Genomic DNA, 112754 nt, shown 5'->3' with positions numbered 1-112754 from the left:
GGTGTTATGAGCTCAGCCGAACGACGCGGAAACCATCTGGTGGTGTCATCGATCGAGCACAAATGCGTGCTGGAGGCCGCCCGTTCGCTCGTGAAAACCGGGATCGAGGTCACCGAAGTCAAACCGGGGGCAGATGGCCGCGTTCGCGCAGAAGCCATCGCGCAGGCCCTGAGGCCCGACACGGCGCTCGTATCGGTCATGCACGCCAACAACGAAACCGGCGTCATTCAACCCGTGCGCGAGATTGCCGAAATCTGTCATCGCCAAGGTGTCCTGTTTCACACAGATGCGGCGCAGACCGTCGGAAAGATCGATGTCGACTTCAACCATACCAGTGCCGATCTGCTGAGTTTCTCCGGTCACAAGTTCTACGGTCCAAAAGGCATCGGCGGCCTTGTCGTGTCGCGCGCCGCGCGGTTACGGCTCGTTCCGCAGCTTGATGGCGGTGGACAGCAGCCTCTCGGACGCAGCGGTACAGTGCCGGTTCCGCTTTGCGCCGGGCTTGCAGCGGCGGCGCGGCTTTACGAGCGCCACGGCCAGTCGGCACGCACACATATTCAATCATTACAAAGACTTTTCGAAGATCGGGTCACCAGGAAGGGATGTCCTTTCACTATCAATCCGCATGCCGAGCGCATCCCGGGTTGCACAAGCCTCAGGGCCGAGGGAGTGAATGCGGAAGACATCCTCTTGCATGCCCGCGGCGAACTATCGGCATCAACAGGCTCAGCCTGCAATTCAGGCAGCATCGAGCCGTCTTACGTCCTGTTGGCGCAAGGGCTTTCCTTTGACGAGGCTTCGTCGTCCATTCGCATCGGGATTGGCCGAACCACTTCCGAGGCCGATATCGACCGTGCCGTCAGTGCGCTCTTGGCTGCGCACGAGAAAGCCTACCGAGCAGCGGCCTGAAGCGTAAATTTCCAAGCAGGGCCCGCATCGAGGTTGCCAACTGGGGGAAATCCCCAGTAGGAACAAATCATGCTCAGAGGACCCCTTGGACAGCCCGGCGTCAAGACGCGCTTCGCGGGACATGAAACCTTTCCGCTGAGGCGGCTGTGGCTACGCAAGGCTTACGATGCGGTCTGCGAGGATGCGGAGGCTCCGGCCCCCAATACCTTTGACAAGGACGAAGGGATCATCCGGTTCGGGGTCGGCAAGAATATGGTTGCGGCGATCAAGCATTGGGCGCTCGCGTGCCGAATCATTGAAGAAGACCCGGAGAGGGGTGTCGGTGCCTTGAAGGCAACGCCCTTTGGCGATCTCATCTTTGACCGCGATTCAGGTCTCGATCCGTTCATGGAAAGCCTCGCGACCACATGGCTGCTCCATTGGCAGATCGCCAGCAATTTCGAGCGCGCTACGACGTGGTATTATGCGTTCAACCATCTGAATGCACATGGGTTCGACCGCGACGGCATTGCCGAGCCGATCCGGCTGCTGTGTGCCCAACTCGACCGGTCGCGGGCCTCCTCCACAACGATCAAGCGCGACGTGGAATGCTTTATCAGATCCTATGTCGCCAAGGTCGGCGCGGGCGCGGTTGACGATCAGGTGGAAACCGTACTTGGCGAACTTGGCCTTATGCGCGAAGTGTCATCGCGATCGTTCGCTTTCCGCCATGGGCCCAAGCCCGGCTTGCCCGACGGTATCTTCCTTTTTGCGCTTGCAGATTTCTGGGCGAGGCGTGCGCCCGAGCAAGCAACGCTCGCCATCGATACGCTGGTATACGAGCCCGGATCGCCGGGGCGGATCTTCAAGCTAGACGAGGATGCGCTGATCGACCGGCTTGTCGATATCGAAAGGGTCGCCAAGGGCGCCTTTCTGTGGACCGACAGCGCAGGTGTGCGCGCGATTGCCAGGCGGGGAGAAGGCCTGCCTGATCCGGCCTCCTTCATCGCCAGCGCCTATCCGCACACCAAGGCGCTCGCGGCATGACGCAGGCCTATCTCTCAGACCATGTTTCGGTCGCCCCGCGCTACCAAAGATCGATCAGGATCGATGCCGATTTTGGCCAGGCCGATCCCCTCTCCGGTTATGTACTTCAAGGATCAGCGCGCGATGCGTTGACCACCACGCTCCGCCTCGCGACAAACGGACAGGGCGCGTTCACCTGGACGGGCCCTTACGGCGGCGGCAAGTCGAGCCTCGCGCTTGCGCTTGCCTCCTATTCGCTCGGGCGCGGGCCCGCCTACAGGGAAGCGAAGCAACTGCTTGGCGATGTGCCCGAAGTGGCCGACGTTTTCGGGCGTGCGCCCAAGGACTGGCTCTGCGTGCCCGTGAGCGGTCGGCGGGGCAACCCGGTGGGGGACCTGCGCGAGGCGCTCGCATCAGCAATCGCTGGCGCCCCGGGCCACGCTCGGACCAAGCGGTCCAGGATGGAAGCCGCTGACGGGCGCGATATCGTCGAGCGGCTGCAACGCGAGGTTGAAGCGCGTCCCAAGGGCGGGGTTCTCGTCATTGTCGACGAACTGGGCAAATATCTGGAAGGTGCTGCCGATCACGCCATCGACATCCATTTCTTCCAGGATCTCGCAGAGGCGGCCAATCGCAGCGAGGGAAGACTTATCGTTGTGGGCGTGCTGCACCAGGCTTTCGAGCGCTATGCCGATCGCCTCGGACAGAGCGTCCAGGACGAATGGCGCAAGGTTCAGGGCCGCTTTGCGGATGTCCCGATCATTACGGCGGTCGACGAGGTGATCGAATTGATCGGGCGTGCCGTCACGACAGAGCGTTCGCACCCTCAGTCGCATCCAATTGCCGCTATTGTTGCCAGCGAGATTGCCGAACGGCGACCAGGTGTGCCCAAGGATCTTGCGGAGAGGCTCGACGATTGCTGGCCTCTCAACCCTGCGGCGGCAGCGCTGCTTGGACCGATCACCCGGCGGCGCTTCAGCCAGAACGAACGCAGCCTGTTCGGTTTTCTTGCCTCAGCGGAACCCAGCGGCTTCACCGAATTTCTTCAGCGCACGACGCTCGCCTCAGGAAAAACCTTCGGACCGGCAGAACTTTGGGATTATCTGCAGGTCAATCTGGAGCCCGCGATCATGGCTTCGCCCGACGGCCATCGCTGGGCACAGGCCGCAGAAGCGATAGCGAGGGCGGGCCGCGACGGCACCCACCTGCGCTTGCAGATCGCGAAGACCGTGGCGGTCATCGATCTGTTCAGCAATGGATCGGGTCTGGCAGCCTCATCCCGGACGATTGCGGCAAGCCTCGGTCATTCCGATGCGGACGTCGAAGAGCAGCTTGCCGATCTCGTGAAGATTTCGGCGCTGGTCTACCGTCGCCATCTCGGCGCCTATGCAATCTATGCCGGCAGCGATTTCGACATTGAGGGCGAAATCGAGGCCCGCATCGCCGAACGCGGGCGGCTCGAGATAGCGTCGCTGAACGATCTCGCCTCGCTGCAGCCGATTCTGGCCAAGCGGCATTACGCCGAATATGGCACGCCGCGCTGGTTCGACGCACAAATCGGCGAACTGGCGCCGCAAGGGCTTGGTCCGAAAGACGTTCGGGTTAGCGCCGGGGCTGCTGGCAAGTTCCTGCTGCTTCTGCCTGGGATCGACGTCGATCCCGGCCAAGCGGAGGCGAGTCTGATCGAAGTCTCGCGCACGGAGCATCGGCACGGTCTGCCCGTAATTGTTGGTCTTGCATCGAACAGTGCGGACATTCGCAAAACAGCGATCGAGCTCGAAGCCGCGCGAGACGTGCGCAACGAAAGCCCCGAACTGGCCGGAGATGCAGCCGCCAGGCGCGAGATCGATGCCCGCATTGCCCATTTGTCCGCGCAGCTGGAAGGTCTCCTGAGAGAAGGTTTCGAGCGCGCGCACTGGTTCGACACTGGTAAGCCGCTCGATTTGCGGTCGCTTTCCTATGGCCTGTCGCAAGCAGCAAGCGATATCGCCCGGCGGACTTTCCGGCAGGCTCCGATCGTGCATTCCGAACTCATCAATCGTCGGCGGCCTTCGAGCAATTCCAATGCGGCGTTGCGAGCCCTGTTGCATGCTATTGTAGTGGGCCGCGGCGAGCAGCACTTCGGGATCAAGGGCTATCCGGCCGAGAAGGGCCTAGCGGTTACCGTTCTGGAACGCGCGGGTCTCTATGTCCGGCAAGGCGAGCGGTGGGACTTCGTTCCGCCCGGCGAAACCAGCACGTTCGCCCCTCTCTGGTCGCTAACCGATGGCCTGCTCGAAGCCGGCGAGCAGGTTGGTGTTGCCGACATCTACCGGGCTTGGGGCGAGCCGCCTTACGGCGTGCAGCAAGGCGTGATGCCCCTATTGCTCGTGACCTATCTTTTCTCGCGTCGTCACAGCACTGCGATCTATGCGAAAGAGGCCTTCCAGCCGGCAATATCCGATCTGGTCATGGATCTTCTGCTGCAGGACCCCGACCATATTGCGCTGAGATCGGTTCCGACCGATGCCGCGAATGCGGTCGCGCTGAAGGAGTTTGCAGCCGTCGCGAGCGAATTCGTCGAAGAGGCGCCGTCGGAGGAGCCGCTCGAGATAGCACAGGCGCTCGTGCAGTTTGCGTACAGCCTTCCCAACTGGTCGCGCAAGGCGCAAGCCACGCTCTCCAAGCAAGCAATCGATGTGCGTCGCTTGTTGCTAGATGCGGACGATCCCTACCAGCTCCTCTTCGTCGACATCCCCGAAGCGCTCGAGACTTCAGGCGAAGGCACCGCACCTGCGCTGCGCACGGTCCTGAGCGAACTCGATCACGCTTACCCAGACATGATCGAGGATCTGAAAACCCGGATGCTGGAGGGCCTGAAACACCGCGATGCAGGAAATCTCTCCGAGTTGGTGGAACGAGCCAAGCGAATAGCGGGTCACGGGGGAGACGACCTCAAGCTTCGAGGCTTCATCACGAGGCTGGCCGAGTTCGATGGGTCGACGGAAAGCATGGCGGAAATTTGCGGTCTCGTGATGGGTAAGCCGGTGACGACGTGGCACGATCTCGAGCCGAGTCGGGCGGCGATGCAGCTGTCGGAATACGCCTACCGGTTCCGCCGCGTGGAACTGTTCGGCGACAGCGACCAGCAACCGACCCAGACCGCGGTGATGGTGATGGCGGGTGTCGGGTCGACCGAACGAAGCGTCGTCCGCAGAGCACAGATTGCAACCGAGGCGCAGAAGCGCCTCGGGCCACTCCTCGACGAGATTGGCAAGACGCTCGACACCGCCCGGCTCGAGCCCGATATGGTGCTCGCTGTGATTGCGGAGCTCGCACAGCGTCATATCGAGGATGACGGCGAGCGCGATGTCACTGTGCCCATTAGCGCGGAGAAGGAAGCGTGACCGGCGAGGCGATGCATGTCCTGGGTCTGTCCGGCGGACGAGACAGCGCTGCCCTCGCGGTCTGGATGGGCGATCACCGTCCGGACATCGATGTGCGGTATTTCTTCACTGACACCGGCAAGGAGCTGCCCGAGGTGTACGATTATCTCGGCCGCCTTGAGGGCTTCCTTGGCAAGACCATTGAAATGCTCAATCCTGGTCGGGATTTCGATTTTTGGCTAGCCGAATACGGCCACTTCCTGCCTTCCCCGCGTACCCGCTGGTGCACGCGGCAGCTCAAGATTCAGCCGTTCCAGAAGTGGCTCAAACCGCATCTCGACGCAGGCGTGGAGGTGCATTCCTATGTCGCGATCCGGGCCGACGAGCCGAGCCGCTCGGGAATGATCGCAACCCACCCCAACATGCACGTCCATTTCCCATTGAGGGAGGCCGGCCTCGACAAGGCTTCGGTCATCGGCCTGCTGGAAAACTCCGGGCTTGGCCTACCGGATTACTATCGCTGGCGTTCTCGCAGCGGTTGCACATTCTGCTTTTACCAGCAGAAGATCGAATGGGTGCGGCTGATGCGCGAGCACCCGGACGCCTTCGAGGAAGCCAAGCGTTACGAGAAATCAGCCATCGAGCACGGTTCACCGTTCACCTGGACCCAGAACGAAAGTCTCGAAGAACTGGCGCGGCCGGAGCGGGTTGCCGAGATCGAGCGCAATCATGAAGAGCGCAAGGCACAGGCGCTCGCTCGCAGAATGCCAAATCCGCTGAGAGCACGGATCACCGATAGGACGTTGGAACAGATGCTTGCGGACGAGGACAGCGGCTGTCTCGTCTGTCACAAATGACGAAGCCTACAAATGTCGAGGCTCAAGTTTGCAATCTATGATGTCGACAAATCAACTTTCCTTGGTTCCGGGGGCATGCTTGAAATGCCAAAATTAGAATACTGTCATTTTACCATTTCCGTTCTATGTGCCCGTTATGTTTAAGGTTTCGGCCCGCACCGTTCTTGAGCTCGGTTCAGAGCTCATCAGCTCCGACGCGATCGCATTCTATGAGCTTATCAAGAACGGTGTTGACGCAGGGACGAAGGACGGCGTCACGATCAAATTCAAGGTTGTCCTCGCCCGCAGGGACTATCTCGAGTTGCGCCATACCGTGAACCGCCTGCGAAATATGCCCGACAATGGCAATCATGCGGAAGATGAGTTCGATTTCGAGGAAGCGCTTGCCGAACTGCTCGATGAAACCCGTGCCCGCCTCTTCAGCGATGCAGGCAAGCTTTACGATAGGGCGATCGAATTTCTCGAGAATATCGACGATCTCGACGAATACGATGCTGCGCTAGAAGAGATTGATGCGCTCAACCAGGTAACGGTTTCTGACACCGGGTCGGGCATGTCCTTGGAACAGCTCGAAACCGTGTTTCTGGTTCTCGGAACCAAATCGCGCAAAGAAGAAGTCGACACTGCGTTTGAAGACGGTGTCAGCGAAGCTCCGTATTTGGGCGAGAAAGGCATAGGCCGGCTCTCCGCAATGCGTCTTGGCGACCGGCTGACAGTTCGAACCGCCCGTGAAGAAGACGAGACCTTCAACATCTTGGACATCGATTGGACCGACTTCGAAGATCCGCAAAAGATGATCGAGGATGTCACGATCGAACCGCGCGTGGGCGGAGAGAAGCCGCAACCGGACTACAGCGGGACTGACATTCGCGTCCGCAGGCTAAAGGCCAATTGGGATCGCAACCGTGTTGAACGGCTTGCCGTTGATGATTTTTCGTTGCTTGCCAACCCGATTGGAAAGTCCAAACGCCACCGCATTGCCATTTTCTGGAACGGCGAGCGCATCAATTTTGCCCGGCTTGACAAAAATTTCCTTTCTCATGCCCACGCGACCCTCAAGGGTGAGTATAAGATCCGGGACGGCTCTCCCGAACTCACGCTGCGAATGGAGCTCGTCAATCTTGGGTTCGAGCATCCCGTCGAGCACCAGATCGAGACATTGAAATTCGACGATTTGCTCGCCGCACTGGTCGGCCTGCGTCAAAAACGCAGCCGGGAAAACAAGCGTGATGTAAACGCAGCCGCACTGACTGACGTCGGACCTTTCAATTTCGAACTCTATTGGTTCAATCGCGCAACGCTGCGAAAGGGCCGGAGTACAGGCGATTACCAGGCTTTGCGCAAATTGCTCGACCAATGGATGGGAGTGCGGCTCTATCGCGACGGATTCAGGGTCTATCCCTATGGTACCGAAGATGATGACTGGCTCGAACTCGATCGCACAGCTCTGCGCGCAAAGGGCTATGCGCTCAACCGGATTCAGTTTGTCGGACAGGTAGATATTGGCCGCTTCAGCAATCCGCATCTAATCGACCAAACCAACCGAGAGGGTTTGCGGCACACCCCAGAAGAAGCGGTTCTCAAAGAGGCGATACAGCTCGCTGTCGACAGGCTACGCGACGAAATGAAGCGCGTCGAAAACGCTTTCAAGAAAAACAAGCCGAGAGTGCCGACGGACCCGACCCGTACGAAAGCCCTCGAACAGCGGATGAAGAAAGCAATTCGCGCGCTCGCCCGATCGGCCGATGAAGACCAGCGAGAGATCGTCGCCGAGTTTGAAGAGATGCGTGAAGAATTTTCCCGGTATGCCGCAGAAGCGCGGGAGCGGATTCTCGAGCTCGAGCAGGATACCGATCAGATGGTCGCGATGGCCGGCGTAGGTCTGATGGTCGAGGTCGTTGCCCACGAATTGGCTCGATCCGCCGAGGATGCGCTCGACACGCTAAACAAGCTTCAGCGTAAAAACGTACCGGAAGAGGTACGAAGCAGGTTGGAAAGTCTGCGCGCGTCGATGAAAGCGATAAGCAAGCGGCTTCGTATTCTCGACCCGCTCAGCGTGAGTGGCCGACAACGCAAGGAGGCGTTCGAACTTGACGAGCTTGTCCGCGACCTCCTCAGTGCCCACGAAGCGCAGTTCGACCGACACCATGTCAAACTTGAAACGCATTTCCCCGATCGTCCGGTTGCGCTGAAAGCCGTCAAAGGCATGGTCGCACAGGTTATTGAAAACCTCGTTTCCAATTCTGTCTACTGGATGGATATTGAGCGCGAACGCAAACTGGGCTTCAAGCCGCTGCTCACGATAGCGGTGGAGGACAATCCACCGCGGGTACGGGTAACCGATAATGGGCCCGGTATATCGCCCGAATACGCCGAGCGGGTTTTCGACCTGTTTTTCTCGCTGAAGGACAAGAGCCGACGGCGCGGACTCGGGCTGTTCATTGCCCGCGAGGCAGCGGAGCACAATGGCGGCGCGCTTGTCATCGACACCGAAATTGTAAACAGCGAGGGACGATACACCACGTTCGATTATCGCGTCATCGGGAGCGATGAATGACGGACAAGGAAATCATCGCCGCGGCGGGCATAAAGTCCGCGCTCATTGTCGATGATGGCTATGACCTAGTACCGCGCGCGAGCGAGCTTGCAGATGTAGACTGGGATATCTTTTTCGACGACGCCATTGGCGACGCGCTCGAGCGCTTGGAAGCCGTTTTCCCGGGCTTTGACCCCGATGAGAGAGCCGATCTTCGCGGTGATGACGCCTTCATTCAAGCGCTGTGGGAACACCGTGGAGTTCTTGACGATCTGGTTCGCGACCTGTTCGCCGACTATGTCGCGAAGAGCCTGCGAGACATCAAAGCTCTCGGTGAGATCGAAGAAATACTGACCGATCTCGGGATTGCGTTCACCAAAGCAGGACGCGACTTTGTCAAAGCTGCCGAGCAGGTGGACCTCATCATCATCGACCTTTTTCTTGGTGCCGCCCAGTCGGACGAAGACAGGCAAACGACTGTAGCCGGCCTGAAAAAAGTGATCGACGGCCGTGACGCCCCCCCCGCAGTTGTTCTGATGTCGCAGATCAGCCTCACAGAAGAGGCACCCGGGCTTCGCGACGAGGTCGAGCTCCACGCATCCGGTTTCCGCAGCATCCAGAAAAAGGTAATCAAGAAGGGCGCTCGAATGCGGCGCATCATCGCAACCTTGGCGACGCACCGTGAAGATAGTCTCTTGCTGGCGGAATTCACTAAGAAGTGGAAGACCGGCGCATCTGACGCGGTCGAACGTGCGGGACGAGAATTGCGAAGAATCGATATCGACGACCTGCATCATATCAAATCGCTGCTTTTATCAGCCGAAGGACTGCTGCCATCAAGCTATATGGTCAGCGTTCTCGACCGCGTCCTTCAATATGAAATCGAAGCCGACAAGGAAATCCTGTCCGGAGCCGAGGCGCTAGACAAAATAAGCGACAAGCCGGCTCCTTTGACGATCGCTAAGGGAAAGGACAGTTTCCGCCTCATCGAGCGGACGGTCTTCGCTAATCCCGAGCGGCGCAAGCGAGACAATGGCTCGGTCTGGCCACTCACATTTGGTGACATTCTCATGTCCCGGCTCCAGGGATCGGTCAGCAAGGCCAGCATTTTCAAAGGCGACCCAAACAGGGTGTTTTTCGTTGCCTCGCCGGAATGTGATCTGCTGCGTGGCAAAAACCTCCACGCAGCACTGCTTATCGGAGGTACCCTAGAACCGCTCGCTATGACGGAGCCACTTTTTGGCGAAGACAAGACGACGCCAATCATCACACGCGGGAAGAAGCGTTATCAGATCAGATGGGACTTCGGATTTCCAGCTACAATTACGCTCCAACGCGCGAAAAATCACTTGGCGTCGGACGGGTCTGCAAAGATTGCGGAAACTTTAAGGGACGTTAGCGCCCTCAATCTGCGGCAACAATATCTCGATCACATCGGACGCGTGGGAATGATGGCCCTGCCTCCTCGTACTTTCAACATAACCGTGCAATGCGCCTACCCGACAAAAAATGGCGACCTCGTCGTAATCAAGATCGGTAGCAAATCCGATCTGACAGGTGTGATGCATATCGATCAGCGCACCAAGACCGCACGCATCGCCTTCGACCAGACGCAGGAAGACGATTTTGCCGATGCGATCTTGGGTATCGACCTCGGTGATGTCGCCACCAATAGTCGATCCGAAATAGAGGCGCTCCAGCAGCAAACCCAGCTTCAGCAGTTGTTCCGCACAGGCTTCCAGAACCTAAAATATCCACTTAAACCCAGCCAAGCGGCCCAACTAATCGCTCCTTCCAGAAGTGTGGGCAACGATGCGAGCCAGAAAAATAAGCCGATTGGCAAGCTATTTGATGGCGAGAGCTCGCATCCTTCGGCCAGTGTGCTGCAGAATTCTGGTTTCGCTTTCACACTACTTTCCGAGCACGACTAGGCCTCTTTCAGAACTTCGCCCTGTGATGAGCGTCTCTCCTCGCGATCGAAAACAATATTCAGCTAGGTCCGAAGTAGGCGCGCAACGCAGACATCTGCTACAGTGCGATCGGACCCGACAGGCGAGCATCGATTAGGGGTTTATTTCATTACTGAGCTTTTTGAGACGGTCTGAGCATATCTCGTGCACGACCCGGCCAAGCTCCTCAACCTGCTCTCCGAGCCATTCGAGCTCTTCGCTGGTGATGCGGTAATGCTTTGAGTATCTAGCCTTGACGTACGCTTCCTTCAGCTTCTCAAAGCGCGCACGATCGCGGCGCGTGTCGCGCGGCCAGACATAGGTCAGGCGTGGGTCGATTCGCTCCGCCTGGGTGCGGAGAAAACCCAGATTATGCACATGCGGTGTATAGAACGTGCAGACCAACAGCACGCAATGGTATAGAAATTCGGCCGATTGATGCATGTCGAATGCTGCGGGTTTTAGGAATCCTCGCTCCCGGCCCACCTTTGATAGCTCATACCGTTGCATCGCTGTCGGGAACCACTCGTCGAAATACTCCTGCGCCATTGCCAGCGCCTCACCGGCAGTCTTGGGCTTCGGCGTGTGGAGCTCGGTGTCGTCGGATTGGTAAAGCGCGATCCCGTCCTTCGCGACATCCATGAAGAAATAGCGTCCGTGCGCGAGACCGTCGTTCACCTCCTGCAGCGTATGGACGATGAAATTGACCGGCGTCTTGAGCGATTTGGTCACGCCGTACTCGCGCATCAGCCGGTCATCGAGCTTCGACCAGTACTTGACCCGGTCGACCAGCCGCTTGTCGTTGACGATGATGAGCAGATCGTAGTCCGACTGGTAGCCCTTGGCCGTATGCGGCTCGTCGACCCAAGTTCCGCGGGCATAGCTGCCGTAGAGAATGACCTTGAGAATGCGACCGGCCTTCTTCCACTCGTGCTTCGCCAGCGCAAAGGCATCATCGAATTCTTCGAAGATCAGCTGCACCACGCGCTCAAGTTCCCGTTGCTTTTGCGGAGGCAGATGATCGAGTTCGGTGCGCATTACTGGACCTTTAGCAAGCACTTGGAATGGTTGCACCCTCGCATTCCTGCAGGTGCGCCGGCGCATGAAAGAAAGCGTTCCTCTGCTCTATTCATGTGTGTTTCCTGCCGGACTATCGAAGGTCTTTGTCAGGGCTACGCCGGAGGCTCAGGGCCGTCTCCGTCCGGATTTTCAATCTCACTCAGCCTTGGTTCCGAAGCCGCGCGAATGAGATCGTCAGCGAGATGCCTGCCCGTTTCCATGCGCCGCGCGAGCGCTTCGACGAAGAAGTCGAACCGCTTTTCTGCATCGGCACGCGCAGCGGCATTGGCTTCAAACGGCATGGCCGGGGTCACCGCCAGCCATCGCCTGAGGTAGAGCGCGAATGCCTCGTTCCCGACCTCGATATGATAGTCGAGCTTGCCGATCTGTCGGCTTATGCGATCAAGGCGTCGACTGAAGGCCGCTTCCATGCGTTCCGATCCATCGGGAGAGAGAAAAGAGCCGACGGCGGCCTCTACCACCGAAGCCTGGGAAACGCGCTTGCGACCCGCATAGTCTGCAAGCTGCCTGGAAAGGGCCGGCGGCAGGCGGAACGTATGCTTGATACGGTTGCCCTTGCTCATAGCTCGATCCCGTCGCCGGGATCGAGCGCAGCGCGCCGCGCATTGGCCTGCATCCGCTCGGCCATTCTGCGATTGCGGTTTGCCTGATCGTCGTCCGTTCGGTCGTCAAACTCAAATTCGTTGGGGATCTCGACTGGCGGCGGCGCCACATCTTCGTATTCCGGCAATTCAGGGGATTGGCGGATCCCGCCATCGGACTGGCGATCATCGACCTCGTACTCTTCAGACGCGGTCGGCGATTTCTCCAATTGCGAAGGCGCGGTCACATGTCTCCCGTGCCATTCGCTCTCGTCCGCTGCGAACTCCGGCTTTTCAACCGTCGGTGGACACTCCACCCGTTTGCTGAGCTGCGGATCGCGGTAGTAGCGCGCTTTCCTGGCACGGATCGGATGCACGCCTGCGAGCATCACGATTTCGTCGGTATCGGGAAGCTGCATGATCTCGCCCTGGGTCAGAAGAGCGCGCGCCGTCTCCGAGCGCGAGACCATCAAATGACCGAGCCACGGGGAGAGGCGGTGCCCGGCATAATTGCGCATTGCCCGGGTTTCGGTCGCAGTCCCGAGCGATTCCGAAACGCGCTTGGCAGTGCGCTCATCATTGGTCGCGAAGCACACCCGCACATGGCAATTGTCGAGAATGGCATTGTTCTGGCCGTATGCCTTCTCGATCTGGTTCAATGACTGGGCGATCAGAAAGGCTTTGATGCCGTAGCCCGCCATGAAGGCGAGCGCGCTTTCGAAGAAGTCGAGCCTGCCCAAGGCAGGGAACTCGTCGAGCATAAGGAGAAGCCGCTCGCGATCGGCACCTTCCTGCAGGTCCTCGGTCATTCGTCTTCCGAGCTGGTTGAGGATGAGCCGGATAAGCGGCTTGGTGCGGCTGATGTCTGATGGCGGGACGACGAGATAGAGTGTAACCGGTTGGCCCTGTGCCACTAGGTCCGCGATGCGCCATTCGCAATGCCGCGTGACCCTGGCGATGACCGGATCGCGGTACAGCCCGAGGAACGACATCGCGGTCGAGAGCACGCCCGAGCGTTCGTTCTCTGACTTGTTCAGCAGTTCTCTCGCCGCGCTCGCAACCACCGGATGGACGCCGTCTTCCCCCAGATGCGGCGTGCGCATCATTGCGGTCAGAGTCGCCTCGATCGATCGGCGCGGATCGGACAGGAAGTTCGCCACCCCGGCAAGCGTCTTGTCAGGCTCGGCATAAAGCACATGCAGAATGGCCCCGACGAGAAGCGCATGGCTGGTCTTCTCCCAGTGGTTGCGCCGTTCAAGCGAGCCTTCGGGATCGACCAGCACATCGGCGATGTTTTGCACGTCGCGCACCTCGTTGATGCCGCGGCGCACTTCCATCAGCGGGTTGTAGGCTGCCGACGCCTCATTGGTCGGATCGAACAGAAGCGTGCGACTGAACCGGGATCGGAAGCCTGCGGTCAGCTCCCAGTTCTCACCTTTGATATCGTGCACGATCGCAGAATGCGGCCAGGTCAGGAGCGTCGGGACGACAAGGCCGACCCCCTTGCCGCTGCGCGTTGGTGCGAAACAGAGCACATGTTCGGGTCCGTCGTGGCGAAGATAGAGATTGGCATGCTGGCCGATAATGACGCCCTTGCCTGCCAGAAGGCCCGCGCGTGAAATTTCGGAACGGGTCGCCCAGCGCGCCGAGCCATAGGTCGCGCTGTTCCTGATCTCTCGGGCGCGCCAGACCGACATGCCGATAGCGACCACGACCGACACGAGACCGCCCGATGCGGCGATCATTCCGCCGGTCTCGAAGATGCGCGGAGCATAGGCTTCGTAGCTGAACCACCACCAGAAGATGGCGTAAGGCGGATAGACAGGTGCTCCGAAAACACTGAACCACGGCGCGCCCAATTGTGCCTGATAGCCGAGCGCGTGCGCGGTCCATTGGGTACCCACCCAAACGCCTGCGAGCGTGAGGGCGAAGACGACGAGTATCTGACCCCACAATATCCGGGTTGCCGACAAAGCTGTCTCCTTTCGTGAAGGGCAGCACGGCGGCTTTGCATCGCATATTCAAGTCGGAAGCTGTGTGAGCGCAGGCTGGCGTAGCGAAAGCGGGAAGCGGCTAGATTGCTTCCCAACTATAGTCCGGATTGCCGGTCCAGGTCAGGCGGTACATCGCCCCTTGCGCGACCGATTGCACGACATTGGGCCACAAGGCCGCGATGCAGGTTCCGCCCGCATAGCGGACCGAAGAATAGATGATCCCGTTATGGCCGGCGGTGCGCGCCTGCGCCGCTAGAGCATTGCCGACAGGATAGCCTTTCGTTTTGTCCGGATCGAGTGCGGGGTGATCAGGCAGGCCGCGCAGATCGATAAAGACCCCCGCCATGCTGGCGATCATCTCGCCATATTCGACAACGGCATCGAAATCGCCGGCATCGGCGAGCGCCTGGGTCAGATGATGACCGACCTCGGCGATACAGGTCTCGACATCGAGCGCGGCATACCATGCGCCGCGGTTCGCGGGGTTGAAGCGATTGGGCTCGCGCGGCTTGGCATAGGCAAAGCTCGCATTGATAAATCTGGCATGCGGCACGCCGTGAACCAGTTCGTCGGCTGTCAGTTCGCCAAACCCGCGCTCTTCGGCGATCAGGCGCGAACTCGTCGCCCCCTCGATTTCAGCGAGCAGCGCAAGCTCGGCATCACTGTCGGCAAGTGGAGCCATGACCGCTTCGCGCAAGCGCGCGCTGGAAACGAGCCGGACAGTCCGCTCGAACGCTTCGCGGATCTGCGGCGGCTCGCCTGCCTCCTCAGAGCCCGCCACGAAGCGCGTCGATATATTGTCTGGTCTCCAGCATGCGCGGAATGCCGCCTTCGATCATCGCCCCGATGGGCGAGCGGCGATCAAACAACGGGGCCCTGTTTTCGAGCTTTGGCCAGCGATCGGCCATGTCGTTGGCGAACAGCAGATGCAGTCCCTTGAACAGACCGATCAGCGCCGACGCGCGGGTCAGCTGGTCCTGACCGAGCGAGCCTTCCCAGGTTCCGGCTTTCATCCGGTCCCAGGTGCTTTCGGACACGCCGAGCAGCGCAGCGCCCTCAGCGTTGCTCGCACCCCAGGCCCCAATGAGGCGCAGCACGGCCTTTACCGCAGCGCTGGTGAGGCGGCTGCGATCACCGTCGCTTGCAAAGGTCTGAAGCCCCGGGGGAGCTTCGGCATGCTGAATCGCTGCACTTACCATATCGCATCTCCTGATGCGTTTATAAGCATCATATGGTGCGTTTGTCAAGATTTCCGTTATGATGCCGGTGCTCCTCAAACCGCCGGACCGCGCGAGCGCGCAAAGTTCCAGTCGACACCGCCTCGCACATGGACCTTGCCAGCGACTTCTTTTCCAAGATGCCGCTCGAGGTCTTGCCTCCAGGGCACGAGCTGGAAACCCGCTCCGTCATCGATCATGGCGAAGCGACCCGACGCCAGCGAAATGCGCTCGCGGTAGATGCCGGAAATGTGATCCCCTTCCGTTACCGGATTTGCCAGACGACCATGACGCGCAGCCAGCGCTTTACCTGCCGCGTCCAGTTCCTGCTTGCGGAGCGTTCCGAGCAGGTTGCGCACCAAGGTCACGCTCCTACCATGTCGCTTCGCAAGACTTTGATCGACGAGCCATTCACGGCGCTCGTCAAGAGCCTTCCGGACTTCATTGCCGAAGCCGCCTCCCAGCGACGCGGCTCGTGCCGACAGCAGCTGCCGGTCGAGCCAGGTCGCCCCGCGCGCGTCAATCTGCCGCTCGAGCGGCAGGTCCGAACGCACCAGCAGGCTGCTGCGCCGTCGCCCGTTGCGGTCGGTCCATTCGCCTGTCTCGACGATGGCGCCGGGTGCTGCATCGCTTGTCTGGTCCAGATCGGGAAAACGCAGATAATGCGCACGCCCGTCCACTCCTTCGACGATCGCATAAGCCTCGCCTGTCAGCTCATCATGAAGACCGCGCTCGACCAACCTTCCGATGACCCGGCGGTTCTCGTCTTCTCCATGCAGCGCGAAGGATGCAAGGGCGCCTTGTGCGCCGCGTCCACGCATCGCCTTGTGCAAGGTCTTGATGATGTCGCCGCGCTCGCCCAGCGCGCGCAATGTCGGTTCGAGATCTGCGGCCAAGGTCCAGCGCGCCGCCCCGATCCGCTCGGCCAATCCCATGCGTTCGAGCGTTCGTGCGCGGCCGATAAGGAATGCGCGGTTGCTGCGGCGTGTCGCATCGACTTCGGGGGACAAATCGACCACGCCGAGATCGTCGCGTTGCTTTTGCAGCCGGCGGTCGAGTGAGGTCCAGCGCTCGGCATCGACCTCGCGGCGAAGCGCTAGCTGAATATCGCGCTCGCTGCGCGGCCCGAGTTCGATAGTGACGCGCTCCTGGGCACGGGCACGCATGCCTTCGCTGATATAAGAGCGATCGATCACCAGATCCCTGCCGTCCGAGGCAACTCCGCGGACCAGAACATGGACGTGCGGGTTATCGGTATTCCAGTGATCGACCGCTACCCAGTCGAGGCTGGTGTCGAGGTCGCTCGCCATATCTTCAAGCAGTTCGCGCGTGAAAGCGCGCAGGTCAGCCATCTCGCTCGCGTCTTCCGGCGACACGATGAAGCGGAAGTGATGCCGGTCGTCTTCGCAGCGCGCGGCGAAGGCATCGCCATCGACCTCATCCGACGAGGCATCGAACATCTGGGCATCCGATCCGTCACGGGTGACGCCGTCGCGTTCGAGATAGGCGATGTGGCGAGCGAGCGGTGCAGAGCGGAAGCGGCTGCCGCCATGACGAACGACGCGCGCCTTGATGATGACCCGCCGCTGGAAAGCATGGGGGCTGCCTCTGAACGCAGCATGTTTGCCGCGCCCCAAGTGACCGGTTCCGCCACCTGCCCGGCCTCGCCCGAGCGGTGTATAGCCTGACCGGCGTGAGGCCTGCAGCACGCGTCCCACCAGCGAACCGGCCTTGCGATAGGCGCGCGCATCGCTGTCTCTCGACCGGCCCGGCCTGATGTCGAATTCGTCGTCAGCCACAGACAAGAAAATCGGAAGACGGCGCTTTCAGCATTGAAAAGCCTAAGGATTGCGGTTCAAGCGCCTGCAGACTTACAGCAGAGACGGCGCGTAATTTCCCGCGAAACCAACCACCTGCAGCCCGACCGACGGCGCTGCTTTTATCTCGCCATCCCTCCCTTCCTTTGGTGCGCAAGCCTCCCGTCCTTCGCCCGCTTTCGCCAGGGAACGCATGGCTGCGCGAAGGTGCGAGGCTCGCTTTCATTGGGAGGAAGCCGTCGAGACGGGCGCGAATAGATCGTGCGCGGCTTGTTCCGGTCGCGCGAAGGGGTTCGCCGCGGGGCCGGGCATAGCCACCTCGTCCAACTCTTTTCGCGCTGCGCCGGGAGGCTGCAAGGCGCCAGCCGGAACATTCCTGGCTTGTAGAGGCGCCGCCGCAAACATGCGCTCGGACTGCAACAGCGGCGCAATCCGGGCGACATAGCGGCGCGTTTCGAGTGGCAGCGAACGCCGTCCGGCAAGCCAGTCTTCGTAGCGTCCCGGACCTGCATTGTATGCCGCGAGGAAACCTTGCGCGCCGTAGCGATCATACATTTCGCGCAGGTAAGACGTGCCGGCCAGAATGTTATCGCGCGGGTCGAACGGGTCTTGCCCGAGCGAGAACCGGGCGCGCTGCCGCGACCAGGTTCCGGGCATGAGCTGCATGAGACCCATCGCTCCTGCTCTGGAAACCGCCCGCACCCGGCCCGCACTTTCGGCGCGGATCACCGCGTAGATCCAGTGCTCGGGAATGCCGAATTGCTGAGATGCTTCGCTGACATGCGCTGCAATCTCGACGCGCTGGGAAGCTCGGACAAACTGCTCCGATTGCGCAAAAACCTGTGCCGGACTCGCCGCCCACATGGTGGCCAGGAGTCCCTGCAGAAGATACAGGCGGAGCACGGAATCAGCCCTTTGCCGGGCGGCGCGCGCCGCGCGACCATATAAGGACATGGTTCTGGTCGTCAGAACTGAACAGATTGGCGCGCAGGGGCCGAGGCAATACCGGATCGTCGATGACGAGCGTGACAAAACTGCCTGCCTTGTCGCCGACATGTTTCCAGCCTGCACCCACCTCGTAGGTTTCCTCGCCTTCACCTGCCATGATGCGATAGTCAGGGGCGTTCTCGGTGTCGCCGGGGTCGGCGGCCACCAGGGTCAGCGGTGCGTCGATGGTCAGGGTTTGCAGCCGCCCTTCAAAGCCGTCGGGTGTGGCTGCAAAAGTGCCGATACAGGTCATTGTGCGTCTCCATCATTTACGTTGGGAATGGGAAAGTCGGCGGGCGAGGCGAGCAGGACATAGTCCCCGTCGCCCGCTTCGTTGGTCCAGACGGGCCGCGCGCGCCCGATGACATCGGCGCGTGCGACCGGGCCGAAATAACGCCCGTCAAAGCTGCCGGGGGCGCGCCTGTTCATCACGAACAGTTCATCCGCAGCGATAGTCCGGCATCCTTTCCAGACGGGCAGTTCGCGTCCAAGGCTGTCGCGCCGACGCGCCGAGCCCGCAGGTGTCCCATTGATCTCGATGAGCAGGTCGCGCCGGCAGACCGTATCCCCGCCAAGCGCCGCAACCTCCTTGATGAGCGGAACGCCCGCAGGAAGATAGCCGCGCGAGGCGAGGTATTTCTGCAGCCTGAAAGCAGGATCGATCGCGACGCGGTCGCCCCTCTGGAGACCGGTCTTTCCGCCGATTGAGTACAGTCCAACCGGCACGCTGGCCGTCACGTTCCAGACCAAAAGTCGCGAGAGCGGGATTGCGATGCTGGCCAGTGTCGCTGCCGCGACCATGCCTGCCAGAAAGGCGGTGCGCCGCCTCATGATTGCAGCATTCGCCGCCGCAGCCAGTCGCGATGGCGCGCAGGGGAATAGGAACGTACTTGCATGCCCCCTGCCAGCCTGTTGTGGACATGATGCCAGTGGTCGGGAGCTACATCGCAGGGATCGATGCCAACGTCCTCGATCGCATCGATCAGCGCAAAGACCTGGCGAACCTTTGGCCAGCTTCGCACCGAGAGCAGGATTTGCGCACCGGGATCGACCTGCGGAATTGTGGTGAGTGGCTCGCTAATACCGACGGCGCGGGCGACCGTAAGTGCCGAGCGGACGGTCCCGTAATCGTTCGATACCCACCGAACCAGGGCAAAGACCTGTCCCGGAGCATAGCTTTCGATGCGCGTCCGGCGGTCGAGGATACGCCCGGCGACGGGCTTGCCGAACCGAAGCCAGTCTTCCTGGACGCCGCCGCGCCACACCAGCGTGACATGCGTGAGTGGCGGATCACCGGAACCTGCGTCGACCGGTTCCGGAGGCGGAAGCGAAGCGCGCGCTGCGCTTTTGCACAGGCGTGGCTGTGTTAGCAGGAATCTGGAAGATTCCTTGTTAGCATTGTTAAGGGCTTCGCGAGCGCTGCATTTCCGGCGAGTCGCGCAGGTTCCCGGTTCCCGATAGTCCGGGCATCGGGTTCCCGATCGTCCGAACGTCATGGTTCCCGATAGTCCGAACATCACACGTCCTTTTCCACAGGGGGCAGACCGATGCGGCGCCGCGCGGCCGCGAAGGGATCGACAGGCGTTGCAACGAACAGGAGCCGCTCGCGGCCGAACTGGTGCTCAAGAGCGAGGCTGTAGCCCGGGAGGGACTGGCGGCGAACGATGGCCCGCACTTCGAATGCGAAACGCTTCAATGGCGAGAGCGCACCCGACTTTGCATGCAGGTGCGAAATGTCGAAACTCCACCCGCCCTTCTGTTTGCCGCCGTGTTTGCGCACGATGCGATAGAGCCAGCGCTCGAGACCGCCGGTGAGCGCGAAATAGGCCGGGTCGATAGTCAGGACGAGCGCACGATCGAGCACGCCCTCGTAGAGCCAGTCTGGCACGATCATTTCGATGCCGAGCGCGCGCCCGTTGTCATCGAGCCGTTCGCGCCATTCGTTGATCCAGGAAAATCGTCGGCGCCGCCGCGCTCCGGCCTGCCGGATGGAGGTGGCAATGCTGGTCGACTGCAAGCGGTCGAGCGCTGCCTTCAGGCGCTCGTAGCCAGCTTTTCCCGTTCCTCGCCGGGTGAAGGTAAGGATTTCATGGGGCGTCGCCGCGATAAGGCGCGAGGTGGCTTTGCCGGCATCGCGCGCCTCGACGATCTGGCTCGCTACCCAGATCAGTACATCGGCGTCCCAGATGGTGGCCATGCCATGTTCGGCGGTCGCTTCGACCAGAATGGCGACCTCGCCCATGCGAAAGTCGATCGGCTTCACTCGCTTCGACTTGGCGAGGCTGAAGAAAGGCCAGGCCATCAGATCCTGCGCATCGCGCGCGGCGATGTCGCTGCCCGCGCCGACGAACAGGTCGAGCTGTCCGGCCTCGCCGTCCGATGTCTTCAAGGAGCGCATGGTACCGCCTCAGCGCCGGACCGGACCGGTGTAGCCGTCGATCCGCTTGGCAGGATGAACGACGCCCTTGCCCGGATCGCTGGTCGAATGGCGCAAGCCCTGCTCGGCCCAGGCATCGAGATCTTCGGGCCGGTAAACGATGCGGCCGCCGAGCTTGTGGTAGACCGGCCCTGTTCCATAGCATCTGTGCTTTTCGAGCGTGCGCGGCGAAAGCCCCAGATGCACCGCGGCATCTGGGGTGCGCAGGTAGCGGGGACGGACCGGATCGGGAACGGCGTGCATGGGGTTAGCTCCAAGAGGCTCGGGTGGCTGCGGCTAACTGCCGCTGATTGCGGAGGGTGATGGCGCATGCCCTGGCAATGGGGGGAGCGACACGATGCTGCGTTCGGATTTGTCGCCCCTACCGATCATGAGCTCGGCAGGATCGAGGAAGGGCGGCATCCGTGCAGGGCCCGACGCTCCTGCGCCGCCCGGCAGGCTTTCGGCTGCAATGCCGAAAGGTCCGAAAAAGATGCCGCACCTGCGATAGAGGCAGCGGCCAAGGGCCTGTGGGAAGCAAGGCAAGCGGGGCCTGTCGCGGCCGTAGCTTCCCGCTCGCCCGACCCGCTGCCGGTTCGCAAGTGCGTGCGGGGCCCCGGAACGCATAATGCCGCACCCTCAGGAGCGCATCGCCAGATGCGCGGGACAGAGTGCGTCCCCAGCCCCGCTCGACATATCCCGAAGGCCCGTGGGCCAGGCTGATATTCGGAGAAACGCCGGTTTCTTCTGGATCGACATCTTGACCCTAGCGCTCAGCTACGGAAACACGAGAAAAGGGCAGGAACCGCTGCTGGCCCCTGCCCTGCCGAATGTCTCAGAATTCGTCGAGCATTCCGCCATGGACGGTATGAACGACCCGGATCGCAAGATGCGGTGGCAACGCGTTGTAGTCGCCTTCGTCGACCGCGCGATATCCGAGTTCGTCATCCTCGATAACATGCTGGTCGAAGAAGCTGTGCAAGGCCCGTTGCTCAGCTGTTTCCAGAGCCTCGAAATAATTGCGCGAAGGCAGTGTGCATTTCGTGAAATAGGTCATGATAATCCTCCTGAAATCTGTCGCGAGACGACAGGAGGTTGGCCGATGGGCCCGGGCAGACCGGGTCACAGGATCGCCTGACAGGGCGACCGCGAAGCGGCGCAAGGGGGAAACGGTTTTGTCGGGTGCCGGATGCAATCCGGCGGCGGGCAAAATGGTGGGCCCCCTGCCGTCCTTGATGCGGGCGGCGCGGGACCATCATGCTGGAAATGCGGTAAGCCAGGCCAATCCAGTCCACCTCAAACGACCGTTTCAGATGATCGCTGCCATAAGGGGTCGGGCCCTCCGGGCAGCGCCTGGCTATTCCCCGGAGAAAAGACCGAGCGAAAGGACGTGTGTACAGCGAAAGAGGCCCTGCCGTTTCCGGCAGAGCCTCCTTTGGCTGGTTCGATGGCGCCGGATCAGTCGATCGGAGGAGCGTCCTGGTTGTCGCCGCCATTGGCCCGCGAGAGGAAATCGACCTTGTCGGCAAGGATCTCCGAACCATACCGCGTCACACCGTCCTGGTCTTCCCACTGGGTATAATGGATGCGGCCCTGGACCGAGACCAGCTGGCCTTTCGAGCAGTACTGACCGACGGTCTTGGCGAGGCCGTTGAAGCAGGTCACACGGTGGAATTCGCTGTCCTTGGCGGTGTAGCCGTTCTCGTCCTTGTAGGTCTTGCCGTCCTTGTCGCGTGCAGGACGATCGGTGACGACAGTGATCCCGGTAACGCTGGTTCCGCCCTTGGTTTCGCGGGTTTCCGGATCGCGGGCAATGCGGCCGGTGAAGATAACGAGATTGGTCATGATAAATTCTCCTTCAGCTTGCGAACCGGAAACCATTTCCGGCTTGCGAACGTCGATGAGAAGCAGGGCATGGGAGGACTGCACCGCGGGCCCGGCAGGGCCAAGGGAAACCGGTTCATGACGGGTGGTGCGGGCCGCCCGCAAGGCGGGCAACACGGCCGGAAAGGAACGGGTTGCGGTTCCTCAGCTGACCTGGTTCAGACAGGTTCGCTCAGGAAAGCCGGATTGGCTTACGGTCGGGCATGAAGGACGGTTGATGAGCCGGTCTATCCTTCGGCCCTTTCGTCTACGCGGGGCGATCTTCGAGACACAGGCATGTTTCCATCAACAGAGGTACTCGCAGAGCTCGAAGAGTCACGCCGCAAGATCCCCTTCGGCAACCTCCAGACGGTTCGCCCATGTCAACATGATCCAACCGAAGAGCAAATTCACAAGCACGCGAAAGGGGAAATACAGGAGAGCCGGAAGGGCAAAGATCCAATCGATGAGCGCATTCGGTGCAAGCGCGTAGCCAACCTCCTTGAGGAAATACAGAATTGGCAAATGCATGGAGATGTGGGTTTCAACGGTAACCCCGATGCCAATATTTGCATCCTTTGCGATCTCCCACGCTGCATATAGCGTAATCAATCCATCGATCATGCCGCCAATGGCGCCAGACCAAGCCAGCAAAATCAAAAACAATCTCAATTTCTTGCCCATTTCACTTCCGGTCACGCCGGCGCAATGAAAGCGGGCGCAGGCCCCATCTTGCCGTCACCGCGCATTGCTGCGCCCAAAATCCTGTTTGATTAACAAGGTTCTTCCGCTCGCTTCATCGCGCTGATTATCGATATCGAACCGGTGACTGTGTTGAATTTTCTGAGCTCCCGGACCTCGACGAAACCGGCTCTGGACATCAACGGGATGAGCACCCCATCCGCATTCGGCTGCGTATCTGCAATTCCATCCAGCTGCTGAATCGTTGCCCTGAAAAGCTTACGCATGATCCACGAGGTTTGCTCTCCATAGTCCGCAACGAACAGGCGACCGCCCGGTTCGAGCACGGAATGGATCTCGCTTAGAAGCCGCATCTTCTCGTCGAGGCGCACCTGATGGAGAACAAGGCAAAGCGTTGCGATACTCGGTGTAGGCCAGGCCGCGACCGCATCTGCGGACATCATCGCGCGCCTGAATTCGACGTCTATGCCCGCGCGCCGCGCTTTCGCGCGAGCGATCTCGATAGCATCGCCGTCCGGATCGATCCCCAAATAGGTGATCGCCGCATCGCCGGCGCTATGAGCAGCGAGAGACTGCCCGTTCCGGCTCCGACATCGAGTAGAACATCGTTGTCGTTCGGCGCGATGAGCCCGACAAGTGTCTTGCGCCATTTGGCCTCGCGGGTCGTGAGCCGGACACCAATGTCGTAAAGTGGCGTCAGGAAGCTGTAACCCGCAGGCGGCGTGTAGTTTGTCTGCTCGGCCATCACGCTTGCCCTTCGTTTCGTACCGGGCCAGTCTCGGGTGAGGGCTGCCGCGTTCTAAACGGTTCGGTTAGCTGAGCCAGATACGTCTCGGGATAAGATTCCACACCAGCGAGGCCGACGGTTCCGGATCTTATATGCGCGCTCGAGACAAACTTGCCCGTGCCAAGAAGCAGGTCCCAAATGGTGAAAAAGAGGCCGAAATTGACATTGTGACGTGACCCCCAGCTTTCCCCCAGCTGGGATTAGAGCCGGACCGCGTTGTTGCGCATGAGCGCGGTTGAAGCAATGGGCTGCGTAGCGGAGCCCGTAGGGCGTAGCGAAGCTGGCCATTGCTTATCCAGTTTGGCGGCGAACGCCGCCGGGGTGTCGTAGTCGAGGGAAGAATGCGGCCTCTCCCGGTTGTAGTCCTCCACCCAGGCAGCGATCTCGACGCGGGCGTGAGCCATGCTGAGGAACAAAGTCTCATTGAGCAGTTCGTCCCGCATGCGGCCATTAAAGCTCTCGACGTAAGCGTTTTGCATTGGCCTTCCCGGTGCGATGTAATGCCACTCCACACCGATCTCCCCACACCATGCCAGCACCGCATTGCTGGTGAGCTCGGTGCCATTGTCGCTGACGATCATGCCGGGCTTGCCACGCTGCGCGATCAGCTCAGTCAGTTCGCGCACGACACGGCGCCCGGAGATCGACGTATCCGGCACCGCTGCCAGGCACTCCCTCGTCACATCATCGACCACGTTGAGCACCCGGAATCGTCTTCCCGAAGCCATCTGGTCGTGAACAAAGTCCAGGCTCCAGCGCTGGTTCGGCAGCGCCAGCACCGGAGCAGGTGCTCTCGTGCCCACAGCACGCCTGCGACTGCGTCGTCGTCTGACCGCCAACCCTTCCTCACGGTAGAGCCTCTGGGTCTTCTTCCGGTTGATCATGATCCCCTCCCGGCGCAGCAGGATGTGCAGACGGCGATAGCCGAACCGCCGACGCTGGTTGGCCAGCTCGCGCAGCTTCTCACGCAGATCGGCGTCATCGTCCCGGGTGGAACGGTAACGCACGCTCTTGCGATCAGCATCGATGACACGGCACGCCCGCCGCTCGCTCATCCCGTGGCAGGCCTGGAGATGAGCGACAGCTTCCCGCTTGGCGGCGGGCGTCAGAACTTTTTTGCCAGAAGATCCTTCAACGCGGCCTGGTCCAACATGGCATCGGCGAGCAACCGCTTCAGCTTCGCGTTCTCGCTCTCGAGCTCCTTCAGTCGGCGGGCATCGGACACCTCCAGCCCGCCATACTTCGACTTCCAGTTGTAGATCGTCGCTTCCGACACTCCGTGTCGCCGGGCCAGGTCAGCGGTCTTCGCACCCGCCTCAGCCTCCTTCAGCACACCGATGATCTGCTCTTCGGAAAACCTCGTTCTCTTCATCTCGTCCGTCCTTCTGTAAGGGCCGGACTCTAATCCAAATTGGAGGAAAATCAGGGGGTCACGTCAATTGCCCTCGGTTTCGGAGGCGAGGTGATGGTGGCGGTGCACCGGTGCAACGGCCCAGAGATATCTAAGCAGCCCGATCCGCATATCGACATTGGAGTGCTGAAGTTGCAGCTGGATCACGACCGCAAACGTCCCGACAACGGCGACGTCGGTGGGGATACCCAAAAGCAACCATGGCAGAGCGCCGACTGAAATCTCGATCAACTGGTGGACGGGGTGTTTCAGAAGACCATTGAAACCGTACATCCGGCGGACGGAATGGTGGACCGCGTGGAACCGCCACAACAGCGCGTTTCGATGACTGGCATAATGCGTGAGCGTAATGCCAACATCGAGAATGATGATAGCGAGCACAACCTGCGTCCAGAACGGCCATGCATCCGGCCAAACCGAAGGCCACGGAACGAAGCTCGCGATAATGGGCAACAAGAGAACCAAGATGAGGATCGACCCTTCGTTCACGAACGCATGAGCTATATCTCGCCGCGAGTCGCCATGGCTCGAGTTCCAGCGATCATCGAACGGCGCGATACGCTCTGCGAGCAGGGACACTGCAACCGAACCGAAAAACAGAGGGATCAACCAGCCCCGTGACACACCATTCGATATGATCAATGTGGCGCTGCCTAGAAAAACCAGGAAATACAAAGGTGCGTACAGGGATCGAAAAATTGCCATGCAGAACTCCATCAGGTCTGATGGTGAGTTACGCTGGCTAAGCGTGCGCAGTATTGAATGTTTCGCTGAGATCATCAGCGAAATGTCGTTATCTTGAGCCTTGCGAGGCCGCGCGACGGTGTCACACCAAACCACTCAACAAGGCGGCGCGTAAAATGCGCCTGGTCGGAAAACCCTCCGGCCGCCGCTGCTTCGGCCAGATTGTGCGAGAGATCGAAGGCCTCGATCGCTTTTTGGACTTGGAGCCACTGCAAAAGCTTGGTCGTCGGCACTCCAAAATCACGAACAGAGATTTCGCGCAAACGGGTTGTCGAAATTCCCAAGATGCGCGCCAACTCGGCCGGGGAAGTACCAGGGTCCAGATTATCGAGAATTGGCCCAAGCCGGTGATCAATCCGCGTTACGGCTCCTTTGCGCAGAAAGGTTTCAATCCAAAGTTGAGCATCCTGACTAGATCGGATGGCTGCCAAAGAGTTCGATTCAACCGCCGTCAGCGTCATTAAGCCGGTAAGCCGGTCGAGGTCGCGTACCCCGCGGAAGGTTGGATCGACATACAGCGAGCGGAGGGCGGCCCCCGATGGCTGTAGGCTATGCTCGAATCCCGCCGGCACCAGTACTGCGGCACCTTCTGCGAGATCCATCGTAGCAGTGCCAATGACGCTGACTGTCCCTGCAAGCGCCAGACTCACTTGATGCGCCACGTGCCTGTGGGGCCGGTTGTCGCCAACCTGTGCATCCAGCAGAGCCCAGCCTACACCAAGCATTATCTCGCCGGTCCATTCGGTCTCGGTTTTCTTCAAAGCGGGAATACTCCTCTCGAACGGCTTGGCAATTTAGGCAGTATCCTCGGTCTGCGCAGGCTTCGGGTCGCCAAATTCGCTCGAACGCAGAACTCAGTGCCGTTCCAGCATTCGAATGCGCCAAGTGTATGGTCTGGCATACCAACACATCTAGCCATGACCTGCCGAGAAATTATTCGACGCAGAGAGTTCCAGTTTGGCTCAGGAACGAAAATGCCCAGCGCGCTCCACCAGCTGGTTCATCTGGGTTGCTGCGTGGATCGTCAGGGGATGCTGCGTGGCGTCCGGTCGCGGCGTGATAAGGTCGGCCATGGCAGCGACCTGCTCAAGCTGCGCATCGCTTGCCTTCGACAGCAGACTGAGCACAATGTTTTCAAGAGCGATCACCCGAATACGCAGCTGGGTCAGCTCGGTATCCGAAAGTGCGGGAATATCCTCTTCCTCGCAAGCAGCGGCGAGCGCTTCCTGGGGGCCGCATGGCAATGCTCCGCCTTCGTCTTCCCAGCGGGACAGCGCTGTGTCCTTCATTCTTCTAGTCACAACAAGTCCTCCTTCCAGAGACAGTGGTGTCCAAGCCCGCAAGGCACTGCAGCCTTTTCGCCAAAACGAGTCGAAACCAGCGCTCGAGACCCAGTGTACCAGAAAAGCGGAACCCCGCGCCTAGGGTTGGGTCAAGCGCGGGGTTCCTGAACGGCCCCGGGATACCTGCGACCCGCAGGGCTCGGGGGGAGACGGGGCCGCCATTCTATTGGTGAAGAGACGACAACCGGCCGGGAAACGGGCTCGGTTGTTCCCTTCACCTGAACGCTCGCCTTTCTTGAAAATCGATACATCGAGCGGGCATCGGCATGCCGGAACGTGTGATGAAAGCTTCGAGGCGGATTATGGGCATCACGAGACCCCTGTGACGGTCCATACTCTCTGAAACGGGACCATGCTCGCTCACATCCCGTCCATGTCGTGGTCCGACATCGATGGCATATCGTGACCCTCATGCGGATCGGGTGCCTGTGTTGGCTGGGCATCCGTCGGCGCGCGTGCGGTCGCAGGCGATGGCGCTCCCATCGGAGCGGTTGCCGGTCGGTCTGGTTGCCTCCCGGCAGGAGAAGCTTGAGCCGACCGGTTCGAATTGGCCTCTCTAGCGGCAGAAGCAGCGTTGTCTTTCTCGCCTTCGCCCGGGACCGTGCTCTTGGTCGGTGGAGCTGTATACAGCGGCAAGGCATCCGCTTCAGTTGTTGTATCCTGCGTCTGATCACAGGCGGCGAGCCCCATCGCCAGTGTCGCCGCAGCAAGAGGGGCGACAACCGCGCTCCAGTTCGATCTACGCATCATTCAATCCTTCAAAGCCAAGAGATACCAAGGTGGTCTGGGCCAGGCTCAAGTTCGCGGCCCAGAACTTCCTGAACAAGTCGAGAGCCGCCATGATCAAGATTGCGGTACGAAGCGGAGTCCGGCTATCGGAGGCCCGGCTCGCCAGATAGGCCATCGCCAGACCGAGCCCGGCGAACAGCATTCCATTCCAGCGATGAACCTGCGTGCGCTATCCCCGCCAAATCAGAGACCGATACGGTTTGAACCGAATATGATCGCAACGTTCGCCCGGACCACCACTTGCTAGTCGTCTTGCGCCAAGTCCTGACGGGCAGCCATCTGCTCCATCATATCGTGCATCATCATCATGCGCTGGTGACAGGCCGCCATCATATCGGCATTGCCGCCCTGCATCATGCCCGACATGTGCTCCTGCATTTTTGCACGATGTTCGGCCATCAGCCTCTGGCGTTCGGCAGGATCGCTTGTCGCGCGCGCCTGCTGCATAAGCGCGCGCATTTCATCCATCTTCGCGCGATGGGCCGTCATGGCCTCCGAATCCTGCATCATGTGGCCCGCCTGACCCTGCTGCTGTGCAGTAGCTTTCGCTCCGTGGTCGTGCTGTTGCTGGGCCAATGCCGGAGTGGCTGTCAGGCCGGTGGCGAGCGCGAAAGCAAGAACTGTGCGTCTCATTGTCGAATTCCCTTAGTCGGTTTTGCGGTGAATGCCATGTGCATTCATTGTCTATACGCAGCAGACGGCCCTTCCCCTCAAACAATTCGCAGAAGCGGTGGGGCGGGTAGGCCGTAGCACGGCCGGTTGCAGCGATGCTGTTTTTCGGCCACCCTTTTTGAGAGAGGTCGATAAAGTCGAATGGGGAATATCATGGTGCCAATAGAGCCGTCGGAGAAGCAGTCATGAGCACGGTCAATGAGGACGGCAGCTGGGATATTCCGGAGCCCGATCATGCCGAGCTGGTGCAAATGCGCATTCGCCTCATTACTCTCGAGAACATAGTTCTTGGCCTTTTGTCCGGGGCCAGCGATGAACAGATCGACCAGATCAGAAAGCGTGCGGACATGATCGAACCGCGCCCCGAGGCGAGCCGGCATCCGCTTACCGAACTGGCAGCAGGTGACATGCGGAAGTTTCTCGAACGCGCTGCTCGCATGGCCAAGGCGGAGGGCCGCGAAAACCATGACTGATCCAGGCTTTGGGGCAGCGAAGGCGCTATGCAGGAAATGGAAATCCGGCCGCTTGCTATTTGCTGGCGCAGACTATTCGGGCGTGCCTGCAGAATGACCAGAACCCATTGGCTGATCTTTTTTTGCGGGAGCCTGATCGCGTTCGTCTGGGAGATCTTCCAGATGCCGTTTTTCAAGCCGGGCAATCTCGAGACTTATGAGCAGACCATTCGCTGCGGCATCGCAAGCCTGGGCGATGGCGTGATCCTGCTCACAGCTTATAGCCTTGCTGCACTGCGCGGCGGGCATGCGTGGCCCTGGCAGTCAGACAAACTACCCTATGCGATCTATTTCGGCTTCGGGCTCGTCGTCGCAATCGCCGTCGAAATGATCGCCACATCGCTTCCGGCAAACAGTTTCCTGAGCTGGCGCTACAGCGAGTTGATGCCGCACGAGCCAGTGACGGGCCTGGCGCTGATACCAATCGCGATGTGGACGATCGTGCCCGCGCTAACCATCCTTCTCGTCCGCTTCGCGCACGTCGAGCCTGATTGACTTAGTAACGCGTTCAGGATGCGTGGGACAGGTCTAGTTTGTGCCTTCGGGCACATCCTCCACGGCGTCTGGATGCGCGCCCGACAGATATAGCTCGGGATCGCTGATGAACTGGTCGTGGCAGCGCGACGAACAGAAATAATGTTTCGCGCCCTCACGCGTCGCGATGTGCTCGGCTCCTTCGATCGCGACGCTCATGCCGCATACCGGGTTGATCGCAGTACCCTCGATCACGCTCTCGCCCTTGCTCATCGCCTGTCCTTCCTAGCTCTGCACGACTACGAACTGCCCCATCATGCCAGCATCCTCGTGTTCGAGAATGTGGCAGTGATACATGTAGGGCAGCCCTGGGTCAGTGTGTTCTTCAAAACGCAGGAGAAGGCGAACCTGCTCGCGCGGGTTGACGATAACGGTATCCTTCAAACCGGTTTCCAGTGGTGGGGGCGCTCGGCCATCGCGGTCGATCACACGAAACTGGACATTATGGATATGAAACGGATGGGTCATCATCGAAGGGTTGGCGATCTCCCAGATTTCCCATTGGCCGACCGGCACACGTTCGTTGATCACATTCATGTCCATCGCAGCACCGTTAATGGACATTCCGCCGCCCATCATGCCCATGTCGAGAACGAAACGCCGGGTTCGGACGGCTGACGACGGGTCGGTTGGCGCAAGCGATGCCAGTTGTGTCGGCACCCTGATGCGCTGGGCCGAACTTGCCGGCCTGATATCGAGGATTTGAAACACGTCTCCGGAAGCATCGTCGCTATTGCCGCGACCCATCATTCCGCGTCCGCCCATCATGCCCATGGCGATTTCGGGACTGCTGGCAAGAAGGCGAAGCGGGCGTCCTTCCGAGAGATCGATAATTACCTGCGCGCGCTCCCCCGGTGCGAGCCTGACCGAGCGGACGATGTGCGGACGATCGAGCAAGCCGCCATCGCTCGCGATCAGTTGCATCGAACGATCACCTTCGAGCGAGAAATCGTAGAAGCGGGCGTTCGATCCGTTGAGGATGCGCAGCCGTAATTGGCCTGTCTGTGCGTCGAACACGGCATTCTCAGTGCCGTTGACGAATATCCGGTTCCCGCGCATGCCCATCATCCGCGTGTGCATGCTCAGCGGGTACACCAACCGGCCGAACCCATCGATCACGCGGTCCTGCACGATCAGCGGAATGTCGTCGACGCCATAGTCGCTCGGCAAGTCGAGGCGCTCTTCCTCGTCATCGCGAACATAGATCGGCGCGGCGAGCCCGGCATAGACCTGCGGCCCGGCTTTGCGCTCCAAGTGCGAATGATACCAGTAGAGCGAGGCCCGCTGGCGAACTTCGAAAGAGGGGCTCCAGCGTTCACCGGGACGGATCAACTGATGCGGTCCGCCATCGGCTGCGGCAGGAAGTTCGAAACCATGCCAATGGACCGTAGCGCCTTCGGCCAGATTGTTGTCGATATGGAACTGCACCCGCTCGCCCCGGCGCATTTCCAGCGTCGGTCCCAGATAGGGTGCGTCGATGCCGATGGTGGACGAAGCAACACCGGGGACGAATTCCTTCTGGCCTGGTGTCAAAGACAGGCGGAAAACCCGCGTGCCCTGCTCTATCTCGCCACTCTGCAAGGGCGGTATAGCGAGCGGATTGGACCCTGGAGTGCTGTCCAGCATCGATGCGTCTTGCGCTTTGCATCCTGCAAGCGGGAACGCGGCAAAGCCTGCAGCAGCAAAGCCTGCGCTTTTGATCAGTCCTCGGCGGTCTACGGATAATGCATGGGTGATGCGGGGTGTCCGGATCATGCTCCTCCTGTTTCGCGATGGGCGGCGCCAGATTTGCCTGGCACCACCCGACCGATTTATTCCTTCGTGATCGACGTGATCACACTGCCTTCAGAACCAGTACGAAATTCAAAGGCAATGCCCTCACCGACGCTTACTTCGCTGCGCAGTTGCTCATCGGCTTCGAACGCCATGGTCATCGCCGGCCATTCGATTGCGGGGACCGGGCCGTGGTCGACGGTGATCGTACCCGCTTCGGCGTCGATGGCGGTGACGGTGCCTTGCGCACTCGCGGACTGCATTGCGTTGCCAGTGTCCGTCATTGGCATATCCTGGCCGTCCATCATCATTGCATCTTCAGCCATCGGCATGTCCTCCATCTCGGCAGTGTCCTGGCCAGAATCGCAGGCCGCCAGCGCCAGCGGCGCGGCCAATAGGGTTATGAGGGTTGTGGTTCGCATTCTTCTTCTCCTTGGGGTTGGGTTGGCCGTTCGGGCCGGGGGCGCCGCATCAACAAATATGCGGCGGGGATAACGAACATGGAAAGCAGCGGGGCGGTGATCATGCCGCCCACCATCGGTGCGGCGATGCGGCTCATGACTTCCGAACCTGCGCCGGTTCCAATCAGGATCGGGAAGAGACCGGCCAGAATAACGGCCACGGTCATCGCCTTGGGCCGGACGCGTAGGAGTGCGCCCTCCCTGATGGCTTCGCCCACACCGTCCGCATCGAGGGCACCACTGCGCCGGGCCAGCGCAGACTTGAGGTAGATCAGCATGATGACGCCGAACTCGGCAGACACACCGGCAAGCGCAATAAAACCCACCGATGTCGCAACAGACTGGTTGTAGCCCATCAGATAAAGCAGCCAGAAGCCGCCGGTCAGGGCGAAGGGCAGCGTGCCCATAACAAGTAGCGCTTCGTCGAAGCGGCGGAAGATCAGATAGAGCAAAACGAAAATGATGCCGAGCGTCGCGGGAACGACGACCTGCAACCGCTCATTGGCGCGGGTGAGATATTCAAACTGGCCCGCGTAAGAGATGCTCACACCGGCAGGCAGATCGACGCCGTCTGACACTGCCGCCTGAAGATCACTTACGACCGAAGTAAGATCGCGCCCGCGCGTATCGACATAGACCACGCTGATGAGACGGCCTTGCTCATTCTTGAGCATCGGCGGACCGTCGCTGATGCTCACCTGCGCTACGGTCCCAAGCGTGATTTGCTGGCCAGAGGGGGTTAGCAAAGGCAGCGCGCGCAGTTCTGCGAGGCTGTCGCGGCTCTCGCGCGGATAGCGCCCATTGATGGGATATCGCGCCAGTCCTTCGACCGTTCTGCCGATATTTGCCCCGCCGATCGCGCCTGACACAATCTGCTGAACATCGGCGATGTTCAATCCGAAACGCGCCGCAGCGACCCGGTCGATGTCCACGTCGACATAGCGGCCTCCCGAAAGACGCTCTGCCAAAGCGGAACTGACTCCGGGAACCTGCTTGGCAACGTTCTCGACCTGCAACGCCACGCGCTCGATCTCAGCAAGGTCCTCGCCGGATACTTTCACGCCGATCGGGCTCTTGATACCGGTCGCGAGCATGTCGATGCGGTTGCGGATCGGTGGCACCCAGACATTGGCGAGTCCCGGCACCTGCACTGCACGATCAAGCTCCTCGACGAGCTTCTCTGGCGTCATTCCCGGCCGCCACTCCTCGCGCGGCTTGAAGCGGATCGTTGTTTCGAACATCGTGAGCGGCGCAGGGTCGGTCGCTGTATCAGCCCGCCCCGCTTTCCCGAACACGGTATCGACTTCGGGCACGGATTTGATCAGGCGGTCGGTCCGCTGAAGCAATGCGGACGCTTCACCAGGAGACAGGCCAGGCAGAGCGCTCGGCATGTAGAGGAGATCGCCTTCGTCGAGCGGCGGCAGGAATTCCCCTCCCAGACGGGTGAACGGGACCAGCGTTGTCAGGAATACGAGGCCTGCCACGACGAGAGTGGTCTTGGGTCGGCTGAGCACCCAATCGAGACCGGGCCGGTAGGCCTTGGTCAGGACACGATTGAGGAGGTTGGTATCCTCCTTGGGTATCTTGCCGCGGATCAGCCAGCCCATGAGTACAGGAACCAGTGTCACCGACAGTATCGCTGCCGCCGCCATCGCATAGGTTTTGGTAAAGGCCAGCGGCGAAAAGAGCCGCCCTTCCTGGGCCTGCAAAGTAAAAACCGGGAGGAACGAGAGCGTGATGATGAGAAGGCTGAAGAAGAGCGCTGGCCCCACCTCTTTCGACGCCTCCGCAATCAGCTTCCAGCGCTCGCCGCTGGACATCTCCTCGTCGGGATGATCCGCTTCCCAATGCTCGATATGCTTGTGGGCGTTCTCGATCATAACGATGGCGGCGTCGACCATCGCGCCGATTGCGATGGCGATGCCGCCCAAGGACATGATGTTGGCATCGACTCCCTGAAAACGCATCACGATAAAGGCGGCCAGAACCCCTAGCGGGAGCGTGACGATGGCCACGAAAGCCGATCTCACGTGCCACAGGAATAACGCGCATACGATCGCAACGATGATGAATTCGGCGATGAGTTTGCCGGTCAGGTTTTCGATCGATGCGTCGATCAGCTTCGAACGATCATAGGTCGTGACAATCTCGACCCCTTCGGGAAGACTAGCTTGGAGCACGTCGAGCTTCTCTTCGACAGCCGCGATGGTTGCCCGCGCATCCTCGCCCTGTCTAAGCACGACAATACCTCCCGCGACCTCGCCTTCCCCATTGAGCTCGGCGATACCGCGCCTCATTTCGGGCCCAAGCTGGATCGTGGCGACATCGGACAAGGTGACGGGGATACCGTTACCGACCGATTTCAGCGGAATCTGCCTGAAGTCGTCGAGAGACGTGAGATAGCCTGATGCGCGGACCATAAACTCGGCCTCGCCCATTTCGACAACCGATCCTCCAGCTTCCTGATTGGAGGCCTGGATGGCACGCACGACATCGCTGTAAGTGACGCCAAGCGAAGCCATCCGGTAGGGTTCCAGCACGACCTGGTACTGCTTGACCATGCCGCCGACGCTGGCGACCTCGGCTATGCCCGGAATAGTCTGGAGCTCAAAACGCAGGAACCAGTCCTGAAGGCTCCGAAGGTCAGCGAGATCGCTGTTCCCCGTTCGGTCAACCAGCGCATATTCGTAAATCCAGCCAACGCCCGTCGCGTCCGGCCCGAGCGAGCTGGTCACTCCGTCGGGCAATTCGTTTTGCACCTGGTTGAGATATTCAAGCACGCGCGAGCGCGCCCAGTAGAGGTCGGTCCCATCCTCGAAGATCACATAGACGAAGCTGTCGCCGAACATCGAATAGCCGCGCACAGTTTCCGCGCCCGGCACCGAGAGCATCGTCGTTGCAAGCGGGTATGTGACCTGATCCTCAACGATGCGCGGAGCTTGCCCAGGATAGTTCGACCGCACCACGACCTGCACATCAGACAGATCGGGGATCGCATCGACAGGCGTTGCGCGCACCGCCCAGAAGCCAGCGAGCGTAACCGCGATGGCCGCCAGAATGATGAAAAACCGATTGGCGATCGATGCATCGATTATGCGCGCTATCATCGCTCGGTCTTCCTGATAGACTCGATGCGCGGACCGGTGTCGTGCTGCGAGAAGGTGAACTCGACAGTATCGCCCGGTTCAATACCGTCAACTAGAGCGGCGTCGGCGAGGGCGAAGGGCATGACCATGCTTGGCCATTCGAGGGCGGGAACCGGCGCGTGATTGAGAGTGATCGAAGCACCAGCGATTTTCGTCACTCTTCCCGTGGCGGTGTACGTCCTCATCTTTGCTGAGCCATCGGATGCCATGCTCATGGTTCCGTCGATCGACCTGATATCGATCCCGGCCAAACTCGCCTCGGAGTCGATCAGGAACTGCCCGGAAGTGACGACCTCTTCGCCTTCGGCAAGGCCTGCCAGGATCTCAGTCCTGCCATTCGCCTCGCGTCCGATTTCGACCTCGGCTGGAAGAAAGGCGCCTTCATCCTGCTTGAGCATCACAAGATTGCGGCGGCCGGTTCGAATGACCGCCTCCGACGGTACCAGCAAGGCTCGCCGTGTGTCGGGTGAAAGCGACACCTGCGCAAACATCCCTGGCTTCAACCTGCCGCGTGGGTTCGGCAGCTCAGCCCGGACGGTGATGGTTCGGCTCGCGGCATCGGCGCTAGGAAGGATGGCAACAATTCGTCCCGCAAATCGCTCATCAGGATACGCTGCCAGGGTCGCACTGATGGGTTGGCCCTGCCGGATATTTACGGCCTGGACTTCAGGAACCGAAGCTTCCAGCCATATCGGCGAGAAGCCTGTAATCTCCGCGAGTGTCTGGCCTTCCGTCACGGTCATGCCTGGACGCACCCCCAGCACTGTTACAGCGCCGCCCACCGGTGCGGTGACTGTAAACGTGTTCTGGACGCGGCGGGTGCGTTCGACCGACGCGATCATCGCATCGGTCATGCCGAGCAGGCGCATGCGCTGCCGCATCGCGTCTGCAAGTGCCTGATCGCCGGTATCGAGCACGGCAATGTACTCGCGCTGCGCGCCGCCCCAATCAGGGACCAAGATATCGACGATCGGAGCGCCGCGACGCACGACATCGTCCTGCGCAAGGCCATAGGTGCGTTGGACATAACCGCCCGCTCTTGGCTGGACGATGGCAACATCCCGGCTGTTGTATGCCAGGACACCCGTCACGGTGATTTCCGGCTCGAGAACTCCGAACTCGGCCGCTGCGGTGCGAATGCCGAAATTCTGGACAAGGCCCGGATCAATCCGGACGCCCGCTTCGGCGGCTTCTCCCGCGCATTTGGGTACCAGCATCATGTCCATGAAGGGCGACTTGCCAGGCTCGTCAAAGCGCTGTCCGGGAACCATCGGATCGTACCAGTAGAGCACCTCTTCGCACTCCGTCTCGGAGGAGCCCGACATCCCACCCTCGCCCTCATCTCCTACGAGCGAGAGCGCGTATCCAGCGCCGAGGCTGACAAGCGCGACGGCCGCGATGATTGCATAGGTTCGCTTTGAAGGGCCGGAGCTGTCGACTGTATCGCTCATGGCTGCTGCTCCCCGTAGGTCAAGCGAAGCATCTCGGCCCATTCCACGGTCGCGGCTTCGCGTTCAAAGATTTCAAGATCGAGCAAGGCCAGATCCGCCTTTGCTGCAATCACATCGATCAGGTCTGCGTTTCCGGCAGCAAAGCTCGCCGTTTCCAGTTCAACCCTTTGCCGGGCCAGCGGCAGCAATTCATCGCGGGCGCGTTCCCATTGGCGCTTCGCACTGCGCCATGAGGCGAGATCGGATTCGAATTGCACACGCAGCGCGCGCAAGCGATCATCGCGCTCTGCCTGCGCCGCAGCAGCTTCTGCCTCGGCGGCGCGAATGCGCGGCCTTTGACGTTGATCGGTGAAGATGGGCAGGGTAACCGATCCCATGACAGAGAATGCGTCTCCGAAGGCAGGGTCGCGTCGGCCATAGTTTACGCTCACTCCGAAGTCGGGGCGCAAGTCGGCGCGCGCGAGGTCGGCGTTCGCTTCTGCGCGTCCGGTGGCCGCATCGGCAAGACGGATGACGGGGTTAAGGTCCAGAGCTTGCTCGAGGCTGCCGCTGTCGACATTGGCTGCTGGCGCATCACCCGCGATGGTAGGACTGTCTGTTCGAACGTAGCTGGCCAGCATAGCGCGTGCAGCGTCGCGTTCGGCTTCTATTCGCGTGATCGCATCTTCGATGACCAGAAGCTCGCGGCGAATGGCGAGGCTTTCAGCAGGACGGGCCGATCCGGATGCAACAGCGCTGTTTGCCACCGGCTGTAGCCTGCGCAGATCGCTGAGAGCCGTATGGGCGAAGGCGAGCTTCTGTTCGGCATAGTACAAGTCGATCCAAGCCGCTGATGTGGCGATGTCGATCCGTTGCTGCGCAACCCCAAATCGCATTTGCGCGATGGCTACATCTGAGTTCGCCACACCTCGACGCGCTCGGCGCTTTGCAAGGTTTGGGATTGGTTGCTCAATGCCAACAGCAATCTGCGTTGGAAGCTGGCGATCAAACTCGATCGCCACAGGCCCGGTAATTGGCAGGTTTGCAATCCCGCCACGCAAGATAGGATCGGGCAGCTCATCTGCGGCATCCGAGACATCTCGCGTCCCATCGATACGCAATTGCGCGGCCTGGAGCAGCGGCTGATCCTCGCGCGCTGCCCGCAAGGCTTCTTCATAGCCAACCGGCTGCGCGAGTACGACCTGCGCCTGCATCAGCGCGGCGGCAAGGATACCGCCTATGGACCATTTCATGGGAATTTCTCACTCGATTTGCGTGCCGAGGTCCGGCGGCAATGGCGGTGCATTGCAGCGTCAAGACCACGCATTCAGAAGGCGCAATTCGCCTTCAGGTTATGCAATCAAGTCAGATTCGTGGAGGGGGGTAATCGGGCGCAGAAGCGCGACTGAGCAGAGGTGAAGTAATGTTCGACAAATACACAGGGCCGTCGGAAAACGGCTTAACAACATGCGAAGGCGCATCGCTCCCCACCCAAACGGGAGAAACCGCGTTGGTTGCAAGCAAACAATCAGCCGACATGCCTTCACACGGTGCGTCAGTATTGCCGTTATGGCTGTGCATTGGTTCATCGCCCTCAGAGTGGTGCATCATTTCAGCACAATCGGAAGCGAGCATCTTCTCCGATTGAGGCGTTGGCATGGCCTGCACGGGTGATTGGATCACGAAACCAATGCAAAGCATTGTCAGCAAAAAGGAACGCAATCGAGCCATCGTCGAGAGCCTAGAGACTTTGCGGCTTATCGACAAGGATGCATGTACCTGCGGACAGAGGCGCAACCATTGCCTTGGTGATATGCGATTTTCTAGCCTGAGCCGGTCTCGGCCGACAATCGACTGTATTACGACCAATGCACCCTGTGCGTGCCAAGCCTGAGACTTTGGAAGATCACGGCTCGCCGGCAGCGGAGCTTCGGGGAAATATGGGATTGAAAGAAACATGAACGCGGTGATCGTCTACGAGCTTTGCTGCTTCCAAGCGCCCATGGAGCCGAGATAGATGTCGAGGCGCTTGAAGCCCTGGCTCGCCAGCCAGCCTGCGGCAACGCTCGCCCGCATGCCGCTCGCGCACATCAGCGTGTAGTGTCGGTTGCGGTCGAGCTCTTTCCATCGCGTGTTGAGCTCGCCAACATAGATATGTTCTGAGCCGTCGATGCTTGCTTCCTGTCGTTCGTCCGCGTCGCGCACGTCGAGCAAAGTCCATTCACGGCTGTCCTGATTGAGCCTGCGCGCGATTTCCTCGGTGCCGATCATGGGAATGTTGCGCATCGCTTTGCCCTGAGCAGCGGCCGGAACCACGCCGACATAGCCGCCGACAACATTATCGAGACCGATGCGCACCAGATGGGCCGTGGCGTGGGCTAGCTGGTCTTCCTGGGAAGCGACGAGCGCGATCCTGTCGCCTTCACCGAGGAACCATCCGGCAAAGGCCGGTATCATTCCCACCGGAAGGCACATGGCACCCGGCAGATGGCCGGCAGCGTAGGCGAGCGGCTCGCGCACATCGACCAGGTGATCAGCGCCGCTCTTGCTAAGGTCTTCCAGCCCCAGACGCCTTGGCCGCATAATCCGCGGCGCGGCATCGGACCCTTCGAGGTTGAGCCGCTCCATCAGCCGGAAATAGGGCGGCTGGTAGTGGTGTTCTGCCACCTTCGCCTTGATGAACTCGTCGCGGTCGGAGATGCGCAGTCGCGGGTTGTTGCATCGCTCGTGGCCGATTGTCGAGAATTCCCGGTCCGCCATTCCCGACCCGCAGACCGAGCCCGCACCATGCGCCGGGTAGATAATCGCCTGATCGCCGAGGCCGCAAAGTTTCTGCAGGGAATCGAACAAAAGGCCCGCGACTTCTTCCTTGCGCTCGGGATAGAAGTCGGTGCGCCCGACATCGCCGACGAACAGCGCATCGCCGGTAAAGACGCCGACCGGTCCCTCGCAATATTCGCTGTCATGGATGACGAAAGCGAGATGATCGTCGGTGTGTCCAGGTGTTTCAAGCACCTCGATCCGCAATTGACCCAGCTCGAAACAATCGCCCTCGCGTGCGGTATTGGCAAAAACGATCTCGCCTGCCGCGTTGGGCCCGTGATAGACCGTGGCTCCTGTCAAATCGGCCAAAATCGGCGAGCCGCTGAGCAGATCCTCATTGCGATGGGTTTCGAAGATATGCGTGATCTCCAGCCCTTCGGCCCGGGCCTTTTCGACATAGACCTCGCAGTCCCGGCGCGGATCGATGACCGCCGCCTGCCCGCCCGAGCCGATGATATACGAGAGGTGCGAGAGACCGGGGGTTTTGATCTTCTCCAGAAACATACGACTTCCTTGTCTGTTGCTCAAAACTTGTAACGTGCGGGCCCGTCACAAGTCGAAAAATGATACGCCGTTTAATCGATACCGAGTTCGGCCTTGATGGCGGCAGGACTTTCGAACTGTTCGGCTTCGGGCCTGCCGATGGCAGGTTTTGCGTTGATCCAGATGTCTTCGCACACGAAGTCGAGGAGGCTTGCCGCGAGATCTGCATGACGGCATCGGAAACAGCCTTCTGCCAAGCGTTCGTCCGAAATGACGGCATCGCCGGTGTAAGGCTCATCCAGGAGCCAGCCCGGTCGTGCGGCCGTCCATTTGATGCCTTGGGCGTCGCTGAGCATCGCTTCCATGGCGCGCATCTGCTCGAGTATATTGAACAATGCAGGCTTGGCGGTGAGCTCAAACCACGCCGGAACGCTCGACTGATGTTCGACGAAGGCAGCGGAGATCACGGCAATGCGGTCGATCTTCGCTTGTGCCATCGCCCCGAGCAGGTTGCGCGTGCCATCGGAATAGAGCGGCGGTGGATCGATCGCATTGCCCGGACCGAAAGCGACACCGAGCGTCGAGATAACCGCGCGGCAGCCATCGAGATCGCCCGCGAAATCATCCGACAGCACATCGCATTCGATATATTCGAAGTCGCCCACCCGCTCGTCTGGCCCGGGCACGGTGTGTTCGAAGGCGCGGATCGGTATGTCCCGCGCAAGGGCACGCCGCAATAGCTCGGTGCCGGTCTTCCCGCCTGCACCGAAGACAGCGATGGGCCTCGTATCGGTCATCTGCTTGTTCCTGTTAAGACAGGTGTGGGCGACGAACGGAGGAGCTGCGGGCGCACGGGGTAGCCAACGGCCCGCCCATGCGCCCTGCCAGTATCAGGCTCCGCCTGCCGGACAGGTGGTATATCCCCAGAACCCGAACTCGTCCTTCATCCGGGGTCCGACGACGATCATCTCCTGCATTTGCAGACCCGCATCGCCTTCATCATCCAGCATGCGGGTCCTGATCCGAAGCTCGCCATTCGAATAGCTGCCGGGGCCATCGGCGGTGACGGGGATCAATTTGCCATTGATCTTGATCGCACCGCCCCCGTCGCCGTCATATACAAACGAGGGAAAGGCTACTTCGGTCAGACGAAACTGGCAGGCCTGTCCTGCGCCCAGAGCAGCAAGGTCCGCGTCATTCATAGTCCCGGGAAGCATGAGGCCCGGGTCAACATTTGCCAGTGCACTGGCCGCGTCCTCGATCGGCGCGGCAGTGGCAGGCGGGTCGAGCTGGGCTTCGCGGTCGTTGCCCGGAGCGGTGTTCGAATTGCAGGCGGCGAGCGGCAGCGCGATGAGCGCCGTTAAAGCTATCTTGTTCATGGCTGCATCTCCTCGGGCAGGCGTTCTTCGGTCCGAGGACCGTTCTGCTCGATATCGTCTATGAGATATTTCATCTCGGCGATCTCGCGGCGCTGGGCGACGATGATTGCCTTGGCGAGTTCGCGAACGCGCGGATCCTTGAGGCTGGCCCGTTCGCTGGTCATGATCGCGATCGAGTGGTGCGGGATCATCGCTGCCATATATTCGGTGTCGTCGACGGTGGTCTGGCTGCGTACCAGCCAAAGTGCGAGCGCGAACACAAAGGCGCCGACGCCCAGAATGATAAAATTCTTGGTCCGGTCCTTGTACATGCCCCACATGAAGAGGAGCATGACGACCATCATCATCGCGCCCATGACAAACATCATCCAGAAGCGCGTTTCACTCCAGAAGACATCGTCAATGGTGAAGGTGTTGGCATACATCAGGAAGAACATGATGACGGTCGAAGTCGATACCATGGCCATGAACCGCCAGTAGTTGCCGCCCCCTCCCTTGTCCGAGTGGGTCGTCTTTTCGGTCATGCTTCTTCTCCTTTGTGCATCATGGTCCAGAATAGCTGCGCCGAGCAGCTGATGAGAGCGAAGCCGGTGAGGGCCTCGACGCCGGCGAGAACCCGCAGGTGCTCGGTTGGGAAAATGTCCGCCAAACCAAGCGTCGTCACGTTGATCAGAGAAAAATAGAAATAGTCCATCGCGGTCATCGCGCCGGCCTGCCGGAAGCCGCCCAGACCCAGCTCCTCGCCGATCCAGAAGCCGGCGGCGAAGAACGCCGCTACGGTCAGATGCGAGAAAAGAACGAGCAGCGCGATGCCCAGCTTGTGCAGAAGGCTGCAGTTTTGCTCGAGCAGCGTATGGCCCGCATTCAGTATGACGAGGTGCGAGCCCACCGATATCAGGAACAGCGAGGTCGCCAGGATTAAACCGAGGATCATGTAAAGACCTTGAGACCCATCCAGAGCCCCATCCCCATCATGAACAGGTTCTCTGTCAGCGAGACGAAACCGAGCGGGACGTTGCTGCTACCTCCGACGCAAGCGCATTTGAGCTCACGCTTGTCGATGTAGACAGCCTTGAAGACGCTGACAGCGCCGACGGTGCCGATGAATAATGCCAGCGGGGCAGAAAGCCAGGTCAGTGCGCCCGCGGTCATGAGAATGCCGGCAGCGGCTTCGCCGAACGGATAGACGAAGCCATAGGGCACCCAGCGCCGTGCGAGTAGATCGTAGTTGAGGAACATGGTCGAGAAACTGCGCACGTCCTGAAGCTTCTGGACGGCGAGCAAGGTCATCGAGAGGCTGACGAACCACTCCGCGGCCCGAACGGTGAAGAGGTCGTCAAAAAACGCCCAGCTCAGCCCGAGCGCGAGCAGCAGCGCGACCGCGAAAATCGCAATGACAGGCTGATAGCTGGTTTCGCCTTCCTCGGGCTGCGAGCGGCTTTTGCCGAAGAACTCGCGGACATCGTCATAGCCGCCAATGCGCTTGCCTTCCATAAAGGTCTGCGGCGTGGTCTCGACGTCGTGCTTGTCCTTGAACGCGTCGGTTTCCTCCCTGCTGGTCAGGTGATGATCGTCGACCTCGAAGCCTTGCCGCTTGAGAAGATCGACCGTTTTGATGCCATAGGGACAGACATGATCCTCCATCACCATCCGGTAAACACTCGCAGTTTTCATGCCTTTACAGCCCCTTGTTCACACGCACAGCCTGGGGCTGCTTGTTCAATTCCAATGTTCGTTTCGCGTTTTCGTTTCATCGTTCTTCGAAAGAGAAACGATGTTTGTCGCAATCGCCGACATTCCTCCCGCGAATCTCTTTCTGCCGGTCGATCGCGCGGCCTGGTACGGACAAGATGGACAAACTTCCGGTATTCCGATTGCAGCCGAATGAATAAAGACGGGCGCGGCGGCGCGAAATTACGGCGCCGCCTCAAAAATATTTATCTGAGCTGCCAAACAGCCAATGTTGCGCTCAAGGACGGTCGTGATCGCCGCTCCCGCTCTCGACCTTGTTTTCAATAGAATCTGTGTTCGTCTCCCTGCGCTGGCCGGACAGAAATATCCATTCCGCCACGAACACGGCCGCGATTCCGATCACCGCATAGGCAACCACGGCCGGATCGCTCTTGAGTTTGGCGGCCGTAAATGCGGCGAGCACAACGGCGTCGGCCGCCAGCGCGGTGAGCAGGACGGAAGCGCGGGCGCCGATCTTTTTGCGAAGACTGCGAAACACGCCCCAATGGACGAGCATGTCCATGACAAGGTAGAAGAAGGCGCCGAGCGAGGCGATGCGGGAAAGGTCGAACAGGACCGCCAGTGTGCCGGCTATGACGACCGTATAGACCAGCATGTGGCTACGGATGCCGCCCTTCATTCCGAAATGGCTGTGGGGGATCATCTTCATCTCGGTCAGCATTGTCAGCATCCGCGAGACGGCGAACACGCTCGCAATGACCCCCGACGTAGTCGCCGAGATGGCAATCGCTACGGTGAAATAGAACCCGAGATCTCCCAATGCGGGGCGCGCTGCCGCGGCCAGGGAATAGTCACGCGCCTGAACGATCTCGCCGATGCTGAGACTGGAGCCAACGGCCAAGGCGACGAGCAGATAAACCACGATGCACACGGCAATCGAGATCATGATTGTGCGACCGACATTCTTGTGCGGATCGACGATTTCTCCGCCACTGTTGGTGATGGTTGTAAACCCCTTGAATGCAAGGATCGAGAAGGCCACCGAAGCGAGCAATGCTTCGCCGTTCGACAAGGAAGCAGGCTCGGTAAAGGCGCCTGCGAACAGTCCGCTGGCCCAGATCGCCGCAACTGCGAACACCGCTATCCCGCCAACCTTTATCGCCGACATAACGAGCGAAAACCCGCTTACCGATCTATTGCCCGCGGCGTTGACCAGATAGGCGAAAACGATGAGTCCCAGCGCCAAGCCCGATATCAGCAATGCGTTTTCTTCGAGCCCAAACGGACGCAGCGCATAGGTCGCGAAGGTTCGCGCCACCAGGCTCTCATTGATAACCATCGACATGGCCATCAGCACTGATGCGGAGGCCGCGACGACACCCGGACCATAGGCCTTTTGCAGGATCATCGCGATGCCACCCGACGATGGCCAGGCATTCGACATCTTGATGTAGCTGTATGATGCGAGCGCGGTGATGAGCGCGCCTGCGACGAAGGAGAGGGGGAAGAGAGGGCCGGCAAGCTCCGCGATCTGACCGGTGAGCGCAAAAATGCCGGCTCCGATCATGACTCCGGTCCCCATGGCAACGCCGCCAAGCAGGGTGATGCTGCCCTTGTTCAGGCTGTCTTCGTGCGCCGAATGGGTATCCATGCGGTTATCCTTTCTTTGGCTTGCATCGCAGATACATCTTCCGCCCGCGACCGCGCCTGCCGTAGCGTGCAGGCACTCGGGCAGAATTTAGGGATGGTGTCTGTCGATTGCTGGATGTTCACAGCTTCGCGCTACGAAGCCTGAGCGAGTTCAGGACCACCGATATGGAGGACGCACTCATCGCGAAGGCGGCGAACATCGGCCCAATCAGGATGCCGAAGAAAGGATACAGGACACCGGCCGCGACGGGCACGCCCGACGCGTTGTAGATCAGTGCGAAAAACAGATTTTGCCGAATATTGCGCATCGTAGCCCGGGCAAGCTTGCGGGCCCGGACGATCCCGTCGAGATTGCCTTTGACGAGCGTGATCCCCGCACTTTCGATCGCGACGTCCGCGCCGGTTCCCATCGCAATGCCGACATCGGCCTGGGCCAGCGCCGGAGCGTCATTGACCCCGTCGCCGGCCATCGCCACCTTTGCACCGCCTTCTTGCAATTCGCGGATGAGCCGCGCCTTGTCCTCGGGAAGCACGCCCGCGCGGATGTCGTCGATACCGAGCCGGGCGGCAACCGCCTGCGCAGTCCGTTCATTGTCGCCCGTCGCCATGATGATTGTAAGGCCGAGCTTGTGGAGGTCCGCGATGGCCGCTGGAGTGGTTTCCTTGACCGGGTCGGCAACGCTGATGAGGCCGGCAATTTTGCCCGCAACGATCACGAACATGACGGTTTCGCCTTCGTCGCGGCGCGCATTCGCCTTTTCGCTGAGCGCGGCACCTTCCAAACCAAGGTCTGTCAGGAGCGCGAGGTTGCCAAGCGCGACGCGTTTACCGGAGACCGTGCCCATGACGCCTTTGCCGGTTACGGCCTCGAACTCGCTGGCGGTTTCCATCGCGACGCCGCGTTCTTCGGCGCCGCGGACGATCGCTTCTGCGAGCGGGTGCTCAGAGCCGCGTTCGAGCGACGCCGCCAGGCTCAGCACCTCGATTTCATCGTGACCCTCCTCGGGCATGACCGCGACGAGCCGTGGGCGCCCCTCGGTCAGCGTACCCGTCTTGTCGACGATCAGCGTGTCGATTTTCTCGAACCGCTCGAGCGCTTCGGCATTCTTGATCAAAACGCCCGCTTGAGCCCCTCTTCCTGTCGCGGTCATGATCGACATCGGCGTCGCCAGACCGAGAGCGCAGGGGCAGGCGATGATCAGTACCGCAACTGCAGCAATGAGGGCATAGGCAAGCGCTGGTGCGGGGCCCCAGATCGCCCAGGCGATGAAGGCGAGCACGGCTATGCCGATAACCGCGGGGACGAACATGCCGGCCACCTTGTCGGCGTACTTCTGGATCGGCGCGCGCGAGCGCTGTGCGGCCGCAACCATTTCCACGATCTGCGCGAGCATGGTGTCTGATCCGACACGTTTCGCTTCGATCACCAGGCTGCCTGTTCCGTTGATCGTTGCCCCGGTCACGGCGTCGCCCTCGACCTTTTCGACCGGGACTGGTTCACCGGTGATCATGCTTTCGTCGATCGACGAGCGGCCTTTGAGCACTACACCGTCAACGGGCACCTTGTCGCCTGGGCGGACCCGCAATTGGTCGCCAACAGCCACGTGCTCAAGGGGGATTTCTTCTTCAGTGCCGTCTGCCCTGATGACGCGCGCGGTTTTGGCTGCAAGATCAAGGAGAGCGCGAATGGCCTTACCGGTGCCTTCACGCGCGCGCAGCTCCATGACTTGGCCGAGGAGCACAAGCGTGACGATTACGGCCGCAGCTTCGAAATAGACGCCGACATGCCCCTCCGGATCGCGAAAGCCGTCGGGGAAGATGTCCGGCGCCAGGACGGCGACGACACTGAATATCCATGCGGCGAGAACGCCCATGCCGATGAGCGAGAACATGTTGAGGTTCCAGGTGCGGAACGAATTCCAGCCTCGTTCGAGAAATGGCCATCCGCTCCACAACACGACCGGGGTGCCGAGCACCAGTTCAATCCACAAGGTGGTCCGCTCGCCGAATATTTCGCGCACGCCCGGCCAGCCCACATAGGGGCCCATCGTGAGAACAAGCAGCGGCAAGGTGAGGATGGCGCCGACCCAGAAACGCCTCGCGAAGTCGACGAGCTCCGGGTTCGGTCCGTCATCGACCATGGCCGCGGATTCGAGTTCGAGTCCCATGCCGCAGATCGGGCACGACCCCATCTTCGGCTGCCGGACCTGCGGGTGCATGGGGCACGTATAAACCGGTCCGTCATAACCAGCGGGAACGAGATCGTAGCGCCCATCATCGCCAGCAACGGCCTCGCCGTGGCCGCTATGGCTGCAATTAGAATGGTCCATCATAGTCTCCCTGGATCTGGCCAAAGGTGTGCCAACGTTCCGCCGACAAGGCCGAACCGAGCTGACAGGCGGCGTGCGCCACTGAAAGTGACAGCGTGAAACGGGGAACGAGGTCAACCCGACCTGCCGATTTATGGCAGAGGATCATTTCAAGCCTGCCGCGCATGCTGTTTCCCGCGCTGTGACAGGTGAGCGTGCGCTTCGCGCACATCCAACTCTCGTGTGCTGTTGCCGGCGCGGAGCATGAAGCGTGCCACACCATTGTCGAGAAAATAGATCGGCTCGAAGCTCTTTTCAGCGATGACCCGGCAAATGGTTCGGCCATCGAGATCATGAAAATAGCAATGAACCAAGGCGCAGGCATTACCGCCCAGGCCTGATCGTATCGCGTCCATCAGCACGCGCTCGAACCCGTCCCTATTGGGGTGTTTGAGAGTCTTCAGATCCGCTTCGATTCCCAAGATCTGTCCGTTATCGTCGATGCCGATGAGCAGCGTACCGCCATCATTGTTGAGAAATCCGGCAATCGTCCTGACCACGACCTGCTGAAGGCTGCGATTTGCGCGCTGCTGGCGCGTATCCCAGCGCAGCGATGATTTGAATTCCAGCTGCGCACCCTCGCCGCGAGCGATAAGCAGCGGCAACTCTTCGGCCAGTTGGTGCTCCAAAGTGCGGATTGTCTGGCGATCGGCCATCAGCCGCAGATGATAAAGACCAAAAGCCAGGCCGATTGCGCCGCCGATCACCGCGAAAACCAGGCTCATGGGCAGCATTTCGATTTCAAATGCCGCGCCCAGTCGATCGACCGCCAGGCCCAACTGCTCAGCAAATGGCACGCTCGCCGCTCCTGCCCCTCCGGACCCGTAAACGAGCGCCGTGAGCGGATGAAGGATTAAGACGCCCAGCACTGCCCCGATAACCGTATGCAGGGCCGGATCGCTTTTCTTGCTGAAAGACGAACCGGAAGAGGGAAAGCTGTACTTTGTCATGAGCTATACGGCCTGTGCGAAGTTCGCGGCAGGAGATAAAATCACACCGCCGGTTCTTCACCCGATCCTTTTCCTGAAATAGCGGACGAGCGGGACCCCGAGGATCGCAATATACCAGCCATAAAGGAAGCTGCCGATAGCCCCGGCGAAGAAGCCTGGCCAAGACAACCAATCGAAGCCCGGCAACAACGGTGCCCATGCTTCGTGCATATGGAAGGTCTCAGGGGCAATGAGGCCGAAGGCCACGCAGAGCAGATAGGAAATTAGGAGGAAGAAGCTGAGAGCCCAGCCCCAGGCAAGTATCGAGCCTTTCGTCGTCGAACCGGTCATCTTTGTCTCCGTCGTATACTATAGGGGGGTATAGTGTATTGCGAACTGCTTTGCAACTGTGTCAAAAGCAGTCAGGAATGAACTCGGCGTCTGGAGAGAACGGCATGAGCGATGATCAAAACCCCAAGTTCCGTGATGTCTTGACCCGAATGCGCAAGATCGAGGGGCAGGCGCGAGGAATATCGAGAATGATGGAAGAAGAGCGCTATTGCGTCGATATCCTGCAGCAGATCCTCGCGCTCGAAGCCGCCGCGCGCGCCGCCAGGACCAAAGTACTCGACATCCATACCAAGCACTGCATCGAACAGGCGCTCGCCTCGAACAACAAGACCGATCAATCAGAGAAAGTCGCAGAGCTTCTCGCTCTTATCGAACGCATGGCTCGTTAGGCGTCTGGCCCCGGATGGGGTTGTCGGCACCAGACGCCAAGATCAAGTCAGTCGTGCTTGTGTTCGGTCTGCGGCTTTTCAGCCTCGGCGGCCTTCTTCTCGCCATGGCCGGACTGGCCATGTTCCATTTTAGAATGGTCCATCTTGGAGTGGTCCATCATCTGGCATGACATTTTTCCGTCCTTATCCTTCATCATCATGCCCTGCATCTTCTTTCCGTCGTGCATCATCTCGCACATTTTGGGCTTTTCAGAAGGGGCCTCCTGAGCAAGGACCGGGCTTGCCGAGAAAGCAAGCGCGCCAGCGACGGTGAGGATCATTTTCATCATTATTCTCCAAAAGTTGGGGGCGTTTTCTTGCCCGTTCAGGGGTAACTTGCGAAAACCGTACGGCCGCCGGGCCCAAAGGCGATGACGTCATAGGGTTGCACACGGTTCTCGTATTCCATGCCAGGTGAGCCCAGCGGCATGCCGGGAACGGCAAGTCCGGAAACGCCTGCCGGGCGCTCGCGCAGCAATTTTGAGATTGCTTCTGCCGGGACGTGACCTTCGATGACATATCCCTCGATCACCATCGTATGGCACGACCACAGATCGGAAGGTACGCCCTTGTCGGCTTTCACCGAACCCATGTCAGTGGTGTCGACAGTCGCAACCTCGGCGTCCATGCCGTTCTCGAAATGGTTGGCCCATTTGAGGCAGCAGCCGCAGCCGGGATCGCGATACATCGTGTAGGTGGCCGCCTGGGCAACGTTCGAACAGGCGGCAATTACCAGGAGGGCTGTTGCGGCGAACGAGTTGCGAAAGCGCTTTCGCGCAAACGTGCGGGTCATGTATGGGGACCTTTCTTGTAGCCGTGCCAGAGCGATATCGCTCCGGTGGCGGTCGGGAAGACGTGAAGCCTTTCGGCGTCGGTGAAAATTTCGGCAAGCTGCCGCTCCAGGATACCGTCGGCATTGGGCTGCGTGTCTTCGACACCGTCGAGCTGCTGCACCGTGGCGCGGAAAAGCTTGCGCATAAGGGCGGAGTCCTGAGCCATATAGTCGGCAATCAGCACCATGCCTCCGGGCTGGAGCAGATCGTGCATCTGCTCCAGGATTGCCCGCTTTTCACCCAGCGGAACCTGATGAAAGACGAGGCTGCTGACGATCTTGTTCGGCTGCCATCGCGCGGTCAGGTCGAGGGTATCGAGAAAGCCATTGTGCCAACGGATCAGATCCGCCCCGGCGCCAAACTTGCGACGCGCGATGGCCAGTGCTGCCGGATCGGGCTCAACGCCGGCGAGACCCGCCTGCGGACAGCTGATCATGAGATCGCGAAGCAAGGTGCCGGTTCCGCACCCAACATCGATAAGATGATCGCCGGGCGCAAGATTGGCGGCGCGGACAACCGCGCGCCGCCATGTCCGCTCACGCGTAAACAAGGCGTTGGTGAGGTCATAGACCGGGGTCAGCCAGGCTTTGGCAAGGGCTGGCGTGAAGGCTCGGTCGCCTTGAGGAGCGGCTACCCGTCCCACCTACATGATGCCCATATGATTGGGCCCGTGCACCATCTCCCCGCCGAAATAGCCTTGTACGATGAGCGCCGCAGCGATCAGCGCCAGAAGCAGGCGCAGCGCGCCTCTCCCCTTTCCGCGCGCAGCAACCCACCAGGCGAGGAGGCTCAATATGGCAATCGTCGTGCCGTTCCAGCGGTGAATGGCGAGATTTTCCGACCGGTCCAGCAGTCGCCATCCACCCGCAAACCATCCGAGCAAAGCCGCAACGACCGCCCCGATCGCGCCGCCGGCTACGAGAAACCGGATCGTCGTCTCAAGCCCCAAGGTCGGGCGCACCATCAAGGCGAGTTCGGCGAGTGCGGCGACGAGGAGAAGCGCAATCGGGAAATGCGCCGCGACCGGATGAAGGCGCGACAGAAGGTCCTCTGCCGAGGTCAGGCGGTTTTCCGTGATTTTCTGCTGCATCATGTCTTCAGGCGACATGGACTGCTGCGCGTTCGGCCTGTCCATCTCTTCCCCGGGCGGCGCAAGCTCGCCGGCATGGGCGTCGTCCGGCATGGCCATACCCTCCTCCATCGCCAGCATTTCAGCGTCGGACATATTGTCCTGATGCCCTTCATGCGCGTGCAAGGGTGCCGAAAGCAGAAAGGCTGCGAAGAGGGCGGCGAGGCCAAGGCGGGTGAATATGCTCATATGCCTTGATACGCGCGAGAATATCATACCCCTCAAATATTTTTTTGAGGGCTTCGGCGGGCTGTGGCGTAAAGGAGTTACAATAGTTAGAGGTTGCCTATGTCAGATTATCCTTCCCTCGATGCTTCGCTCAAACAGCTGGCCGCGCATGATATTGTGCATGACCCGTCAGACTTCATGGATGGTGTCTGGCAGCGCGCCGGACAGCTTGGCGAGGTTGCCGATCGCCGCCGGCGTGCCGCGCTCTTTTGCAGCCTGTTCGTCATCGGCCTTGGAGCAGGCTTCGGCACGACCATCATGCCCTACAATCAGGGCTCAACTGCGAGTTCCGCCTATAATGATTTTGCGTCGAACGAGCACCTTTCTCCCGCCGCTCTCCTGCATGTCGGGAGCTAGACTTTGACGAACGGACGCCTCCTGCTTGCCGTTCTTCTTGCCGGGCTCGCGGGATGTTTGGGGGCGATCGCGGCTGATCGCTGGCTCAGCCACGAAGACAATGGCAGCCTGCACCAGTTCGTGCACGAGGAACTGGTTTTGACCGAAGACCAGAACGCGCGCCTCGAGACCCTGGAAGCCCGCTTCGCCGTCGAGCGTGCTGAACTTGAGTCATCGCTGCGCGCGGCAAATGCGAGGCTCGCTCGGGCGATGGCCGACGAGCACGAATATGGCCCCGAAGTGAGCGCGGCGATTGACGATGTGCATGGACGGATGGGCGAATTGCAGAAAGCCACGGTCCAACACGTCTTCGACATGCGCGAGACACTCGAGCCCGAGCAGCAGCGCCTGTTCGATCGGAAGGTCTCCGAGGCGCTCACCAGCAATTCGCGTAATTAGGCTTCCGTGACGCAGGCGCAAAGCCGGTCCGAGACCGCCCTGGTCGAAGATGCCCGCAGGGGCAGCAAGGCAGCATATGGGACGCTGGTCGAACCCCATATAGCGCGGCTTATTGCTTTGGCGACACGCATGCTTGCGTCTCCGCATCAGGCCGAAGACGCTGTTCAGGACGGGCTTGCTTCGGTCTGGGTCGCCCGGCACCGCCTCGACCCGGACCGTCCTGTTGGCCCTTTTTTGACAACAGTCGTGCTCAACAAATGCCGCGACAGGCTGCGCAAACGCAAAACGGCGCGCTTTTTCGGATTGGGCGCGGAATCTGAAACACTGGCGATTGTTGACGACAGCCCCGATCCGCAAGAGATCGCGATGCAGCGCCAGGAATTGCGAATGCTCCTGGAGCAAATCGAGCGTCTTCCGATCCGTCTTCGCGAAGCGCTCATATTGGTCAGTATCGACGGACGCAGCCAGGCGGAAGCCGCCGAACTTCTCGGCGTGTCGGAAAAGGCAATCGAGACCCGCATCTATCGTGCCCGGCAAAAATTGCGCGACCGCCTGGAAAATTTTTGAGGGGTAGAACCGGGCCCTTCGTAGTTGAGGGTGTATCGTTCATACAGGAGCTTTCGATGGTCGCGATCAATCGCCGTAAATTTCTGGGGTCTAGCGCAAGCGGGGTCGGAATGCTTGGCCTTGCCGGTGCAATGCCCGCGTGGGCACGCGGAGGTCTCGATGGCACGATCGCGCGCCGCGGGAGCGACGTTCTGTCCGGCGAACATCTTACAATGAGCGTCGCCGACACGACCTTCACCACTGGCTCGCGCCGCGGGCCGGGTGTTGCCGTGAATGGCACGATCCCAGGTCCCTTGGTGCGCCTCAAGGAAGGCCAGAACCTGACGGTCGACCTCCTCAATCGGAGTTCGCATGGCACTTCCATTCACTGGCACGGATTGCTCGTACCCTTCCTTATGGACGGTGTACCCGGGGTGAGCATGGCGGCTGTTGAGCCGGGCGATACCTATCGTTACCAGTTTCCCATCCGCCAGTCGGGCACCTATTGGTGGCACGCGCATACGCTGCAGGAGCCGCTTGGCCATTACGGCCCCCTGATCGTCGACCCGATCGAGCCCGAACCATATGAATACGACCGCGACTATGTTGTCATGCTGTCCGACTGGTCGACCATGAGTCCCTATTCGATCATGAAGAAACTCAAGGTCGCCGAGGGCTACTTCAACTATGGCAAAACCACCTGGACCGACGACTACGACATGAGCGGCGAAGAGCGCCGAATGTGGGCGCGCATGCGGATGATGCCGACCGACATCTCCGACGTGAGCGGCGCGACCTACACCTTCCTCATCAATGGTCACGGGCCGGAAGACGATCTCGAATACCTTTTCCAGCCGGGAGAGAGGGTCCGCCTGCGCTTTATCAACGGCGCCGCGATGACCTATTTCAATATCCGCATCCCTGGCCTGCCGATGACCGTGGTTCAGGCCGATGGCCAAAACGTACAGCCGGTCGAGACCGACGAGTTCCAGATCGGTGTTGCTGAAACCTACGACGTGATCGTCGAGCCGCGCGGCGAGGCCTATTCGCTCGTCGCCGAGGCGATTGATCGCTCGGGCATGGGCGTGGCGACACTTGCCAGTCGCCCCGGCGCCCGGACCAGCGTCCCGCCTCTGCGCAAACCGCCGCTTCTCACCATGACCGATATGGGCATGGCCGGGCACGGCGATAGCGCAGGCGCTGCTGGAGAGGGGCATGCGGGGCACGGTGCAGCTTCGGCCGGTGCCGCGGCGGGCATGGATCAAGGCGCGGGCAGCATGACCGGAATGGATCATGGTTCCAGCGGCGACGCAGAAATGGCTGGCATGGCGGGGATGGCCGGAATGTCGGGCATGAACATGCGCGACACATCACTGCTTCCACCCAATGTGAAAGTTGGTCCAGGGATCGACTCGGTTGCCATGAACCCTATCGACCGGATGGATTTTCCTGGCCTCGGGCTCGACGATGTGAGCCACCGCGTGCTCAACTACAACCAGCTCGTCGCCGCAAAGCCCAATACCGACAACCGGCGTCCGAGCCGGCTCAAGACGATCCATCTTACCGGCAACATGGAGCGGTATATGTGGTCGTTCGATGGGAAGAAGTTCGACGAGATCACCGAGCCGATTCAATTTGCTTATAACGAGCGCGTGCGCGTCAAGCTGATCAACAACACCATGATGGCGCATCCGATCCATTTGCACGGACACTTCTTCGAACTCGTGAACGGGGCTCCGGCCGACCGTCAGCCGCTCAAACATACGCTGACGGTCCAGCCAGGCGGCAGCGCGCAATTTGACCTCACCGCCAATGAACGGGGCGACTGGGCCTTTCACTGTCACCTCTTTTACCACATGCATAACGGAATGTTTCAGGTGGTGACTGTCCGACCGCTCGAGGGAGGAGAAGGCTAATGAAGCGCGCGACCATGATGATCGCCCTCCCCCTGCTGGCACTTCCGAGCGCAGTCTGGGCACAGCAGCATGATCACGGCACGCAGGCTGCCGAACCGCAGAGCCAGGCCGGGCAAGCTGCTCAAGACGACGAGGCTGCGAGCGAGGCGCACGATCACCATGCGCCGGATCAACCTCAGATGGATCACTCCCGGACGCAGCATCCTCAGGAGGAGGTTGAGAACCCGGAGGTTATGGATCATTCGAACATGGATCATGGGGCAGCCCAGCATGGCGCGATGCCCATGACCGGCAAGGAGGATGAGGGCGGCATGTCGCAAATGGATCATTCCGCGATGGGCCATGGAGCATCCGCCGACCATATGGCGATCCCGGAAGGCCCTCCCCCGCCTGAAGCGCTACAGGGCCCCGCCTTTGCCGCCGATGCCTTTGTCGGCGCAGAGGAAATGGCTGCGTCTCGGGCGGCCGTCACCAAGGAAGTGAGCGGAACGCCGGTATTCTGGTTTCAGGGTGACCGGCTCGAATACCGCCTGCGCGAGGGCGACGACGGCTATTTGTGGGACGTCCAGGGTTATTATGGCGGTGACTACAACAAGTTCTGGTTCAAATCCGAAGGCGAAGGCAGCTTCGGCGAGACCATTGAAAGCGCCGAAGTGCAGGCGCTTTGGAGCCGTGCCATTGCGCCTTTCTTCGATTTTCAGGCGGGCGTGCGGCAGGATTTTACTGGGCCTGAACGCACCCATGCGGTTGTGGGCATCCAAGGGCTCGTTCCCTATGAGTTCGAGGTCGATGCAGCAGCATTTCTGTCGAACAAGGGCGATCTTACCGCACGAATTGAAGGTGAAATCGATCAGTTCATCACACAGCGTCTGATCGTGCAGCCGCGCGCCGAAATCGCGCTGTCAGCACAGGACATTCCCGAACTCGGGATCGGCTCGGGGATCGATACGATCGAGGTCGGCATTCGCCTGCGCTACGAATTCGCGCGCGAATTCGCGCCCTATATCGGCATCGACCAGGAATGGAAGATCGGCAACAGCCGCGATTTCGCAAGGGCCGACGGCGAGGACCCCAGCGTAACGAACTACGTCGTCGGCGTGAGGTTCTGGTTTTAGGTCAAGGGAGAAGAAACTGACATGATGAACACTTTATTGCGAGTGCCGGTAGTTGCGCTAGCTATTGCTGCGGCGCCAGTGCCGGCTGCGGCGCAGGACATGGACCATTCCGGACATGGGACACATCATTCCGACAAGACAGGTTCGGCCAGCGAAGATGTGTCGGGCGCTGAAGATATTCTCGAGGCTTATCGCGCCGCATTGGTGTCGCGCGATGCCGAAGGCATGTCGGCCCTGTTCGCGGAAGCCTCCGCGATCTTCGAGAACGGCAAGTCCGAGGGGAGTTTCGCCAATTACATGGAGCACCATCTCGGACCCGAGCTCGATGCGATCACGAGCTTTACTTTCACCGACCCGACGCTGACGATGACCCGTAAGGGCCATATGGCCTATGGCTACGAAACCTACGGCTACCGGATCGAGCTCGAGGACGGGCGCGTGATCGAGCGTGACGGGGTCGCGACCTCGGTCCTTTCGCACGATGAATCGGGCTGGAAGATCGTGCAGTACCACTCCTCCTCGCGCGCGCCGCGGCGGCCCTGACCCGCTACGGAGCGGCGAGACAGTTGGCCTCGCGGTCCCTCAAACTGCGCTTGCATGTCTTTAGCAGCAAGCTCCACAAGTGGTTGGCGCTCCTGATCGGGGCGCAAGTTCTGCTGTGGATGGGCACCGGTGCCTTGATGTCCTTTCTCGATCTGGAGGAGGTACGCTCGGAGCATATCGTGTCCCGCGCTGCGCAAATATTGCCTGCCGGGGCCGAGTTACCCGAATGGCTGGAAAGGCAAGATGATGTGGTTTCGGTTGCCACACGTGCTCTCGACGGCAAGGTGGTGACCGAAGTGCGGCGAGCGGATGGCGGCGTCACGCTGCATGATCCGCATAGCGGACGCTTGTTGTCCCCCATTTCGGCCGCGACAGCGCGCGCGATCGCTCGCCGCGCCTGGATAGGCCCGGAGACTTCGGTCGCCGGCGCGCGGCTTGTCGGTCGCGACGTCGGGACCGAATTCAGGGGCCCCTTCCCGGCCTGGCAGATCACCTATGACGATCGCGACGCGACGCGCGTCTATATCGACGCCTCGAGCGGAACGGTCCTGTCAGCGCGAAGCGATACCTGGCGGCTCTTCGATTTCATCTGGGGCCTTCACATCATGGACTGGACACAGCGCGACCGCATCAACAGCTGGTGGCTTCTCCTGTTTGGTATCGCAGGTACGTTCATTGCCCTTTCGGGATTTGTTCTGCTGGCCAACAGGCTACCAAGGATCGGATGGCTTAGGGGGAAACGAAAGTCCGGTTCCTGACTCGCCGACACGGGTCGGATCATCCTGTTCAAGACGCCTCTCTCCTACGCGAGGTTCGCCTGGCCGGCACCATTGATGGATCTCTCGTGGCGATCGGATGCAGCATACCCCCCAGGGAATAAGGGCGATTTATTCCCCAAAAGGTATATTGCCATTTTATACCCTTGGCGGTATAGTGGAGCGTGGAGGTATGCTATGCGCCAGATCGTCAGGCTTCCCAGTCAACTCGGAGCCGTGATCCAGACCCATCGCCTCGGCAAGGGCCTGACCCAAACCGAGCTCGCCAGACTCGCCGGGACGCAGCAGAAAACCATCTCGGCAATAGAGAACGGAAGCGAAGGAACAAAGCTCGACACGCTCATCAGTGTCATCGCAGTCCTCGGCCTCGATCTTCAGATCGTGCCGCGTCAGCAGGACGGCGCCTCAATTGAGGACGTCTTCTAAATGGCGCGCAAAAAGACCCATGCGCCCCTCGATGTACTTATCAACGGCAGGCAGGTCGGCCGCCTCGAAAAGGCGGCGAGCGGTGCAATCAGTTTCCGGTATTCCGAAGAGTGGCTGGCCTGGGAGCACCGCTTCGCAGCGTCGCTCTCGCTGCCTCTGACCCCGGCGGCCTATCGTGGCGCTCCGGTCATCGCCGTGTTCGACAATCTTCTCCCGGACAGGGATGCAGTACGCCGCCGCGTAGCCGAGCGCATGGGCGCTCAGGGCACCGACTTCTACAGCCTACTCGAAGCCATCGGACGCGACTGCGTCGGTGCCATGCAGTTCCTGCCCGAAGGCGCAGATCAGGCGCAGAGTACCGACATCGAAAGCGAACCGGTCAGCGACACCGAAGTCGAGGCCCTTCTCGCCGATCTCGCACGGGCTCCACTTGGCGTCGATCGGAAACAGGAATTCAGGATCTCGGTTGCCGGCGCGCAGGAGAAGACGGCCCTGCTTCGAATCGATGGGAAATGGCACCGACCGGCCGGTGTGACCCCGACAACTCACATCCTGAAGCCGCAACTTGGACAGATACCCATCGCCGACGGGATGATCGACATGTCGAACAGCGTCGACAACGAGCACTATTGCATGACGCTGATGAAGGCGTTCGGCCTGTCGGTCGCAGCGACAGAGATCGCGACCGTCGGCCAGCGCCGAGTTCTCGTCGTCGAACGGTTCGACAGGCACTGGCGCAACGCCAAGCAAATCCTGCGTCTGCCGCAAGAGGACTGCTGCCAAGCACTCGGCTATCCGCCCACGCACAAATATCAGAGCGATGGCGGCCCGAACATGAAGGATATCTTCGGCCTGTTGCGCGGTGCTGACGATCCGCAAGCCGACGCAGCCGCCTTTTTCAAGAGCCAGATCCTCTTCTGGCTCATTGGTGCAACGGACGGGCACGCCAAGAATTTCAGTATCTTCCTGAAGCCCGGCGGACGCTACAGCCTGACCCCCTTCTACGATGTGCTCTCGGCCCAACCGGCCGTCGACTCCGACCAGATTGCGCAGAACAGGTTCCGGCTCGCGATGTCCGCAGGCACCAACCGTCACTACCGGCTGAACGAGGTGACCGGTCGGCATTTTGTCCAGTCGGGCAAGTCAGCGGGGCTTGGCAAAGGCCTCATGCGTGCAGCCATCAACGAACTGATGGACCGCGCACGTGATGCGCCGACGGTAGCGCGCGAAGCGATGCCGGTGGACTTCGCCGAACCTGTTCATGACTGCATAGCTGCGGCCCTGGCGACGCGTTTGCCCAGGCTTTCGAGCGCGCTTGAGGAGTTTTAGCTTTAGCATCCGCCAACGAAGTCATCGCCCGCCCTTTGCTGCAGCCCATCGCCACCTGATTTTTTCACGAAGAGCATCCCTTATGCGCGCCCGTCCCTCGCTCCTTTCGCTTTCGGCTGAACGTCACTCGATGACTTTATGGTCGTCAGCCATACGCCCGCGGTTGCAATTGCTGTGCCCATGATGATCAGGGGTGTAAGCCTTTCACCGAAGAAGGCAGCGCCGATCGTTAAACCGAAAACGGGCACCAGGAAGCTGAATACATTAGCCTTCGAGAGTTCGATTTTGCCGAGCGTATATTGCCACAGCCAGAATGCGAGGGCTGTACCTGGGATCGCCAACCCAAGCAGGCTCGCGATGAAAACCGGCGACCAGTCGATTTGGCCCTGATCTTCGGTAAGCAAAGCCAGAAACGCGAGCGGGACAGCGCCGATGAGGAGTTGAAGGCCCATGGCGATCGCTGCGTCGGCGCGCCCCGAGAGCTTCTTGATGGCGATGTTGCCCACGGCAACGCCGAAGGCCGCAAGCAGCACATATGCAAAGCCGGTTGAGAGCGCCAGCGGACCTTGGAGAATTCGCGGGCCAGCAATGATGAGGATTCCCGCAAAGCCGAGCCATAACCCGATCCAGCCCTTGGAAGACAGGCGCTCACGGAGAAAAAGAAAGGCAAGGCCTGCCGCGATGAGGGGTTGGCTGTTGGCGATGACGGTTGCAAGGCCGGGCGAAACGAACTCCGCAGCATGGAACATCCCGTAGTAACCCAGCCCCGTCATGCCGAGACCGGCAAGAATGATCCATCCCCAGATGCTTCCATCGCGCGGAAAGGGCTTTCTTAGAATGATACCGACCGCCAGTAACGTGGTGCCTGCAAGAACCGCGCGCAGCACGGCGAAGGTGAGATGGGGCGCGCTATCGAGACCGACCGTTATGAGCGGATAGCAGGACGCCCAAAGAAGCATCACAAAGATTGCGGAAAGACGCGCTGGCATAGTAGGTTAAGCGATAGCCTTCCATCCCGGTGCCCACAATGGTGGGATGCGCAGGTCCAGCGACGGGATACTCCTGCGCCTTGGCTACCACCTGATTGCTCGCCCCTTCGGACTAGCGATGCTTCTGTTACTTCGCGCTTTTTTGCCATCCTATGCAGCTACCGCTGCGTACGGTGTGCTGGGTCAAGCCCATTCTCAAGTGCGCGTTAGTGACCAGGAAATTTGAGGTGGTGCCGGAAATCTGGACAGGATGCTAAGCTAATCCCGACCTGAAGGAATGGTACGGGAATGAAGACGACAAGGAAGCGCTACAGCGCGGAGTTCAAGGCGAGGGTTGCGCTGGAGGCGATCCGGGGCGACCTGACGCTGGCGGAGCTGGGGGCGAAGCATGGTGTTCACCACACGATGATCGCATCGTGGAAGCGGCAGGCCATCGACGGGATGGCGAGCACCTTCTCCGGGGCTGGCGATGCGGCCAGGGTGGCCAGCGAGGCCGAAGTGGACAAGCTGCATGCGAAGATCGGCCAGTTGCTGGTGGAACGCGATTTTTTAGCGAAGGCCTCCGGTCGATGAGCGTGGCACGGAGGCGATCGATGATCGAACCTGCTCACCACCGCCTGTCGATCGCAGCACAATGCCGGCTACTGTCGATCAGCCGTTCGTCCTATTACTACGCGCCGGTGCCGGAAACGGACGAGACGTTGGCGCTGATGCGGGTGATCGACGCGACGTTCCTGGACTGCCCATGGTACGGCAGTCGCCAGATGGCGCGGCATCTGCGGCGCAATGGCTGGGATATTGGTCGACGCCGGGCGCGGCGGCTTATGGCGAAGATGGGGCTGACGCCGATCTACCAGCGACCGCGCACGAGCGATCCACACCCGCAGCACCGGATCTACCCGTATCTGCTGCGCAAGCTGGCGATCGAACGGCCGAACCATGTGTGGTGCGCCGATGTGACCTACATCCCCATGCGCCGGGGCTTCCTTTACCTGGTGGCGATCATGGACTGGGCCACCCGAAAGGTACTGGCCTGGCGGCTGTCGAACACGATGGATGTCGGCTTCTGCGTTGCGGCGCTGGATGAGGCGCTGGCCCGCTACGGCAGGCCGGAAATCTTCAACACGGATCAGGGCAGCCAGTTTACCAGCTACGCCTTCACCAGCATGCTGCGCGATGCAGAGGTCCGCATCAGCATGGATGGCCGGGGCCGGTGGATGGACAATGTCTTCATCGAACGTCTCTGGCGCTCCCTGAAGTACGAGTGCGTCTATCTCCACGCCTTCGAGACCGGCTCCGAGCTCCGGGCTGGCCTTGGCCGGTGGATCACCTATTACAACACCCAGCGTCCGCACTCGGGCCTTGCCGGGAGAACCCCGGTCGAGGCCTATCGGCGGATCGGGCAATCAGCTCATGGGGGGCATGCCCCCCATGAGCTGATGATCAAACAGGCGGCATAACGACAACCGGGATTAGCTTAACTCAGCCGCCAAACTGTCCAGGAAGGCGGGACCACCTCAATTTGCCTGAAAGAATCCCGCCGAAAATTGTTGAATTTCAAGTGGGATAGGCGGCGGCGCGCGACAACCGAGCGCCGCATCTTATAGAGAGCTTTTGTTCCGGATTGGCCCTGGATTTTGCTCATTGTTCCGGAATGGGGACCAAATAGCATTCACGAGCATGCAATCAACTCGGTCCGTGGTTGAGCAATTTCTCCGCGACCTCACCCACACGCGACGAACGAAATTCCCGCGCCTTTCGCGCCGCGAAATCTTGCGATAAGGGTCTGCAGAGGGGACCCGCGCGATGGCACTGAAGATTGTTGAGTTTTTTGGATTTCCACCACTCTCGCCACTTGCGTCAGGATACATTTCCGGAAAGCAATGCCCCTACACGGTTAGCCCCTGCATTAAGCCAAACCACGGCGCCTGCTCCGTTCGGCAGACGACAAGTGAACCAATAATCTGCTGTCCAAATCGTCTGTATGCGGAGAACTATCGCGTGCTTCGTGAAGTAGCCGCCGAAGTCTTCGGCCAGCAGATCGAACTCATTACCGCCGCTGAAGGAAGGGCAAGAAAAGGATCGGAGTCGCTGACCGGTTCTGAGGTCATTGCCTTTGGAAAAGGATGGGGAGGCGAACTCCCCCTTCCTCGCCCTAAACGAGCCGATGGGGCGAAGAGTGGCGCATATTACGTTGACTGGATATTGGCCCGCATCGATGCCGATGGCGAGCTCCAAGAATTTACCGCCGTGGAGGTTCAAACGATAGACACGACGGGCAATTATAGGGATCAATCAGACGCCTATTTTGCTGGAGAGACCTTCGATGGCTGGAGTAAGTCTGGCATGAATTGGGAGAATGTGAACAAGCGCATTCTTCCTCAGCTGATCTACAAGGGACATGTCCTGCGTCGAGAGGCGCGGTGCTCCAAAGGCCTGTTTTTCGTCTGCCCGGAGCAGGTCTATCAAAAGATCAGAGACAGATTGGGCAATAACCTGCACGAGTATCCAGTAGGTCCAGGTACCCTTTCTTTCAGGTCCTACCAACTTGGCGATGTAGATCCCTCAACGATGCAACGACCATTGGAGTTCAACGCCCAATTCACGACAACCGTGGATCAAGTCGCTACGGCATTTACGTCGCCAATGAATCTCCCCGACCAGAATGTCTATGCGTCTGCAATCAAGCTCGCTTTGGGGAGTTAAAGCGCACAAACTTGACGTGCGAACGGCGTCCGATTGATCGACTTCAGACTTGGAATCCCATCTCCCGGAGGAAACGCGAGGGGGCCTTCTGCCAACCAAATACCTTGTCGGAGTAGGTCAGAGTTAGGCTATCTTCGGTCCTAGTGATCGCCACGAAACAGTTTCGCCGCTCTTCCTGCATTTCGGGGCTTTCGGCCCCTTTCTTGACTGCTGCCCAGCTCGGAAGCTGGTCCTCGACCATGGCGATCAAATAGACATGCCCGAACTCCATTCCTTTCGAGGCATGAATCGTAAAACATGGCACTGCTTCCTTGGGCTGAGGCGGCGTTTTTGATCGGAGGTCAAGCTCCTGAAGGAGCATATGAAGCGTCACACTTTCCTTTCCAAACTGGGCCTCAATATCAGCGACCAGGGCCTCCCAAACTTTCTTCTCATCTTCGAACTCGGAGAAGTCGTTTGAGGAAGCGAGGAATGGTTGATCGGGCAAACCTGCGAACCATTCGAAGGTGGATGCGCAGAATGATCGAAAATCGAGCCGCTCGACCAATTGTGGCAATGCGGACACGAGATACTTCCGCGTGTGATCACTAAGCTCGTTGCGCTCAAGGGCCAAGTTAAGAAACGAACGAAGAGCGCTACCCTCGAATGCCTCGGCTGCAGAAGTCACACCAGCCGGGTCAATCTGCAGTCCTTCCAGTGCAAAAAAGGCTCTGGTCAGTCTACGAGTTTGCTCTCGATCATTTGAACTATTGGCCAGTCGCAGCGCAGCGTGGAGCCAGCGCAGCGGGGCGCTTACAAATTCATCTTTTCGGTTTGCCAAATAAGCGGTCACACCATTGTTGCCTAGGTGCTCGACCGCTCGCTCGAGCGTCTTTCGTGTCCGCGCAAGGACTACGCATCGTTCTCTCTCTGAAGCCGATTTCGCCGAAATGTCTTGAGCAACCCACGCGACCTCACTTTCAAAGTCTGGAAAATGATAAAGATTGAGTCCCTGATCTTCAGTCGCGGGCTTTTCGGCAAGAAGCTGATCCTTGTTTGCCGTTCGCGTGGAGTTGTTGGCGATAAGTTTGTTGGCGATATCGATGACCGCTGGTGGGCATCGATAATTCGTGGGGAGCTGAAGCACGGTCATCTCGAAATCGCGCTTCAAACCTTCAAGGCGCGCTGGGCTAGCCCCATTCCATTGGTAGATTATCTGGTCGTCATCCGCGACCACGAAGAGGTTTCTCGAGTCAGAAGCCACCAAACAAATGAGCAAGCTGTATTGCGCGAAATTGGTGTCTTGGAATTCGTCGACGCAAACGTAGCGATAGATGCGGCGGATTTGCTTCGCTACGGCTGCATGCGTCCTTAGCACTCGCACTGCTTCTGAAATCATCGAGGGGAAGTCGAGGCTGTTGGCCGCAATCAGCCTGTCCTTGTAAGCTCGATAAACAGCGCTCACCGACGCTCGTCGTTCCTCCGGCAGCGTCGCGACGATCTTCTCAACTCGCTCGTCACCAACATCGTTCTCAAGTAACCTGTTGATCAAAGGCAGTAGTCGTTCACCGCTGAATTCCGAGACCTCAAAAGATCGACCGGCATCTGCGATGGCTTCGTCTAACAATCCTATTCGCTCGCCGTCTTGAGTCAGGATCGTAAAGTCCGGTTTCAGGCCGAGCAGGTGGCCGTGTTGACGCAAAAGATCGCCTGCGAACGAATGGAAAGTGGTCAACAGGACGCGATTGCCAGAGCCAGGTGCCAGCTTTTCGATACGCGCGCGCATTTCGGCTGCTGCTTTATTCGTGAAGGTCAATCCTAGAACGCGATAATGATCATCCGGCGATTGTTGGATCATGCGCCCGATGCGTCTCGTTAGAACTGTCGTCTTACCTGAGCCGGGACCGGCGAGAACCAAGAGTGGTCCGTCCTGCCAAGAAACTGCTGCGGCTTGCCGCTCATTCAATGAACTGAGAAATTCGCTCATAGACCTTCCCTCCCTTTGGCCACGGCGAAATTGGCTAGGTCCACCAGGAATGGAGGTATCGACGCTGCGCCTTGTTGATCGAGGCGATCCACGACCTGAGTAGCGCGGACCGGCTTCCCCTTAGTGGGTTGATGTTTGTTTACCAGGTGCTGCCAATACTCTTGCGTACCCTGCGCATGTGGATTTGGATTGGCCGCAACCTTCTGAGGAGAAGCGCTGGCCTCAAAGATGTCGCCAAATCCATTCATGCAAAGATAGGTTTCCATATCCCAGGCTGGCAGTGTCCTGATGTGATCCTGCGCAGGCTTGCCACCAAGCAGCCCGACTGCGGTGTTTGCGTAGCCCTGACCCGCTGGATCTCCGTCTGAGACGCAAATCCAGTGAATTCCAAGGGCGTCAGCCAAACGAATATACGGTTCAATACCGAGCTCGGTAAACTTGAAGCAACCTACGCCGGCGGCGAAGAGATCAATACCTGCAACACGTGCTGCCTCCTGGATAATGACCTCATCGGTTTCACCCTCCACCAACAGCCACACCCGTGCAAAAAGTATGGAGCCACGGAGACGTCGAATCTGATGGTCCAAGCGACTCAATGTGGGCTCATCGATCATGCCGTCCTCAATCTTGAAGACGTCGATCTCATTTCCGACCCGTCGCAGACGCCGCAAGCTTTTCAATGGAACGGAAGCAAGCAAGTCTCCGGAATGGGTAGTGATGATTTTTTGCCCTCCCAACCGGGAGATCAGCTGACCGACCGCACGCACCGCCGATGGGTGCAGATGCGCTTCCGGCTCCTCTAGGGTCAAGATGGGGACAGCGTCCTCGCCATACTCACCAACCAGGCGAGCATCGAGAAATGCATCGAAAAGACAAATTACAGCCAAGCTCTGAGTTCCCTCACCGTGCTGCGCGAGGGGAAGGCGCGCACCTGATACCCCTGATGACGTGACCCCCTGATTTTCCTCCAATTTGGATTAGAGTCCGGCCCTTACAGAAGGACGGACGAGATGAAGAGAACGAGGTTTTCCGAAGAGCAGATCATCGGTGTGCTGAAGGAGGCTGAGGCGGGTGCGAAGACCGCTGACCTGGCCCGGCGACACGGAGTGTCGGAAGCGACGATCTACAACTGGAAGTCGAAGTATGGCGGGCTGGAGGTGTCCGATGCCCGCCGACTGAAGGAGCTCGAGAGCGAGAACGCGAAGCTGAAGCGGTTGCTCGCCGATGCCATGTTGGACCAGGCCGCGTTGAAGGATCTTCTGGCAAAAAAGTTCTGACGCCCGCCGCCAAGCGGGAAGCTGTCGCTCATCTCCAGGCCTGCCACGGGATGAGCGAGCGGCGGGCGTGCCGTGTCATCGATGCTGATCGCAAGAGCGTGCGTTACCGTTCCACCCGGGACGATGACGCCGATCTGCGTGAGAAGCTGCGCGAGCTGGCCAACCAGCGTCGGCGGTTCGGCTATCGCCGTCTGCACATCCTGCTGCGCCGGGAGGGGATCATGATCAACCGGAAGAAGACCCAGAGGCTCTACCGTGAGGAAGGGTTGGCGGTCAGACGACGACGCAGTCGCAGGCGTGCTGTGGGCACGAGAGCACCTGCTCCGGTGCTGGCGCTGCCGAACCAGCGCTGGAGCCTGGACTTTGTTCACGACCAGATGGCTTCGGGAAGACGATTCCGGGTGCTCAACGTGGTCGATGATGTGACGAGGGAGTGCCTGGCAGCGGTGCCGGATACGTCGATCTCCGGGCGCCGTGTCGTGCGCGAACTGACTGAGCTGATCGCGCAGCGTGGCAAGCCCGGCATGATCGTCAGCGACAATGGCACCGAGCTCACCAGCAATGCGGTGCTGGCATGGTGTGGGGAGATCGGTGTGGAGTGGCATTACATCGCACCGGGAAGGCCAATGCAAAACGCTTACGTCGAGAGCTTTAATGGCCGCATGCGGGACGAACTGCTCAATGAGACTTTGTTCCTCAGCATGGCTCACGCCCGCGTCGAGATCGCTGCCTGGGTGGAGGACTACAACCGGGAGAGGCCGCATTCTTCCCTCGACTACGACACCCCGGCGGCGTTCGCCGCCAAACTGGATAAGCAATGGCCAGCTTCGCTACGCCCTACGGGCTCCGCTACGCAGCCCATTGCTTCAACCGCGCTCATGCGCAACAACGCGGTCCGGCTCTAATCCCAGCTGGGGGAAAGCTGGGGGTCACGTCACTATATCAAGACCGCGCAATCATCTGCAAAGCCACTAAGGGCAGGATGGTAAAATTGGGCTTAACCATGCCCGAGCCGATGCATATCGGTGAACGCAGTGCCGAGGCAGAACATTGCGGCCAGCGCAAAAGCCATTAAAGGCGGGGCATGGACAAGATTATCATCGAAGGCGGCAAGCGGCTGGAAGGTTCGCTGCCCATTTCCGGCGCGAAGAATGCGGCGCTCACTCTGGTGCCCTGCGCACTGTTGACCGAAGAGCCGGTGACGCTGCGCAACCTGCCGCGTCTGGCCGACATCGACGGGTTCCAGCACCTGATGAACCAGTTCGGTGTTTCAACCACTATCGCAGGCAGCCGCCCCGAAGATTTCGGCCGGGTCATGACGCTGCAGACCCCGCGCCTGACGAATACGACCGCACCTTACGAACTGGTCCGCAAGATGCGCGCCTCGATCTTGGTGCTCGGCCCGTTGTTGGGCCGCGCGGGTGAGGCGACGGTGTCGCTGCCGGGCGGCTGCGCCATCGGCAACCGCCCGATCGACCTGCACCTCAAAGCGCTGGAAGCGTTCGGTGCGACCATCGAGATGACCAGCGGTTACGTCCGTGCCCATGCGCCCGACGGGGGCCTTCCGGGCGGCGACTTCTCGTTCCCGGTCGTTTCGGTCGGCGCGACGGAGAACGCGCTGATGGCGGCGGTTCTGGCCAATGGCACCAGCCGCCTGGACAACGCGGCGCGAGAGCCGGAGATCGTCGACCTGTGCAACCTGCTGGTCGCGATGGGGGCCGAGATTGAGGGGATCGGCGAATCGCTGATCACCGTGCACGGCGTAAAACGGTTGCACGGCGCGACCTATCGCGTGATGCCCGACCGGATCGAGGCCGGGTCCTATGCCTGCGCCGCCGCGATCACCGGCGGTGATGTCACGCTTACCGGCGCGAACATGAAAGACATGAGCGCGACCAACCACGCGCTGCGCAACGCGGGTGTGCATGTAGAGGAGGTCAAGGGCGGCATCCGCGTTTATCGCGACGGTCCGCTGAAGGCGGTGAACCTTTCGACCGCGCCCTTCCCCGGTTTCCCCACCGACATGCAGGCGCAGATGATGGCCCTGCTTGCCATGGCGGAGGGCACCAGCGTCCTGACCGAGACGATCTTCGAAAACCGCTACATGCACGTTCCCGAACTGAACCGCATGGGCGCGCATATCGAAACGCAGGGCCGCACCGCCATCGTCCACGGCGCGACCATGCTGAACGGCGCGGAAGTCATGGCCACCGACCTGCGCGCGTCGATGAGCCTGGTCATCGCGGGTCTGTGCGCAGAGGGCGAGACAGTGGTCCACCGGCTCTATCACCTTGATCGCGGGTACGAGCGTCTGGAAGAGAAGCTCTCGCTGGTAGGCGCGAATATCGAACGCGTCGGCGGGGACTAAGGCTTCTTCGAAACAAACCGGCCCCTTCGCGCGTTCTCTTTCCAAACGAAGGAGAAATTCGATGGGTCTCATCAAAATCGCAACGCTCGGCGCCCTTGGGTATGCCGGATATCGCTATTATCAGGGTCAGAAGCACGATGCCCCGGCGGCATTCGATGCCGATGGACCAAAGGCGACGCCGTCCAACGAAGTCACCCCGGTCCGCGACTCTGGCCCGGCCGCCATGCGCGACAAGCCGAAGACATGGTCGAAGACAGACGAGGGGCTGGACGAAAGCTTTCCAGCCAGCGACCCGGCTACGACGTACTGAATGACGAGAGGGGCGGTGAAAACCGCCCCTTTTTCACGACACGGCCTGAGAATACTTGATGACCTACAAGCGATTTTTCGCAATGATCGCCACGTCTACCGTGGTGATGTATGGCCTGATGTACCTCAACACCTACGAAGCCTCGCATATCTGGTTCAGCCAGACGCGGGCTTGGATGGCCCTTCTGATGGGTGCGGTGATGGCGGTAATCATGCTGGGCTTTATGTGGAAGATGTATGACCGTCCGCCGGTCAAATTCCTGATCATGGCGGCCAGCGTGATAATGTTCGCCGGTTCGCTTTGGCTGGTGCGCAGTCAGGAAACGGTTGGCGACGTCAGCTATATGAAGGCGATGATCCCGCACCATTCGATCGCGATCATGACCAGCCGCCGGGCACAAATTTCCGACCCACGCGTGCGCGAACTGGCGAACGATATCATCGATGCGCAAGTGCGCGAGATCGGAGAGATGGAAGACCTGATCGCCGACATAGAAGCGAACGGCGACGCGGCGGGCGAACCAGCACCTATCCGCTAGGCTTTTCTATGGCATGCGCGCCGTCACCAGCCAGACCCGAATTGCGCTTGCCAAACCCGGCGGCGTTTCGCTGACGATCCGGTCCGCATCGATCCGGGCGACAAGCGTGTTGATCGACACGCCCTCCTCTTCGGCCACCACCTTCAGCATTTCCCAGAAGACGGGCTCCAGGCTGATCGATGTCTTGTGCCCGGCGATCTCGACCGAGCGTTTTACCGGCGGGTGATAGGGTACGGTCACAGGTCTATCCGATACAGCAAGCTCGAAACGTCGGGATGAAGCAATGCACCTGCTTCGAACGGGCCGATACAGGCACCCCCGGCTTTCTCGATCGTCCTGCGAGAGGCGGTGTTATCCTCATCCACCGTCAGAAGCACATGGTCCAGCCCGATCTGCTGCGCCTCTGCCAGAATTGCGATCAGCGCCACCGTACCATGTCCCTTGCCCCGGTGCCATGCACAGACTGTATAGCCGATGTGCCCCGGTACTTTCGGTGGCAGCGCGCTGGTCCCGGCTTGCCAGCGCAAGTTGATCGCGCCGACGAAGGGGCCGCCATCAGCGCCATCGTGCCACATCCACCGCGTGATGCCCGGCAATCGCGCCTGTTGTGAGCCATCGGGCCGCACGAATGGCGGGCCCTTGCCCTCCGGATCATGCGTCAGCGCGATCAGCCCGTAAGGGTCTTCGTCCAGCTGACGCAGCTGCTCCAGCCGCACCTGCTCTGTGTTGTGCGGCAAAAATCCCCGCTGCAATGCGTCGCGATAGGCGGGCAGCATCGCGGATGTCGGGCGAACCAGCTTCATCGGGCCAGATCCTCGACAGTAATCGCCCAGCGTTCATGGTCGCGCCATTCCCCGCCGATTTTCAGATAGCGCGGACTATAGCCTTCCTTGCGGAACCCGCCCCGCGCGACCAACGCGATGGAGCGCGCGTTATCGGGCTGAATATTCGCCTCGATCCGGTGGAGGCCAAGCGTATCGAAAGCGTAGCGCACGGTCTGCCGCAAGGCCCGCGTCATCAACCCCCGCCGCGCGGTCTCGGCATAGCCGTGATAGCCCAGATAGGCGCTGCAGAAATTGCCGTGCGCAATCTGCGACAAGTTGAACACGCCGACTATCGCGCCGTCCGGCGTGCGGGCGATCATCGTCTCGTTCGTATCCTGCGAAACCACGCCAAGCCATTGCGCAAAACCCTCTGCATCGGTGCAGGGCGTCACAAAGGGTGCGTGATAGGCTCGGTTGGCACGATTGGCGGCAACGATCTCGCCTTCATCCGCCGCCCTCAGCGAACGCAGGTCGATAGCCTGCCCGGATGTTGCCATGTCGTCTTGCACGCAAATCCCTTTACCGGTCGCGGCGCGGTTGCACCCGGATGCCGTCTATCCTAGTCCGGCGAAAGCATGATTGCCCCGCCGACCTGATGGGCGCCAGCCCTTTCCTGCGCGATTACCCGCATCCCAACGCATCGGCCATGGCGCGCCTGCGCTGGATGGCGCGTTCCCCGCTGGCCACGCGGCGCGGGGAACAAGTGGTCGAGCGTATCGGCGCGAACCCGTGGCCGGACCTATGGCGCCAGGACATGACCGGGCGCAAAGTGCTGATCGTGGGTAGCGGGCCCAGCCTCGATCGCGTGGACAGCGCCTTTTTCGATGGGTTCGACACCGCGCTCTACATCAATTTCGCGTTCGGACGCGCGCAGCCCGGGCCGGTGCGCTATTTCTTCACGACCGATCTTGGCCCGGGGATAGAGTTCATCGCCCGTTTCGGCGATACCGCGTTTCGCGATGCGGGCGCAGCGCGGTGCCTCTATGCCCCGATCTTCTACGATCAGGCGGCGAATCTTACGCCCGAATTCCTGTCGCTGTTCACGGTAATCCGGCCAGAGCGGGTTGGCTGGCGGTTTCGCCACGGCACCTTGGCCGGGGTGAAATTGCCGCAGACGCTGGCCCGCTATCCGATCGTGCCGGACTTTGACCTCTATGACCTGCCCTCACCAGCATCCGCGCGCCTGCCTGTCGTGGAGACGACATCGGCGCTGTCGGCCGCTATCCTCGCCGGGATCATGGGCGCGAGAGAGATCGGCCTGATCGGATGCGACTTTTCCGCAGGACGCGCCGGATCGGTGGATACCCTGCAGAAAGCGGCTGGCGCGACGCAGTTTCGCGATGCGCGCAGCCGGTTCGAGGCGATTGCCGCGATGCTGGACCGTCACGGGATCGCGACCACCAACCATTCATGGTTGGTGTAATTCTGATCAGCTCCAGTCGATCGGCTCTAGCCCATGGTTGCGCAGAAATGCATTGGCCCTGCTGAACGGTTTCGACCCGAAGAACCCGCGATAGGCGGAAAGCGGGCTGGGGTGTGCGCTTTCGATTACGCAGTGCGGCGTGCCGGGGCCGAGTTCAGGCACGCGCTTCGCCTTGGTCTGCGCATGGCTGCCCCACAAAATGAAAACGCTGGGGCAATCGCGCCTTGCCACCGCCGCGACGCAGGCGTCGGTAATGGCGTCCCAGCCGCGTTTCTGGTGCGATCCGGCTTTGGCCGCCTCAACCGTCAATGCGTTGTTCAGCAGCAGCACGCCCTGCTCTGCCCAGTGGGTCAGGTCCCCGGTCAGCGGCGGGGCGGCGGAGCAATCGTCGGCCAATTCCTTGTAGATATTGCGCAAGCTTGGCGGCAATTTCACGCCCATCGGGACCGAAAACGCCAGCCCATGCGCCTGCCCCGGCCCGTGGTACGGGTCCTGCCCCAGAATTACGACCTTCACCGCATCCAGCGGCGTCAGTTCGAGCGCACGCAACCGTTGGCCTCGCGGGGGATAGACCTCTCGCCCCGCGTCTTCCTCTGCCCGCAGCCAGCCGTCCAGCTGCCGCGCTTCTTCGCTGGCCAGAACGGGGTTAAGGGCGGGCGCCCAGCTTTCGGGGATTGCTTCCTCGATCATGACACCGATCTAGACTTTCGGCCCGCGGGTCGCCAGCGGCCTCTTTCCCTCTTTCCCCAATCGGCCTAAGGGCTTTGCCATGGCAGTTTACCTCCACGAAGAAGACCTTCCCGAAGGCGTTCTCGCCCCCGGCCCGGTGGCCGTCGATACAGAGACCATGGGCCTCGTCACCCGGCGCGACCGGCTGTGTGTCGTGCAGATCAGCGACGGCAAGGGCGACGAACATCTCGTCCGCTTTGCCGCGGGCAGCCGTTACGATGCGCCGAACCTGAAGGCCGTGCTCGCCGATCCGGCGCGGGAAAAGTATTATCACTACGCCCGGTTCGATCTTGCCGCGATATATCACTACCTTGGCGTGATGGCCGGGCCGGTGTTCTGCACCAAGATCGCCAGCAAGCTGACCCGCACCTATACCGACCGTCACGGGCTCAAGAACCTCGTCACCGAACTGCTGGGCAAGGACATGAGCAAGCAGCAGCAGTCGAGCGACTGGGGCGCACCCACGCTTATCGACGCGCAAAAGGAATATGCGGCCAGCGACGTGCGATTCCTGCACGAAATGGTCGAAATCTTCCGCGTCCGCCTCGAACGCGAAGGCCGGACAGACATTGCGCAGGCCTGTTTCGATTTCCTGCCGACCCGCGCCTTGCTCGATCTGGCAGGGTGGGAAGACAAGGACGTGTTCAGCCACGAGGCATGATCGCCCGGCTACGGGAAACCGCATTGCCGCCAACAGTTGAGAGTGCATGACCGTTCAGGCCGACATCATCCGGGATCAGCGTCGCCACATGGCGGCCCCCGGCGGCGCGCACGATAAACTGGTGCGTACGCTCGTGCTCGGGCTGCCGGTGATCATCGGCGTCCTGTTCGCGCTGATGATCCTTGCGCCCTTGTCCTCGCGCGGAGAGATCAGCTTCCTGCTCGACCGCGACAAAGTTCAGGTCACGCCGAACCGCATTTCGGTGAACAAGGCGATGTATCGCGGGTCTGACGACGAAGGCCGCCCATTCTCGATCATGGCGGGCAACGCGGTGCAGCGCAGCCGCCAGTTGCGCCAGATAGAAATGGACGACCTGACCGCGCGCATCCTGCTGGGCGAAGGACCGGCGGAACTGACTGCCCGCAGCGGGGTCTATGACCTTGATGCGGAACAGGTCAGCGTGCCCGGATCGGTCAATTTCACCGCCGCCGATGGTTATCGCATGATCGCGCGCAACGTGTCGGTCAACCTGCCCGAACGCACGCTGGTCGGCAGTGGCCGGGTCGAAGGGCGCATTCCGGCAGGCACGTTCAGTGCCGACCGGCTGGAGGCGGATTTGCAGGCCCGCACCATATCGCTTATCGGAAATGCCCGGCTGCGCATGCAGCCCGGTTCGCTCAGGATGCCCCGTTGATGTTCAAGACGCTGCTTCAGTCCCGCCCGTTTCGTTTCGGCATCGCCGGGTTCGCGATCACAGCCGCCGCCGTGCTGGGTCAGCAGCAGCTGGCCGCGCAGTCCATCGCCGGGTTCAATTCGAACCAGCCGGTCGACTATGCCGCCAACCGGATAGAGCTTCAGGACCGCGAAAACCGCGTCGTCCTGTCGGGCGATGTCGCGATCCGGCAGGGCGATCTGGCGCTGAACGCGGGCCGCACCATCGTGAACTATACCGACGCCGGATCGCTGAAGATCCAGCGCATCACCGCCACCGGCGGCGTGCGGGTTCAGCGCGGGAACGAGACCGCGAACGGCAATGTCGGCGTCTACGACTTCAACCGCCGCATCATCACGCTGGTCGGCGACGTGCGCCTGCGCCGGGGCAGCGACACGCTGAACGGCGGGCGGCTGGTTATCGATCTCAACACCGGGGTGTCCAGCGTCGACGGGCGCAGTTCGGGTTCGTCCTCGTCGATCGGCGGCGAAACGAGCAATGGCGGACGGGTCAGCGGCAGCTTCTCCGTGCCGGACAATTAAGAACGGACAACCGGGTCGCACTCTTGAAAATTCTGCTGGTCGATTACTCGGGACACCCGTTTCAGGTTCAGCTTTCGCGCGCGCTGGCGCGGCGCGGGCACAGCGTTCGCCACGTTTTTTCGGCCAGCTTTCAGACCCCGCATGGCCGCCTGTCGCGCGAAGACGGTGACCCGCCGACGTTCGAAATCGCTTCGGTCAGCACGAAACAAGCCTTTGCCAAGGCCAGCTTCGTCAAACGCCGCGCGCAAGAGATCGAGATCGGTCACGCGCTTGCCGATCAGGTCCGCGCCTTCGCACCCGATGTCGTCCTGTCCAGCAATGTCCCACTCGACGCGCAGCGCGGGTTGCAAAGGGCGACGCACGATGCGGGCGCGCGGTTCGTGTTCTGGTTGCAGGACATTTACAGCGAGGCGATTACCCGCGTCGTTACGCGCAAGTTCCCGGTGATCGGCCATTTGGTCGCCCGCATCTACGACCGGCTGGAATACCGCCTGCTCCGCCGGAGCGAGGGCGTAGTCGCGATCTCGCCCGACTTTCTGCCCATCCTTGCCGCACGCGGCGTCAGCCCATCGCGCACCCATGTCGTCGAAAACTGGGCACCGCTGGACGAATTGCCGATCTATCCGCGCGACAACGACTGGGCGGCAGCAAACATGCCCGCGGACGCGCTGCGCTTCGTCTATTCGGGCACCATCGGGTACAAGCACGATCCGATGCTGCTGCTGCAACTGGCAGAGGAACTGGGCGAGGGCGTGTCGGTGCTCGTCTTTTCGCAGGGCGAGGCCGCCGATGCCCTGGCGAGGGCCGCGGCGGACAAGGGCGTTGCCAACCTTTCGGTCCGCCCGTGGGTCCCGTTCGGGGACCTGCCAAGGATGCTGGGTGGGGCGGACGTGCTGGTCGCGATGATAGAGCCGGAGGCGGGGATTTATTCCGTGCCTTCGAAAATCCTGACCTACCTCGCCGCAGGCCGCCCGATCCTTGCATCCATGCCCAGCGCCAACCTTGCCGCCCGTAACATTACCGGCGCGGATGCCGGCATGGTGGTCGAACCCGGCGACCGGGCAGGAATGGTCGCCGCCGCGCGCGAACTTGCCGCATCGGCAGAGCGCCGCCGCGCGATGGGTGACAACGCCCGCCAGTATGCTAAGCGAACGTTCGACATCGACGCGATCGCCGATCGGTTCGAGACTATCCTTATGCCACAAGGCACTGAAAATCAGGAGTAAGCGATGAAATCCGCCCTCGTCCTCGGAGCCGGTGGCTTCATCGGCGGCCATCTCGTCAAGCGGCTGAAGCGCGAAGGTTTCTGGGTGCGCGGCGTGGACCTGAAGTTCCACGAATATGCCGAGACGGAGGCCGACGATTTCGTGATCGGCGACCTGCGCGACCAGGCCTTCTGCCGCACCGTGATCGATCGCCGGTTCGACGAAGTCTATCAGCTTGCCGCCGACATGGGCGGGGCCGGATACATCTTCACCGGCGAGCACGATGCCGACATCATGCACAATTCGGCATCCATCAACCTCAACGTCGCCGATATCGCGCACAAGCGAAATATCAACCGCGTGTTCTATTCCTCGTCCGCCTGCATGTACCCGGCGTACAACCAAGAGAACCCGAACGATCCGAACTGCCGCGAGGATTCGGCCTATCCCGCCGCGCCCGACAGCGAATACGGTTGGGAAAAGCTGTTCTCCGAACGATTGTTCCTTGCCTACAACCGCAACCACGGCATGGCGAACCGCGTCGCGCGCTATCACAACATATTCGGCCCCGAAGGCACATGGGACGGCGGCAAGGAAAAGGCCCCGGCGGCGATCTGCCGCAAGGTGGCGCGGGCGACCAGCGACGATACGATTGAAATCTGGGGCGACGGGCTTCAGACCCGCTCGTTCCTCTATATCGACGAATGCCTTGAAGGGACGCTGCGCCTGACCCGGTCGACGTTCGAAGGGCCGGTCAATATCGGATCGGACGAGATGGTAACGATCAACCAGCTGGTCGACACCGTGGCCGACATCGCGGGCAAGACGATCCACAAGGAACACATCCCCGGCCCCACCGGTGTGCGCGGGCGCAATTCCGAAAACAGCCTGATCGAGGAAAAGCTTGGCTGGCGGCCCAGCCAGACCCTGCGTCAGGGGCTGGAGCAGACCTATAGCTGGATTGAAACGCAGGTGCGGCGGAACACGCCTGCATCTGTTTAGCGGGCATCGGTCGGTGGCGATGGGCACGTTGCCCCCGACCGCGCCGACCGATCATTTGGCAAGTCGGGGCATCTGACGATGGCCGATGCATACGATCTGACGGGCAAGAGCGCCTATGTCGCGGGCCATGCGGGCATGGCGGGGCAAGCGATCGTGCGCGTTCTGGACCACGCCGGTTGCAGAGTTCTCACGGCCCCGCGTACGCTCGACTTGCGCGAACAGACGAAGGTTCGGGAATGGTTCGCGGACAATCGCCCGGAAGTCGTGATCATCGCCGCCGCCCGCGCGGGCGGAATCATGGCACATCGCGAGCGGCCTGCGGAATTCGCATACGACAATGTGATGATCGCCGCGAACCTGATCGATACCGCCGCCAGACATGCGGTCGAACGGCTGGTCTTCGTGGCATCGTCGGCGATCTATCCGCGCGGGGCGGCGCAGCCGATCAAGGAAAGCGCCTTTTTGCAGGGCGCGCCCGATCCCGGTCACCTCGGTTATGCCATCGCCAAGATCGCGGGCGCGACGCTGTGCGATACCTATCGCGCGCAATACGGCTGCGATTTCATGACGGCGGTGCCGACGAACCTCTATGGTCCGGGCGATCGATACGATCCGGTGAAAAGCCACGTCGTCCCCGCGCTGATCCGCAAGGCACATGAAGCCAAGATCGCCGGTAACGAAGCAATGACGATCTGGGGCACCGGCACGCCCCGTCGCGAACTGCTTTTCGTCGATGATTTCGCCGAGGCTTGCGCCCATCTGGTAAAGCACGGGCAAGGCGGCGGCCTGTTCAACGTCGGCACGGGGGAAGACATCGCGATCCGCGACCTTGCCGCATTGGTGGCGGAAACGGTCGGTTTCCGGGGCAAGATCGTAACAGACCCCGCAAAGCCCGACGGAGCGCAAGGCAAGCGGATCGACAGCACGCGATTGCGCGCAACCGGCTGGCGACCGAAAACCGATCTGCGTAGCGGGTTGGCGGCGACCTATCGCGATTTCCTGTCGCGCGGCGATGGCGGAGTGGCTGCATGATCGCGCGACTTTGGCGAAAACTCGCGGGTTCGCGATTGGTGCGGAACGTCGGCGCACTCGGCTATGGGCAGGTCACGCTGATGGTGGGCCAGCTCTTGGCCGTGCCGGTATTCGCCAGCGTCTGGGGGCTGGAGGTCTATGGCGCGTGGTTGCTGCTGTTCACTCTGCCATCCTACCTTTCGATGACCGACCTTGGCGTGACGGCTGCGGCATCGAATAAGATGATCATGGCCAACGCCACGGTCGAAGTGGCGCAGCGCGATGCGGTGAAACGCACCTTTGCGACCATGCGGCAAACCCAGTTCGCGGTCGGCGTCGCGCTCGTGCTTGGCGCGGCGCTGCTGCTCTACGTCGTCGCCCCCGGCGTGGTCGATTTCGCCCAGCCTGCGGCGGAGGGTTATGCGCGAGAGGCGACATTGGCCCTTGTCGCCTATGGCGCCGTTTCGTTGCAATTGAACGGACTGCGCGGGGGGCTGCGGGCCACCGACCGCTTCGCCGCCGCGACGCTGACGCAGTCGACATTGATCGCGGTCGAACTGATCATAGCGGTGGCCCTTGTGCTGTTGGGGTTCGGTATCCTGCCGGTGGCGTTGGGGTATCTGGTCGTCCGCTTGGCCGGGGTTCCGATCCTGAGCGGATTTCTGCGCCGCGCCGCACCATGGATGCTGGACCGTAACGCCCGTTTCAGCCTTTCCGAATTGCGCGGACTGGCCCGCCCCTCGCTGGCCGCGCTGGCATTGCCGCTGGGCACGGCCATGGCCTTGCAGATGATGACGGTGCTGGTCGGCGCGCGCGCCGGAATTGCCGCCGTGCCGATCTTTACCACCGTTCGCACCCTGACCCGGTTGCCGTTCCAGATTACCGGGCTTCTCTCAAACGCCGCCATGCCGCTTTTCGGCGTCGCGCACTCCGCCGCGCGGCGCGTGGATCAGGTTGCGCTGTTAATCCTGACAGTCGGCACCAACATCGCGGTTCTGGTCCCAACACTGGGCATTCTGGCGCTGATTGGGCCGGAAATCGTGATGCTATGGACGGCAGGCACGATCGATCCGCCACGCGATTTCGTGATCGCGATGGGGGTGACAATGGTGCTGAACGGGGTGTGGATGGGCATGGCGACGTTGCTGCTGTCGATCAACCGGCAGGAAGGCTACGCAATCCAGTTCATCGTCCTGTCCGCGCTGGCGCTGGCGATTGCATGGGTTCTGGTCGAGCCGCTCGGCCCGCTGGGCGCGGCGCTGGCGCTCAACGCGCTCGATGCCGTGATGGTCCTCATCCTGTTTCAACAGACGAAGCGAGCGGGATTCCTGCACCGGGACGATCTGCGGGCCGGTTTCGCGATGCTGCGGGACCGGGTGTGGGGCCTGATCCGCTAAAGCCCCAGCGAGGCAAGCTCCCCGGCGATATTATCGCGATAATGCGCAAAGCTGTACTGCCGCGCCTCACCCTGCGCGGCGGCGCGCCATGCGTTCAGCCGGTCGCGGTCCTCCACCATCGTCATCATCGCGCGGTGCACCGATTCCGTGGAAGGCTGCCCGATCTGCAGCCCCGTTTCGGGTGTCACCGCCTCTGCGCACCGGTCGCTCTGGATCAGGGCACAGCCCGAGGCCAGCGCCTCGTAAAGCGTGATGCCCGCGCCTTCGAACAGGCTGGGCAACAAAAACGCGTGGTGGTCGGCCATGATCGCGGGCACATCGGCGCGCGAAACGGTGGGAATATAGCGCACCCGGTCGGAATAGCGGGCAAAGACCCGCCGCGGCAGTTTCAGGTCGCCCACGATGGTCAGTTGTGCGGCGCTGGGCGGTATTTTCTCGATCGCCTCCAGCACGTACTGGATCCCCTTGCGCGGGATGACGAGGCCGACCCACAGGAACTTCACCGGCTCATCCCGGCCCACCGGTTTCGGCGGAGGCAGGTGTGCGAAAAGCGGCTCGTCATAGCAATAGTTCAGCACGCGGGTGCGGTCGCGGATCGTCGGGTCGTCCTCTGCCTGTTCGATCGTGCGCCGTGCAAACGGGCTGCCGACAAGGATGCGTCGCGCCAGCCGGTATTCGGCAGCGTCGCTATCGATGATTTCCTGCGGGATCGGGCGTTCGGCCGGCAGGAACCATTCGCCATAATCCTGCCGCACTGGCTCCATCATCCGGTTGTAGATACGAAAATCGCCATTCGTCCGGTCTAGGATGCAGGTTCGGCCGTGCTGTCGCGCCAATTCGAATGTGCTGCGCGAGGATCCGCTATAGCCCCAAAGCGCGAACCGTTCGGCGGAGGTGACCGCAGCGGCAAGATTGGCGACGAAGCGATCGTTGCCCCACATGTCGATCCGCTTGGCCAGGCGGCGCTGGCCCAGCCGCTTGGCAATGCGTTCGGCCCATTCTGCCCACCCAGCGGTGCGTACTTTCGCAGGGTTCAGGCCGGGATGCTGAAACCGGCGAAATTCCCGGTGCAATCGTTCGCCCAGCGCGCCGGGGGCATAGCGTTCCAGACGATAGGGAAACCGGTCGGGCTGATAAAAGATCGATGTCGCGTACCAGGCCAGCCGGTCCAGATCCTGTAACGCGGTTGCCGTCTGCCAGCTGTGCTGTGTGCCCGGGTGGAATACCGCTACGTCCATCGCCCGCGGCCTAATGCATGGCCGGGGACTTTGCACCCGCTTTGTGAACCTTGCGCGCGTTGCCTTCGCCGGGACGCTTGCCTAAGTGTCTGGCGTGCCGCGAATGCCACGCCTTGTCCCCCGCCGCCGTGGCAGCAGCGCACGCCTGCCCCGCGTGGCGCTGTTGTGGTCGCAATTCGGCCCCTATCACGTGGATCGCTGCAAGGCGGCGGCAGAGGCGCTGAAAGGACATGCCGACCTGCTCTGCGTGGAAATGGCGAGCGCGACGAAGACTTATGCGTGGGAACCTTCGGGGAAGATCGCCGAGGAACAGTGGGGTTTGGTCGTCAACGATGCGTCAGCGAGTGCTGGATCGCAAAGCTCACCGGGTGAAACAGCGAGCCAAAGGCAAAGCTGGCGAACACCGCCACGATGTCGCCCAGCATCAGCGCGAGATAACATTGCAGCCGCCGCTTCTCCAAAGCAGGGATCGCCGCAGCAGGCCGTGCATCCCCCTTCGCCGCGCGGCCATTGCGCGGTTCGGGAATGACGGGGGCGTTACCAACTTTTGCGGATGCCCGTTCGCGACGCGACTGCATATCCATGGGAAACTACGATATTCGAAAAATCTGAGCGATACGCCTGTTAGCGCAGCCTAGGCTGCAAGCCAACAAAAGCGCGCGCAGGCTAACGCAGGACCGCCAGGCAGGCAGCATCAAATGCTAACGCCGGGGTTGGGCGGCGCGCGCGATCTCTGCGCAGCCTGCCGCGAAAAGCAGCGGTGCGGCCTGACTGTCGGCCAGCAGCGCACGGTGCAGCTCGATCAGCTTCTCCCCCAACCGCGCCAGACGCGGCCCGCGCCACCTTTGCAGCTGTTGCGTTACGGCTGGTTGATCGCGAAAAAACAGGCGGCGCGACTGCACTTCGCCCGCGACGAAGCCCGCGACATCACCGCTTTGCCCCATTCGCGCTGCCAATTGCGCCAATTGGGCCACCCGCCGCTCCATCGCCAACACCGTACCGACAGGGTTGAGATTCAACTGGTGAAACCGCGACAGTTCGTGCGGCACTTTCGCCGCATCGCCCGACAGAACCGCATCGACCAGCGGCATCATGCCGTCGTCCTCGGTCTCCGCCGCGATGGCGTCGAGGTCTTGCGCGGTGACGTTGCGCGGGGCCTGCGGATCGGCGTCGAGATATAGAGCCAGCTTCGCGACTTCGGACGCGGCCATGCGCGTATCCAGACCAACCGAGCCGGCAATCCGCTGGGCCAGTTCGGTCCCCATGCGCAGGCCCGCCGCGTCGGCAAGGCGGCGGACTTCGCCGGTCACCGAGGCAAGATCGGGCGGGTAGAACATGGCAACCAGCGCATCGTCGCGCTTTTCGAGCAGCTTTGCGGAGCGGGACTTGTCGGTCGCGCCATTGGCGACGATTAGCACCGGCCAGCCCTGCGCAATCTCGGCCGGGTCGCTGTCGGTGAGGATTTTCAGCGCCTCCAGCGCTTCCTCGCCATTGGCGCGCACGACGATGTGCCGCCGGTCGCCGAACAGGGAAGTCGAGCGGGTTTCGTCGGCCAGCCGCACCGGATCGCGTTTCAGGTCGCCGCCGTCGATCTCAACCTTCTCGCCCGGATCGTCGAGCATGGCGATAACACGCGCCGCCGCGCCGTGGGCTCCCGCCTCGTCAGGGCCACAGAAGAAGAATATCTTCGCCTTGCGCGCCGCACCGGCGGCGGTCTGGGCGAAGTTGCGTTGGGTGGCCTTCATCCCGCCACCCGGCTCACATCACCGGCGCGGGGCCGTTGGCGCGCAGTTTCAACGCGACGTTGGTGACGATGCGTTCGGACACTTCGCGCGTCAGATTCTCGATCGCGGTCTGCTCTGCCGCGATGGTCGCATATTCACTGGAAACGACGTCGATACCGGCGTCCATGCCCGATGTCGTATCCAGCACGGTTTCGCCGGTGGTCAGGTCAACCAGCCGATAGCGCGCGCGCAAGGTGCGACGTTCACGCCCGATGGTATCGTCGCCCAGCAGGCCAAGGCCCTCAAGCTGGTCGTCGAGCCGCACGTCGAGCCGATACTGCGGCGAACCGCCGTCCGCGCCCAACCGCTCAATCAAGGCATCGCGCATCAGCCAGCCGAGCTGGCCCGAAATCGGCGACACCTCTATCGCGGCAAGCCCGGTCGCGACCCGTCCGTTACCGCCGCCCGCGTACATCGGCGACAGCCCGCAGGCAGAGAGCAGCAGCGCAAGAGGGAGGACGAGAAAACGCATCAGACGACGATGTTCACCAAACGGTCGGGCACCACGATCACCTTGCGGACCGGCGCCCCATCGATGTTACGCTGAACCTTCTCGCTGGCAAGCGCAAGCGCCTCCAGCTGATCCTTGCCGGTTCCCTTGGCGACGGTGATCGTATCGCGCAGCTTGCCCTTCACCTGCACGGCGATGGTAACTTCGTCCTCGACCAGCATCGCCTCGTCGTACCTGGGCCACGCGGCTTGCGCGATCAGGCCGGTAAATCCGGCGCGCGACCATGCCTCTTCGGACAAATGCGGCATCATCGGCGCGACCAGCAGGATCAGCGTGCGGATCGCCTCGCTGCGGCTGGCCGAGGGCGCGGCCTTTTCGGCAGCATTTGTCAATTCGTAGATGCGGGCGACGGCCTTGTTGAAACCCAACGCCTCGATATCGTCGGCCACGGCAGCGATTGTCTGGTGCATCTTACGCGCCAGAGCCTTGTCGTCACCTTGCGCATTGGCGTCGTACTGCCCGAACAGACGCCACAGGCGCTGGACGAAACGACCGCAGCCTTCGATGCCCGCTTCGCTCCACGGCAGATCGCGTTCGGGCGGGCTGTCGGAGAGCATGAACCAGCGCACCGCGTCCGCACCGTACTGAGCCACGATCTCGTCCGGGTCGACGACGTTCTTTTTCGACTTCGACATCTTGATGACGCGGCCGATCTCCACCGGCTGACCATCGTCTTTGAGCGTCGCGCCATTACCATCACGCAGGACTTCGGAAGGGCTGTAATAGACCGCGCGGCCATCGACCTTGCGTTCATAGGTCTCGTGCGTGACCATACCTTGCGTGAACAACTGGGCGAAGGGTTCCTTCACCTCAACCATGCCGCAATGGGCCAGCGCTCGGGTCCAGAACCGGGCGTAGAGCAAGTGCAGGATCGCGTGTTCGATCCCGCCGATGTACTGGTTGACCGGCAGCCACTTGGCGACTTCGGCGGCATCGAACGGCTTGTCGCCCGGCTGGCTGGCAAAGCGCAGGAAGTACCAGCTGGAATCGGCAAAGGTGTCGAGCGTGTCTGTCTCTCGCCGCGCCTTTGCGCCGCACTTCGGGCAATCGACATGTTTCCACGTAGGGTGACGGTCGAGCGGGTTGCCCGGCGTCTTGAAATCCACGTCGTCGGGAAGCGTGACCGGCAATTGATCCTCAGGGACCGGAACCACGCCGCAGGCATCGCAATGGATCATCGGGATTGGCGTGCCCCAATACCGCTGACGCGAAACGCCCCAGTCACGTAGGCGATACTGCGTCTTGGGAATGCCCCAACCGTCTTCGGCAGCGCGCGTGATAATCGCGGTCTTCGCATCCTCGACCGAAAGGCCGGAGAGGAAGTCGGAATTGACGACGATTCCCTCGCCCGCTTCGGCCTCGCCCTCGAACGGCTTGTCGGCATCGGCCTTGCTGGCCGCGACCACGCGCTTGATGGGAAGTCCGTACTTGGTGGCGAATTCGAAGTCGCGCTGGTCGTGGCCCGGCACGGCCATGATCGCGCCGGTGCCGTAATCCATCAGCACGAAGTTCGCTATCCAGACCGGCAAGTCCTCGCCCGTGAACGGGTGCGCAACTTTCAGCCCAGTATCGAAGCCCAGCTTCTCCGCCGTTTCCAGCTCGGCTGCGGTCGTGCCGCCTGCCTTGCACTTTTCGATGAAGGCCGCCGCCATGTGGTCGGTATCGGCCACTGCCTGCGCGATCGGGTGATCGGCGGCGACGGCGACGAAGCTTGCGCCGAAAATCGTGTCGGGCCGCGTGGTATAGACCTCGATGGTCTCGTCGAAGTTGCTGCCCTTGAAATGCGCCTGAAGGCCGGTCGACTTGCCGATCCAGTTTTCCTGCATCAGCCGGACTTTTTCGGGCCACTTGTCGAGCCCGCCCAGCCCTTCGAGCAATTCGTCGGCAAACTGCGTGATTTTTAGGAACCACTGGGAAAGCTTCCGCTTCTCCACCAGTGCGCCAGAGCGCCAGCCGCGCCCGTCGATCACCTGTTCGTTGGCCAGCACGGTCATGTCGACCGGGTCCCAGTTCACCGCGGATTCGCGGCGATAGACGAGGCCATGCCTGTAGAATTCGAGGAAGAGCGCCTGTTCGTGCCCATAATATTCGGCATCGCAGGTCGCGAACTCGCGGCTCCAGTCCAGCGCAAAGCCAAGGCGCTGCAACTGCGCCTTCATGTTGGCGATATTCTCGCGCGTCCAACCGCCGGGATGTACGCCCTTTTCCATCGCGGCATTTTCGGCCGGCATGCCGAACGCGTCCCAGCCCATCGGATGCAGCACTTCATGCCCGGTCATCGCCTTGAAGCGTGCCAGCACGTCGCCCATCGTGTAGTTGCGCACATGGCCGATGTGGATGCGCCCCGAAGGATAGGGGAACATCTCCAGCACATAGCTCTTCGGCTTGTCGCTCTCGGAATCGGCGCGGAAAGCCTCCGCCTCGTCCCACGCGCGTTGCCAGCGTCCGTCGGCGACCGACGGATCGAAGCGTTCTTCACTCATCGCAGTGCCCCGGTAACGCGGTTCAGCCGGTCAGCGCGTCGCGGCGCAGTTCGCGGGCGCGCGTAAGGATGATGTCTTCCAGCTTCTGGATCGTCGCGGCCTGAACCGGCGCGGCCACCCATGCGCCGCCCTGCGACACTTCGCGGCTGGCCGCAACGCGCAGCGCATCGGCGCGCAGGTCCTGGTCCAGGATCGCGACGCTGACCTTGATCCGCTCACCCGGATTGGCCGGATTGTTGTACCAGTCGGTCACGATCACGCCGCCGTTCGAATCGGCCTGCAGGATCGGCGCGAAGTCCAGCGTGTCGAGGCTGGCGCGCCAAAGGTAGGCGTTGACGCCGATCGTGGTGACCTGGCTGGCCGCAAGGTCGGCCTTGACCGCATCGTTGCTGCCGCCGCAGCCCGCAAGCAGCGCCAGTGCGCTTGCCGCCGCCAGCAGCCGGGCCGGTTTTGCGATGGTGCTTTCGAAGAAGGTGCCGGTCATCGATTCTCTTTTCCGTAAAAAGGCGTATTCAAATGGTCTTGTGCCGACAGGTCTGCCGGTGTGCGCGGCATGCTCTATCCCGCGCGAAGGCGGGCGGCAAGCGTCGAGCCGGAACAGCCCCCGAAACAGGACCATGCTTAATGCGACACGATGCCGAACCGCCTGCAACATGAGAGTCATAAACCCGCGCCATCCTTAACCGGCAATGTCCGAAAGGCGCGCCCTGTCGATTCCATGCAACATGTTGCGGCGAATCGCTTTTTCGCACGATTCGCTGCTTGGCATCGGGCGGGTGTTGAGGGTATAGAAACCAACCGAGCGGAAAATTCGCCCTGTCGTCTGGAACAGTGACGTCAAGAATGCGTATTTCCGCGTGAAAGGTCAGGAGGAAGTCGGCCAGATGGCTGGAGGGAAGACCAGGATGCAACGGCGCAAGGTGCGCGCAGGCTTCGGCTTGTGTGCCGGTGTCGCTTGCCTCGCGGCGCTGCCCTCGGCGCTTGCCGCCGTTTCCGGCGACACCCTTCGTATCGATAGCGGGCTGAGCCTTGCGGCTAGCGGTGATCTTGGCGCGTTCACGCCTGCCTCGGTCGATCCCAAGCTGCTCGACACGCTCCGCCGTGCAACCATCGCGCGCGGCGGAGACAGCAGCAGCCTGTTCCGCTTTACGCCCGCCGGTTCGCGGCAGAGCGGCAAGCGTTCGGTCACTCTGGCGGTTCGCGTCGATGCGGCTACGGCCAAATCGGTGAAGTCGCAGAAGGGCACCGATGGCATTCGCGGCATGGCCGGTGTCGACTCGGTCGCGTTCAACCTTGGCGTCGCGCGCGGCTATCAAAGCTTTACGCAGAACAACGCACCCGCCGTTCAGGCAGGTACGCGCTCGTTCACGCTGCCCAATGAAATCGGCGAAGACACTGCGCCCGACCTGCGCAGCTTTACGCCCGCCAAATCGGCCAGCAGCGGCAAAAGCCGGTTCAGCACTACGGTCGAGCTTGACGAGAATGCCCTGCCGGGCAGCGCGCCGCGCACGTTTGCCGATGGCGAAAAGTCGGTCGATGTCGGCGGTGCCTATCGCGTGGCGGGCAACCTGAAGGTGACGGCCGGTATCCGCTATTCATCCGATCGCGATCGCCTTGCCCCGCTGACCGATGGGCAGCAGGACAATCAGTCGGTTTACGTCGGCACCCGTTTCCGCTTCTGATCCGAAGCCTTGGTCGCGATTGTCGCGATCCTTTCACATCTCTCTGCCTTTACCGTCGCGCCGTGATCGCTGCGCATTGGACTTTTGTGCAAGTGCGAAAGATCTCATTGCATTATTGTGCAGTGCAGCATAATACGACCGCACAAGTGCTTTCGACGAAAGTCCGCTTGTAGAGGAAGGGGCGCGCCCATAACGTCGTGCCGAGGAGAGCAACTGAAAGGAAATACGCCAATGACAAGAGTTGCAGTCGTCACAGGGGGCAGCCGGGGCATCGGCGAGGGAATCAGCCTGGCCCTGCGCGACCTGGGTTTCACCGTTGCCGCCAACTATGCTGGCAATGACGAAAAGGCCCGCGCCTTCACAGAGCGGACGGGCATTCCGACCTATAAATTCGACGTGGGCGACCACGAAGCGACCATCGCCGGTTGCGCCAAGATCGCCGAAGATCTTGGCCCCATCGATGTCGTCGTCAACAACGCTGGCATCACCCGCGATGGCGTTCTGCACAAGATGAGCTGGGACGACTGGAACGAGGTGATGCGCGTCAACCTTGGCGGGTGTTTCAACATGGCCAAGGCCACGTTCCCCGGCATGCGCGAACGCAAGTGGGGCCGCATCGTCAACATCGGTTCGGTCAACGGCCAGGCCGGTCAGTACGGTCAGGTCAACTATGCCGCGGCCAAGTCGGGCATCCACGGCTTTACCAAAGCCTTGGCGCAGGAAGGCGCGAAGTACGGCGTGACCGTGAACGCGATCGCGCCGGGCTATATCGACACCGATATGGTTGCCGCCGTTCCCGAATCGGTTCTGGAGAAGATCATCCAGAAAATCCCGGTCGGCCGCCTTGGCCATGCCGACGAAATCGCCCGCGGCGTCGCCTTCTTCGCATCAGAGGAGGCGACCTTCGTCACCGGATCGACCCTGTCGATCAACGGCGGCCAGCATATGTATTGATCGGTTCGGGGCGGCAAACCGATCGCCGCCCCCTCCCGACTTACCCCATGTTCGCAGGCAATGTGCCGGGCCTTACGTGCGCAAACATGTGTGCGACGAAATCTGCCTTGCCCAGTTCCACGCCCTGCCCCCGCATGATCGCGTAGGCAGTGACGAGGTGAAAATAGAACTGCGGCAAGGCCCAGTCGCGAACGTACTGTTCCAACGTTACATCGAAAACAATGCCGATGGGCAGGCTATGCGCGACAGGCCGGTCCGGGGCATCGACCTTGGCCGGGTTCAGCAATTTTTCGACAACCGTGATCGTCTGCTCGATCCGCGCGAGGGCGCTATCGATCGTGCCTGGGGCATCACCAGCGTTCTGACCCTCTTTCAGCATTTCGCCGACGAGCGCGGGGAACTCCATCTCACGCAGCCGGTATGTCCCTTCCAAGGCCTGCGCACAGACAAAGCGGACTTGGGTCGCCAGCGGAAACATATCTGGCGCGATCCGGGAGACCAAAAGGTCTTGAGCGGCAGCATCCCCCAGCTGATCGCGCGCCTTGGTCAACCAGTTGGCGAGCAAATGCAGGTGTTGGACATAAGTCGCGGACAGGATCGAGGATGGCGTCATCCCGACCATGTCGGGCCGCAACGCCAGACTTGCAAGCAAAACAAAAGGGCGCGCCCCGCATCCGGAGCGCGCCCTTTGTCATTGCATAGTCGCGCCGATCAGCGCGGCAGTTCGGTCTCGCCCATCAGCGCCAGATCGACGCTGCGCGCAGCCTGACGGCCTTCGCGGATCGCCCAGACGACAAGGCTCTGCCCACGGCGCATGTCACCGCAGACCCAGACCTGCGCATCGCTGGTGCGATAGTCGTCGGTATTTGCCGCGACATTGCCGCGCGCGTCATACTCGAGGTTGGCCTTGTCGAGCATACCGGCCTTCTTCGGACCGACGAAGCCCATCGCAAGCAGGATCAGGTCGGCCTTCAGCGTGAATTCGCTGCCCGGCACTTCCTTCATCTCGCGGCCTTCCCATTCGAGGCGGACGCATTCGAGGCCGGTGACCTTCCCGTTCTCGCCCACGACCCGTTTGGTCAGGACAGAGAAGTCACGGTCGACACCCTCTTCGTGGCTGGACGAGGTGCGCAGCTTCAGCGGCCAGTTCGGCCACGTCATCGCCTTGTCCTCGCGCTCCGGCGGTTTGGGCATGATTTCCAGCTGCGTGACGCTGGCTGCGCCCTGACGGTTGCTGGTGCCGACGCAGTCCGAACCGGTATCGCCGCCGCCGATGACGATGACGTGCTTGCCCGTCGCGGTCAGCGTGCCGCGCGGGGCGGCGCGCTGTTCGTCATCGCCCGCGTTGCGCTTGTTCTGCTGCGTCAGGAATTCCATCGCAAGGCGCACGCCGCTCATTTCCGAACCCGGAATATCGAGCGTACGGGCATCTTCCGCGCCGCCCGACAGGACGACCGCGTCGAAGTTTTCCTTCAGCGTCTTGAGCGTGATCTCCACCCCGACCTCGGTGCTGGTGCGGAAGGTAACGCCTTCGGCCTCCATCTGTGCCGCGCGGCGGTTGATCAGATGCTTTTCCATCTTGAAGTCGGGAATGCCGTAACGCAGCAATCCGCCGACCCGGTCGTTCTTCTCGAACACCGTGACGGAGTGCCCCGCGCGCGCCAGCTGCTGCGCGCAGGCCATGCCCGCAGGTCCCGAACCGACGACGGCAACCGACTTTCCGGTCTTCTTTTCCGGCGGTTGCGGCTTGATCCAGTCGTTCTCCCACCCCTTGTCGACGATGGCGCATTCGATCGACTTGATGGTCACCGGTTCGTCGGTGATGTTGAGGGTGCACGCCGCTTCGCACGGGGCGGGGCAGATGCGGCCGGTGAACTCGGGGAAATTGTTGGTGGAGTGCAGCGTGATCAGCGCCTCCTTCCAGTCCCCCTCATAGGTCATGTGGTTCCAGTCCGGGATGATGTTGTTCACCGGACAGCCGTTGTGACAATAGGGAATGCCGCAATTCATGCACCGCGAGGCCTGCGAACGCAGCCCATCCTCGGTGTGGGGAATCACGAATTCCCGATAGTGCTGAAGGCGCTCCGCCGGGTCCGCATAAGTACGGTCGACGCGATCGAGTTCGAGAAAGCCGGTTTCCTTGCCCATCGTATCTGCCCCTTATTCCGCAGCTTCGCTCTGAGCGGCAAGACGCTCGGCTTCGAGGTTTTTCAGCGCGTTTTCGTAGTCGCGCGGCATCACCTTCACGAATTTCGTGACGGCATTGTCGAAATCGTCGAGCAGCGCCCGCGCCTTCGCACTGCCGGTGTGCAGGTGGTGCCGTTCGAGCAGGACCTTCAGGCGTTCCGCATCGTGGTAGAGCGGATCGCCCATGCCGAAGTCCTCGATCCCGCGACCGCGCTGAACCGGACGGCCGATGCCGTCGTCTTCGTCGCGGGCGTTGGCCACGGCGCGCAGGTCCACCATCGCCGTGTTGCAATGTTTATCGAACACGCCGTCGGGGTCGTAAACATAGGCGATGCCGCCGCTCATGCCAGCAGCGAAGTTACGGCCCGTGGGCCCCAGCACCAGTACGGTGCCGCCGGTCATATACTCACACCCGTGGTCGCCAATGCCTTCGACAACCGCGATCGCGCCAGAATTGCGGACGGCGAAACGTTCGCCTGCGACGCCGTTGAAATAGGCCTCGCCCGCAATCGCGCCGTACAGCACGGTGTTGCCAACGATGATGTTGTCGCCCGGTTCGCGCGGCGCGCCTTCGGGTGGACGGACGATGACGCGGCCGCCCGACAGGCCCTTGCCGACATAGTCGTTGCCGTCGCCGACAAGGTCCAGCGTGACGCCGTGCGCCAGCCATGCCGCGAACGACTGCCCCGCAACGCCGGTGAAGTTCACGCGGATCGTGTTGTCGGGCAGGCCGGCGTGGCCGTATTTCTTGGCGACTTCACCCGACAGCATCGTGCCGGTCGTGCGGTTCACGTTGCGAATCTCGCGGTCGATGCGGACGCTCTCGCCCTTTTCCAGCGCGGGTGCGCTGGCGGCGATCAGGTCGTTGTCGAGCGCGGCATCGAGGCCATGATCCTGCGTCTCGGTCCAGAACAGCTGCTTGCCTTCGGGCACTTCCACCTGGTGCAGCAGCTTCGACAGGTCGATGCCCTGGGCCTTCCAGTGGGTGATCGCCTTTTTCATGTCGATCCGGTCGACCCGGCCGATCATCTCGTCGAGCGTGGCAAAACCCATCTCGGCCATGATCTTGCGCAGCTCTTCGGCCACGAAGAAGAAGTAGTTGATCACGTGCTCCGGCTGACCGGTGAAGCGCTTGCGCAGCTCCGGGTTCTGCGTCGCGACGCCGACCGGGCAGGTATTCAGGTGGCACTTGCGCATCATGATGCAGCCTGCCGCGATCAGCGGGGCGGTGGCGAAGCCGAACTCGTCCGCGCCCAATAGAGCGCCGATGGCGACGTCGCGCCCGGTGCGCAGGCCGCCGTCGACCTGCACCGAAATGCGCGAACGCAGATCGTTGAGCAGCAGCGTCTGCTGCGTCTCGGCAAGGCCGATTTCCCAAGGAGAGCCGGCGTGCGTCAAGGACGTGAGCGGGGACGCGCCCGTGCCGCCTTCATAACCAGAGATCGTGACATGGTCCGCCCGCGCCTTCGAAACGCCCGCGGCGACCGTGCCGACGCCGACTTCAGAGACGAGCTTGACCGAGATGCGCGCTTGCCGGTTCACGTTCTTCAGGTCGTGGATCAGCTGTGCCAGATCCTCGATCGAGTAGATGTCGTGGTGCGGCGGGGGCGAAATCAGGCCTACGCCCGGCGTGGAGTGCCGCGTCTTGCCGATGATCTTGTCGACCTTGTGTCCGGGCAGCTGGCCACCCTCGCCGGGCTTTGCGCCCTGCGCCATCTTAATCTGGATGTCGTCGGCGTTGACGAGATACTCGGTGGTGACGCCGAAGCGGCCCGAAGCAACCTGCTTGATCGCCGAACGCATCGTGTCGCCGTTTTCGAGCGGCTTGAAACGGATCGGATCCTCACCCCCTTCACCGGTGTTCGACTTGCCGCCGATCCGGTTCATGGCCAGTGCCAGCGTCGTGTGCGCTTCCCAGCTGATCGAGCCATAGCTCATCGCGCCGGTCGCAAACCGCTTTACGATGCTTTCCGCCGATTCCACTTGATCGAGCGGCAGAGGCTCATCCGCCTTCTTCAGATCCATCAAGCCGCGGATCGTCAGCAGGCGTTCCGATTGCTCGTTGATGTCCTTCGCGTACTCCTCGTACGTGGCATAGTTGTTGCCGCGCACCGCGTGCTGAAGGTTGCTGATCGTCGCCGGGGTCCAGGCGTGGTCTTCGCCACGGATGCGATACTGATAAATACCGCCGACATCGAGCTGATTGCGGTAGATTTCCTCTTGGCCATAGGCCGCCTGGTGACGACGCACGGTTTCCTGCGCCACTTCGGCAAGGCCAACACCCTCGATCGTGGTCGCGGTGCCGGTGAAGTAGGCGTCGATGAACTTGGTCGACAGACCGACCGCGTCGAAGATCTGCGCGCCGCAATAGGACTGATAGGTCGAGATGCCCATCTTGGACATGACCTTCAGGATGCCCTTGCCGACCGCCTTGATGTAGTTCTTCTCGACCTCGTAAGCCTCCAGCGGGGCTTCCTTCTCGACGCGGATATGCTCCAGCGTCTCGAACGCGAGGTAGGGGTTCACGGCTTCCGCGCCGTAACCCGCCAGCACGCAGAAGTGGTGCACTTCGCGCGCTTCGCCGGTTTCGACGACAAGGCCGGTCTGCATACGCAGGCCCTGACGGATCAGATGCGCGTTGACCGCTGCCGTCGCCAGCAATGCGGGCATCGCAATGCGATCGGGGCCCTGCGCACGGTCGGAGAGGATCAGGATGTTCTTGTCCTGCAGCACCGCTTCGGTTGCGGACCAGCACATTTCCTTGATCGCCTGCTCCAGCCCGTCGGCCCCGGTGCTGGCATCCCAGGTGATGTCGATGGTGGCAGTGCGGAATGCACCGTCCAGCACTTCCTCTACCGAACGGATCTTGGCGAGATCGGCGTTGGTCAGGATCGGCTGGCTGATTTCCAGCCGCTTGTGCGTGCCGGCTTCCTTGCCCAGCAGGTTCGGACGCGGACCGATCATCGACAGCAGGCTCATCACCAGTTCTTCGCGGATCGGATCGATCGGCGGGTTGGTGACCTGAGCGAAGTTCTGCTTGAAATAGTCGTAGAGCAGGCGCGAACGCTTTGACAGGACGGCAATGGGCGTATCGGTGCCCATCGATCCGATCGGATCGTCGCCGTTGAACAGCATCGGCTCAAGGAACTTCGAAACGTCTTCCTGCGTGTAGCCGAATGCCTGCTGGCGATCGAGCAGTTCACCGACGGGAACGGGAACGTCCTCTGCATCCGGCTCCAGCGGGTCGAGATCTTCCAGCTTGTACTGCGAATGGTTCAGCCAGTCGGCATAGGGCTGCGCGGCGGCAAGCTCTGCCTTGACCTCCTCATCCTCGATGATGCGGCCCTGATCGAGGTCGATGACCAGCATCTTGCCCGGCTGCAGACGCCACTTGCGGGTGATCGAATCGTCGTCGAACGGCAATACGCCGCTTTCCGAAGCCATGCAGACAAGATCGTCGCTGGTCACGCAATAGCGCGCGGGGCGCAAACCGTTACGATCCAGCGTCGCGGCGATCTGGCGACCATCGGTAAAGGCGACGGCGGCGGGGCCGTCCCACGGCTCCATCAACGCGGCATGATATTCGTAGAACGCGCGGCGGGCCGGATCCATCTCGTGGTTCTTGGCCCAAGCCTCGGGGATGAGCATCATCATCGCGTGGCTGAGCGAATAGCCACCGGCAAGGAGCAGTTCGAGTGCGTTGTCGAGGCACGCGGTGTCCGACTGGCCATGCGGGATGATCGGCCACATCTTGTCGAGATCGGACCCCAACAGCGGCGATTCCATCGTGCGGCGGCGCGCGTTCATCCAGTTCACGTTGCCGCGAACCGTGTTGATTTCACCATTGTGGGCGATAAGCCGGAACGGCTGCGCCAGCTTCCAGCTGGGGAAGGTGTTGGTGCTGAACCGCTGGTGGACCAGCGCAAGCGCCGAGGTGCAGTCGGGATCACGCAGGTCGTCGTAGAAGCTGCCGACCTGGTTGGCGAGCAGCAAGCCCTTGTACACGATGGTCCGGCTCGAAAAACTCGGCATGTAAAGCTCGGTCAGGCCGGGCAGGTCATGCTTTTGCGCCAGCGATTCGAGCGGGTTCTGCACCTGCTTGCGGATGGCGAGGATCTTACGCTCGAACGCGTCCTGATCCTTGCACGGGCCGCCACGACCGATGATCGCCTGACGGATAACCGGCATTTCGGCGATGACCGTCTTGCCCAGCCCGTCCAGCGTGGTCGGCACGTCGCGCCAGCCGATCAGGTCCTGACCTTCCTTGGCGATAAACGTTTCAAACCGGTTCACGATGAATTCGCGCGCGGCATCGTCCTGCGGCAGGAAGCACATCGCCACCGCGTAATCGCCCGCGGGCGGCAGGGTCTTGCCGTTGGTATCGGCCCACTTGCGGAACAACGCATCGGGCATCTGGATCAGGATACCTGCCCCGTCGCCCAGCAACGGGTCAGCGCCCACCGCACCGCGATGGTCAAGGTTTTCCAGAATGGTCAGGCCCTGTTTAACAATCGCGTTGGATTTATCGCCTTTAATATGGGCGATGAAACCCACGCCACAGGCGTCATGTTCGTTGCGCGCATCGTAGAGGCCTTGAACCGGCGGAAAACCCATTGTCACCTATCCTGTCGGGGCCCGGACCCCAGTGTCCGGAAATAAATGGCGACTCACCCGCCGCGATCACGCAGCGAAATGGCGCACCGGACCCCCATGACGATACAAAGCAGTTTTTGCAACTGCACATAGCCGCAAAATGACATGCCCCAAGCCATGCCGAGAGCGGTCCCCACGTGAATTCAACGGCTTAGATGTGACGAACGCTTATCGCGATGAGTCGCTCAAACGCGCCAATTCGTCCAGTGCCTCGCGCAGGCGGAAATCCTGCGGCTTGCCCTGCGGCCTGATTCCCCCGCCGCCGGACGGCGCCAGCAGCGATGGCGGCATGCCCGCCTCACCCGGACGTGTAGCAGGGCCGCGCGCTGCATGGCTTTTGCCCAGACCGACATCGATCAGCGAGCCATAGCCCGCGCCATCGTCGTCGGCGTCTTCCTCTTCATCGCCCGCCCCATCGTACCAATCAGGCTGGGCCGAGGTCATGTCGAAGCCGGGCGCGGCGGTCGGTGCTGTGGCAACAGGTTCGGGGCGATAGGCAGGTTGCGGGGTCGGTATCGGCTCTGGCGCGTGTTCGGGCGTTGCGATCGCGTCCGGCTCAGGCCTCGGTTCGATCGCCGAAACGGAAGGCTCTGACTCCGCAGGTTCTGCTTCGACCGGCCAATCCGGCTCTGCCGGGTCCTCCCCCGCGCCACCGAACAGCGAGCGGGGCAGGTCGGGAGGCGAATCGCCCTCTTCCCAAGCCGCTGCGGGTTCGGCTGTTTGCTCTTTCGGCCCCGACCAAGAGGAGAACTCGGTTTCTTCGCCGGCGAACATACTCTCTGGCCATGCCTCGGCCTCTGGCGTCGGTTCGTCGTGGGCGTCCACCTTTCCCGCCGGTACCGTGCCATATATCGCGGTGTCACCCGGATAGCGCGGTCCTGGAAACGGCACTTCCTCTGGCCACTGCGCCACGGCGGCGTGCCATTCGGGGGTATTCTCGGCGTCGGGAACCGGCTCACTCCACGCGGCTTGCGCCAGTTCGGCAAGTGGCTCGGGCTCTGCCACGGTCTCGAAAGCAAGCGGCGCAGGCGGCTGCGGGGGATCGATGGGGCGAGTCTCTGCGGGTCGGGCCGCGCTTGGTTCGGGCATCGCGCGGGTAACCGGCGGCGGGGTTTCGTCCCACTCGTCAGACGCGCTGCCCGCGCTGTCGGGGCGCTCTCCACGCGGTTCGAAGAGGTGATCGTCGCCGCCATCCTTGCGCGGCGCTTCATGCGCGACCCCTGCGGGTTCGGGATATTCGCTGGCCGAAGGATGCTCCAGCCCCAGCTCGCGGAACGATACCGGCACCGGCTTTGTCGGCGCGGGGTTCGGGTCTTCGTACTGCGGCACGGCAGAGGACTGCGGCTTGGCCTCGCCCTCAACCAGATGGCGGCGCAGGCGCGGCACGGCGGCGGCGGCCTGACGCCGCGTGCCCGGCGGGGCCGAACGCGTGTTGAACGCGATGCCGGTAACCTTGGTCATCACCACATAGCCGAGAATGCCCGCAAAGCCGTGAAGCGCAATCCGCGCGGCCTGCACATTCACCTGCCCTTCCAGCCCTGCGGCCAAAAGCGCCTGATGCAGCTGCGCATCGGTCAGTAGAAAGCCCACGGCAACTCCGGCAAGCGCACCGGCAACACGCAGCATCAGGGCAAGGAATCCGAATAGGGCGTTCATGATACTTCTTTTGGCCTAGAGGACCAGAAGATGTCTTAAACAGGAACGGTAAACGCGGTGCTAACCGCGCGGCAGCGGTTTCGGAGTTATGCGATCAGGCGACGGCCTGAAGCCTGCCCCGCGCATGGCCCGCCATCCAGCCTTCGACGATGGGCGCGATGGTCGCCCGCCATTTCGACCCGTTGAAGATGCCATAGTGCCCGACTTTGGGGGCAAGATGGTAACGCTTCATCGCGTCCGGCAGGTTCGGGGTCAGGGTCAGCGCCGCCTTGGTCTGGCCCACGCCCGAGATATCGTCGCGCTCGCCCTCGATGCACAGGATCGCGGTGTCGGTGATCGCGCCAAGGTCGATGGTCTCGCCCCGGTGGGTCAAGAGCCCGCGCGGGAGGAGGTATTCCTTGAATACCGCGTTCACCGTCTGAAGGTAGAATTCCGCCGTCATGTCGCAGACGGCCAGATATTCGTCGTAGAAAATCTTCGTCGCCTCGGCGCTTTCGCCGTCGCCCACCACCAGATGTTTGAACATCGCATAGTGGCTCATCATGTGGTTGCCGAGGTTCATGCTCATGAACCCGGCCAGTTGCAGAAACCCCGGATAGACCCGGCGGCCCGCACCCGGATAATGCAGCGGCACGGTCTGGATCAGGTTCTGCTTGAACCACGCCATCGGGCGACCGGTCGCCATGTCGTTGACCTCGGTCGGCGCCTCGCGCGTGTCGATGGGGCCGCCCATCATGGTCAGCGTGACAGGGCGGCACGGATGCTTGTTCGCGGCCATGATGGCGGTGGCGGCAAAAGCGGGGACCGATGGCTGGCACACCGCCATGAGGTGCGCGCCGGGGCCGATGTGTTCGAGGAACTCGATAACGTAGTCGATATAGTCGTCGAGGTCGAACTTGCCTTCCGACATCGGCACCAGCTTCGCATCGGCCCAGTCGCTGATGTAAACGACGGCGTTCTCGACCATCCGCTCGACCGTACCGCGCAGCAGCGTGGCATAGTGCCCGCTCATCGGCGCAACGATCAGCAGGTGGGGCGCATCCTTGGGCAGGCCGGCATGGCTGAACCGCTTCAGGTTGCCGAATGGGCGGTGGAGCACGTCCGATTCGACAACTTCGTAATCCTTGCCATTGCAGGTGACGGAATCGATGCCGAACGCCGGTTTGCCGCGCGGGGCAGCGGCATGCGAAAACACTTCCAGAGCCGACGAAACCGCAGGGCCGAAACCGGTGTACCCCAAGGGATTGCGGGGGTTGCCCAACCACTCCGACACGACCGATGCCCCGGCGCTTGCCGACGACAACCAAGCCTTTTGCAGTTCGTACATTCCGTAAAGCATGCGTGCTCCTCCGCTTTCCCCGGCAATCTGAATATCGGCTCAGCTTCGCTTCGTTGCAATGCACAATCGAACTTTTTGCCAGTGCGAAACGATCTTGTTCGGGCAATTCACGGGTTTGCGCCACTGTCCGTTGGTAAGGCTTTGCCTTGCCGCGCGTTTGGTCTAGGGCGCGCGCCATGAACGCGAGGAAGCGCCGCCGAACGGAAGAAGCCGCCGGGACAGAACCGGCCGGACAGGCTTCGCGCAGCGTCGCACCGCTGCGCCTGATCGTACAGGCGGCGCGGTCCTATCCGTGGATCGTGGCGGCGGCGCTGGCCGCGCTGCTGATCACCTCTGCCGCAACGCTGGCGATCCCCTCGGGCTTCAAGCTGATCATCGACCGGGGCTTTACCGGCGGCGGCGAGATCGGGCGCTGGTTTCAGTACTTGCTGATGATCGTAGTCGTGCTGGCCATCGGCACGGCGCTACGGTTCTATTTCGTGTCGTGGCTGGGTGAGCGGGTGGTCGCCGATCTGCGCGTGCGGGTGAACCGCCACCTTCTGGACATGCCGCCCGCGTTTTTTGAGGAAAACAGCCCCGGCGAAATCGCCTCGCGCATGACGGCGGATACCGCGATCATCGAACAGACTGTCAGCAGCACCGTCTCCGTCGCCTTGCGCAATATCGTGACCGCGATCGGCGGCACGATCTATATGTTCATCCTCGCCCCGGGTCTCAGCATCTATCTGCTGCTGGCGATACCGGCGGTCATCCTGCCCATCCTGTGGTTCGGGCGGAAGGTTCGCGATCTGTCGAAATCGAGCCAGGACCGCATCGCAGATGTCGGCGCGATGACGGGGGAAGTGCTGGGCGCGATGCAGGTGGTGCAGGCGTTCAATCAGGAAGATCGCGAACGCGCCCGCTTTCGCAACGCGGTAGAGCGCAGCTTCGACACCGCCGCTCAGCGTATCCGCATGCGGTCGGTGCTGACCGGGATCGTCATCTTCCTGATCTTCGGCGCCATCACGCTGCTGTTGTGGAAGGGCGCCATCGAAGTTGCGGCGGGAAATATCACCGGTGGCACCATCGCGGCTTTCGTCATTACCGTCGGGCTGGTCGCCGGGGCGTTCGGGTCGCTGACAGAGGTCTATGGCAGTCTGCTTCGCGCCGCCGGGGCTGCGCAGCGGATGGGCGAATTGCTAGACGCGCGCCCATCCATCGCCCCGCCCGAACGCCCGCAGACCTTGCCCGTCCCGCCGCGCGGGGCCATCGCGTTCCAGAATGTGACCTTCCGCTATCCGGCACGCCCCGATCAGGCGGCCTTGCAGGATTTCTCGCTGACGATCGAGCCGGGCGAGACCATCGCCATCGTCGGCCCGTCGGGCGCGGGGAAGTCCACGCTGTTCCAGCTGGTCGCCCGCTTTCGCGATCCACAGGCGGGCAGCGTGCGGATCGACGGCGTGGAGCTCACCCGCGCCGATCCGGCCGCGATTCGCCAGCGCATCGCGCTGGTGCCGCAGGAATCGGTGCTGTTCGCGGCAGATGCACGCTACAATATCCAGTACGGCGCACCGCAGGCGACTGACGAGGCGATCTGGGAAGCTGCCCGCGCCGCCAATGCAGAGACGTTCCTGCGCGATCTGCCGCAAGGGCTGGACACTTTCATCGGCGAAGGCGGCGCACGCCTGTCGGGGGGGCAGCGCCAGCGGATCGCTATCGCCCGCGCCATCCTGCGCGATTCCCCCATCCTGCTGCTGGACGAAGCGACCAGTGCTTTGGATGCCGAGAGCGAGCGACTGGTGCAGTCCGCGCTCGACCATTTGATGCAGGGCCGGACCACCTTGGTCATCGCCCACCGGTTGGCCACCGTTCGGGCGGCTGACCGGATCGTGGTGATGGACGAAGGCCGCGTCGTAGAGATCGGCGATCACGATACGCTGAGCGCGGCGGGCGGGCTCTATGCACGGCTGGCGCGGTTGCAGTTCGACGAATCGCGGTTCGACGCGGCCAAAGGTCAGACGGGCGCAGAAGCCGCCTCTTGACCGCCGGACAGGCCCGGTTCATCGATAAAGTATCAATAGAAACCGATGAACGACATCGGCAGCGCGGACCGCTGCGGGTATCCAGACACATCGACTTTCGCTGAAACGGACTGACAGACCCTCATGCTCAACAAGACATTTGCCGCCGGCTGCTCGGCCATTGCCCTGATCATCGCCGCGCCCGCGCTGGCGCAGGATGCCGCCCCTGCCGCGCCGGTCGATCCCGATCCGATGACGTGGCCGGCGATGGGCTTCGACCCAGCCGATATCGACACCAGCATCAATCCGGGTGACGATTTCCACGAATACGTCAACGGCAAGTGGGACGCGGTCACCGTGATCCCGCCGCAGTTCTCTTCATACGGTGTCGTGACCGACCTTCGGCTCAAGGCAGAAAGTCAGGTCGAACAGATCATCACCGAGATGAGCGAAAGCGACGCCGCCAAGGGCACGATCGAGCAGAAGGTCGGCGACAGTTATGCCGCGTATGTCGACCGCGAAGCCATCGATGCGCGCGGCATGGCCCCGGCGCAGCCGCTGCTCGATGCAGTATGGGCGATCAACACCTATGACGATCTTGCCCGCTTTTTCGCAACGCCGGGCATGCCCGATCCGTTCTCGATCAGCGTCCATTCCGACCACATGGCGCCCAACGTCAACATCTTCAACATCTGGACCGGCGGCCTCGGCCTGCCCGACCGGGACAACTATCTCGTCGACAACGAGAAGAACCTTGAGATGCGCGCCAAGTACAAGGAATACCTGACCTTCATGCTGGGCAAGGCGGGCTACGAAGACCCTGCCGCCGCCGCCGATGCCGTCTATGCGCTGGAACGCCGCATGGCGGTAACCGACTGGGATCGCACCATCTCTGACGATCCGCGCATTCTCTACAACCCCACCAAGCGCACCGTGATCGACAGCTGGTCGAACAAGTTCCCGATGCAGACCTATTTCGACACGCTGGGCGTCGGCTCGCTCGACACCATGATCGTCGACGAAGTCCCGCTAGAACCGGGCGAGGCCGAGGAACTGGGCCTGACCCCTGCCGACGTGGCCAAGCTGGGCGGCGGTTTTCCCGCCTTCACGCAGCTGATCGGCAATACCGATCTTGCCACCTGGAAGGCATGGGCCGCGGCCAACATCATCGGCGGCTATTCGTCGGTCCTGCCGCAGGACATCGAGAAGGCCGCCTTCGACTTTTACGGCACCTATCTGTCAGGCGCGAAGATTCAGCGTCCGCGTGAAAAGCGCGGCATTTCGCTGATCAACAGCCGCTTTGGCGAAGGCGTCGGCAAGCTTTACGTCGAACGCAACTTCTCGCCCGAGGCGAAGGCCAAGATGGTCGAGCTGGTCGGCAATCTGAAGACCGCGATGGGCGCGCGTATCCAGAACCTCAGCTGGATGAGCGCGGACACCAAGACGCAGGCGCTGGACAAGCTGGGCAAGATCAACGTCAAGATCGGCTATCCCGACAAATGGGAGGATTACGACGGACTTGAAATCACCGCCAGCGATCCGCTCGCCAACTCGCTCGCCGCGGCCAAGTGGGGCTGGCAGGAACAGCTGGAAGACCTGAGCGAGCCGGTCGACCGGCTGAAGTGGGGGATGACACCGCAGACGGTGAACGCCTATTACAGCCCGCTCCTGAACGAGATCGTGTTCCCGGCGGCCTATCTGCAAGCGCCGAACTTCTCGCTTTCCGCCGATCCGGCGGTGAACTACGCGATCATCGGATCGACGATCGGACACGAGATCAGCCACGGGTTCGACGATTCGGGTTCACGCTATGACGGCGGTGGTGTGCTGCGCAACTGGTGGACCGAACAGGATCGCGCCGAGTTCGACAAGGCCGGCGCCAAGCTGATCGAGCAGTACAATGCGTTCTGCCCGCTGGACGATGGCAAGACCTGCATCAACGGCAAGCTGACGCTGGGCGAGAACATCGCCGACCTTGCGGGCCTGCGCATCGCCTATGACGCGTACAAAGTCAGCCTGAACGGCCAGGAAGCGCCGGTGATCGACGGGCTGACCGGCGACCAGCGCTTCTTCATCGCCTATGCGCTGGGCAATCGCGGTCTGTGGACCGAAGAGCTGACCCGCAACATCCTACAAACTGACCCGCACTCGCCCGACAAGGCGCGGACCAACGTGGTGCTGGCCAACTTCGACCCGTGGTACGAGGCGTTTGACGTCAAGCCGGGCGATGCGATGTACCTTGCCCCGGAAGATCGCGTCCACATGTGGTAACAGGGCTCATCCCGGCGCATTTCCCGTGATCCTTGCTTGACACGGGGCATGCGCCGGGCGACCCGTCGCGGCGCATGGAAAATCTCGCGCTGACTGCCGTCCTCCTCGGAATTGTCGAGGGGCTTACCGAATTCATCCCGGTCTCTTCGACCGGCCACCTCATCCTCGCATCCGCGCTGTTCGGCTATGATGCAGAGGAGTGGAAGGTGTTCAACGTCGTCATCCAGCTGGGCGCGATCCTGGCGGTTGTCGTGCAGTACTGGCGCACGTTCTGGGCGGCGGGCACCGGCATTTTCCAACGCCACCCCGAATCGATCCGCTTCGTCGTGAACCTGCTCGTCGCCTTCATGCCGGCGGCGATCATCGGCCTGCTGATGAAAGACTATATCGACATCATGCTGGGCAGCCCCAGCATCGTCGCATGGGCGCTGATCGCGGGCGGCATCGCCATTCTCGTCATCGAAAAAGTGGCCAAGGAAGGCCCGCCCAGCGGCATCGGTCAACTGCCGGTGAAACAGGCGCTGGGCGTCGGCTTTATTCAGTGCCTTGCGATGATCCCGGGCGTCAGCCGGTCTGGCGCGACGATCATGGGCGCGCTGGCGATGGGGATCGAACGGCGAACGGCTGCGGAATTCAGCTTCTTCCTCGCCATCCCCACGATGCTGGGCGCCAGCACACTGGAAATCTGGCAGTACCGCGACGAACTGGCGGGCGGTCACATGACGGTGGGCTGGGGCGAGATCGCGATCGGCTTCGTCGTCTCTTTCATCGTGGCGCTGATCGTAATCCGCGCCTTCGTCGCCTATGTCAGCAGGGCCGGTTTCGCACCTTTTGCATGGTATCGCATCGTTGCGGGCACCGCCGCCCTCATATGGCTGGGATTTGCGGCAAACAGCTGATTTCCTTGGGCTACCGGTGAATAGCCCGGAATTTTCTCACTCCATTCGTCGAGTTTTCCACACGGTCTGGAACCAATCCCGCGTCGTCCACGTTCCTTAAGCAAACGCTAATAAACAAAGGACCTGAACGATGGGTATCATTATTCTGATCATCGTCGGTGGCATCATCGGCTGGCTCGCCAGCATCGTCATGCGGACCGACGCGCAGCAGGGCATTTTGCTCAACGTCGTCGTCGGCATCGTCGGCGCACTGCTTGCTGGCCTCGTCGTCGGTGGCGACACCATCATGAACGGCTTCAGCCTCTCGGCTCTGCTGTTTTCTTTCCTTGGCGCCGTCGTCCTTCTGGCGATCGTCAACCTGTTTCGTCGCGGTTCGGTTCGCTAATAACCGATAAGCAATGAAAATCGGGGGCGGCAGCAATCCTGTCGCCCCTCCTTTACGTAAAGGGGAAACTTACCATGAAGAAGATTATTTCCGTTGCGGCCGCCGCCGCCCTTGGCCTGACCCTCGCCGCTTGCGACAGCCCGGCAGAGAACCAGATGGAAGACCAGGCCGAAGCCATCGATGAAGCAGCGGAAGCGACCGCTGACGCGATGGAAGACGCCGGTATGGAAGAGCAGGCCGACGCCGTCGAAGAACAGGGCGAAGAGACGAAGGACGCTATGGAAGAAGCGGCCGACGATATGGACGCCACGCCGCAATAAGCTTTGCCTGTTGCAAGTGGGAACGGCGCCGGAGCGATCCGGCGCCGTTTTCGTTTGGGTGCCTGTGACAAGACTGGCCCGCCAACGGGGCCGCACCGCTTGACTTGACGGCCCCTTTCGCGCAAAGGCCCCACCGCATTGCGGGCGCAGAGATGCGATTCCCGCTTTTCGCTTTTTAGATGAACCCGCGAGTTTGATCGTTCGCGAGGCAGGCCAAAAGCCAGCCGCGCGCACCAAGGAAGTATCAGGAAAACGCCATGGCGAAGCCCGCAACCGTCAAGATCCGGCTGGTATCGACCGCCGACACCGGCTTCTTCTACGTAACCAAGAAGAACCCCCGCAACATGACCGAGAAGATGGTCCAGCGGAAGTACGATCCCGTCGTGCGCAAGCATGTCGACTTCAAGGAAGCCAAGATCAAGTGATCTTGCGCGGCGGAGGTTCGCGCCTCCGCCTCGCGCGGCTCGATTTATCGTATCGGGCGCGCGATTTATCGGCGAATCCCGCAAACCTGCGGGAACGCCCCCGGTTCACGGCGGGTTAAATGCCCGACTGTTAGATAAACCGGGATGATTATGAACAAACTCACGAATCGCACCGCCCGCGCGCTTGGCGCCGGGTTGCTCGCCCTTGCCGCTCCAGCCGCGCTAGTTGCCCCCGTCGTTCCCGCGGCGGCCGCGCAATCCACCAAGATGGAGGAGGCGGTTAAGGCCCTGCGCGCCATCAGCACGATGCGCGCCAGCTTTACCCAGACCGACCGTAGCGGCCAGCAGGTTCGCGGCACGATGGCGCTAAAGCGCCCGGGCAAGATCCGCTTCGAGTACCAGAAGGACGTGCCCGTTCTCATCGTGTCCGACGGCAGCCGCCTGACGATGTTGGATTATGAAGTGAATCAAAAGCAGGTCTGGCCGATCAAGAACAGTCCGCTGGGCGCTCTACTTCAGCCCGATGGCGACATCAGCAAGTACGGTACCCTGATGCCGACCAACCACCCCGGCGTGACCAGCGTCCGCATTCGCGATCCCAAGCATCCCGAATACGGCACGATGACGATGATTTTCGAGCGTAAGGCCAGTGCCCCGGGCGGCATGCAGCTTGCCGGGTGGGTATCTGTCGATTCGCAAAACAAGATGACACGCATCGACCTTACCAATCAGCGTTATGGCATGGACATCGGCAACGGCACTTTCATGTTCAAGGACGTCCGTGCCCGCACCAAGCGTTGAGGTCATTCGTTCAGCTTCGCGTCGCTTCCTGACAGGTTTGGCGCGATTGAACGCCGGGCCGTGCGGCGGGGGCGACGAGTTGCGGTGAACCGTTGGTTACCGTTCATCTGCGCGACAGGCCCAACCGCTAAAAATGTTCAGACAAGATGCGCAGGTCCGGGTTTCCCCCCTGTTGCCCGGTTCCGATACGAACGCATCTTGCCGAGCGTGACGAACGCGAATGGAACCCTCGACCCATTGCCCCCGGGTCGGGGGTTTTCCATTTTCGGCGCCATTTCCGGCGGTAGTGGACTTTGGCCGCAGGGGCCTTATTGCGCATGGCCATGACCGGCAGCAATCTCAGCATCGCGACATGGAACATAAACTCGGTCCGCCTGCGGATCGACCAGGTGGCCAAGGTTCTGACCGAACAGGCCCCCGATGTGCTGTGCCTGCAAGAGATCAAGGTCGCCGAACACCTGTTTCCGCACGATGCGTTCGAAGCGCTGGGCTATGCCCACCGCGCGATCCACGGGCAAAAGGGCTATCACGGCGTCGCCACCGTCAGCAAAGTGCCCTTCACCGAATTCAGCCGCCACGACTGGCAAGACAATGGTGAGGCGCGTCACGTCGGCGTAGAGCTGCACGGCAAGGGTCAGGGCATGATCCTTGAAAACGTCTATATCCCCGCCGGCGGCGACGTCGCAGACCGCGAGGTGAACCCGAAGTTTGGTCAGAAGCTGGATTTCCTTGAGCGCATGACCCGCTGGGCGGACAAGATCGACCGACCCACGCTGCTGGTCGGCGATTTCAATATCGCGCCGCTGGAATGCGACGTCTACGATCACAAGGCGCTGCTGAAGGTCGTAAGCCACACCCCGATCGAGGTGGAGACGCTTGGCAAGCTGGCCGATGCGCATGGCTGGGTCGATCTGGGCCGCAAGCACATCCCCGCGCCCGAACGCAACTACTCGTGGTGGTCATACCGCTCGTACTGGCGGCAGAAGGATCAGGGGCGCAGGCTCGATCACATGTGGGCGTCGCCCGATCTAGCAGCGCAATCGGTCTCACACCGCTTCGTCGAGGAAACGCGCAAGTGGGAGCAGCCTTCGGACCACGTACCGCTGATCACCGAGTTCGCCCTGTGAGGAAGCGGTGACCGAGAACGACATAGGTCGGGGGCCCCGCCGCGCCGCGCAGGTGATCGACGCGCTGCGCCACGGGTGGCCGATCCGCATCAGCGGGTCGGACGGGGCGCTGACGCTGCTCTGCGCGGAAACCGGGTATGAAAGCGGGCAGACCACCGCGCCGCGCCTTCTCCTTTCTGCAGCCCGCGCCGTGACGCTGAAGCTGGCCAACCAGCGCGATGCTGCCGTGCCCGATGCCCCGGCCCTGATCCGCGCGGCAGAACCGTTCACGTTGCCTCTGGCGCGCGGACTGGCCGATCCGTCGCAAGACCTGTTGCACCCGCTGGCCGGGCCGTTCCGCGCGCAACCGCTGGAAGCGAACGAGGCGGCGCAAGCGGCAATGACGCTGGCGCGATTGGCCGGGGTGCTGCCTTGCTTCCTCGTCGATCCCGATCCGGCGGAGAACGTCGTGGACTGCGACGTCGCCGACCTGGCCGCGTTTCAGGACCCGCACCGCCTGACGGTTCAAGCCCGCGCCCACCTGCCGACCGCCGCGGCCGAGGCGTGCGAGATTGTCGCCTTCCGCGCGCCGGACGATTTGCGCGAACATGTGGCGCTGATCGTGGGCGAACAGCGGTCCGAGGCCACGCCGCTGGTCCGCCTGCATTCGGAATGCCTGACCGGCGACGTGCTCACCAGCCTGAAGTGCGATTGCGGCCCGCAGCTCGATGCCGCGCTGGCGGCAATGGCGGAAGAGGCCGACAAGGGCGGCTATGGCGTCCTGCTCTACTTGCGACAGGAAGGGCGGGGGATCGGCCTGATCAACAAGCTGCGCGCCTATCGGTTGCAGGATCAGGGCTATGACACGGTCGATGCCAACAACCGGCTGGGCCTGCCGACAGAGGCACGCGATTTCCCGGTGGCGGCACGGATGCTGTCCCTCTTGGGCGTTCCGGCGATCCGGTTGATGACCAACAACCCTGAGAAAGTCGCGGCGTTGCAGGCCGTGGGCGTCAACGTCATCGAACGCGTGCCACACCAGTTGCCAGCCAACCCCCACAACGCCCGCTATCTCGACACCAAGCGCGACCGGACCGGGCACCTGCTCTAGCCCCGCGATTGGCGAGTCCCTTGCATTCGGCTCGCAAAGCCCGCACATTGCCCCTCGCGGGACCGGGCCCCTCTGGCGCGGCGTTGTTGGCAGCAGCCCAAGGGTCATTGCCGGAAAACGCCACGTGATGTCGGACCGCATCGGGTAAGACCGATGCCAGTCCGGGCTGTTCAAATAGCCCCGCAAGCCCAACTGGATCATCGCCCTCACCCGATCGAACGCCATTCGTTTCGAAAGGGAATATGATGTCCGACCGTTTCTTCCGCCTGCTTGAACGTCTGCAAAGGCTCGACGATCAGCTCCGCCGCGCCCAGCGCACCCGCCGCGATCGACTCGAAATCGCGCGCCTGGCCTTGCGCAAGGCCGCGCTGAAAAACCGGCTGCGGCGGCTGTCCAGCCACCCCCTGCCGATCCACGCCTGATTGGGAGAGCACCGATGGAATTTCTCTTCGCAGACTGGCTGGGCACGCCTGCTTGGTTCTGGCTCGCTTTCCTCGCCCTCGTCGCGGCGCTGACCGCGTTCGACCTCGGCATCCTCCACAAAGAGGATCGCGAGATGGGCATCGGCGAATCGCTGAAGCTGACGGCCTTCTACATCGGCATCGCAATGCTGTTCGGCGCATGGGTCTGGCACGCCAAGGGCGGCGAGGCCGGGATGCAGTACTACACCGGCTTCTTCATCGAAAAGGCGCTGTCGATCGACAACGTCTTCGTGATCAGCCTGATCTTCACCTTTTTCGCCATCCCGGCAAAGTACCAGTACCGCGCCCTGCTGTGGGGCATCATGGCGGTCATCGTGCTGCGCGGTCTGATGATCGCGGGCGGCGCTGCCTTGGTGCAGGAAGCCTACTGGGTACTGTATATCTTCGCCGCGTTCCTGGTGTTCACCGGCGTGAAGATGTTCTTCACCAGCGACCACGATCCCGACATCGGCAACAACCCGGCGGTCCGCTGGATCAGCCGCCACATGCGGGTGACGAAGGAACTGCACGGGCAGAAGTTCTTCGTGCGGGTGCCCGATGCCAACGGCAAGATCACTCGCGCGGCGACGCCGCTGCTATTGGCGCTGGTAGTCATCAATCTGGCCGATCTGGTGTTCGCGGTCGATTCGGTGCCCGCGATCTTCGCGATCACGACCGACACGTTCATCGTCTACACCTCGAACATCATGGCCATCCTCGGCCTGCGCGCGCTCTATTTCGCGCTGGCGGCAATGATCAACCGCTTCGCCTACCTGAAATATGCGCTGGCGTCGGTTCTGGTGTTTATCGGAGGCAAGATTTTCGTGGCGGACTTCCTGCTGGGCGGGGCCAAGTTCCCACCCGCGATCAGCCTTGGCGTGACCTTCGCGCTGATCGCAGGCGGCGTCGGCTATTCACTGTGGAAGACGCGGGGGGAGCCGCTGACCCCGGAAGCCTAGGACAGCCGCAGCGCGATGCCGAGCGCCAGCATTACCGCCGATCCAAGGACGATCATGCGGATAGTGGCGGTCGGCACGCGCCTGTTCTCGAAACCATGGCGGCGCAGCATGATGTGAAGCATCTCAGTCCTCCTGTTTCAGAGGGCGACCCCGGCGTGGTTGCTCGCTGACAGCGACCTTCACGCCGCGCTTGGCAAGGGCTTCGCGCAGCAGGAACTCGATCTCGGCGTTGACCGAGCGCAGGTCGCGCGCGGCCATGCGCTCGACCTCGGCATGAAGCGCCGGGTCGAGCCGCAAGGCAAATGATTTGCGTGATGGCGGCAAGGGTTTTGGCACGAAGGCCTGCTCCCGTTATCCGTTGTACAGTGTGCCGGCGTTCACGATCGGCTGCGTATCGCGTTCGCCGCACAGCACGACCATCAGGTTCGAGACCATTGCCGCCCGCCGCTCGTCGTCGAGATGAACGATGTTGTCCTCGGAGAGCTTGGCCAGCGCCATTTCCACCATCGAAACCGCACCCAGCACCAGCTTGGCCCTCGCGGCAATCACCGCCTCGGCCTGTTGGCGGCGCAGCATGGCCCCGGCGATTTCGGGCGCATAGGCAAGGTGGGTCAGCCCCGCCTCGTCCACGACGATTCCGGCGACCTTCAGCCGTTCGTTCAGCTCGGTCAGCAGTTCGCTATTCACCTGGTCGCTATCGCCGCGCAGCGTGACCTCGCCTTCCTCGATATCGTCATAGGGGTGGCGCGAACCGACGGTGCGCAGACCCGCCTCGATCTGGATGTTCACGAATTCGCGATAATCGTCGACATCGAACGTCGCCTGCGCCGTATCGCGCACGCGCCACACGACGTTGCAGGCGATCTCTATCGGATTGCCGCGCTTGTCGTTGATCTTGATCCGCTCGGAATGGATGTTGTTCGCCCGCGCGCTGACCTTCTTGCGCCCCATCCACGGCCAGACCCAGCGTAGCCCATGCTTGCGATCGGTGCCGCGATAGGACCCGAACAGGGTGATGACCGATGCCTGGTTGGGCTGCAGCATATAAAAGCCGGAACTGAGGAAGGCGAAGATCAGGCCCGCCGCGATCAGGATCACCGGTGATGGGTAGGCCGCGACCAGCACCTCGTAGGCGATCACCACCAGCATTGCCGCAATCGCCAGCAGCACCGGATAACCGCTGGTCGTGCTCGCACCCGATTCGGTGCTGGTATCCATTGACTTGAGTTCCATGAAATCCCCCTATACGATATAAATATGATACTACATTTATATCAATTCTGGGATTTGGGCAAGCGCGTCAGGAATGCTGTCGAATGACGGTCAGGAACTGCTCGCCATAGGCGTCGAGCTTCTTGCCCCCGATGCCTGGCAGATCGGCCAGCGCCTCGCGGCTTTGCGGGCGAAACCCGGCCATGTCGCGCAGGACCGAATCGTGGAAGATGACATAGGGCGGCACGCCGTTCTCCTTCGCCATGTCACGGCGCAATTCGCGAAGCGCATCGAACAACGGATCGCCCACGGGGTTGAGCGCCTGTCCTCCGGTCTTACGACCCCGCCCCCGTTCGCGCTTTGGCGGCAGGACGAGGTCTAGCGGCTGCTCACCCTTCAGATATGTCCGCGCCTCCGGCCCCAGCATCAGCCCGCCATGCTCGGTCGGCAACAATGCCCCGCGCACCAGCAGCGCACGTTGCACAGGTTTCAGCAGCGCCGCTTCCTCGCCTTCGACAATGCCAAAGACCGACAGCGTATCGTGTCCCTGCTGGCTGGCGCGGTCGCTATGCTGGCCCAGCAGCACGCTCTCGATATGGCCCGCCCCGTACATCTGCCGCGTGCGCGCCACGGCGGAGAGATACTTCTGCGCCACCACCGTCGCATCGACCGACTTCGGCGGTTCGAGGCAATTGTCGCAGTTGCCGCAGGTTTCGGGCGGGGTTTCGCCGAAATGTCGCAGCAGGATCGCGCGGCGACAGCCGGCAGTCTCGACCAGTGCGCCCAGCGCCGACAGCCGCGTGCGTTCGCCCTGCTGGCGCACCTCCTCCACCTCCTGCACCCGCATCCGCGCACGGGCGAAATCGTCCGCGCCCCAGAACAGGTGCGCCGTTGCCGGATCGCCGTCTCTGCCCGCGCGGCCGGTTTCCTGGTAATAGGCCTCAATCGATTTCGGCAGGCCCGCGTGGGCGACGAAGCGCACGTCGGGCTTGTCGATACCCATGCCAAAGGCGACGGTGGCGCAAATTACCATGTCCTCGCTGGCAACGAAGGCGGACTGGTTGGCCGCGCGCACCTCCGGCGGCAGACCTGCGTGATAGGCGCGCACCTCGCGCCTACCGTCAGAAAGCGCCTCGGCCAGCCGTTCGGTCGCGGCACGGGTCGGGGCATAGACGATGCCGGGACCGGGATTGGCCGCCAGCAACCGACGCAATTGCTGCGTCAGACCTTCACGCGGACGGATCGTATACCGGATGTTGGGCCGGTCGAACCCGGCGACGATCATGCCCTCTTCCGGAATGCCCAGCTGGTTCAGGATGTCAGACCGCGTATGTGCATCCGCCGTCGCGGTCAGCGCAAGGCGCGGCACGCCCGGAAACAGGTCCATCAGTGGGCGGAGCAGGCGATAGTCCGGGCGGAAATCGTGGCCCCATTCGGACACACAATGCGCCTCGTCTATCGCGAACAGTGCAATGCGACACTGGCCCAGCAATTCGCGGAAATGCGGCTGGCTGGCGCGTTCGGGCGCGACGTAGAGCAGGTCCAGCTCTCCCGCCCGCAGGCGCGCTACCGTCTCCGCACGGTTCTCGTCCGCGCTGGTCAGCGTCGCGGCGCGGATGCCGTTGGCCTCTGCGCTGCGCAACTGGTCGTGCATCAGCGCGATCAGCGGACTGATCACCACGCACGTCCCACCCACCATCGTTGCGGGCAACTGATAGGTCAGCGACTTGCCCGCGCCCGTAGGCATGACGGCCAATGTCGATTCGCCGCGCAAAACCCGGTCCACGACCTGCTGCTGCACGCCGCGAAAGGTGCGGAACCCGAACACCGCATGAAGCTGTTCCAGCAATGTCGCCTCGTCCGGCGCCGGGCCGAATGTCACCGGCTCGGGCACGAAGTCGGGATAATCGACCCGCTCGTACTCGGCATAGGGATCGAAGTTGGCGGGATAAGTCTGGTCGCTCGGCTCGGCCATGCACCCGCCTTGGCAGAGATCGGGGGCGCAAGAAAACCACTTGCGCCGTTCAGCCCCGGCAAAGCCGTGGATAGCGCCCGGAAAACCGCGATCGGACCGCCCTGATCGCAGATTGATCGCTTTTTAACCTGTCGTCCCTAGAAGTCAGCATTCTTGCGGCTGTCCGTTACAGAGATGAAGAGTTCCGTCATCGAAATGACTTCGCTTCGTCCGCGCTGACGACAGGCGTATCTGGCCCATGTCGAATCCGGTGTTCGGACGACGAAGGAAAGAGCGTTTCGATGTTCAAGCGGTTCTGGAAAGATGAAAGCGGCGGGTCGGCGGCGGAATACGCGCTGATCATTGCAGTCGTGGGGCCCGGCATCGGCGCGGCGGCACTGGTTCTGGGCGCGAACGTTTCGCACTCGGGCTCCAGCTTTTCCGAAGAACTCGATTCGACCAACGCGCTCGCCTCGCAAAGCGGGACGAGCAACGGTCAAGGCAATGGGGGCGGTCAGGGCGGGCCGAACGCCAATGATCCTTCGAATCCCGTTGATCCTGTCGACCCTGGCACAACCGATCCCAAACCGGTCAACTGCCCGTCGAAAAGCAAAAAGCCGGGCTGCCCCTGATTGGATAGACCTGAACGAAAACGGGGCGGAACGCATTGCGCGTTCCGCCCCGTTTTCGTTTGCGCGACCTACAAAGCGATCAGCACTTGGGGTGATGCCCGATGTCGCTGATGTCATAAACGTGCCCGTCGGCGACGGTCATTTGCAGGCACTGGTTCGACTGCGGGCGTGACCAGATCGTATAGGCGGTCGACCCCGACTTGAACCCATCGACATTGGCGAAACCGCGGCTGGTCAGCGTGCTGTCCGCCCCGGCTGCGCGGGCGCCCGTCAGATCCTTGAATTCAGCCTTTGCGCGATAGCCGCCGCTGCCGTGATGGTGCCCGGTGTTCGCCGTGCGCTGGTCGACACCCGCCGAATAGCCGGAGCTGTAAGCGTCCGACCGGCCCGAATTGTGATAAGCCACATTGTGCAGCCCATCGGTATAGCCGCGCTCGTACAACGCCTCGGCTTCGGCATCGTCGTCGTGCTTGTTATCGTCGTGGTGGTGCGACTTGTGGCTGACCAGCGCTGCCAGCAGGGCCGCACCCGCGACGGCGGCAACCGCCGTGCCAGCACCGCTGCCATGCTCACTATGCCCGCAATCCTGCGCGGTCACGTCGTTGATGGTCATCACGTGGCCGTCCATCACTTCGACCTGCACGCAATTGCGGCTGTCGTGGTGCCACCAGTTCGAATAGGCCGCGCCATAGCCGCCCTTGTGCCCATCGACATATTTCCAACCGCGCGACTGCAATTCGGATTCGGCGCCGGCGGCGCGGGCGCCGTTCAGGTCCTGCAACGAGGCAGCCTTTTTCGCGATTGCAGGCGTGGCGGCCAGGCCAATGGCGGCGGCGGTGGTCAGGACGGTTCCGGTAGTACGCAAAAAAGACATCGCTTCTGTCTCCCCCAAATTGGACAGCAAACGTTTCTGCCCTGCGCGCGATTCGCACAGGGTTCTGCGGGTCAGACTACTCTTTTTACACGATGAATCCAGCTCTCAGGCGCGCAAGTCTTCCCACTCCGGGTGCCGCTTGAATGCCGCGACGACGTAACTGCACACCGGCCTGATCCTGTGCCCACCCTCGCGCGCGTCGTCGATCAGCCGTTCGACCAGCTTGCCCGCCACGCCCTGCCCGCGCAGGTCGTTCGGGACGAAGGTGTGATCGGCGGCCAGCACGCCGCCCCCTTCCTTGACGTAGGTAAGCTCGGCCTGCCCCGGATGGCCTTCGACCGTCGCGTGATAGGCCCCGCGGCGTTGCCCGTCGTTCCGGGTGATCGTGATCTCGCTCATGCTGTCTCCTTCTGTGGAAGAGAACGGGAGCGCGATGACGCGGTTCCTCAGCCCCGCGCACCGAACAGGGCGGAGCCGACGCGCACATGCGTCGCGCCAAGCTTTACGGCCGCCTCGTAGTCGCTGCTCATGCCCATCGACAGGCCGGTCAGCCCGTTGTCGGCGGCCAGCTTCGCCA

116 protein-coding genes and 1 pseudogene (2 of these 117 only partly in view) are annotated in these 112754 nt (G+C 61.4%); 49 read left to right on the top strand and 68 right to left on the bottom strand.

The window, feature by feature from the left end; all coding sequences use genetic code 11:
* The 6 genes from AB433_RS17410 to AB433_RS17385 all read left to right on the top strand — a co-directional run.
* On the top strand, window positions 1–909 hold the 3' portion of the coding sequence (locus tag AB433_RS17410; RefSeq protein ID WP_082134997.1) for a cysteine desulfurase family protein. The gene continues 399 nt to the left of window position 1, outside the view; 909 of the gene's 1308 nt are visible here — the last part of the coding sequence; its start codon lies beyond the left edge, outside the window; the stop codon is at window positions 907–909.
* Window positions 910–978: 69 nt separating this feature from the next.
* Window positions 979–1935, top strand: a complete 957-nt coding sequence (locus tag AB433_RS17405; RefSeq protein ID WP_047822828.1) for a DUF4007 family protein — start codon at window positions 979–981, stop codon at window positions 1933–1935.
* On the top strand, window positions 1932–5300 hold the full coding sequence (locus tag AB433_RS17400) for a hypothetical protein (protein ID WP_053059241.1): 3369 nt from the start codon (window positions 1932–1934) through the stop codon (window positions 5298–5300). Before AB433_RS17405 ends, AB433_RS17400 begins: the two co-directional genes overlap by 4 nt.
* Window positions 5297–6136: a phosphoadenosine phosphosulfate reductase domain-containing protein gene (locus AB433_RS17395; protein ID WP_082134996.1), complete on the top strand. Its 840-nt coding sequence runs from the start codon at window positions 5297–5299 to the stop codon at window positions 6134–6136. Before AB433_RS17400 ends, AB433_RS17395 begins: the two co-directional genes overlap by 4 nt.
* A gap of 136 nt (window positions 6137–6272) precedes the next feature.
* On the top strand, window positions 6273–8693 hold the full coding sequence (locus tag AB433_RS17390) for a sensor histidine kinase (RefSeq protein WP_047822826.1): 2421 nt from the start codon (window positions 6273–6275) through the stop codon (window positions 8691–8693).
* On the top strand, window positions 8690–10603 hold the full coding sequence (locus tag AB433_RS17385; protein ID WP_047822824.1) for a hypothetical protein: 1914 nt from the start codon (window positions 8690–8692) through the stop codon (window positions 10601–10603). The genes AB433_RS17390 and AB433_RS17385 overlap by 4 nt, the downstream gene beginning before the upstream one ends.
* A gap of 132 nt (window positions 10604–10735) precedes the next feature.
* Here the strand turns inward: AB433_RS17385 and AB433_RS17380 are convergent, their stop codons facing one another.
* From AB433_RS17380 to AB433_RS17355, 6 genes are all read right to left on the bottom strand, one after another.
* Window positions 10736–11659, bottom strand: coding sequence for a HEPN domain-containing protein (locus AB433_RS17380; protein ID WP_047822821.1), 924 nt, complete (start codon window positions 11657–11659; stop codon window positions 10736–10738).
* A 134-nt stretch (window positions 11660–11793) separates the two neighbouring features.
* Window positions 11794–12264: a hypothetical protein gene (locus tag AB433_RS17375; protein WP_047822819.1), complete on the bottom strand. Its 471-nt coding sequence runs from the start codon at window positions 12262–12264 to the stop codon at window positions 11794–11796.
* The gene (locus AB433_RS17370; RefSeq protein ID WP_047822817.1) at window positions 12261–14255 is read right to left on the bottom strand and encodes a conjugal transfer protein TraG; all 1995 of its coding nucleotides are present in this window, start codon (window positions 14253–14255) and stop codon (window positions 12261–12263) included. Before AB433_RS17370 ends, AB433_RS17375 begins: the two co-directional genes overlap by 4 nt.
* 100 nt (window positions 14256–14355) lie before the next feature.
* Window positions 14356–15057: an RES family NAD+ phosphorylase gene (locus AB433_RS17365; RefSeq protein ID WP_047822815.1), complete on the bottom strand. Its 702-nt coding sequence runs from the start codon at window positions 15055–15057 to the stop codon at window positions 14356–14358.
* Window positions 15044–15475 (bottom strand): antitoxin Xre-like helix-turn-helix domain-containing protein, encoded by a 432-nt coding sequence (locus AB433_RS17360; protein ID WP_047822813.1) that lies wholly within the window; start codon window positions 15473–15475, stop codon window positions 15044–15046. Before AB433_RS17360 ends, AB433_RS17365 begins: the two co-directional genes overlap by 14 nt.
* A 74-nt stretch (window positions 15476–15549) precedes the next feature.
* The gene (locus tag AB433_RS17355; RefSeq protein WP_342670053.1) at window positions 15550–16803 is read right to left on the bottom strand and encodes a DUF3363 domain-containing protein; all 1254 of its coding nucleotides are present in this window, start codon (window positions 16801–16803) and stop codon (window positions 15550–15552) included.
* Between AB433_RS17355 and AB433_RS21670 the strand changes: the two genes are divergently transcribed.
* Window positions 16756–17181 (top strand): hypothetical protein, encoded by a 426-nt coding sequence (locus AB433_RS21670; protein WP_342670052.1) that lies wholly within the window; start codon window positions 16756–16758, stop codon window positions 17179–17181. The genes AB433_RS17355 and AB433_RS21670 overlap by 48 nt on opposite strands.
* Before the next feature lie 351 nt (window positions 17182–17532).
* Here the strand turns inward: AB433_RS21670 and AB433_RS17350 are convergent, their stop codons facing one another.
* From AB433_RS17350 to AB433_RS17270, 17 genes are all read right to left on the bottom strand, one after another.
* Complete coding sequence (locus AB433_RS17350) at window positions 17533–18213, bottom strand: lytic transglycosylase domain-containing protein (protein WP_047822809.1); 681 nt, start codon at window positions 18211–18213, stop codon at window positions 17533–17535.
* A 4-nt stretch (window positions 18214–18217) separates the two neighbouring features.
* Window positions 18218–18550, bottom strand: coding sequence for a DUF736 domain-containing protein (locus AB433_RS17345; protein ID WP_047822807.1), 333 nt, complete (start codon window positions 18548–18550; stop codon window positions 18218–18220).
* Window positions 18547–19128, bottom strand: a complete 582-nt coding sequence (locus AB433_RS17340) for a S26 family signal peptidase (protein WP_047822804.1) — start codon at window positions 19126–19128, stop codon at window positions 18547–18549. Before AB433_RS17340 ends, AB433_RS17345 begins: the two co-directional genes overlap by 4 nt.
* Complete coding sequence (locus AB433_RS17335) at window positions 19125–19652, bottom strand: DUF2840 domain-containing protein (protein ID WP_375782419.1); 528 nt, start codon at window positions 19650–19652, stop codon at window positions 19125–19127. Before AB433_RS17335 ends, AB433_RS17340 begins: the two co-directional genes overlap by 4 nt.
* Before the next feature lie 161 nt (window positions 19653–19813).
* On the bottom strand, window positions 19814–20695 hold the full coding sequence (locus AB433_RS17330; RefSeq protein WP_047822802.1) for a replication initiator protein A: 882 nt from the start codon (window positions 20693–20695) through the stop codon (window positions 19814–19816).
* 9 nt (window positions 20696–20704) lie between these two features.
* A complete protein-coding gene (locus AB433_RS17325; RefSeq protein WP_047822800.1) occupies window positions 20705–20977 on the bottom strand; it encodes a helix-turn-helix transcriptional regulator in 273 nt (90 codons plus the stop codon).
* A gap of 571 nt (window positions 20978–21548) precedes the next feature.
* Window positions 21549–21770, bottom strand: coding sequence for a hypothetical protein (locus AB433_RS17320; protein WP_010240235.1), 222 nt, complete (start codon window positions 21768–21770; stop codon window positions 21549–21551).
* 401 nt (window positions 21771–22171) lie between these two features.
* Window positions 22172–22558: a single-stranded DNA-binding protein gene (locus tag AB433_RS17315; protein ID WP_047824411.1), complete on the bottom strand. Its 387-nt coding sequence runs from the start codon at window positions 22556–22558 to the stop codon at window positions 22172–22174.
* 354 nt (window positions 22559–22912) lie between these two features.
* Complete coding sequence (locus AB433_RS17310) at window positions 22913–23275, bottom strand: hypothetical protein (protein ID WP_156170875.1); 363 nt, start codon at window positions 23273–23275, stop codon at window positions 22913–22915.
* Between the two features lie 74 nt (window positions 23276–23349).
* Complete coding sequence (locus tag AB433_RS17305) at window positions 23350–23808, bottom strand: class I SAM-dependent methyltransferase (protein WP_245626703.1); 459 nt, start codon at window positions 23806–23808, stop codon at window positions 23350–23352.
* Window positions 23742–24023, bottom strand: a complete 282-nt coding sequence (locus AB433_RS21380) for a class I SAM-dependent methyltransferase (protein ID WP_230279201.1) — start codon at window positions 24021–24023, stop codon at window positions 23742–23744. Before AB433_RS21380 ends, AB433_RS17305 begins: the two co-directional genes overlap by 67 nt.
* A 242-nt stretch (window positions 24024–24265) precedes the next feature.
* A protein-coding gene (locus AB433_RS17300; protein ID WP_156170623.1) for an IS3 family transposase occupies window positions 24266–25437 on the bottom strand; the annotation gives its coding sequence in 2 pieces (ribosomal slippage) (window positions 24266–25185 and window positions 25185–25437; 1173 coding nt in all).
* Window positions 25438–25500: 63 nt separating this feature from the next.
* Complete coding sequence (locus AB433_RS17290) at window positions 25501–26181, bottom strand: sterol desaturase family protein (RefSeq protein ID WP_169749378.1); 681 nt, start codon at window positions 26179–26181, stop codon at window positions 25501–25503.
* Window positions 26182–26255: 74 nt separating this feature from the next.
* Complete coding sequence (locus AB433_RS17285) at window positions 26256–26981, bottom strand: helix-turn-helix domain-containing protein (RefSeq protein ID WP_053059239.1); 726 nt, start codon at window positions 26979–26981, stop codon at window positions 26256–26258.
* 201 nt (window positions 26982–27182) lie between these two features.
* Complete coding sequence (locus AB433_RS17280) at window positions 27183–27509, bottom strand: hypothetical protein (protein ID WP_047822792.1); 327 nt, start codon at window positions 27507–27509, stop codon at window positions 27183–27185.
* Between the two features lie 793 nt (window positions 27510–28302).
* Entirely contained in the window at window positions 28303–28467 is a 165-nt protein-coding gene (locus AB433_RS17275) for a hypothetical protein (protein ID WP_218916961.1), read from the bottom strand.
* Window positions 28468–28595: 128 nt separating this feature from the next.
* Window positions 28596–28985, bottom strand: coding sequence for a hypothetical protein (locus AB433_RS17270; RefSeq protein WP_224199577.1), 390 nt, complete (start codon window positions 28983–28985; stop codon window positions 28596–28598).
* A 224-nt stretch (window positions 28986–29209) separates the two neighbouring features.
* On the opposite strand from AB433_RS17270, the gene AB433_RS17265 reads away from it, so the two are divergent.
* Both AB433_RS17265 and AB433_RS17260 read left to right on the top strand, forming a co-directional pair.
* The gene (locus tag AB433_RS17265; protein ID WP_047822791.1) at window positions 29210–29497 is read left to right on the top strand and encodes a hypothetical protein; all 288 of its coding nucleotides are present in this window, start codon (window positions 29210–29212) and stop codon (window positions 29495–29497) included.
* A gap of 27 nt (window positions 29498–29524) precedes the next feature.
* Window positions 29525–30031 carry a hypothetical protein gene (locus tag AB433_RS17260; protein ID WP_224199579.1) on the top strand — a complete coding sequence of 169 codons (507 nt, stop codon included), beginning with the start codon at window positions 29525–29527 and terminating at the stop codon, window positions 30029–30031.
* Window positions 30032–30067: 36 nt separating this feature from the next.
* On the opposite strand, the pseudogene AB433_RS17255 reads toward AB433_RS17260, so the two are convergent.
* From AB433_RS17255 to AB433_RS17230, 6 genes and pseudogenes are all read right to left on the bottom strand, one after another.
* Window positions 30068–30283, bottom strand: a pseudogene (locus AB433_RS17255) (YHS domain-containing protein); the annotation flags it as partial.
* A gap of 12 nt (window positions 30284–30295) precedes the next feature.
* Complete coding sequence (locus AB433_RS17250) at window positions 30296–31825, bottom strand: multicopper oxidase family protein (protein ID WP_047822785.1); 1530 nt, start codon at window positions 31823–31825, stop codon at window positions 30296–30298.
* 56 nt (window positions 31826–31881) lie between these two features.
* On the bottom strand, window positions 31882–32265 hold the full coding sequence (locus AB433_RS17245) for a copper-binding protein (protein ID WP_224199585.1): 384 nt from the start codon (window positions 32263–32265) through the stop codon (window positions 31882–31884).
* On the bottom strand, window positions 32244–35411 hold the full coding sequence (locus tag AB433_RS17240) for an efflux RND transporter permease subunit (RefSeq protein WP_047822783.1): 3168 nt from the start codon (window positions 35409–35411) through the stop codon (window positions 32244–32246). The genes AB433_RS17245 and AB433_RS17240 overlap by 22 nt, the downstream gene beginning before the upstream one ends.
* Window positions 35408–36901, bottom strand: a complete 1494-nt coding sequence (locus AB433_RS17235) for an efflux RND transporter periplasmic adaptor subunit (RefSeq protein WP_047822781.1) — start codon at window positions 36899–36901, stop codon at window positions 35408–35410. Before AB433_RS17235 ends, AB433_RS17240 begins: the two co-directional genes overlap by 4 nt.
* Window positions 36898–37806, bottom strand: coding sequence for a TolC family protein (locus AB433_RS17230; protein ID WP_483772914.1), 909 nt, complete (start codon window positions 37804–37806; stop codon window positions 36898–36900). Before AB433_RS17230 ends, AB433_RS17235 begins: the two co-directional genes overlap by 4 nt.
* Window positions 37807–37845: 39 nt before the next feature.
* Between AB433_RS17230 and AB433_RS21870 the strand changes: the two genes are divergently transcribed.
* Both AB433_RS21870 and AB433_RS20690 read left to right on the top strand, forming a co-directional pair.
* Complete coding sequence (locus tag AB433_RS21870) at window positions 37846–38289, top strand: hypothetical protein (RefSeq protein WP_483772913.1); 444 nt, start codon at window positions 37846–37848, stop codon at window positions 38287–38289.
* Window positions 38290–38303: 14 nt separating this feature from the next.
* Window positions 38304–38528 carry a hypothetical protein gene (locus AB433_RS20690; protein ID WP_156170874.1) on the top strand — a complete coding sequence of 75 codons (225 nt, stop codon included), beginning with the start codon at window positions 38304–38306 and terminating at the stop codon, window positions 38526–38528.
* Window positions 38529–38854: 326 nt separating this feature from the next.
* On the opposite strand, the gene AB433_RS17225 is transcribed toward AB433_RS20690, so the two are convergent.
* The 10 genes from AB433_RS17225 to AB433_RS17175 form a co-directional block, all read right to left on the bottom strand.
* Entirely contained in the window at window positions 38855–40207 is a 1353-nt protein-coding gene (locus AB433_RS17225; protein WP_047822776.1) for an MBL fold metallo-hydrolase, read from the bottom strand.
* Window positions 40208–40278: 71 nt separating this feature from the next.
* On the bottom strand, window positions 40279–40983 hold the full coding sequence (locus AB433_RS17220; RefSeq protein ID WP_046904122.1) for an NAD(P)-dependent oxidoreductase: 705 nt from the start codon (window positions 40981–40983) through the stop codon (window positions 40279–40281).
* A 93-nt stretch (window positions 40984–41076) separates the two neighbouring features.
* Entirely contained in the window at window positions 41077–41565 is a 489-nt protein-coding gene (locus tag AB433_RS17215; protein WP_047822773.1) for a DUF6692 family protein, read from the bottom strand.
* Entirely contained in the window at window positions 41562–42089 is a 528-nt protein-coding gene (locus AB433_RS17210; RefSeq protein WP_047822772.1) for a DUF305 domain-containing protein, read from the bottom strand. Before AB433_RS17210 ends, AB433_RS17215 begins: the two co-directional genes overlap by 4 nt.
* A complete protein-coding gene (locus tag AB433_RS17205) occupies window positions 42086–42499 on the bottom strand; it encodes an ion channel (protein ID WP_047822771.1) in 414 nt (137 codons plus the stop codon). The genes AB433_RS17210 and AB433_RS17205 overlap by 4 nt, the downstream gene beginning before the upstream one ends.
* Window positions 42496–43239 carry a glutaredoxin family protein gene (locus AB433_RS17200; protein ID WP_047822768.1) on the bottom strand — a complete coding sequence of 248 codons (744 nt, stop codon included), beginning with the start codon at window positions 43237–43239 and terminating at the stop codon, window positions 42496–42498. The genes AB433_RS17205 and AB433_RS17200 overlap by 4 nt, the downstream gene beginning before the upstream one ends.
* Window positions 43240–43534: 295 nt before the next feature.
* Window positions 43535–44908 carry an APC family permease gene (locus AB433_RS17190; RefSeq protein WP_047822764.1) on the bottom strand — a complete coding sequence of 458 codons (1374 nt, stop codon included), beginning with the start codon at window positions 44906–44908 and terminating at the stop codon, window positions 43535–43537.
* 118 nt (window positions 44909–45026) lie between these two features.
* Window positions 45027–47240 carry a copper-transporting P-type ATPase gene (locus AB433_RS17185; protein ID WP_047822762.1) on the bottom strand — a complete coding sequence of 738 codons (2214 nt, stop codon included), beginning with the start codon at window positions 47238–47240 and terminating at the stop codon, window positions 45027–45029.
* Between the two features lie 146 nt (window positions 47241–47386).
* The gene (locus tag AB433_RS17180; protein ID WP_224199587.1) at window positions 47387–48226 is read right to left on the bottom strand and encodes an AlbA family DNA-binding domain-containing protein; all 840 of its coding nucleotides are present in this window, start codon (window positions 48224–48226) and stop codon (window positions 47387–47389) included.
* A gap of 57 nt (window positions 48227–48283) precedes the next feature.
* Window positions 48284–48556, bottom strand: coding sequence for a hypothetical protein (locus AB433_RS17175; RefSeq protein ID WP_047822760.1), 273 nt, complete (start codon window positions 48554–48556; stop codon window positions 48284–48286).
* A gap of 104 nt (window positions 48557–48660) precedes the next feature.
* Between AB433_RS17175 and AB433_RS17170 the strand changes: the two genes are divergently transcribed.
* Complete coding sequence (locus AB433_RS17170) at window positions 48661–48945, top strand: metal-sensitive transcriptional regulator (protein ID WP_047824403.1); 285 nt, start codon at window positions 48661–48663, stop codon at window positions 48943–48945.
* 47 nt (window positions 48946–48992) lie between these two features.
* Here AB433_RS17170 and AB433_RS17165 read toward each other — a convergent pair whose 3' ends face one another.
* Genes AB433_RS17165 through AB433_RS17150 form a run of 4 tightly spaced genes read right to left on the bottom strand, consistent with a single transcriptional unit; the run spans window position 48993 to window position 51135 of the window.
* Window positions 48993–49271 carry a hypothetical protein gene (locus tag AB433_RS17165; RefSeq protein WP_143712227.1) on the bottom strand — a complete coding sequence of 93 codons (279 nt, stop codon included), beginning with the start codon at window positions 49269–49271 and terminating at the stop codon, window positions 48993–48995.
* A 38-nt stretch (window positions 49272–49309) separates the two neighbouring features.
* Window positions 49310–49777, bottom strand: coding sequence for a DUF411 domain-containing protein (locus tag AB433_RS17160; protein WP_046904113.1), 468 nt, complete (start codon window positions 49775–49777; stop codon window positions 49310–49312).
* Window positions 49774–50460 carry a class I SAM-dependent methyltransferase gene (locus AB433_RS17155; RefSeq protein WP_047822756.1) on the bottom strand — a complete coding sequence of 229 codons (687 nt, stop codon included), beginning with the start codon at window positions 50458–50460 and terminating at the stop codon, window positions 49774–49776. Before AB433_RS17155 ends, AB433_RS17160 begins: the two co-directional genes overlap by 4 nt.
* Entirely contained in the window at window positions 50461–51135 is a 675-nt protein-coding gene (locus AB433_RS17150; RefSeq protein WP_053059237.1) for a DUF2231 domain-containing protein, read from the bottom strand. It lies immediately after the preceding gene.
* A 99-nt stretch (window positions 51136–51234) separates the two neighbouring features.
* Between AB433_RS17150 and AB433_RS17145 the strand changes: the two genes are divergently transcribed.
* The 9 genes from AB433_RS17145 (at window position 51235) to AB433_RS17105 (ending at window position 58620) form a co-directional block, all read left to right on the top strand.
* Window positions 51235–51531: a hypothetical protein gene (locus AB433_RS17145; RefSeq protein WP_046904111.1), complete on the top strand. Its 297-nt coding sequence runs from the start codon at window positions 51235–51237 to the stop codon at window positions 51529–51531.
* A 3-nt stretch (window positions 51532–51534) separates the two neighbouring features.
* Window positions 51535–51969 (top strand): periplasmic heavy metal sensor, encoded by a 435-nt coding sequence (locus AB433_RS17140; RefSeq protein WP_047822755.1) that lies wholly within the window; start codon window positions 51535–51537, stop codon window positions 51967–51969.
* Window positions 51970–51975: 6 nt separating this feature from the next.
* Window positions 51976–52536, top strand: a complete 561-nt coding sequence (locus AB433_RS17135; RefSeq protein WP_047822753.1) for an RNA polymerase sigma factor — start codon at window positions 51976–51978, stop codon at window positions 52534–52536.
* A 56-nt stretch (window positions 52537–52592) separates the two neighbouring features.
* Window positions 52593–54431, top strand: a complete 1839-nt coding sequence (locus AB433_RS17130) for a copper resistance system multicopper oxidase (RefSeq protein WP_047822751.1) — start codon at window positions 52593–52595, stop codon at window positions 54429–54431.
* Window positions 54431–55546 carry a copper resistance protein B gene (locus AB433_RS17125; protein WP_046904107.1) on the top strand — a complete coding sequence of 372 codons (1116 nt, stop codon included), beginning with the start codon at window positions 54431–54433 and terminating at the stop codon, window positions 55544–55546. The genes AB433_RS17130 and AB433_RS17125 overlap by 1 nt, the downstream gene beginning before the upstream one ends.
* 99 nt (window positions 55547–55645) lie before the next feature.
* Window positions 55646–56089: a YybH family protein gene (locus AB433_RS17120; RefSeq protein WP_230279193.1), complete on the top strand. Its 444-nt coding sequence runs from the start codon at window positions 55646–55648 to the stop codon at window positions 56087–56089.
* 23 nt (window positions 56090–56112) lie between these two features.
* On the top strand, window positions 56113–56847 hold the full coding sequence (locus tag AB433_RS17115) for a PepSY domain-containing protein (protein WP_047822746.1): 735 nt from the start codon (window positions 56113–56115) through the stop codon (window positions 56845–56847).
* Between the two features lie 195 nt (window positions 56848–57042).
* A complete protein-coding gene (locus tag AB433_RS17110) occupies window positions 57043–57291 on the top strand; it encodes a helix-turn-helix domain-containing protein (protein WP_046904105.1) in 249 nt (82 codons plus the stop codon).
* Window positions 57292–58620 (top strand): type II toxin-antitoxin system HipA family toxin, encoded by a 1329-nt coding sequence (locus AB433_RS17105; protein WP_047822743.1) that lies wholly within the window; start codon window positions 57292–57294, stop codon window positions 58618–58620.
* Window positions 58621–58700: 80 nt separating this feature from the next.
* Here AB433_RS17105 and AB433_RS17100 read toward each other — a convergent pair whose 3' ends face one another.
* Complete coding sequence (locus tag AB433_RS17100; RefSeq protein ID WP_047822741.1) at window positions 58701–59609, bottom strand: DMT family transporter; 909 nt, start codon at window positions 59607–59609, stop codon at window positions 58701–58703.
* Between the two features lie 288 nt (window positions 59610–59897).
* Here AB433_RS17100 and AB433_RS17090 point away from each other — a divergent pair.
* Together AB433_RS17090 and AB433_RS17085 are read left to right on the top strand one after the other, a co-directional pair.
* Window positions 59898–61069 (top strand): IS3 family transposase gene (locus AB433_RS17090; protein ID WP_156170873.1). Its coding sequence is split into 2 segments (ribosomal slippage): window positions 59898–60162 and window positions 60162–61069, totalling 1173 coding nucleotides; the frame shifts between segments, so codons are not numbered across the junction.
* A gap of 346 nt (window positions 61070–61415) precedes the next feature.
* Entirely contained in the window at window positions 61416–62315 is a 900-nt protein-coding gene (locus AB433_RS17085; protein WP_047822737.1) for a NotI family restriction endonuclease, read from the top strand.
* Between the two features lie 43 nt (window positions 62316–62358).
* Here AB433_RS17085 and AB433_RS17080 read toward each other — a convergent pair whose 3' ends face one another.
* Both AB433_RS17080 and AB433_RS17075 read right to left on the bottom strand, forming a co-directional pair.
* Complete coding sequence (locus AB433_RS17080; protein ID WP_047822734.1) at window positions 62359–64281, bottom strand: ATP-dependent helicase; 1923 nt, start codon at window positions 64279–64281, stop codon at window positions 62359–62361.
* Window positions 64278–65252 (bottom strand): ATP-dependent nuclease, encoded by a 975-nt coding sequence (locus tag AB433_RS17075; RefSeq protein ID WP_082134993.1) that lies wholly within the window; start codon window positions 65250–65252, stop codon window positions 64278–64280. The genes AB433_RS17080 and AB433_RS17075 overlap by 4 nt, the downstream gene beginning before the upstream one ends.
* A gap of 39 nt (window positions 65253–65291) precedes the next feature.
* On the opposite strand from AB433_RS17075, the gene AB433_RS17065 reads away from it, so the two are divergent.
* From AB433_RS17065 to AB433_RS17050, 4 genes are all read left to right on the top strand, one after another.
* A protein-coding gene (locus AB433_RS17065) for an IS3 family transposase (protein WP_156170623.1) occupies window positions 65292–66463 on the top strand; the annotation gives its coding sequence in 2 pieces (ribosomal slippage) (window positions 65292–65544 and window positions 65544–66463; 1173 coding nt in all).
* A gap of 179 nt (window positions 66464–66642) precedes the next feature.
* Window positions 66643–67926: a UDP-N-acetylglucosamine 1-carboxyvinyltransferase gene (gene murA, locus AB433_RS17060; protein WP_047822732.1), complete on the top strand. Its 1284-nt coding sequence runs from the start codon at window positions 66643–66645 to the stop codon at window positions 67924–67926.
* 61 nt (window positions 67927–67987) lie between these two features.
* A complete protein-coding gene (locus AB433_RS17055; protein WP_047822729.1) occupies window positions 67988–68236 on the top strand; it encodes a hypothetical protein in 249 nt (82 codons plus the stop codon).
* A gap of 58 nt (window positions 68237–68294) precedes the next feature.
* Window positions 68295–68774: a DUF305 domain-containing protein gene (locus AB433_RS17050; RefSeq protein ID WP_047822727.1), complete on the top strand. Its 480-nt coding sequence runs from the start codon at window positions 68295–68297 to the stop codon at window positions 68772–68774.
* Window positions 68775–68780: 6 nt separating this feature from the next.
* On the opposite strand, the gene AB433_RS17045 is transcribed toward AB433_RS17050, so the two are convergent.
* From AB433_RS17045 to AB433_RS17035, 3 genes are read right to left on the bottom strand one after another with little or no spacing between them, the layout of a single operon-like run.
* Complete coding sequence (locus AB433_RS17045; RefSeq protein ID WP_047822725.1) at window positions 68781–69014, bottom strand: ribbon-helix-helix domain-containing protein; 234 nt, start codon at window positions 69012–69014, stop codon at window positions 68781–68783.
* On the bottom strand, window positions 69011–69577 hold the full coding sequence (locus AB433_RS17040) for a GNAT family N-acetyltransferase (RefSeq protein WP_047822723.1): 567 nt from the start codon (window positions 69575–69577) through the stop codon (window positions 69011–69013). The genes AB433_RS17045 and AB433_RS17040 overlap by 4 nt, the downstream gene beginning before the upstream one ends.
* On the bottom strand, window positions 69574–70095 hold the full coding sequence (locus AB433_RS17035; protein ID WP_047822721.1) for a GNAT family N-acetyltransferase: 522 nt from the start codon (window positions 70093–70095) through the stop codon (window positions 69574–69576). Before AB433_RS17035 ends, AB433_RS17040 begins: the two co-directional genes overlap by 4 nt.
* Before the next feature lie 98 nt (window positions 70096–70193).
* On the opposite strand from AB433_RS17035, the gene AB433_RS17030 reads away from it, so the two are divergent.
* On the top strand, window positions 70194–71021 hold the full coding sequence (locus AB433_RS17030; RefSeq protein ID WP_047822719.1) for a hypothetical protein: 828 nt from the start codon (window positions 70194–70196) through the stop codon (window positions 71019–71021).
* Between the two features lie 6 nt (window positions 71022–71027).
* On the opposite strand, the gene AB433_RS17025 is transcribed toward AB433_RS17030, so the two are convergent.
* Window positions 71028–71711 carry a uracil-DNA glycosylase gene (locus AB433_RS17025; RefSeq protein ID WP_047822717.1) on the bottom strand — a complete coding sequence of 228 codons (684 nt, stop codon included), beginning with the start codon at window positions 71709–71711 and terminating at the stop codon, window positions 71028–71030.
* A gap of 79 nt (window positions 71712–71790) precedes the next feature.
* Here AB433_RS17025 and AB433_RS17020 point away from each other — a divergent pair, with 79 nt between their 5' ends.
* The 7 genes from AB433_RS17020 to AB433_RS16990 all read left to right on the top strand — a co-directional run bounded on the left by AB433_RS17020 (window position 71791) and on the right by AB433_RS16990 (window position 78280).
* Window positions 71791–72411 (top strand): ribonuclease D, encoded by a 621-nt coding sequence (locus tag AB433_RS17020; protein ID WP_047822715.1) that lies wholly within the window; start codon window positions 71791–71793, stop codon window positions 72409–72411.
* Between the two features lie 46 nt (window positions 72412–72457).
* Entirely contained in the window at window positions 72458–73105 is a 648-nt protein-coding gene (gene lptC, locus AB433_RS17015; RefSeq protein ID WP_047822713.1) for an LPS export ABC transporter periplasmic protein LptC, read from the top strand.
* Entirely contained in the window at window positions 73105–73665 is a 561-nt protein-coding gene (locus AB433_RS17010) for an LptA/OstA family protein (RefSeq protein WP_082134992.1), read from the top strand. Before lptC ends, AB433_RS17010 begins: the two co-directional genes overlap by 1 nt.
* A gap of 23 nt (window positions 73666–73688) precedes the next feature.
* Window positions 73689–74891, top strand: a complete 1203-nt coding sequence (locus AB433_RS17005; RefSeq protein WP_047822710.1) for a glycosyltransferase family 4 protein — start codon at window positions 73689–73691, stop codon at window positions 74889–74891.
* A 3-nt stretch (window positions 74892–74894) separates the two neighbouring features.
* A complete protein-coding gene (locus AB433_RS17000; RefSeq protein WP_047822708.1) occupies window positions 74895–75872 on the top strand; it encodes an NAD-dependent epimerase/dehydratase family protein in 978 nt (325 codons plus the stop codon).
* 78 nt (window positions 75873–75950) lie between these two features.
* Window positions 75951–76904: a GDP-L-fucose synthase family protein gene (locus tag AB433_RS16995; protein WP_047822706.1), complete on the top strand. Its 954-nt coding sequence runs from the start codon at window positions 75951–75953 to the stop codon at window positions 76902–76904.
* A complete protein-coding gene (locus AB433_RS16990) occupies window positions 76901–78280 on the top strand; it encodes a lipopolysaccharide biosynthesis protein (RefSeq protein WP_047822704.1) in 1380 nt (459 codons plus the stop codon). The genes AB433_RS16995 and AB433_RS16990 overlap by 4 nt, the downstream gene beginning before the upstream one ends.
* Here the strand turns inward: AB433_RS16990 and AB433_RS16985 are convergent.
* The 6 genes from AB433_RS16985 to AB433_RS16960 all read right to left on the bottom strand — a co-directional run bounded on the left by AB433_RS16985 (window position 78277) and on the right by AB433_RS16960 (window position 84780).
* Window positions 78277–79518 carry a glycosyltransferase family 4 protein gene (locus AB433_RS16985; protein WP_047822702.1) on the bottom strand — a complete coding sequence of 414 codons (1242 nt, stop codon included), beginning with the start codon at window positions 79516–79518 and terminating at the stop codon, window positions 78277–78279. The two genes, AB433_RS16990 and AB433_RS16985, sit on opposite strands and share 4 nt — an antisense overlap.
* 326 nt (window positions 79519–79844) lie before the next feature.
* Window positions 79845–80102: a hypothetical protein gene (locus AB433_RS16980; RefSeq protein ID WP_047822700.1), complete on the bottom strand. Its 258-nt coding sequence runs from the start codon at window positions 80100–80102 to the stop codon at window positions 79845–79847.
* A gap of 117 nt (window positions 80103–80219) precedes the next feature.
* Entirely contained in the window at window positions 80220–81263 is a 1044-nt protein-coding gene (gene holA, locus AB433_RS16975) for a DNA polymerase III subunit delta (RefSeq protein ID WP_047822697.1), read from the bottom strand.
* Between the two features lie 13 nt (window positions 81264–81276).
* Window positions 81277–81774 (bottom strand): LPS assembly lipoprotein LptE, encoded by a 498-nt coding sequence (lptE, locus tag AB433_RS16970; RefSeq protein WP_047822695.1) that lies wholly within the window; start codon window positions 81772–81774, stop codon window positions 81277–81279.
* A complete protein-coding gene (leuS, locus tag AB433_RS16965) occupies window positions 81774–84296 on the bottom strand; it encodes a leucine--tRNA ligase (RefSeq protein WP_047822693.1) in 2523 nt (840 codons plus the stop codon). The genes lptE and leuS overlap by 1 nt, the downstream gene beginning before the upstream one ends.
* A gap of 22 nt (window positions 84297–84318) precedes the next feature.
* On the bottom strand, window positions 84319–84780 hold the full coding sequence (locus tag AB433_RS16960) for a DUF3576 domain-containing protein (RefSeq protein ID WP_047822691.1): 462 nt from the start codon (window positions 84778–84780) through the stop codon (window positions 84319–84321).
* Between the two features lie 421 nt (window positions 84781–85201).
* On the opposite strand from AB433_RS16960, the gene AB433_RS16955 reads away from it, so the two are divergent.
* Together AB433_RS16955 and phbB are read left to right on the top strand one after the other, a co-directional pair.
* Window positions 85202–85978 carry a Rho GTPase-activating protein gene (locus AB433_RS16955; RefSeq protein WP_245626701.1) on the top strand — a complete coding sequence of 259 codons (777 nt, stop codon included), beginning with the start codon at window positions 85202–85204 and terminating at the stop codon, window positions 85976–85978.
* A gap of 231 nt (window positions 85979–86209) precedes the next feature.
* Window positions 86210–86932: an acetoacetyl-CoA reductase gene (gene phbB / locus AB433_RS16950; RefSeq protein WP_047822689.1), complete on the top strand. Its 723-nt coding sequence runs from the start codon at window positions 86210–86212 to the stop codon at window positions 86930–86932.
* Between the two features lie 40 nt (window positions 86933–86972).
* On the opposite strand, the gene AB433_RS16945 is transcribed toward phbB, so the two are convergent.
* The 5 genes from AB433_RS16945 to AB433_RS16925 form a co-directional block, all read right to left on the bottom strand.
* A complete protein-coding gene (locus AB433_RS16945; protein ID WP_047824390.1) occupies window positions 86973–87545 on the bottom strand; it encodes a DUF1993 family protein in 573 nt (190 codons plus the stop codon).
* A gap of 98 nt (window positions 87546–87643) precedes the next feature.
* Window positions 87644–89080: a glutamate synthase subunit beta gene (locus AB433_RS16940; RefSeq protein ID WP_047822688.1), complete on the bottom strand. Its 1437-nt coding sequence runs from the start codon at window positions 89078–89080 to the stop codon at window positions 87644–87646.
* A gap of 12 nt (window positions 89081–89092) precedes the next feature.
* On the bottom strand, window positions 89093–93733 hold the full coding sequence (gene gltB / locus AB433_RS16935; RefSeq protein WP_047824389.1) for a glutamate synthase large subunit: 4641 nt from the start codon (window positions 93731–93733) through the stop codon (window positions 89093–89095).
* Between the two features lie 207 nt (window positions 93734–93940).
* Complete coding sequence (locus AB433_RS16930; protein WP_047822686.1) at window positions 93941–95428, bottom strand: hypothetical protein; 1488 nt, start codon at window positions 95426–95428, stop codon at window positions 93941–93943.
* Window positions 95429–95522: 94 nt separating this feature from the next.
* Complete coding sequence (locus AB433_RS16925) at window positions 95523–96767, bottom strand: polyhydroxyalkanoate depolymerase (protein WP_047822685.1); 1245 nt, start codon at window positions 96765–96767, stop codon at window positions 95523–95525.
* 176 nt (window positions 96768–96943) lie between these two features.
* Here AB433_RS16925 and AB433_RS16920 point away from each other — a divergent pair, with 176 nt between their 5' ends.
* The 11 genes from AB433_RS16920 (at window position 96944) to AB433_RS16870 (ending at window position 107505) form a co-directional block, all read left to right on the top strand.
* Window positions 96944–98788, top strand: coding sequence for an ABC transporter transmembrane domain-containing protein (locus tag AB433_RS16920; RefSeq protein ID WP_047822684.1), 1845 nt, complete (start codon window positions 96944–96946; stop codon window positions 98786–98788).
* Between the two features lie 123 nt (window positions 98789–98911).
* Window positions 98912–101038 carry a M13 family metallopeptidase gene (locus AB433_RS16915; RefSeq protein WP_047822683.1) on the top strand — a complete coding sequence of 709 codons (2127 nt, stop codon included), beginning with the start codon at window positions 98912–98914 and terminating at the stop codon, window positions 101036–101038.
* A 74-nt stretch (window positions 101039–101112) separates the two neighbouring features.
* Window positions 101113–101937, top strand: a complete 825-nt coding sequence (locus AB433_RS16910; protein WP_047824387.1) for an undecaprenyl-diphosphate phosphatase — start codon at window positions 101113–101115, stop codon at window positions 101935–101937.
* Window positions 101938–102067: 130 nt separating this feature from the next.
* Complete coding sequence (locus AB433_RS16905; protein ID WP_047822682.1) at window positions 102068–102322, top strand: GlsB/YeaQ/YmgE family stress response membrane protein; 255 nt, start codon at window positions 102068–102070, stop codon at window positions 102320–102322.
* A gap of 74 nt (window positions 102323–102396) precedes the next feature.
* Window positions 102397–102642 (top strand): hypothetical protein, encoded by a 246-nt coding sequence (locus tag AB433_RS16900; RefSeq protein ID WP_047822681.1) that lies wholly within the window; start codon window positions 102397–102399, stop codon window positions 102640–102642.
* Window positions 102643–102899: 257 nt separating this feature from the next.
* Complete coding sequence (gene rpmG / locus AB433_RS16895; protein ID WP_047822680.1) at window positions 102900–103067, top strand: 50S ribosomal protein L33; 168 nt, start codon at window positions 102900–102902, stop codon at window positions 103065–103067.
* Between the two features lie 150 nt (window positions 103068–103217).
* Complete coding sequence (locus tag AB433_RS16890) at window positions 103218–103868, top strand: LolA family protein (protein WP_047824385.1); 651 nt, start codon at window positions 103218–103220, stop codon at window positions 103866–103868.
* Window positions 103869–104185: 317 nt separating this feature from the next.
* Window positions 104186–104995: an exodeoxyribonuclease III gene (locus tag AB433_RS16885; protein WP_245626700.1), complete on the top strand. Its 810-nt coding sequence runs from the start codon at window positions 104186–104188 to the stop codon at window positions 104993–104995.
* A 7-nt stretch (window positions 104996–105002) separates the two neighbouring features.
* The gene (ribA, locus tag AB433_RS16880; RefSeq protein ID WP_245626699.1) at window positions 105003–106085 is read left to right on the top strand and encodes a GTP cyclohydrolase II; all 1083 of its coding nucleotides are present in this window, start codon (window positions 105003–105005) and stop codon (window positions 106083–106085) included.
* Between the two features lie 245 nt (window positions 106086–106330).
* Window positions 106331–106507, top strand: a complete 177-nt coding sequence (locus AB433_RS20685; protein WP_156170871.1) for a DUF465 domain-containing protein — start codon at window positions 106331–106333, stop codon at window positions 106505–106507.
* Between the two features lie 14 nt (window positions 106508–106521).
* Entirely contained in the window at window positions 106522–107505 is a 984-nt protein-coding gene (locus AB433_RS16870) for a TerC family protein (RefSeq protein ID WP_047822677.1), read from the top strand.
* Here the strand turns inward: AB433_RS16870 and AB433_RS21585 are convergent.
* The 4 genes from AB433_RS21585 to recQ form a co-directional block, all read right to left on the bottom strand.
* Window positions 107502–107627, bottom strand: coding sequence for a hypothetical protein (locus AB433_RS21585; protein WP_260181952.1), 126 nt, complete (start codon window positions 107625–107627; stop codon window positions 107502–107504). The two genes, AB433_RS16870 and AB433_RS21585, sit on opposite strands and share 4 nt — an antisense overlap.
* A gap of 1 nt (window position 107628) precedes the next feature.
* Window positions 107629–107841 (bottom strand): type II toxin-antitoxin system antitoxin, encoded by a 213-nt coding sequence (locus tag AB433_RS20160; protein ID WP_245626698.1) that lies wholly within the window; start codon window positions 107839–107841, stop codon window positions 107629–107631.
* A gap of 15 nt (window positions 107842–107856) precedes the next feature.
* Entirely contained in the window at window positions 107857–108738 is an 882-nt protein-coding gene (locus AB433_RS16860) for an SPFH domain-containing protein (protein WP_047822673.1), read from the bottom strand.
* A gap of 67 nt (window positions 108739–108805) precedes the next feature.
* Window positions 108806–110692 carry a DNA helicase RecQ gene (gene recQ / locus AB433_RS16855; RefSeq protein ID WP_082134991.1) on the bottom strand — a complete coding sequence of 629 codons (1887 nt, stop codon included), beginning with the start codon at window positions 110690–110692 and terminating at the stop codon, window positions 108806–108808.
* A gap of 281 nt (window positions 110693–110973) precedes the next feature.
* On the opposite strand from recQ, the gene AB433_RS21665 reads away from it, so the two are divergent.
* Window positions 110974–111303, top strand: a complete 330-nt coding sequence (locus AB433_RS21665) for a Flp family type IVb pilin (RefSeq protein WP_053059234.1) — start codon at window positions 110974–110976, stop codon at window positions 111301–111303.
* Between the two features lie 79 nt (window positions 111304–111382).
* On the opposite strand, the gene AB433_RS16845 is transcribed toward AB433_RS21665, so the two are convergent.
* The 3 genes from AB433_RS16845 to AB433_RS16835 form a co-directional block, all read right to left on the bottom strand.
* A complete protein-coding gene (locus tag AB433_RS16845) occupies window positions 111383–112177 on the bottom strand; it encodes a hypothetical protein (protein WP_047822671.1) in 795 nt (264 codons plus the stop codon).
* Between the two features lie 105 nt (window positions 112178–112282).
* A complete protein-coding gene (locus AB433_RS16840; RefSeq protein WP_047822669.1) occupies window positions 112283–112576 on the bottom strand; it encodes a GNAT family N-acetyltransferase in 294 nt (97 codons plus the stop codon).
* 47 nt (window positions 112577–112623) lie between these two features.
* Window positions 112624–112754: the final stretch of a YggS family pyridoxal phosphate-dependent enzyme gene (locus tag AB433_RS16835; protein ID WP_047822667.1), read on the bottom strand. It continues 526 nt past the right edge of the window; the window shows 131 of its 657 coding nt (coding positions 527–657); its start codon lies off the right edge, out of view; it ends in the stop codon at window positions 112624–112626.

The organism is Croceicoccus naphthovorans (assembly GCF_001028705.1).
Taxonomy (GTDB): Bacteria; Pseudomonadota; Alphaproteobacteria; order Sphingomonadales; family Sphingomonadaceae; genus Croceicoccus; species Croceicoccus naphthovorans.
The sequence above is the reverse complement of the archived record's forward strand: the minus strand, read 5'-3'. Positions and strand labels throughout refer to the sequence as shown.

Coding starts and splice junctions, on each gene's coding strand:
- AB433_RS17105 (WP_047822743.1), top strand. CDS start 57,292: ATGGCGCGCAAAAAGACCCATGCGCCCCTCGATGTACTTATCAACGGC.
- AB433_RS16960 (WP_047822691.1), bottom strand. CDS start 84,780: ATGACCGGCACCTTCTTCGAAAGCACCATCGCAAAACCGGCCCGGCTG.
- AB433_RS17190 (WP_047822764.1), bottom strand. CDS start 44,908: ATGGATACCCATTCGGCGCACGAAGACAGCCTGAACAAGGGCAGCATC.
- AB433_RS17055 (WP_047822729.1), top strand. CDS start 67,988: ATGGGTCTCATCAAAATCGCAACGCTCGGCGCCCTTGGGTATGCCGGA.
- AB433_RS16930 (WP_047822686.1), bottom strand. CDS start 95,428: ATGAACGCCCTATTCGGATTCCTTGCCCTGATGCTGCGTGTTGCCGGT.
- AB433_RS17170 (WP_047824403.1), top strand. CDS start 48,661: ATGAGCGATGATCAAAACCCCAAGTTCCGTGATGTCTTGACCCGAATG.
- AB433_RS17270 (WP_224199577.1), bottom strand. CDS start 28,985: ATGAGACGCACAGTTCTTGCTTTCGCGCTCGCCACCGGCCTGACAGCC.
- AB433_RS17050 (WP_047822727.1), top strand. CDS start 68,295: ATGACCTACAAGCGATTTTTCGCAATGATCGCCACGTCTACCGTGGTG.
- AB433_RS17275 (WP_218916961.1), bottom strand. CDS start 28,467: ATGGCCTATCTGGCGAGCCGGGCCTCCGATAGCCGGACTCCGCTTCGT.
- AB433_RS16995 (WP_047822706.1), top strand. CDS start 75,951: ATGGCCGATGCATACGATCTGACGGGCAAGAGCGCCTATGTCGCGGGC.
- AB433_RS17200 (WP_047822768.1), bottom strand. CDS start 43,239: ATGAAAACTGCGAGTGTTTACCGGATGGTGATGGAGGATCATGTCTGT.
- AB433_RS17315 (WP_047824411.1), bottom strand. CDS start 22,558: ATGACCAATCTCGTTATCTTCACCGGCCGCATTGCCCGCGATCCGGAA.
- AB433_RS17325 (WP_047822800.1), bottom strand. CDS start 20,977: ATGCACGCCGTTCCCGATCCGGTCCGTCCCCGCTACCTGCGCACCCCA.
- AB433_RS16845 (WP_047822671.1), bottom strand. CDS start 112,177: ATGTCTTTTTTGCGTACTACCGGAACCGTCCTGACCACCGCCGCCGCC.
- AB433_RS17000 (WP_047822708.1), top strand. CDS start 74,895: ATGAAATCCGCCCTCGTCCTCGGAGCCGGTGGCTTCATCGGCGGCCAT.
- AB433_RS16940 (WP_047822688.1), bottom strand. CDS start 89,080: ATGGGCAAGGAAACCGGCTTTCTCGAACTCGATCGCGTCGACCGTACT.
- murA (WP_047822732.1), top strand. CDS start 66,643: ATGGACAAGATTATCATCGAAGGCGGCAAGCGGCTGGAAGGTTCGCTG.
- AB433_RS17100 (WP_047822741.1), bottom strand. CDS start 59,609: ATGCCAGCGCGTCTTTCCGCAATCTTTGTGATGCTTCTTTGGGCGTCC.
- AB433_RS17175 (WP_047822760.1), bottom strand. CDS start 48,556: ATGACCGGTTCGACGACGAAAGGCTCGATACTTGCCTGGGGCTGGGCT.
- AB433_RS16905 (WP_047822682.1), top strand. CDS start 102,068: ATGGGTATCATTATTCTGATCATCGTCGGTGGCATCATCGGCTGGCTC.
- AB433_RS17210 (WP_047822772.1), bottom strand. CDS start 42,089: ATGACCGAAAAGACGACCCACTCGGACAAGGGAGGGGGCGGCAACTAC.
- AB433_RS17120 (WP_230279193.1), top strand. CDS start 55,646: ATGGACCATTCCGGACATGGGACACATCATTCCGACAAGACAGGTTCG.
- AB433_RS17010 (WP_082134992.1), top strand. CDS start 73,105: ATGTTCAAGACGCTGCTTCAGTCCCGCCCGTTTCGTTTCGGCATCGCC.
- AB433_RS17025 (WP_047822717.1), bottom strand. CDS start 71,711: ATGATCGAGGAAGCAATCCCCGAAAGCTGGGCGCCCGCCCTTAACCCC.
- AB433_RS16925 (WP_047822685.1), bottom strand. CDS start 96,767: ATGCTTTACGGAATGTACGAACTGCAAAAGGCTTGGTTGTCGTCGGCA.
- AB433_RS17280 (WP_047822792.1), bottom strand. CDS start 27,509: ATGAAGGACACAGCGCTGTCCCGCTGGGAAGACGAAGGCGGAGCATTG.
- AB433_RS17385 (WP_047822824.1), top strand. CDS start 8,690: ATGACGGACAAGGAAATCATCGCCGCGGCGGGCATAAAGTCCGCGCTC.
- AB433_RS16860 (WP_047822673.1), bottom strand. CDS start 108,738: ATGGAACTCAAGTCAATGGATACCAGCACCGAATCGGGTGCGAGCACG.
- AB433_RS21585 (WP_260181952.1), bottom strand. CDS start 107,627: ATGCTTCACATCATGCTGCGCCGCCATGGTTTCGAGAACAGGCGCGTG.
- AB433_RS17085 (WP_047822737.1), top strand. CDS start 61,416: ATGGCACTGAAGATTGTTGAGTTTTTTGGATTTCCACCACTCTCGCCA.
- AB433_RS17375 (WP_047822819.1), bottom strand. CDS start 12,264: ATGAGCAAGGGCAACCGTATCAAGCATACGTTCCGCCTGCCGCCGGCC.
- AB433_RS17185 (WP_047822762.1), bottom strand. CDS start 47,240: ATGATGGACCATTCTAATTGCAGCCATAGCGGCCACGGCGAGGCCGTT.
- AB433_RS16990 (WP_047822704.1), top strand. CDS start 76,901: ATGATCGCGCGACTTTGGCGAAAACTCGCGGGTTCGCGATTGGTGCGG.
- recQ (WP_082134991.1), bottom strand. CDS start 110,692: ATGGCCGAGCCGAGCGACCAGACTTATCCCGCCAACTTCGATCCCTAT.
- leuS (WP_047822693.1), bottom strand. CDS start 84,296: ATGAGTGAAGAACGCTTCGATCCGTCGGTCGCCGACGGACGCTGGCAA.
- AB433_RS17245 (WP_224199585.1), bottom strand. CDS start 32,265: ATGCGAACCACAACCCTCATAACCCTATTGGCCGCGCCGCTGGCGCTG.
- AB433_RS16885 (WP_245626700.1), top strand. CDS start 104,186: ATGGCCATGACCGGCAGCAATCTCAGCATCGCGACATGGAACATAAAC.
- AB433_RS16890 (WP_047824385.1), top strand. CDS start 103,218: ATGAACAAACTCACGAATCGCACCGCCCGCGCGCTTGGCGCCGGGTTG.
- AB433_RS17265 (WP_047822791.1), top strand. CDS start 29,210: ATGAGCACGGTCAATGAGGACGGCAGCTGGGATATTCCGGAGCCCGAT.
- AB433_RS16915 (WP_047822683.1), top strand. CDS start 98,912: ATGCTCAACAAGACATTTGCCGCCGGCTGCTCGGCCATTGCCCTGATC.
- AB433_RS17355 (WP_342670053.1), bottom strand. CDS start 16,803: ATGGCGAGCGACCTCGACACCAGCCTCGACTGGGTAGCGGTCGATCAC.
- AB433_RS17345 (WP_047822807.1), bottom strand. CDS start 18,550: ATGACCTGTATCGGCACTTTTGCAGCCACACCCGACGGCTTTGAAGGG.
- AB433_RS16910 (WP_047824387.1), top strand. CDS start 101,113: ATGGAAAATCTCGCGCTGACTGCCGTCCTCCTCGGAATTGTCGAGGGG.
- lptE (WP_047822695.1), bottom strand. CDS start 81,774: ATGCGTTTTCTCGTCCTCCCTCTTGCGCTGCTGCTCTCTGCCTGCGGG.
- AB433_RS20690 (WP_156170874.1), top strand. CDS start 38,304: ATGTTCGACAAATACACAGGGCCGTCGGAAAACGGCTTAACAACATGC.
- holA (WP_047822697.1), bottom strand. CDS start 81,263: ATGAAGGCCACCCAACGCAACTTCGCCCAGACCGCCGCCGGTGCGGCG.
- AB433_RS16900 (WP_047822681.1), top strand. CDS start 102,397: ATGAAGAAGATTATTTCCGTTGCGGCCGCCGCCGCCCTTGGCCTGACC.
- AB433_RS17150 (WP_053059237.1), bottom strand. CDS start 51,135: ATGAGCATATTCACCCGCCTTGGCCTCGCCGCCCTCTTCGCAGCCTTT.
- phbB (WP_047822689.1), top strand. CDS start 86,210: ATGACAAGAGTTGCAGTCGTCACAGGGGGCAGCCGGGGCATCGGCGAG.
- AB433_RS16945 (WP_047824390.1), bottom strand. CDS start 87,545: ATGACGCCATCCTCGATCCTGTCCGCGACTTATGTCCAACACCTGCAT.
- AB433_RS17340 (WP_047822804.1), bottom strand. CDS start 19,128: ATGAGGCGGCGCACCGCCTTTCTGGCAGGCATGGTCGCGGCAGCGACA.
- AB433_RS17390 (WP_047822826.1), top strand. CDS start 6,273: ATGTTTAAGGTTTCGGCCCGCACCGTTCTTGAGCTCGGTTCAGAGCTC.
- AB433_RS16980 (WP_047822700.1), bottom strand. CDS start 80,102: ATGGATATGCAGTCGCGTCGCGAACGGGCATCCGCAAAAGTTGGTAAC.
- gltB (WP_047824389.1), bottom strand. CDS start 93,733: ATGGGTTTTCCGCCGGTTCAAGGCCTCTACGATGCGCGCAACGAACAT.
- AB433_RS17035 (WP_047822721.1), bottom strand. CDS start 70,095: ATGGCAACATCCGGGCAGGCTATCGACCTGCGTTCGCTGAGGGCGGCG.
- AB433_RS17260 (WP_224199579.1), top strand. CDS start 29,525: ATGCAGGAAATGGAAATCCGGCCGCTTGCTATTTGCTGGCGCAGACTA.
- AB433_RS17130 (WP_047822751.1), top strand. CDS start 52,593: ATGGTCGCGATCAATCGCCGTAAATTTCTGGGGTCTAGCGCAAGCGGG.
- AB433_RS17205 (WP_047822771.1), bottom strand. CDS start 42,499: ATGATCCTCGGTTTAATCCTGGCGACCTCGCTGTTCCTGATATCGGTG.
- AB433_RS17180 (WP_224199587.1), bottom strand. CDS start 48,226: ATGACAAAGTACAGCTTTCCCTCTTCCGGTTCGTCTTTCAGCAAGAAA.
- AB433_RS17290 (WP_169749378.1), bottom strand. CDS start 26,181: ATGGCAATTTTTCGATCCCTGTACGCACCTTTGTATTTCCTGGTTTTT.
- AB433_RS17160 (WP_046904113.1), bottom strand. CDS start 49,777: ATGACCCGCACGTTTGCGCGAAAGCGCTTTCGCAACTCGTTCGCCGCA.
- AB433_RS17220 (WP_046904122.1), bottom strand. CDS start 40,983: ATGACCGATACGAGGCCCATCGCTGTCTTCGGTGCAGGCGGGAAGACC.
- AB433_RS21380 (WP_230279201.1), bottom strand. CDS start 24,023: ATGGCCGAGCAGACAAACTACACGCCGCCTGCGGGTTACAGCTTCCTG.
- AB433_RS17235 (WP_047822781.1), bottom strand. CDS start 36,901: ATGAGCGATACAGTCGACAGCTCCGGCCCTTCAAAGCGAACCTATGCA.
- lptC (WP_047822713.1), top strand. CDS start 72,458: ATGACCGTTCAGGCCGACATCATCCGGGATCAGCGTCGCCACATGGCG.
- AB433_RS17040 (WP_047822723.1), bottom strand. CDS start 69,577: ATGAAGCTGGTTCGCCCGACATCCGCGATGCTGCCCGCCTATCGCGAC.
- AB433_RS17320 (WP_010240235.1), bottom strand. CDS start 21,770: ATGACCTATTTCACGAAATGCACACTGCCTTCGCGCAATTATTTCGAG.
- AB433_RS16920 (WP_047822684.1), top strand. CDS start 96,944: ATGAACGCGAGGAAGCGCCGCCGAACGGAAGAAGCCGCCGGGACAGAA.
- AB433_RS16870 (WP_047822677.1), top strand. CDS start 106,522: ATGGAATTTCTCTTCGCAGACTGGCTGGGCACGCCTGCTTGGTTCTGG.
- AB433_RS17020 (WP_047822715.1), top strand. CDS start 71,791: ATGGCAGTTTACCTCCACGAAGAAGACCTTCCCGAAGGCGTTCTCGCC.
- AB433_RS17110 (WP_046904105.1), top strand. CDS start 57,043: ATGCGCCAGATCGTCAGGCTTCCCAGTCAACTCGGAGCCGTGATCCAG.
- AB433_RS16955 (WP_245626701.1), top strand. CDS start 85,202: ATGCAACGGCGCAAGGTGCGCGCAGGCTTCGGCTTGTGTGCCGGTGTC.
- AB433_RS17360 (WP_047822813.1), bottom strand. CDS start 15,475: ATGGTAAGTGCAGCGATTCAGCATGCCGAAGCTCCCCCGGGGCTTCAG.
- AB433_RS17240 (WP_047822783.1), bottom strand. CDS start 35,411: ATGATAGCGCGCATAATCGATGCATCGATCGCCAATCGGTTTTTCATC.
- AB433_RS17145 (WP_046904111.1), top strand. CDS start 51,235: ATGTCAGATTATCCTTCCCTCGATGCTTCGCTCAAACAGCTGGCCGCG.
- rpmG (WP_047822680.1), top strand. CDS start 102,900: ATGGCGAAGCCCGCAACCGTCAAGATCCGGCTGGTATCGACCGCCGAC.
- AB433_RS17080 (WP_047822734.1), bottom strand. CDS start 64,281: ATGAGCGAATTTCTCAGTTCATTGAATGAGCGGCAAGCCGCAGCAGTT.
- AB433_RS17380 (WP_047822821.1), bottom strand. CDS start 11,659: ATGCGCACCGAACTCGATCATCTGCCTCCGCAAAAGCAACGGGAACTT.
- AB433_RS17125 (WP_046904107.1), top strand. CDS start 54,431: ATGAAGCGCGCGACCATGATGATCGCCCTCCCCCTGCTGGCACTTCCG.
- AB433_RS17030 (WP_047822719.1), top strand. CDS start 70,194: ATGGGCGCCAGCCCTTTCCTGCGCGATTACCCGCATCCCAACGCATCG.
- AB433_RS20685 (WP_156170871.1), top strand. CDS start 106,331: ATGTCCGACCGTTTCTTCCGCCTGCTTGAACGTCTGCAAAGGCTCGAC.
- AB433_RS16840 (WP_047822669.1), bottom strand. CDS start 112,576: ATGAGCGAGATCACGATCACCCGGAACGACGGGCAACGCCGCGGGGCC.
- AB433_RS17225 (WP_047822776.1), bottom strand. CDS start 40,207: ATGTTTCTGGAGAAGATCAAAACCCCCGGTCTCTCGCACCTCTCGTAT.
- AB433_RS17215 (WP_047822773.1), bottom strand. CDS start 41,565: ATGAACAAGATAGCTTTAACGGCGCTCATCGCGCTGCCGCTCGCCGCC.
- AB433_RS16985 (WP_047822702.1), bottom strand. CDS start 79,518: ATGGACGTAGCGGTATTCCACCCGGGCACACAGCACAGCTGGCAGACG.
- AB433_RS17250 (WP_047822785.1), bottom strand. CDS start 31,825: ATGATCCGGACACCCCGCATCACCCATGCATTATCCGTAGACCGCCGA.
- AB433_RS17330 (WP_047822802.1), bottom strand. CDS start 20,695: ATGCGCTCCTTGAAGACATCGGACGGCGAGGCCGGACAGCTCGACCTG.
- AB433_RS17165 (WP_143712227.1), bottom strand. CDS start 49,271: ATGAAAATGATCCTCACCGTCGCTGGCGCGCTTGCTTTCTCGGCAAGC.
- AB433_RS17400 (WP_053059241.1), top strand. CDS start 1,932: ATGACGCAGGCCTATCTCTCAGACCATGTTTCGGTCGCCCCGCGCTAC.
- AB433_RS17405 (WP_047822828.1), top strand. CDS start 979: ATGCTCAGAGGACCCCTTGGACAGCCCGGCGTCAAGACGCGCTTCGCG.
- AB433_RS21665 (WP_053059234.1), top strand. CDS start 110,974: ATGTTCAAGCGGTTCTGGAAAGATGAAAGCGGCGGGTCGGCGGCGGAA.